Below are 115343 nucleotides of genomic sequence, written 5' to 3' on the forward strand. Positions count from 1 at the left end.
CGGAGGGAGATCATTTTCCGCGGACCCGGACCGTGAGGTTTTGCGTCCTACCCTCACGCTCCGCGCCGATCCCGCCTCGCCGGCACGCCTGCCGGGGTATCCGATGACGGGACGCCTCTATTGTAGGGCGAGGTTTTTCGAGCGGGGAAAATTGAAACAGGAAATTCGCGCAAACTATTGATTTGATGAATTCGCGTCGTCCCCAGACACAAGAAAGCCGCGCATCTTTCGACGCGCGGCTCCAACATCCTGGGGGCTGATAAGCTTAGAGCAGACCGGCGGCGGTCATCAGTTCGACGACCTTCTTGTTGTCGAGCTTGGAGGCTTCGACCTTCGGGGCCTGGAGATCGGCGATCGGAACCAGCTTGGCGTTGGAATCACCGGCAACCGAATACTCGAACGAGGTGCCGTTCTTCAGGATATCCTGGCCAGCCTTGGAGGTGATCCACTTGAGGAACGCCTGGGCTTCCTTCGACTTCTTGCTGGACTTCAGCACACCACCGCCGGAGACACTGACGAAGGCGCCCGGATCCTGGTTCTTGAAGTAGTACAGGGCGACGTTCTTGCTGTTCTCTGCGGTCTTGGCCTGATCACCGAACCAGTAGTAGTGGTAGATGACAGCGCCTTCGACTTCGCCGGCATTGACGGCCTTCATGGCAACGCTGTTGCCCTTATAGGGCGTTGCGTTTTCCTTCATGGACTTCAGCCATGCCGCGGTCGCTTCCTCGCCCTTCAGCTGCAGCATCGCGCCAACGATCGCCTGGAAATCGGCGCCACCGGGAGATGCACCCCAACGACCCTTCCAGGCCGGATCGGCGAGATCGAGGATCGACTTCGGCAGCTTGTCTTCGCTGAGCTTGTTCTTGTCGTAGGCGAACACGGTCGAGCGCGCGCCGATGCCCGTCCAGGTGCCGTCGGCCGGGCGGAACTGTTCCGGAACCTGGGCCAGCGTTTCCTTGTCGACCTGCGCGAAGAGGCCGGCGGAGCCGACCAGCGCCATGGCCGGAGAATTTTCGGTCAGGAATACGTCGGCGGGCGATGCGTCGCCTTCCTGGATGATCTGGTTGGCGAGTTGCATGTCGCCGCCGTTGCGGACGGTGACCTTGATGCCGGTATCCTTGGTGAAAGCTTCCGTCCACTCCTTGCCGAGGCCCTCGTGCTGGGCGTTGTACAGGACGATGCCTTCGGCATCCTGCGCGAACGCACCGTTTACGAAGGCTGTTGCGGCGAGAAGCGCGGCGGCGGAAGCCAGCTTCAGGCTGATGGATGTCTTCATGTCAAACTCCCGATTGGAGCGAAACCAAGCACGAATCGGCTCAGATTTTCGGTCGCTATGAATTGGTTAGCATTGCGTCTGAATGGTTCGGCCAGCCTCGCCGGCTAAAACTATTCCAACACACTCCACTTATCTTGAGCCGTTGGTCCTGACCATGGGGACTAAAGTCCCTATCGGCGGTCGTAGAGGGCCGGGGCCGCTATGAATGATGGTCAGATGCGCGAGAATTGACGGACCCGACCGGCAATATCTCACACGATCACAACCGTTCCGGCCGGAAAAACCAAGGAGCATACGCATGAAGAAGATCGCTGTTCACACTTGCGTTACCGTCGGATCGCTGCTTCTGGCGTTCGGTTCGGCCGGCGCCGGACCACTTTCCACCGCCATCGGCCTCACGGCGGCCAGGCCTCCGCTTGTCACGCTCGTGCGCCAGGGCGCCGACGACCGCGTCAATGGCAAGATCAAGCGCCACGGCCAGGGTCTCGACGACGGTCCGAACGACGTTCGCCACAGCTCGTCCTCGTCGTCGTCCTCCTCTTCGCGCGGGCGCGGCTCGGATGATTCCGCCAGCCGCGGGCGCAATGGCGGAGATGACCGCGGCGGCGACAATCGTGGCGGGCGTGGCGGCGGCGACGACCGCGGTGGCGACAATCGTGGTGGCCGTGGCGGCGGCGACGACAACGGCGGACGCCACTAACCACCAGATCAGCCATGGCCCGGCCCGTTCGCGGACCGGGCCAACCCGTCAAGGAGATCGATCGTGAACAAGAAAATCGCCTGCGTCTTCATTCTCTGCACGATGTTCGCCGTTTCAGCGCCGGTCTCGGCATGGGCGGAGAAGGGAGGCGGCGATGGCGGCTCAAGCGGGAGCTCGGGCGGAAGCGGCTCGGGGTCCGGCTCAGGCTCGTCCGGTTCCGATCATTCCGGCTCCTCCGGCTCGGGTCATTCCGGCTCGCGCGGTTCTTCCGACACTTCAGGTTCGGGCACGTCGGGTTCGGGGACGTCAGGATCATCCGGTTCGCGGTCGTCGGACGACAGTGGCGGCAGCCGGTCCGGTGGCGATCGGCATGGGCGCGGAGACGAGCGCGCGGGTTCCATATCACGGAGCGAAGATCGCGCCTTTGATGGCGGCTGGCGCGAGCGCATCCGGAACGGCCGCTATGAGCTGTTCGACCCGGAGGGGCGCCTCGTCATCCGGCGCACCGCCAAGAGCAGCGACATCGAGCGGTTTCGCTGACGCGACACGAACGGGGTTCAGGAGCGCGACCGCGCGTCACGCAGGAAGATCGCGGCTTCGGTGCGGTTGCGCGCCTTCAGTTTCTGCAGGATGCGCGTCATGTTGTGCTTGATCGTCTTTTCCTGAAGGTTGAGCTGGCGGGCAACTTCCTTGTTGCTGTTTCCGTCGGCGACAAGACCGAGAATCTGTTCCTCGCGCGGCGTCAGCAAGGCCAGCGCGTCGTCGTGCGGATTGCGCGGGGCGGCGGGCTGGGGCAGGGCGGTCTCGCCCTTCATCTCGGTCAGGATGCGCGCGGCGAGGCTCGGCGACACATAACTCTCGCCGGCCACCACATTTTGGACCGCCGATACCAGCGTCGAGGCGTTGACCCCCTTCAGGATATAACCCTTCGCCCCTTCCTTCAGCGCGTCGAAAAGATCGCTGTCCTCCTCCGAGGCCGTCAGCACGATCACCGTTGCGGCCGGGTCGGTCTCGACGATCGACCGCAACGCCTGATGCCCGCCGCCCGGCATGGAGAGATCGAGGAGCAGCGCATCGGGCCGGTGCTCGTTGAACAGTGCAACCGCGTCGGCGGCGCTGGCGCCTTCGCCGACCACTTCGAAGCCCGGTTCGTCGGAAAGGCTGCGCGCCAGGCCGTTGCGGAAGATCGGGTGGTCGTCGACGATCGCGACCCTCAGCATATTCGACGTCATTCCGATGGTCTCCTCGGCAATATCATCCTCAAGGCGGTTCCGGCGCTGGCATCCGACGTGATGTCGAGGCGACCGCCGAGCCCGGCCAAACGTTCCTCGATACCGGCAAGACCGAGCCCGTCCTCGTTGCCGGCCCGTACGAAACCGGTTCCGTTATCCTCGACCGCGATCACGATCTGCTGGTCGTCCTGAAACGCCGTCACCGAGATTCTCGATGCGCCGGCATGCCGGGTGGCGTTGCTCAGCGCTTCCTGTATGAAGCGGTAGATACAGATCTTCGCGGCCTGCGCGGCGACGTCGAGCGAGCCGACGTCCGATATGATCCTGCTGCGCGAATGTGTCTCGTGTGCCTGAATGGCGCGGCGCACGACGTCGTCGCCCGAAAGCCTCTCGAGTTCCGGCAGCGTCAGGCCGCGGCAGATGTTGCGGATTTCCTGGATGGCCTCGGTGATCGAGCTGCTGACCAGCGATTCGTCGTCGCCCTTGGCGGTTCCCTTCGCGATCGCTTCCAGCCTCAGCGCGGCAAAGCCGAGCAGCTGCGCGGGGCCGTCGTGCAGTTCGGCCGAGATGCGGCGCAGGTAGCGTTCGTTGAGCGTCGCCGTGCGCTGGTTCGCCTTGTCGGCGCGCTGGCGCAGAGCCCGGTTGAGGTCGAGCATCCGCGACAGCTCCAAAACCTGCGCATCGAGCGACCGGCGTTGGGCGTCGATCAGGTGGCTGCCCCTGGCAACGATGACGAAGAGCAGCGCCAGCATTCCCGCCGTCACCGTGCCGACGACGAGCCAGCTTTGCAGCCTGGTGACCGCAAGTTCGGCGCGCAGGTCGCTGGCGACCTCGTAGAACTCCGCGACGCCGATGATGTCGCCCGACCAGGGCTCGCGGATCGGGCTGTAGATTTCCAGAAGCGGCTGGTCGCTCTGCTGCTCCAGCTTGTTTTCCTCGCCCTCGAGATCGTCGAACTCGGCATGGACGGTGCCGGCGAGCGCCGTCGCAAGGCCTTCGGTCATCGAGAAATGCTTGCCGACGAGGCTCGATTCACTGCTGAAGAGCACGGTGGCGTCGGGACGCCAGATCTTGAACGAGTAGAGGCGGCCGCGCAGCACGCCCTGTTGCAGCGTTTCGGTCAAGGCCCGCTTGGCGCCCTCGCCAAGCGACGTGCCCGAGGCGAGCTCCTGCGTGAGCGGCGCGATGATGCTGTCGACATAGAGCGCGGTGGCGCTGCCGGTGTTGCGCACCGTCGCGCTTTCGATGCGGCTGGTCACCCACAATCCGATCAGCGCCATGCCGAGCACGAGCACCAGCCCGCCCGCAATGCCGAACTGCCACGCCAGGCTTAGCCTTTGGCGCAGCATCCTGCGAGGTGGGGTGACCGAAACGACATTCATCGCGAAAGCATATCTACATTTTCCCGCGAGAAGAAGAAGGACCAATGGCGGCCCCGCAGGGACGAAAGGCGGCGCAGCGGGAGGCATTCATTCGGAATTTCCATGGGCGGGATCGACGTCTTGAGAATTGGTTAATGTTCTGGCGGTAGGGTGGTTAGAGTTAACGAAGCCTTACTCGGTAGAAGATGATTCGGCGCATTCTCATTGTTCTGATGATCATGTTGACGACGATCGACAGTGCTCAGATATGCCTTCCGAGCGCTTCCTTCGCCGCGCCCGCTCAAACCGAGATCCTCATGGAGCCCGATGTCCTGTCCCACGCGGCCGACCGCGACATCGGACATGCGCATGACGGCGATCACTGGACCCGGCGGACGCCGGGCGAAGCTTGGCCCAGCGCCTGGAAACTTGTCGACGTGAGCTATTATCCCGACCTGCCGATCTACCTCGAAGGCCGGATGCGCGCGCCCATCTATCGACCGCCAATCGCCGGCGGTCCGCTTTCTCATCCCGATCCACTAGCCAGAGCAGCCTGACGATCACCTGATGATATCAGGGCTGCTCGAGAGAGAGCCCAGATGTTTTCAGTAGCCGACGCACATAAGAGCCTGCCTGCCTCGCCGCGATATGCCCAGACGATGGGAGCGCGCTGACGATGAGCCTCGTATCGAAAATCGTTCTCGCGAAGCGCCGCGGCCATCTCAACGTCTCGGCGCTGCGGGTGAAGAACAGGAAAAAGGTCGATCTCTACAAGCAGGGCAAGACGCGCGTCGTGCTTGTGGCGGTAGGGCTTGTCATCGCCTTCGCGGCCAGCGCGGCGCGGCTCGTGGAATACGGGGTTCGCGACCCCGCGGCCGCATCCGACATTCTGCCTTCGGACAAGCTCATGGCATCGCGGCCAGACATTCTCGATCGGAACGGACAGTTGCTCGCGACCGACATCCGGACGGTCTCGATGTTCGCCGAACCCAACAGGATCGTCGACGTGGACGACGCCGTGGAAAAGCTCGCCACGATCTTCCCTGACATCGATCGAAAAGGAACCTACGCGAAGCTCTCCGCGAAGTCGTCCAGGTTCGCGTGGATTCGCCGGCAGATCACGCCTCGTCAGCAAAGCCAAATTCTCGAGCTCGGGATTCCGGGTGTCGGATTCCGTCCCGAGAAGAAGCGCTTCTATCCGGGCGGGAACACGGCCGCGCACGTGCTCGGTTATGTCGATATCGACAATCGTGGCGTCGCGGGAATGGAGCGGTACCTCGACGAGCAAGGGTTGCTCGACCTTCGCGCCGCCGGACTGACGAGCGACATGCCTCTGGAGCCGGTAACGCTGTCCATCGATCTGCGCGTCCAGAACATCGTGCGTGAGGTCGCCGCGGAGGCCTTGGTCAAATACCAGGCGCAGGCGGCCGGAGCTGTCGTCCTCGACGTCGAAACCGGCGAGGTTCTGGCGATGGCATCGTTGCCCGACTTCGATCCCAACCAGCCGTCCCGCACGCTGCCCGACGGCAAGGTCGACAAGGAATACGAAAAGGGCTGGTTCAACCGCATCAGCAACGCGACATTCGAGATGGGCTCGACCTTCAAGAGTTTCACGCTTGCAATGGGCCTGGACGAAGGCAAGGTCACTTTGAACTCGGTCATCGACGCCTCCCGGCCAATCCGCATGGGTGGCTTCACCATCAAGGACTTCAAGGGCAAGAACCGCCCGCTGACCATCCCCGAGATCTTCCAGTATTCGTCCAATATCGGCACGGCGGGGGTCGCCGACCTGGTCGGCATCGAGCGGCACCAGGAGTTCCTGACAAGGCTGGGGCTGCTCTCCAAGATGGAGACCGAGATGCCCGGCGTGGCGACGCCGACGCAGCCGAAGGTGTGGAAGAAGATCAACTCGGTCACGATCTCCTATGGCCACGGGGCCGCGACGACGCCGCTCCAGACAGCCGTCGCCGCCGCCTCCCTCATCAATGGCGGCAGGCTTGTCCCGCCGACATTTCTTCCGCGCAGCGCCGCGCAGGCAAACGATATCGCCAAGATCGTCATCCGCGAGAAGACGAGCGAGGACATGCGCTATCTCTACGCGTGGAACGGCATCAAGGGATCGGGCCGCAGCGCCCAGGTGGAAGGCTTCAACATCGGCGGCAAGACGGGAACGGCCGACAAGGTCATCAACGGCCGATATGCCACCGACCAGAACTTCAATGCGTTCGTCGCGGCATTCCCCATGGACCGGCCCAAATACATCGTGCTGACCATCATCGACGCGCCGCAAACCGGCGAGAACGGCGGTCGCACGGCGGCGTCGACCGCCGCCCCGATGATCAAGTCCATCATCGGGCGTGCGGCACCGCTGCTGGGGGTCGCGCCGCGCTTCGGAGACCCGGGCGCGGAGTATCTGCTGGCGAATTACTGATCAGCACGGGGGAAGGCCCGCGCCGAAGGCCAGGCGTCAGAGCTTGACGGCCTGGCCGGTGCGCACGCTTTCATCGGCCGCGAGGCAGATCTTCAGCGATGTGACGGCGTCGTCCATATGGCGGGCGAGGTCGAGATCTTCCGTTATGGCGCGATAGACGAAATCCTGCTCGCGGTCGCACAGCATCTGGTGGTCGGGCTCGTCGTGCATGTCGAGCCAGTCGTCGGATCGGCTAAAGCCGCCCGCCGCATCGGTTCCCGCGTGGTGCACGCGAAGGCGCGACGTCTTGGTGTGCGCGTCGAGGCTGGCGGAACTCGCGCCTTCGTCCATGACGATCGAGACCGAGCCGTTGGGCGAGATCACGTCTTTGACGAAGAAGGCCGTTTCCGACATCATTGGACCCCAGCCCGCCTCGTACCAGCCGACACTGCCATCCTCGAACAGCACCTGGAAGTGACCGTAATTGTACATGCCCTTGGGCAGGCCCTGCGCCAGCCCGACGCCCATGCCGCGCACCTCGACCGGCTTGGAATCGGTGATCTGGCACATGACGTCGACATAATGCACGCCGCAATCGACGATCGGCGAGGTCGTCTGCATGATGGAACGGTGAATGTCCCATGCGGCTCCGCTCGATTGCTGATTGAGGTTCATGCGGAACACGTAGGGGCCGCCGAGGCCGCGCGATTCGGCGATCATGCGCATCCACGAGGGATGATGACGCAGGATGTAGCCGATGACGAGCTTGCGGCCATTGGCCTTGGCCGCCGCTACGACCCGCTCCGCATCCGCGACATTGGCCGCCAGCGGCTTTTCGACGAAAACGTGCGCGCCGCTTTCCAGCGCCGCGACAGCCATGTCGGCATGGGTGTTGGTATGCGTGGCGACGGAGACGACATCGGGCGAGAATTCGGCGAGCGCTGAGGCATAGTCGTTACGCACCGGATAGCCGGAGAGCTCTGCCGGCAGCGTCGGTGTCGAGCGGTTGACGAGGCCGACGATGTCGAAGCCGGGATGCGCGTGGTAAGCAAGCGTGTGGCTCTTGCCCATCTGGCCGAGCCCGACCACGAGGACCTTGAGTTTTGGATTTGTCATGAGATTCGCCTCGTTTTTCAGGCCGCGGTCCGGCGCGCCCCGGCAATCGCGCGGGCGCCGATGCTGGCAAGGGCGACCGAGAACAGGGTGGGATTGGTCGCGGTTGCGGTCGGGATGACGCCGTTGCCGGCGACATAGAGATTATCGAAGCCCCAGACCTTCGACGTCTTGTCGCAGACGCTGGTGCCATCGTCGGCCTCGCCCATGCGGATCGTGCCCTGGAAGTGGAGAGAAGAGCCCACCGGCTGCACGAAGGTGGCGAAGCCCGCTGCTGGCCGGCCGATGATGTTGGAAATCGCCAGCGCGTGGTCCTTGGCCTCTTCGAGCCGCGCCTTGTCGCCTTCCGACTGGCGCCACTTGATCGAGATGGCGGGCAGGCCGAGCCAGTCGGTGCGCGTATCGTCGAAGGTGACGCGGTTGTCGGGGCTGATGTCGGAAGAGACGAAGAAGCCCATGCCGATCGGCTGCCCGACGATATCGCCCGAACGCGGCATGCTGTGCAGGCTGGCAGGCGCGATGGTCACCGAATAGGGGAAGTCCCTGGTGGCGGGAATCCAGCTCATCGCCTTCATCGGCACATCGGTGTCCATCTCGGAAATCTGCGAGACGATGTAGTGATCGTTGAGGTTGCGGCCGAGGGCCTCGGGGCGGATGCCGGATGCATGGAGCAGCTGCGGCGAATGGAGCGCATCGCAGGCGACGACAACGGTGCCGGCGTTGACCACGAAGGTGTCGCTAGAGCCCGTGCTGGCGAGCTCGACGCCGGTGACGGTCCGGCCGTCGTGAATAACACGGCGGCAGGCTGTCTCCTTCATGATGGAGAAGCGTTCGGCCGGTTCATCGACGAGATCGCCGAGGACGACATCGGTCCCGTGATAATGCAGGCCGTCGGGGCCGGGCGTGGCCGCGAGCGGCATGGGCTGGACGAAGCGGTCGGGCGTTCGGCCCGCATTGAAGACGGCGCCGAGACGTTCGCGAAGGGCGATGGCGGCGGGGTCGCCGGCGTTGGGGTCGGTGTTGACGCCGAGAAGTTTGGCCGAGGTGGTCAGCGCCGCCTGCATCTCGCTGGCGGAGATAAACGGGACGAGTTCGATCTCCGAGGGCACCGGCGTGCCGGTCGACCACTTGGTGCCCATGCCGCCGACATTGGCGGCCGAGAAGCCAGCGAACAGGTTCTCATCCTGCGGGTCGCCGTCATTGGCGATGAACAGGCCCGAGCGGCGCAGCAGCGAGCCGTCGAAACCACCGGCGCGGCGCGCCTCCCATTCCTCCTTGTTGATCGGCATGCGCGGGGTGCGGTCGCCGCCCTGGGCGAGAACCTCGAGCGAGCCGCGCTCGTCGAGATCGGCGACGTTGTCGAGGTGCCCGCCTGTCTTGGGCAGGATCTGCGGCCCGGCCTCCACCATCAGAATGCGCGCCTCGGGCCACTCGGTGCGAATGACCCTGGCATAGGCGGATCCGGTCGGTCCGGTTCCCACGATGACGACGTCTGCGGACTTCATTCCCATTCCCCTGCATGCTCCATGCACTTCATCTCTTTGATAGCAAACAAGGATGTATCCGGGTGATTGTCAATCTCGATATTGACAGTCCCAACCGCGTTTCCGATGGTGGCGGCACTGATCGCGAGGAGTGCCCATGAAGTTCGGTTTGAGTTCCTACAGCTTCCGCCCGCTGATGTTGGACGGTTCGATGCGGATCGAAGATCTTTTCACCTGGATCAGGGACAATGGCGGCGAACATCTCGAATTGGCGTCGCTGTCGATCGCCCCGCCCGGCGAGGATTTGAACTACGAGCTGATCAAGGACGAGGACAGCGTCGAGCGCCTGCGCAAGGCATCGAACGAAACCGGTATTCCGCTCTCCGGCATCTGCATCGGCGCGAACTTCATCGGCGACGACCGGCGGGCGCAGATCGACCGGGCAAAGCGCTACGTCGAGCTCTGCGACCGCCTCGACGTTCGCTTCCTGCGCCATGATGTCGTGCCGTGGTCGCTGCGGGCGACGAATGCGGCTGAGTTCGAAACGGCCTTCCCCGTCATCGTCGATGCATGCCGGGAGGTGGCGGACCATGCGGAGCGTCTTGGCGTGACCGCCAGCATCGAGGATCACGGTTTCTTCATGAACTCCAGCGAGCGCGTCAAGCGCCTGCTGCAGGCCGTCGACAGCCCGAACTTCAAGATGACACTCGACGTCGGCAATTTTCTCTGCGTCGACGAAAACCCGCTGACCGGCACGCGCGCATCGATCGCGCATGCGAGCTTCGTGCATATCAAGGATTTCTATGTGCGCGCCGAAAGCCCGGGACCGGGCTGGCTGGAGACGCTTAACGGGCAGTTCATCCGTGGTTCCGTCTTCGGCTTCGGCGACCTGCCGGTGAAGTCGCTTCTGAAGAGCGTCTTGGATTCCGGCTATGACGGCTTCGTGTCGCTGGAATATGAAGGCAACGAACCGACCCTTTTCGGCTGCCAGACCGGCCTTGCCAACGCCCGCAGACTGCTGGCCGAACTCAGGGGCTGAGACTGCGGGCGGCAGTCGGCGGGCTTGAGCGACCGCCGGTGTCCTTAGAGAACCGCGATGCGGTCGACACGTTCCTTGATCGCCGCCAGCCGGTGGCGGTCGCCGCCGGGAACCTCGACGGAAGCCCAGCCGGAATAGCCGATCTCGGCGAGCGCGCGGTTGACCGCCGGCCAATCGCAGTCGCCATCGCCGATCTCGACCTCGAAGCCCTTCCAGGGGCCCTCGGTGTTCATCTTGTCGAGGCTGTACTCCTTGACGTCGATCTTGAGGATGCGGTGGCCCAGCGCTTCGATCCAGTCGACGGGCCGTCCGTAGCGCAGGACATTGCCGACATCGAAATACCAGCCGACCTTCGGATGGTTGCAGGCATCGACGAAACCGGCTGCCTCCAGCGGGCTCAGCAGGAAGTCGTTCCATACGTTTTCGAGCGCGATCGAGACACCCGTCTCTTCCGCGTGAGGGGTGATCTTGGCGATCTCCTCCAGCGCACGGGTATAGGCCGTCTTGTAGCTGGTCGGGCTGTTGCGCACGACGCCGGGAACCAGAAGCACCGTGTCGGCGCCGTAGAGTTTGGCATCATCAAGCGCCGTGATCATCGAGGCCACGCAGGCCTGACGGACCGCCGGATCGCCGTCGGTGAGCGGGCTCTTCCAGTGCATCGAGTTGACGAGACCCGGAATGGCGACGCCGGTCCTGTCGCGCGCATCCAGCACTTCGCGAGACGGCAGGTCATTGGGGGAATCGAGCTCGACGCCATCGAAGCCGAGATCCCGAACCAGCTGAAATTTTTCGAGGATGGATAGACTGTCCTCTTCGATCATCGACCATTTCAGGCTGATCTTCGCCATAGGGCGGGAGGGCCGCGACGCGGCTGGGGCAGGCGAGTTGGCAGGATCGGTCATGCTCATTTCTCGGCTTAGAAAATGGATGCGTAGAGCGGACTATGTCATTGAAGTCGCGAGCTATCAATGCCCGTTGCCAGCATGTCCGAACTTCGTCTGGACGGTGCATGTCCGGGCGCGTCGCAGGGCGAAATAAACATGGACATGTGCCCGATTTGGCGGGTTTCATGGCTTGAGCGATGGCATTGGCTGGACTAGTCCAAGGCAAAAGCGATGAGACGCGGTGCCGGAGACCATGGACTTTAAAAGTAGCAGCCCCAAGCTGCAGGGTTACATATTCACCCTGGCAGCGGTTTTCATCTTCGCGGTCCAGGACAGCTTTTCGAAATACCTTGGCGAACGCTACTCGCCGATCCTGATCACGATGATCCGCTTCTGGGCGTTCGCGGCCTTCGTGATGCTGCTCGCAGTCCGCAAGCCCGGCGGGATACGCGGCGCCTTCGTAACCAAGCATCCGCTGATGCAGATGATGCGCGGCGTGCTGCTGGTGGCGGAGATCGCGCTCTTCGTTTATGGCCTGGCGCATACCGGGCTTGCGATCACCCAGGCGATCTTCCAGTCGACGCCGCTGATCGTGACCATCCTGTCGATCCCGTTTCTTGGAGAACATGTCGGCTGGCGGCGGTGGCTTGCCGTTGTCGCCGGGCTGTTCGGGGTTTTGCTGATCATCAATCCGACCGGTGGCGCCTTCAGCCTCTATCTTCTCGTTCCACTCGCCTGCGCGACCATGTTCGCGCTCTACAGCGTGGCGACGCGAGCAGTCAGCAGGAACGATTCGACCTTCACGAGCCTCGCCTATACCGCCGTCGGCGGCGCGGTCGCGATCTCGCTGCTCGGTCCTTTCTACTGGACGCCGATCGCCGTCTCGGACTGGCCGATGGTCGCGGCACTCTGCGTTTGCGGCACGGTCAGCCACTATTGCCTGATCCGCGCCTACGATTCATTGCAGGCCTCCGAGGTGCAGCCGCTCGCCTATCTCCAGCTTGTGGTGGGCGCGGTGATCGCGGTGATGTTCTTTGGAGAGACGCTGAGCTGGAACATGCTGCTCGGCTCCGCGATCGTCGTCGGCGCCGGCCTCTTCACCATGTGGCGGGAACATCGCGCGCAGTCGAAGAACAATCCGGCGTCCGGCTCGGGGATCGCCGAACGCCCCTAGCTAAAACGCGGCGTAGCTGCGCCAGAGCACGTAGAGGCTTACGGCGAAGATGACGCCGCGGAAAATCGTCGCCAGCGTGTTGCGCCGGTCGGCGAGCCGCGTCGCCGCGATCGTTCCGACGATGCCGCCGCCGATGCCTCCCGCGATGAAATAGCCCGCCGTCAGCCAGTCGACCAGGCCCGACGTCGCATAGTTGGCGGCGGTGGTCAGGCCGAATGTGCCGACGGCCATCAGCGAGGTGCCGACGGCGTTGATGAGGGGCATTCCGGTGGCCAGCAGCAGCGCCGGCACGATCAGGAACCCGCCGCCGATGCCGAAGAAGCCGGAAAACAGGCCCGTCAGCAAGGCGATCGCGGTCGTCTTGCCGTGCGTCGCCATGGTCAGCGACCGGGCCGTGACGTCGGAAGCGGTGCGGGTCTTTCGCATGGCGAAGCTGACGAACATCATCAGCAGGCCGAACATGAAGAGCAGCCTCTGGCCGTCGACGAGCTTGCCGAGGCTCGATCCCAGATAGGCGCCAAGCGCGCCGGCGACCGCGAAGATCAGCGCGCAGCGCCACCAGACGTGGCCCTTGGCCGCGTGTCCGGCGAGATTGAGGTAGGCATTGGCGGAGACCGCGAGCGCGCCGGTTCCGATCGCCGTGTGCGGGTCGCGCATGCCGACGGCATACATCAGGAGGGGCGTCGCGAGGATCGATCCGCCGCCACCGATCAGGCCCAGCGTGCATCCGACCAGGGAGCCGGAACCGAGCGCGAAAAGGACATTCTGGAGCGATCCATCCACGGCGTCACCTTCCCCAGACCGATCCGGGCAGGGCGTCGAGCGGGATCTTCAGGTAGCGCCGGCCATCGGCCTCGGGCTCCGGCAAGGCGCCGCCGCGGATATTGACCTGCAGCGCATGCAGGATGAGCTTCGGCATCGGCAGGGTCCTGTCGCGGGTCTCCCTGATTTCGATGAATTCGGCGCGGGAGCGACCGGCGACATGCGGGTTCTTCCGCTTCTGTTCGGCGACCGAGCTTTCCCAGAGAGCCTCGCGTCCACCGGGCATGTAGTCATGGCCGGTGAAGAGCCGGGTCTGGTCGGGGAGCCTGAGAATCCGCTCGATCGACGTCCAGAGGCTGTCGGCACTGCCGCCGGGGAAATCCGCCCGCGCCGAACCGCTATCGGGCATGAAGAGCGTGTCGTGGATGAAGGCCGCGTCGCCGACGATATAACTGATCGATGCCAGCGTGTGGCCGGGCGAGTGCATCACACGGGCTTCGAGATCGCCGATCTTGAACGTGTCGCCATCCGAAAACAGCCGGTCCCATTGCGATCCGTCGCAGGCGAGGTCGGGCCAGTTGTAGATCTGTTTCCAGATCCGCTGGACCTGCACGATATGTTCGCCGATCGCCGTAGGCGCACCGGTGCGGGCCTTGAGGTAGGAGGCGGCCGAGAAATGGTCGGCATGCGGATGCGTGTCGAGGATCCATTCGAGCGTCAGATCATGGCGGGCGACATGATCGAGCAGGCGATCGGCATTCGTCGTCGCCGTCGAACCCGACTTTTCGTCGAAATCGAGCACGGGGTCGATGATGGCGCATTTGCCGGTCTTCGGGCAGGAAACCACATACTGGATGCTGCCGGTGCGTGCGTCGTGGAAGCCCTTGACCTCAGGCCGCATGGGCTTTGCCTTCCGAAGTCGCCATGCGCGGGAAGAAGATCGCGCGGCTTGGATCGAAGTCGTAATCCGCCTCGAACGCGGTCGCGTCGGCGGCGATCTGCGCGACGGAATCGAGAATGAACCGGACCTTGTCGTCATCAAGCAGGACGCTGAAATTCAGTCTCACGAAGCCGGGCTTCATGATCTCGTCGCCGGACAGGATGGCCTGCCGGATCGCCTCGGACTGCTGTTCGTCGATCGACAGCAGACGGTGGACATAAGGCCCGGCGCAGGCGCAACCGCCGCGCGCCTGGATGCCGAAGCGGTCGCTCAGCATCCGCGTGATCAGTTGCTGGTGGACATAGCCGCCCTTGCCGTTCTTCACGCGGAACGAGAAGATCGGCAGCCGGTCCGGGCCGGGCAGGCCGAGGATTTCCAGCCGTTCGTGATCTTGCCAGGCGTTGAAGGCCCGCTCGGCGAGCGCATGATTGCGCTCGGCCATCGCCTGCGCGCCAATCGCGTCCTTGACGATGAAGGCGAGCGCCGCCCTGATATCACCGACGACATTCGGCGTGCCTGCTTCCTCGCGGGCTTCGAGGCTGTCGCTGTAGTCGTGCGTCGTGGGCGACACGAATTTGACCGTGCCGCCGCCCGGCCAGGATGGCTTGGTCGCCGAGACCGCGTCGCGCCGCACGATCAGGATGCCGGATGCGCCGGGGCCGCCGATGAACTTGTGCGGCGAAACGACGATGGCGTCGATCTCAGCATCCTGCGCCGGCGACATGGCGATCGGCACGTAGGGGCCGGCGCCGGCGTAGTCCCAGATCATCCTGGCGCCGGCGGCCTTGACGATCCGGGTGATCGCCGCGACGTCGGTGGTGATGCCGGTGATGTTGGAGGCGGCGGAGAGCGTGCAGATCGTCAGATCGGCCTTGCTGTCGCGCAGCGCGGCTTGAAGAATGGCGATATCCGGGCCGCCGGACGCCTGCTCGGCGATCTCGACGATCTCGGCGCCGCTTTCGCGCCAGGGCAGGATATTGGAGTGATGCTCGTAGGGGCCGATAATGACGCGAACGCGCTTGCCGGCGGCGATTGCTTCGGTCACGCCAAACAGCGAGACCAGCCTGTTGATGCCCGATGTCGCGCCAGAGCCGGTGAAGATGACCGCATGGTCGCCGCTCGCGCCGCAGAGCGCGCCGATCAGTCCGCGCGCTTCCCGGCGCATGCGCGTCATGAAGCCTCCGCAATAGGAGGCCTCCGTGTGGCTGTTGGCGTAATAGGGGAGAACCTCCTCGAGAACGAAACGTTCGACCTGGTGCAGGGCCCGGCCCGACGCGACATAGTCGGCGTAGACGAGGCTCTTTTCACCATAGGGACCGGAAATCTTCGCGCTTGCGCCGACCAGCCCATCGCGAAGAGCGGCGATGACGTCGGCGGCTCCGAGATTGTCGCGGAACGTCGACAATACTGTCGCTTTGTGCGCTGGGGCGAGGCGAGGGGTTTCCACGGTCGTTCTCCTTGCTGGTGACGACCTGGATTGTAATCTGGATCGGGCCGAACAAACTCACCTGATTTTAGGCGGAATCGGCCGAAGTCGGATCATGTGATCGAATATCGTGCGTTGTGCGATGACTTTGATATGGTGCGGCAGGAGGGCGCGATTTGATCGCGCGAAAACGGCGGGCGAGTCACGACGGTGGATTGCCAGCGATGTGGCGAATCCCAGTGCTGACGACAAGGCGCACGCCAGCGGTGACGCCTTGAACATGGCAAGGCGCCCCCCTGACGGATTTGAGTGTCCGGCCTGGACTAGCCTTCGTAGTGTCCGGATGCGGCGTCCTTGGCCGACTTCACGACGACGGCAAAATCCACATCCTTTGTGATCGAGGTGCCGGTCTTCCTGAGATCGGCGACCTCCTTGAGCTTGCTGCCTGCTGGTGGATCGAGCGGGATCACGGTTCCCGCGTCGAGATCGGCGACCCAAAGACCGTCTTCGCCGGTGATGCTGATGACAACGACTGCGCTCATGTTCTCTTCCCTCTAAGATGAACGGTTAAAAGCCTGCCTTCTTGAGGCCCTCGCGATAGAGGTCCTTATGCCACTGCTCCTTGCTGGGGACTGCCGCCAGCCAGGTATCGACGTCGAAGTTCGGGTTTGCCTCGCGCACACGGCGCACGAGGATGCGCGCCTTGTCGGCGTGCCCCATCATTGCCCAGCTGGCGGCCGCGAGGCGATCCGCTAGGCTGGGGTCCGTCATCTGGCCGATATAATCGATCGATGACGCGAATTCGCCGAGCGCGTAATTGGCGCCGGCGGCCGTCCAGAGATACATGTCGGGTGTCAGCGGGTTGAGCTCGATCGCCCGCTCGATCTTCTGCAATGCCATGCCGGGGCGTGAGCAATGCACCAGCGTGTCGGCATGATCGGCGATGACGTCGGCGTAATGCGGCGCCAGCGCTTCCGCCACTTCCATCGCCTCGGCGCTCTCGTCGAAATCGCCCTGCAGCAGCTTGGCGACCCCGAACTCGCGGTAGCCGTCGGCGAAGTCCGAACGCTTCTCGATCGCCTGTCTGGCGAGGTTCTCCGCCTGCTTCAAGAGCTCGATATCGCCGCGCGCGGTCAAGAGCCACTCCTTGGAATAGGTGCGTCCCATGGCGCTCAGGGCCGGCGCGAAATCGGGGCTGGCGCTAAGTGCGGCCTTCATCTCCTTGCGCGCGCGCCGGAGGTTGGGCAGCGTCATCCTGGCCATGTCGCGCTTGCCCGCGAGGTAGCGGTGATAGGCCACCGGATTGAGCTCGATATCGGCGCGCTGCTCCTCGTGGCGGGCGATCTCTCGCGAGACGGACAAGGCGATCTGCCGAGAGATCGCGCGCTTGTCACGCAGCAGATCGAGGCGGCGCAGGCCGAAGCGTTCGGCCCAGAGAACCTGGGCGTCGTCGACGAAGATCAGCTGGGCGAACAGCGACACGTCGTCGCCGCTGCCGCTGATGCGCGTCTCCAGCACATAATTGACGGCCTGCCGCTCGAAGAAGGCGGCCTGCGTTTCCACGTTGTGACCGACCTGAACCGCGGAGTAGGGGGCGATCACCCGCAGGCTGTTGAAGGCACAGAAGCCGATGGTGATGTCCTCGATCAGCGACGAGGCGATGAGGCCCGCATCCGGGCTGGCCGACTGGTTGCTCGGCGGCAGCAACACGAGACGCGGGATCGCATGGGCGATGCTGCTGGTCTCGACCGGCAGGCCGGCGCCCGCGCCATTGCGGGAGGGCGCTCTTGCTTGCGCCGGAAGCTTGGCGTCGCCGCTGCTCTTTCCGCCCGACGAGACCTTGACGCCGCGCTCGATCGAGCCACGTCGCTTGGCGAAATAATTCTGAAGAGATTCAACATCTTGCTCGGCATTGAAGATCTTCAGCAATAACTGCAGCGTCTCCGGGTCCTGCGGCTCCGAGCGGAAGAGGATGACCGCCGCCTTGCGCAGCACTTCCGCGTCGTCGCGCGTCCGTGCATCGCCATGCGCCTCTCGTAGCGTCCGTTCGAGAAGCTCGACATGTCGGTTTCCCTCGTCGACGACCCAGCTCTTGAACTCCCGGCTCTGGCACTTGACCGGGCCGAGGAACGGCTGATCCAGCAGCTTGACCAGCCGCCGCAGCCGCGCGAAGGCCGTGCCGGCTGCCCCGTCTTCTCTAACGAGCTGGATGTCCGACGTCAGCTGCGCGCGATCGATCGCGATGGTGCTGCCCTCGAAGGATATGAAGCTGGAGCCGAGATCGCTCTGATAGGCTTTCAGCCGGGACAGCAGCTTTCGCAAGGTGGTATCGGACGCGCCGTTATCCGTTTCGCCCCAAAGGAAGCGGGCGATCGTGGTGCGGTATGCCGCCCCGTCGTCAAGGGTCAGCAGGTAGGCGAGCAGCAGCAAACCCTTCTCGGGCAAGGCGATGACGCCGCCATCCTCGCCGGCCAACCGCAGCTTTCCAAAGGTCTCTAGAACGAACGTCATTTCACCCCTGATCAGCCCGGTTTTGCTGGGCGCCGGCTCGTCCCGCCAGGCACTTTGTCACGATGCGCGCCGACATTCAACAGCTGCATTCGCACTTGCGAGACGCAAAGGTTGTATTATCCTCGCGGCTGTATGAGCGCGTTCGCACTTGTCACAACGCCCGCGTTTGCGCGCCGATGCGGGAGACAACGTATGGTCTTTCGAAAACACGAAAAGCAGCGGGATCAGGATGCGGGTGATATTTGCGGGGCCGACGCTTTTCGGTGCTGACGTGCGGCCCGGCACGGATTACGAGCTGCGTCCGCCCGCGAGGCAGGGCGATGTGCACAGGGCCATCATGCAAGGCGCCAATGTGATCGGGCTGATCGACGGGATCTACGAACATGTGCCTGCCATATGGCACAAGGAGATCCTCTTCGGCTTGTCTCATGGCGTGCACATCTATGGCGCGGCGAGTATGGGCGCCTTGCGGGCGGCGGAATGCGCGACATTCGGAATGGTCGGGATCGGAGAGATCTATGAAGCCTATGCCTCCGGCGCCCTCGAGGACGATTCGGATGTCGCGCAGGCGCACGCGCCGGCCGAGATGGGCTTTCGTCCGCTAAGCGAGCCGCTCGTCAATGTCCGCGCGACGCTGGCTCTCTGCCTGGATCGTTCGCTGATCACCAGCCAGGAGCATGATCTGTTGCAGGCGACGGCACGGGACATGTTCTTCAAGAAGCGTACCTACCGATCTGTCGTCCGAACGGCGCTTGGCGAGAGCCTGCGCGCGGAGGCGGTCCTGGCGCAGCTACGAGAACACGCCGTCAACGCCAAGCTGCGCGACGCCGAGCGGTTGATCGCGGCGGTCGAACGGACGCCGGACAGCCGGTTCGCGCCGGCATTCGACTGGACGTTCCAGGCGACCGATTTCTGGAATGCGGAGTTTCCCGGCAGCGGCTGAGCAAGCCGGCACCTGCCGGTGAACGGATGCTCTCATCCACCGGCTTTGGCTTTCCCGTCAGTCCTTGACGGGCTCGCCAAGCGTATGCATCAGCCGGTTCGCCCAGCCGAAGATTGCCGTGGACAGGACGAGGTCCAGGGATTCGAGTTCGGAAAGGCCGACATCGGCCAGATCCCGCGCATCGGCTTGCGTCGCCTGCGGCGGCGTCGCCGACAGATGCGCCGAGAAATCAAAGATCGCCTGCAGGTGCTCGTCGAGTTCGGCGTCGAGTTCGTCGGTGAAGACCGCGTCGATCACGTCGGTGCGCTTGGTGTAGTTGATGAAGCGCGATGCATGGACGGCGGCGCAGTAGACGCAGCGGTTGACGACGGACGCGGCCGTTGCGCCCAGTTCGCGCTCGCCAAGCGAAAGCCCGTCCTTGCCGTACATGATCAGGTTGAACAGGGGCGAGCGGACCGCAAGCGATTCCGGATCGTGCGCGAGCGTCAGGACATAGGTCGATATGCCCTTGTTCGATGGCGTGACCTGCATGGCCTCGCGCTGTTCGTCGGTTGCGGTCGCCAAATCCACGGGAACGACGTAAGGCTGCCAGCGGGGGACCGTGGTGGTGAAGCTGTGGACCGTCTCGCTCATTGTCTTGCTCCGATCAGTGCCAGGCCGGCGATGACGCGCACTTGATAATTCACGAAGGCGGCAAGCTCCGACAAGCGAACGATGTCGGCATCGGTCAGGCCCGCGCTTCGCAATGCTTCGATATGGCCGCGCGTCGCCTCGCGCGGCGCCACCGTCAGGCGGTCGGCGTGGCGGACGATCTCGGCGGTGCGCGGGTCGTCCACATTGGTGCCGGGCCGCGCCAGCGATGCCGTCGCGTTTTCGGCGGCGCGTTTCACCAGCGCGTCGTAATGTTCGGCGAGTGCTTGGTTGCCGTTCTGCCTTGCCATGCGCGCCGCCAGCGCCGCGCGCAAGCCATGCGACAGCCCGCCGGGGTCGCGGGGCAGAAGCACGGCATCATGCGCGGCCTCGCTGAGGCGCAGGATCTCGGCGCGCTTCTCCATTGCCTCGGCAAGCGCCGAGCCAGGTTTTACGGCGGCAAGCGTTTCGATGAGTGTCAAAAGAAGCTCCTTTTGAATTCCGATGGCGAGAATCAGACAAGTCTCGCGACGGGCCATGTCAAACTAGCATGAGGCTGCCGATGTCATGCGAAATAATTATCTATTCTCTAGTGAAATTATAGAAAACTCATGCTTCAAATGCATGGTGGGCAATGGTTGATATGTCGCATGCATAGCAACTCAATTGACATTCGCCAGCTCGAAGCCTTCGCGGCCGTGGTGTCCGCCGGTTCGGTCACCGGCGCGGCCCGGCTGCTCGGCCGGTCGCAGCCAGCGGTCAGCCGCCTGATCCAGGATCTGGAGGCCGAGTTGGGCTACGCATTGCTTCATAGAAGCAGCGGCCGTATCCAGCCAACGGCACGCGGCCTGCGCTTTCATGCCGAGGTCGAGCGTCACCTCGCCAGTCTCATCCATATCCGTGAGCGTGCCGAGGCGATCGGCCGCGACGAGCCGGCAACGCTGACGGTCGCCGCGACGCCGTCGCTTGCGGCAGGGGTGCTGCCGCAGGCATTGGCCGCGCTCCCCGGCGAGCTCATACCCCGTCACCTGCACGTCCAGTCGCTTGCCGCCGAGAACGTGGTTCAGGCCGTAATCGCCCGCTCGGCGGATCTCGGCATATCGAGCCTGCCGCTCGAACATCCCGGTCTCGAGATCCATTGGATCGCGGAAGCGCCCTGCGTGGTCGCCATCGGCGCCGACGATCCGCTTGCCAATGACGACGTCGTTCGCCTGTCGGATGTCGCCGCCCGCCGCGTCATCACGCTCGCCAATCCATACCGTCTGCGTCATCGCGTCGACGAGGCGTTCGAGCGTGCCGGTGTGGCCCCCGAGCGCATCATCGACGTCAATGCGTCGCTGACGGCACTGTCGCTCGTGCGCGCGGGATTGGGTATCGCCATCGTCGAGCCGGCCACGATCCGCGGCGTGCCGCTCGATGGCGTCGTCATGCGCAAGCTCGACCAGAACATTCCGTTTCTGTTCGGCGTGATCTCGGCCGCCGCGCTGCCGCTGACGCCGACCGTCTCCGCCGTCATCGATGCGGCGCGCGTGCAGTCTCTCGCCATGCCGGGCTGCCGTCTGTTGGAAGCCAACGGCACGGATGCGCTGGCCGACAGTGTCTACGGACAGGCAACCATTTCGGAAGGAACGCCCAGATGAGCGATCTTTCCGCGCACCCCGACAATCTCGCCGCTCTCGAGGAGCGCCTGCGTCAGGATCTCTCATGGCTGGAATTGCCGGCCAAATCCTGGGTGCCGGCGCGGGACGTCGACGGACAGCCCGTCGTCGATGTGGTCGTCATCGGGGGAGGGATGGCTGGTCTTGTCGCCTCCGGGATGCTGAAGCGTCTCGGCGTCGCCAATCACCTCGTCCTCGACAAGGCGGCGGCGGGGCAGGAGGGGCCGTGGGTCACCTTCGCCCGCATGCGAACCCTGCGCTCGCCGAAGCAGCTGACCGGTCCGGCGATGGGGCTGCCAGCGCTGACATTTCGGGCTTATTACGAGGCCCGCTTCGGCCGCGAGGCGTGGGTTGCTCTCGACCGCGCGCCGCGCCGCATCTGGATGGACTATCTGATCTGGTACCGGAAGGTGCTCGATCTGCCCGTGCGCAACGGCGTGTCCGTCGACAATATCCTCCCGCGCGCCGACGGCATGCTCGACATTGCCTGCAGTGAAGGTGGTGCGAAGAAGACGATCGTCGCCCGCCATGTGGTGCTGGCAACAGGGCGCGATGGTCTCGGCGGCCCGTTCGTTCCCGCGATCGCCGGGAGCATGGACCGTAAATACTGGGCTCACACGGCCGACGAGATCGACTTCGCCGCGCTGCGCGGCAAGCGGGTGGGCGTGATCGGGGCGGGCGCCTCGGCCATGGACAACGCCGCAAGCGCGCTGGAAGCGGGGGCGGCCCGTCTCGACATGTTCGTGCGCCGCAAGACGCTTCCCGCGATCAACAAGTTTACCGGCATCGGCAGCCAGGGTGTCGTCCATGGCTTCGCCGGCCTGCCGGACGAATGGAAGTGGCGCTTCCTGAGCTACGCCATGAGCCAGCAGACACCGCCGCCGCGCCCGAGCGTGTTGCGCGTCAGCGCGTTCGAGCAGGCGCATCTTCATCTCGAAAGCCCGATCGACGCCCTGCGCCAGGAAGGCGACCATATCGTCGTGACCACGCCGCGCGGCAGTTATCCGGTCGACTTCCTGATCTTCGGAACAGGTTTCAAGATCGACCTCGCCAACCGGCCGGAACTCGCGAGCTTCGAACCGCACATCCGCCTGTGGCGCGATCGGTTTCCGACGCCGGCGGGGATGGAAAACGTGGAACTCGAGGGATCGCCGGATCTCGGCGATGCGTTCGAGTTTCTCGAAAGGGTGCCGGGGTCGTGCCCGGCTCTGTCGAAAATCCACTGCTTCAATTTCCCGGCGACGCTGAGCCACGGCAAGCTCACGGGCGACATTCCGGCGATCAGCGAAGGTGCCGACCGCCTCGTGCGCGGCATCGTCAGGTCGCTCTTCGTCGAGGACCGCGAGACGCACTTCGCCAACCTACAGGCCTTCGACACGCCGGAACTCATCGGTGACGAGTGGGCCGCCGACGATGCCGAAGCGCTTTCCGAACTATCTTCCCAGAGGAACTGAGACCCGAAATGCTCGAGATCAAGAACCTGAAGCTATCCTACGGGAGCACCCAGATCCTGAACGGCGTCGACCTCTCCGTGAAAAGAGGCGACGTGGTGTCCATCATCGGCCCGAGCGGGACCGGCAAGACGACGCTTCTGAAGTGCATCAATCATCTCGCGAAGCCGGCGTCCGGAACCATCGAATTCGATGGCATCAGGATGGATTTCGCGCGGCCCGACAAGGCCGCCGTCCAGGCGATCCGCCTGCGCACCGCGATGGTGTTCCAGCAGTTCAACGTCTTCAAGAACATGACCGTCATCCAGAACGTCATGGATCCGCTGGTCGTCGTCCAGGGCAAGTCGAAGGACGAAGCCCGCGCGATCGCGCTGCAGGAATTGGAGCGGGTCGGGCTGTCCGGCAAGCTCGACAACTATCCCTCCCAGCTTTCCGGCGGCCAGCTTCAGAGAACGGGCATCGCCAGAGCGCTCGCGGTCAAGCCCGATGTCATGCTGTTCGACGAGCCGACGTCGTCGCTCGATCCGGAACTCGTCAACGAGGTGCTGAAGGTGATCAAGGACGTGACGTCCTCGGGCATCACCTCGCTCCTCGTCACCCACGAAATGCAGTTCGCCAAGAACATCTCGAACCGCATCGTCTTCATGGACGGGGGCGTCGTCGCCGCCGATGGCAGCCCGTCCGAGATCTTCGATACGCCTTCCAACCCGCGCCTCGCACAGTTTCTCAATTCCGAACGCGCGATCCAGTAAAGAAAGGATGCCTGAAATGACTTCCAAGAGTTCAATCTCGCGCCGTGGTCTCGGTCTCGCCGTCGCAGGCGTCGCGATCGCGTTCGCAACGACCTCGCTCGCCGAGGACGTCCGCACCATCAAGATCGCCACCGCCGCCGAATCCAAGCCGCTGTCATGGGGCGCGATCGGCGTCGAGCCGCAGGGCTACGAGCCGGATGTCCTGAAGGCCATCAACGCCAAGCTGCCGCAATACAAGTTCGTGATGGAAGGGGCCGCCGACATTGCCCAGGAGACGGGCCTGGCGACCGGCAAATACGACGTCGCCACCGGCGGCTACTATCGCGCTCCGGCGCGCGAAAAGCAGTTCCTCATTCCCGAAGCGCCGATCGGCGCCAGCCTGATCAAGATCTACAGCCGCAAGGACAGCGGCATCAACGAGATGAAGGATCTGGTCGGCAAGAATATCGTGCCGGTGACAGCTGGCGGCGGCATCTACAAGTTCGCGAACGCATGGCAGGAAAAGAACCCCGACTACAAGATCGAGGTCACCGCCTCGAGTGCCGGCATTCCCTATCCCAATCGCCTGAAGGAAGTCGAAACCGGCAAGTACGACGCGTTGGTTCTGCCGTCGAACCTCGGCGAGCAGACGGTGATCGACGAGCAGAAGCTCAATGTGCAGGCGAGCGAGCCCGTCGCGATCAACCAGACCTTCGTCCTGGTTCACCGCTCGGAGGAAAACAAGGCGCTGGCTGACGGCATCGACAAGGCCCTGAAGGAACTCAAGGCCGACGGCACGCTCGCCAAGCTCTCGCAGAAGTGGTTCGGCGAGGACATCACCACCTACATGAAGTGACGACCGGCTTTCGAAGCCGGCGACCGGGCCCAGACTGAAAGAAGGAGTGTTCCGACGTGGACCTTTCCATAATGATCCCCGAGCTGCTCTTGGCATTGCCGCTGACGCTTGCGATCACGTTCACGGCCATGGTCGCCGGCTTCGTGCTGGCGTTGATCGCGACGACTTTGCGGGTGCGCAGAATACCCGTGATCAGCCACATGGCCGATCTCTACGTATCCTATGCCCGCAGCGTGCCCGTTGTCCTTCAGCTGTTCGTCGCCTTCTATGGTCTTCCCGTGCTTGTCGGCGTCTTCGGCATCGACGACTTCGTCTCGCCGACGATCGCCGCCATTCTGGGCCTCAGCCTCTACCATGGCGGCTACCTATCCGAGGTCATGCGTCCCGCCTATCTCGCGGTGGAGCGCGGGCAGCACGATGCGGCCGACAGCCTGGGCTACACGTTCCGGCGGAAGCTGCTGCGCGTCGTCGCTCCGCAGGCCGTCCACATCGCGCTTCCCGGCTACGGGAACGCCATCATCTACCTGATCCATAACGTGGCGCTGGTCATGTATATCGGCGCGGCCGACGTGATGGCGACGGCTCATCTGGTGATGCAGCGCGACTACAACCAATACCAGTTCGAGACCTACCTCGTGCTCGCGGTGCTCTATTCGGTGCTGTGCCTCGTCGCCTGGGCGATCGTCCGCTTCTTCGAGCGCCGCGCTGGAAGATACGCATCGAACGACAGGGCCGCCGGCGCGCCGCTGATGGCAAGCATCTGATCAGGGAAAGAATTCAAAATGTTCGACAGCCAAGTTCTTCTTCCCGATCTCTACGAGATCCTGGGCGCCGTGCCGCTCACGCTTGCCATGGCGCTCCTCATCTTCGTGTTGTCGACGATCACAGGCAGCCTGTTCGCCATGGCTGAGTACCGGAAGACCCCGGTGCTTCGCGAGCTCGTCGTCGCCTACAAGGTCGCCTTCAAGGGCGTGCCGATGGTGATCGTCATCTTTCTGGCCTATTACGGCCTGCCATCGATCCTGCAGTTTCTCGCCTCGCTGGTTGGCATCGACTACAACGGCCATTCGATACCCAACTGGGTGACGCTGATCGTTGCCCTGACGGCCTGTGTCGCGGCATTCCAGGCGGAAGTCGTCAAGGGCGCCTTGAACTCGTTCGATACCGGCCAGGCGGACGCCGCCTATTCGCTCGGCTACAAGAAGAGCCAGCTTTTTCGCCGTGTCATGCTGCCACAGGTCATCGTCGCGGCCATCCCCGATCTCGCCAATTCGTTCATGGTGATCATGAAGGCGCTGTCGCTGGGCTTTGCCATCGAGGTCATCGACATCTTCGCGCAATCGCAGCTGACCGCAGCCCTGAACTTCTACTATCTCGAAGCCTTCCTGGTCGCCGTGGTGATATACATGGTGATCGCCTACGCCGTCACCCAGATCGCCGACAGGACCGAACGGGCGCTGAGGGTGCGGACGTAGGGCGCGCGAAAACACCGGGCGTCGATCGGGTCGGTGGATACGGCCACGCAGAACGGCAGGCGGGGGCGGGTGCCCGGCAGCCGGCGGCCGGCGGCCCTGGCGCTCGCTCAGACGTTCGCCACGGATCTTCTGGATGAATTCGAGGCGATGCAATTCTTTCTGCGACATGGTGATCAAAAAGGACATGACGACTCCGACCGCTCATGGTCTCGACCAGGCTGAAGATCGTCATCCTTGCTCCCAACGTTGGCTTTGACCAGTGCGTCGAGAGGCGAGACTGTCGCATCTCTAACTGGCCCAACTGTCGCATTACTAAATAGCCCTTACACGCAAAAATTCGATAACATATGTTATGGAACATCGACGTGAGCGTACGACGCGTGCGGATGCTGGCGTCCCGTCCGCCGAACGACTGGCCGCCGATGCTACTGAAACCGTTGCTCCTTTCCCGCCACCGGCGACGCAAACAGGTGTTCGCCAATCTCGACCTTGCGGTCGCCATCGGTGCGGACAACGAGTGATGGCAGGCCGGGGACGTCGAGGTAGATGATCGCGTCGGCGCCGAGCCGTTCGACATAGCGCACGGCACCCTTCCATTTGCCGTCGGTGGTCGAGAGCGTCAGATGCTCGGGACGGATGCCGTAGATCCGGCATCCCTCTTCCGCCGCGATTTGGCCTTCGAAGAGGTTGGTCTTGGGAGAGCCGATGAAGCCGGCGACGAAGGGCGTGGCCGGATTGTTGTAGAGCGTCATCGGCGAGCCGACCTGTTCGATCTTGCCGCCGTTCAGGACGACGATCTTGTCGGCCATGGTCATCGCCTCCACCTGGTCGTGGGTGATGTAGATCATGGTCGCGCCGAGCTTGGCGTGGAGTTCGGTGAGTTCGATGCGCATTTGTGAGCGCAGAGAGGCGTCGAGGTTGGAGAGCGGTTCGTCGAACAGGAAGACCTTCGGATTGCGGATGATCGCCCGGCCGATGGCGACGCGCTGGCGCTGGCCGCCGGAAAGCGCCTTCGGCTTGCGATCGAGCAGATGCGAGAGCTGCAGGGTTTCGGCGGTCTGCCTGACCTTCTCCGCGATCTCGGCCTTGGGGCGCCGTGCAAGTGACAGGCCGAAGCCGATGTTCTCGGCAACGGTCAGGTGCGGATAAAGGGCGTAGGACTGAAACACCATTGCGATGCCACGCTCCGATGGCTCCGCCGCCGTCACGTCCTTGCCGTCGATGAACATCTGTCCCGAGGTCGAGGTTTCAAGCCCGGAGATCATCCGCAACAGCGTCGATTTTCCGCAGCCCGAAGGCCCCACAAAGACGCAGAACTCGCCCGCCTCGATCGAAAGATCGATGCCCTTGATGACCTCAAGGCTGCCGAAGCTCTTGCGGACGTCCTGCAGCACGACGCTTGTCATGATTTACCCTTTCACGGCGCCGGCGGTCATGCCCGCGACGATCTGCCGGTTGAAGAAAATGAAAACGATGAGTGGCGGGATGGTCACCAGAAGGATGTTCATGAACAGCAGATTGAACTGCGTCTGAAACTGCCCCTGAAAATTATAGAGCGTGAGCTGCACGGTGACGTTTTCCCGTCCGGGAAGATAATAGAGCGGATTGGTGAAATCGTTGAAGATCGCGATCGACTGCACGACGATCACGGTGACCGTCACCGGCTTCAGCAGCGGCAGGATGACGCGGAAGAAGATCTGCAGCGGCCTGGCGCCATCGACGATCGCCGCCTCGTCGAGATCTCGCGGGATGGCGGCGATGAAGCTTCGAAACAACAGGACCGTGAACGACAGTCCGTAGGCGACCTGAATGAGGATCATGCCGGATATGGTCTTGAACAGGCCGAGCGATTGCAGCACCCAGATCGTCGGAACGACAGCGGGCGGGATCATCAGGCCGGCCAGCACGAAAGCGTAGATGAGGGTGTTCCAGCGCGACGGGCGCCGTTGCACGACATAGCCGACCATGGCGCCGAACAAAACGAGCAGCGTCACCGCGACCACGGTGATGACCGTCGAGTTGAAGTAGGCCAGGAAGAGCATGTAGTTGCGGGCTTCGATCACATCCATGAAGTTTCGCCAGAGCTGCCATTCGCCGGGCCATGTGAAGGTCAGCGCCTGCGCCTCCTGCCGCGTCTTGGCGGCGGTGAGGAAGACGAAGAGGAAGGGCAGGACGAAGATCACGCCGCAGGCGAGCATCGCGGCCATCCCGCTATAGAGTTGGCGACGCGTCAAAGGTCGATCTCCTTGCGGTTGAACCAGGCGGTGAGCGGCAGCACGATCAGGCCGATCAGCAGGAAGAGAATGACGTTGCCCGCCGTGGAGAGGCCGTAGAAGCCGGCCTGGTACTGCTTGTAGATGACGCTTGCCAGCACATCCGAGGAGAAGCCCGGGCCGCCCTTGGTCATCGCCCAGATCAGGTCGAAGCTGCGCAGGCCGCCGATCAGCGACAGCGTGACCACGGTCACCGTTGCCGGCTTGGACAGCGGCACGGTCACGCGGAAGAACATCTGCCGGCGCGTCGCGCCGTCGATCCGCGCGGCTTCGTAGTAGTCAGGGCTGATCGATGCGAGGCCGGCGATGTAGATGACGGTCGCCAGCCCGATCCCCTTCCAGACATCGACGAAGACGATGGAATAGAGCGCAAGCGCCGGATCGGTCAGCCAGCCGGGGCCGTGAATGCCGAGCGTCGCGAGCGCGACGTTGATCAGGCCTCGGGTCGGATGCATCAGAACGGAAAAGGTGATGCCGACGCCGATGGTGGAGACGAGAACGGGAAAGAAGATGATGGTGCGCAACGCACCTTGCGCCCAGATGCCTGATGTCAGCAAGACGGCGAGCAGCAGACCGAGCACGGTCTTGGCCGCGGATGTCGCCACCGCATAGATGACGGTATTGATCAGTCCCTTGATCAGGAAGGGCTCGCGGAAGAACTGCTTGTAGTTTTCCAGCCCGATGAACTCGGTGGTGAAGAGATCCCAGCGCGTGAGGCTGAACCAGAAGGATGCGATGGTGGGCGCCAGAAACAGCGTGGTGAAGACCACCGCCGCGGGAAGAACGAACCAGTAGGGATAAGGGGACTTGCGGGCGACCATGGCGGCTCCTTGAGCATCTGGCCCACATCCCATGGCATGGCCACCGGGATGTGGGCCAAGGTGTTTACCAGTTCGGCAGGCCGAGCTGCTTTGCCTGCTTTTCCACATCCTGGTCATAAAGTGCTGCGGCATCCTTGGCCGAGCGGATTCCCGTGCCGACCTCAACGGCGATCTGCTCCAGCGCCGGGCCCTTCACCGGCGAGAGAAACTCGAGCGCCGGTCCGGCCCGCCCTTCGGTCTCGAAATAGGGCAGCATGTCGCTGACCGCCTGCGGGACATCCTTGGGCAGTTCGCAGCCCTTGATCAGATAGGGGCCCGATGGCACGGCCTTCGCCATCAGCTCGCAGCCTTCCTTCGAGGCGACGAAATCGAGAAATTTCTTGGCCTCCTCGAGGTTGTCGCCCTTTGCCGAGAGATAGAGCGCCGAGGGCATCCAGATCGTCAGCCCGTTCTTGGTCGCGTCGCTGCCCGGAACGGCGAAGAAGCCGACGTCCTGCAGGTTGTCGGGGAAGTTCTGCTGGATGTTTCCGATGCCGAAGGTGAGGCTCGGATAGTGCGCGGCTTCGCCAGTCGATACCATGCGCATGCCGTCATCGAAGGTCGCGGCGCCGAAGTCCTCGTTGAGAAAGCCGGCCTTGGCCACCTCCTCCACATGCTCGAAGCCGCGCAGCGCGGCCGGCGTGGTGGCGTATTTCACCTTGTTGGCCGTATAATCCGTAGCGAAACCAGGTACTTCGGATTGAACGTTGAAGAAATCGGCGAGCACGAAGATCTGCGATGTCCAGGTCGTGCCGTAGGTCTGCGCCAGTGCCACCTTGCCGGCGGCCTTTATCTTCTCGTTATTGGCGATGAAGTCGGCCCAGGTCTTCGGCGGCTGGAGGCCGAGTTCGGCGTAGATCTTTCTGTTGTAGAAGATGCCGCCGCCCATGGCCGGACCGAACGGAATGCCGCGAACACGGCCATCCGAAGCGCTGACGACCTTCTTGAAGGTGTCCAATATGCCTGCGGCCGAAGGAAGATCCGAAAGATCGGCGATGGTCTGCTCCGGTTTCAGCGCCTGGAACAGCGAGCCGCTATTATACTGAAAGATGTCCGGCATCTCGCCGGTTGCCAGCCGCGTCTTGACGATGTTGTCGCCTTCCGACCCGCCAGCGCGCTGCTCGACGTCGAAGGTGACGCCGGGATTTTTCTCGCTGTAGGCCTTGGAGACGGCATCGAACGAAGCGATCGTCTCCGGATTGGTGTCGATCAGGACGCCGAGCGTGACGTCGGCCCATGCGGCGCTGGCGGATAAAGCCAGCATGCTTGCGGCGACAATGCTGTATCTCGTCATTCTCATGGTCGGTTCCTCCTCTTGAAGACCAGAATGATTTCAGCTTTTGGTTGTGGCAAGGCCAAAACCCGATATCAGATCGAAAACTCGATGACATGTCGGCCGGCGGCGATCGCCGCCGAGGCGCCGGGCGCGACTACTTGCCCGTCGATGCGCAGCGCGCGGCGCTCCGGTGTCGCGTTCATGCGCGCGGTCATGCCCTCGGGGATGACGAGGTCGCAGGTCACCTGCCCTGCTTCCAGCCTCCACCGCACCTCCACCCGGCCGAAGCCGGTGTCGTGCCAGGCCGAGACCGGCGACAGTGCCGGAAGTATGGCCGGGTCGAACAGCACATCATGGAACGCCGGGTTCTCCTCCCGCGGCTTGATGCCGGCGACATCCTCGAACAGCCACTGGCATACGGCGCCGTAGGCGTAGTGGTTATAGCTGTTCATGTCGGGGTCGTAGATCGTGCCGTCCTCGGCCAGCGCATCCCAGCGCTCCCAGATCGTCGTCGCGCCGCGCTCGACCTGATAGAGCCAGCCGGGGACCTTGCGGTTGAGAAACATCTTTTCGGCGAGATCGCGCATGCCAAGGCGCGTAAGAGCGGGCAGAAGCGCCGGGGTGCCGATGAAGCCGGTGCCGATGACGCCATCGGTTTCCTCGGCGACCGTGCGGAAGTATGCCCGCCCGGCTTCCTCGTATTCGGCAGGCACCAACCCATGGAGAAACGCCAGTGCCCAGGACGTCTGGTCGTTGTGGGCTATGCGGCCCGATGGCGAGAAGAACTCGTGCTTGAAGGCCTGCCTGATCTCGGCCGCCCGCGCCTCCAGCCGTTCTGCTTCGCGGTCCTCGCCGATGACGCGGGCGATCCTGGCCGAAAGTTCTGTCGAGATGAAATGATAGAGCGTGGCGGCGCAATCGTCCGCGACGGTCGGCCGTGGCTTGCGATTGTCGCCGACGGGCTGCAGCCAGTCGCCGAAGGTAAAGCCGTGCTCGCCCCACACCGCCGGCGGACGGATCACCGGTCCTTCCGAGATGTTCCAGAGATAGTCGAGCCAGCGCAACATCGCCGGGAAGCACTCCTCGAGAGCGGCCTTGTCGCCATAATGCAGATAGAGCTGCCAGGGAATGATGACGATCGCGTCGCCCCAGCCGGTGGAGCCTGCCCAGTCGCCGCGGTCCATGATCGGATGAAGGCGCGTAGGATCGGGGGAGAAGTGCGGGACGGCGCCGTTCGGGCGCTGATCGTGCATGACGTCGCGCAGATATTTGCGCAGGAAGGACTGGCTGTCGGCAAGCCAGCATGCGGTGCCGGCGAATACCTGCGCATCGCCGGTCCAGCCAAGACGTTCGTCGCGTTGCGGGCAATCGGTCGGGATCTCGATGAAATTGGAGCGCTGCGACCAGATCGTGTTCTCGACCAGCCGATTGACCGCCTCGACCCCGCAGGTGAAGCCGGCGGCGACGACCGGCACCGAGGAAATCGGGACCATCTCGATCGCCAGCAACTCGACGCGCCCCGCCAGGCCGACGCGGGCATAACGGAAGCCCATGAAGGTGAAAAGCGGCGCGTAAAGCTCCTCGCCCTCGCCGCTCAGCGTGTAGACAAGTTCCGCGCGGGCGCTGCGATAGTTGCGATTGTCGAAATGACGGTCCGGACCGAGCACCTCCGAATGCTCGATGCGAACTTCGGCGCCGGCCTCGCCGCGCACGCGGATGCGGATATAGGCGCCGGCATTCTGGCCGAAGTCGTAGACCGTGCGGCCATCGCCCTCCCGCCATGTGTCGAGCGGCTGGCGGGCCGCCAGCTCGCGGACGGCAGCCGTTTCGTGCGGCACGAGCTTCGTCTTGTCGAAGGACAGGATGTCCACGCCGCTATTGTCGCGGGGCTGAATACGCGCGTCATAGTCTTCGCCGAAATAGATGCCATTGCGCACCACGGGCGTGAGGCCGCCGCGCCAGCTGCCGTCGGTCTGGAGAAGGACGGTGCCACCGCTTCTGAGATCCGCCAGGGCCCCTACCCTGTCTCCCCAGCAATTGACGATCGGGTTGGAAGCCCACATCAGCTGGCTGCGGTACCAGCCGTCGCCGAGCCAGATCTCGATCCGGTTCTCTCCAGCGACCAGGAGATCGGAGACTTCGTAGGTCTGGTAGGCGATCCTGTCGTCGTAGCAGGTCCAGCCGGGTGTGAGGAGGTCGAGACCGACCCGGTTGCCGTTGACGAAGGCCCGGTAGAGGCCGAGCGCCGATATGCGCAGCGTGGCCGTTTGCGGACGCTCCGCAAGGGTGAAGTCTCGCGAAACGAAGGTGCCGGCCGTTCCCTGGCCGGCATCGCAGGAAGGCGCGATCATGGATGCGCCGGACCAGGCATGGCTGTCGGCGGACACGGTTGTGCCTTGTGTCGCGATATTCATTGGTGCTCCTCCTCCAGCCGTGGTTTCGCACGGTGTATATCGTTCTATGTATATCATTCTACAAATCGAATTGCGTGGCAAGGGCTTTTTGCCTATAATCGTCGACGACACCGGCGAGAGAGCATTTCTGCATGGATTTTCAGGACGTTAACAAACCAAAGGACCGCATCACCATTCGCGATGTGGCTGTTGATGCCGGGGTTTCCGTGGCCGCCGTCTCCAAGGTCTTGCGCAACGCCTACGGCGTCAGCGAAAGCTTGCGGCAGAAGGTCGAGACCTCGATCGAGAAGCTCAACTATCGGCCGTCTGTCGCCGCGCGTGCGATGCGCGGGCGGACCAGCACGGTCGGCGTTCTGGTGATCGAGCTCGCCAACCCGTTTCTCGCCGGCGTCGTCGAAAGCGCCAATGCCGCGCTGCTTGGCGGCGGCTACAAGTCGCTGATCGGGATCGGCCATTCCGCCAGTTCCATCGAGACCTCGATGATCGAATCGATGATCGACAACCGCATGGATGGGGTGCTGATCATCGCGCCGCGCATATCGGGCAAGGTGCTGGATCGCTATGCGAGGCAAATCCCGATCGTCGTCATCGCGCATCATGAAAGCGACGCGCAGGCCTATGATTCCGTCAATTCGGACGATCGCCAGGGCGCGTTCATGGCCGTACAGGCGGCTGTCGACAAGGGATACAGCGATGTCGCCATGCTCGGCTACGAGTTTCTGGATTCACCACCGACCGTGGTCGCCATGCAGCGCGAACGCGGCTATCTGGAAGCAACGGAGCGTTTCGGTCTGCAAGGCCGCATCATCCGCCTGCCGCCCGTCGCCTCGGACAGGAATGTGGAAATCGAGGCGTTCCTGGCCATGCCCGATCGGCCGCGCGCGGTTTTCGTATGGTCGGATCTCGACGCCGTGCCGCTCGTCAACATGGCCCGGATGCGTGGCATCAGGGTTCCGGAAGATCTCGGGATCATCGGCTACGACAACTCGCCCGTTGCCGCCATTCCCCTCGTCGGTCTCGACAGCATCGATCAGAACCCCGCCGAGCTTGGTCGCATGGCGGCCGAAATGCTGCTCAGCCGCATCAATGGCCGGGGCGTGGCCGAGCATTGCCTGATCGAGCCGCGCGTCACGGCCCGCGGCAGTCTCTAACTCCGCTAGCCGTGGCTCGCATCGTTGGGCACCAGCGGCTCGACATCCTTGACCTTGGCGCGATGGAAGATGAACAGCCCGGCGAGCACGATGACGGCGGCGCCGATCAGCGTCTGTCTGTCGGGGAAGTCGCCAAAGAACACCCAGCCGAAAATGACCGCCCAAAGCAGCAGCGTATATTGCAGCGGCGCCAGCAGCGACGCCGGTGCAAGCTTCAGCGAGCGCGTGATCATCAGATGCGCCGAGCAGGAAACCACGCCGAGCAGCAAGAGCGCGAGCAGCTGATTCGCGCTGAAGCCGCTCCAGCTGCCGATGCTGAGCAGCGCGCCGGTTAAGAGGCATCCCACGGTTTGCCAGGTCACCAGTGTCGCATCGGGCGTCGAGCGCAACACGCGGCCAAGTACCAACGTCAGCGCGAATGACATGCTGCCGACAAGGCCGAACATGGAAGGCCACGAGAGCATGGCGGAGGAAGGCCGGAGCGCGATGACGACCCCGACAAAGCCGATCAAGACCGCCAGCCAGCGCCGCCAGCCGATACGCTCGCCCAACAGGAAATGCGACAGCGCCGCGACGTAGATCGGCCCGGCCATGTAGAAGGTCATGACATCGGCGAGCGGAAGATAGGCGACGGCCGCATAGAAGAGCCCGGTATCGGCGGTGGCGAGAACCACGCGCGCGAGCTGCCATCGCGGCTTTTCGACCCTGTAGAGCGCGGAGACGGGCTGGCGCGCGAGCATCGGACCGAGCACGAAAAACGCACCGAACGAGCGGATCAGAAGGACCTGGCCGACGGAAAAGCTCGCCACCAGCCATTTGCCCATTGCGTCGTTGAGGGCGAACATGAAGTCGCCCACGAGCATCAGGAGGATGCCCGCCAGGATGGCGTTGCCGCCCACGGCGAAAGCCGCTTGTCTGCTCATGATGTTCGGGCGCTCCGAAACGCCGTTTTGCGGCGAGGATCGAAAGGCAGAACGATTTGAAAGCCTCCGCATCACGCCGATGCCTGTTTGTATGGCGGACGCTTACTCTAGCGGCAGGATGTGTTGCAAGGGGCCAAGCACGTCATCCATCGGAACGGCTTCAAATCCATCCGCCACTCGCGACAATTCATACCCGAAAGCTCTTGACGCGGCCGCTGCGAGGAATAGTAAGGGCACTACTAAATAACAGCCGGCGCCGCATACTTCATCGTCCACGCCGACGTTTGCCCCGAAAGCCTCACATGACACAAAGAACTTCGCATCGCGGACTGGTCGTCGTCGCGATCATGGCAAGCATGGCGATGATCGCCATCGAAGCAACCATCGTCTCGACGGCGATGCCGCAGATCGCCGCCCAGCTCGGCCAGATCAATCTCTATTCGTGGGTCTTTTCGTCGTTCCTGCTGACGCAGACCGCGACGACGGTGGTGTTCGGCAAGCTCGCCGACATCTATGGCCGCAAGCCGATGCTGATGGTCGGCATCGCGCTGTTTCTGCTCGCTTCGGTGCTCGCCGGCTTCGCCTGGTCGATGCCCTCGATGATCGGGTTTCGCCTGCTGCAGGGGATCGGCGCCGGCGCGATACAGCCCGTCGCCATGACCGTGGTCGCCGACCTCTTTCCCGGAAACCAGCGCGGCAAGGTGCAGGGATATCTGGCAAGCGTCTGGGCGCTGTCGGCCGTCGTCGGCCCGCTTCTCGGCAGCCTGATCATTCACAATCTCCCATGGGCCTGGATCTTCTGGATCAACGTGCCGGTGGGTCTTTTGGCGGCGCTCGGGTTCCTGTTTTTCCTGCACGAGGAAAAGCGGCCGCGCGTCGTTTCGATCGATGTGCTCGGCGCCGCGCTGTTCGCCGTCTCGATCTCCGCGCTGATGATCGCGCTCACCGAGATCGAGAGCGCCGTCTCCGGCTATGCGATCGCGGCTTTCGTCGTCTTTCTTGGCGCCCTCGCCGCCTTCATCTGGCAGGAGCGCAGAGCCGAAGCGCCAATGGTCGCGCCCGACCTGTGGTTGCGGCGGCCGATCGCCTTCGCCAACCTGGCGGTCTTTTTCGCCAGCATGTCGATCATGGGGCTGACGACCTTCCTGCCGATGTATGTGCAGACCGTGCTTGATCGCTCGCCGCTCGTTGCCGGCTTCGCTCTGACCATGCTGTTGCTCGGCTGGCCCTGCGGCGCGACGATCGCCTCGCGCCAGTTTTCCCGCTTCGGCCTGCGCCCGATCATGATCGTCGGGAGCCTGTTCATACCGGTCGGGACCTGCCTGCTCGTGCTCCTGGCGCCGTCCAGTTCCCCGGTGCTGGCGGCGGCCGGGTCGCTGATCATGGGCTTCGGAATGGGCCTGCTGAACATCGGCGCGCTCATCCTCACCCAGGAAAGCGTGAGCGCCTCCGACCGGGGCAGCGCCACGGCCTCCAACGTATTCTCGCGCAATCTCGGCAGCACGCTCGGCGCGGCCGTGCTGGGCGCCGTCCTGACCTATGGTCTGGCGAACGCCAATAACGGTCAGGCGATCACGCCCGAGCAATTGCGCGACTTGCTGAACGGCACGGGCGCGGCTCTCGGCGGCGGCGAGGATATCCGCCAGGCGTTGCAGCAGGCGCTGCATGCGACCTTCATGGTGATGATGCTGATCGCGGTGCTGATCGTCCCGGCATGTCTCCTGGTGCGGCAACCGCAAACGCCGCAGGCGGAACCGAAGAGCGCGTGACTGAATGAGACGATAAGAGACGGGGCGATCATCTCGCCCGGTCTCCTGTCTCAATGCGCGAAGACGCTGTCGAAATCCTTGAAACCCTTGACTTCGATCGGGTTGCCGCTCGGATCGAAGAAGAACATGGTCCGCTGTTCGCCCGGCTCACCCTCGAAGCGGACAGCCTAGTGAAAGCTCACATCTAGGACGTCGCCATAGAAGCGTCTTGCCGCATCGAGGTCGGTGACGTGGTAGGCGAGATGGAAGAGTGAGCGCACGGTGGTCTCCTTTGTGACGGCGAGATGGTGTTCATCAACGGATGGAAAGGTTCTGCGTTCGATAACGGCTTGGCGCCGCGTGTCCGCTCAGCGCATCGGCGCGTCCATCCGCAATGGCTTTTCTTCGAGTGACGTGAGGATATCCGCGAGCGCCTCGTTGCGCGCGATCAGCAGGTCTTCCGCTTCTTCCTGGGAGACGGATTTAAAGCGAATGGCGCTTCCGGTCGTGGTCTGCGCCAGCCGCGCAAGGTCGACCGAGGCAACAGTGGCGATCTTGGGATAGCCGCCGGTTGTCTGTCGCTCCGCCATCAGCACGATCGGCCGGCCGGACGACGGCACCTGGATCGAACCCGCGACCGTACCGTCCGAGACGATATCGTGACCGGCGAAAGCGTGGATCGCCGGACCGTCGAGAACCTGCGCCATGCGGTCTCGGCTCGGCGTGACGTGAAAGGGTTCGCGCAGGAAATTCTTCCAGGCGGCGGCGTCGAAATGATCCGCCTGCGGCCCCGGAACGACCCGAACCGGACCGCCCGAACGGGAGAAGGGTTTGCGCAATGCCAGGAGCGGTGCCTGCGTCGTCTCGCCAAGCGGCAGACGGTCGCCGATCGCCAGACGCCGGCCATCCACGCCGCCGAGACCCGAGCGCAGATGCGTCGAGCGCGCCTCCAGGACCTTCGGCGTCTCAAGCCCGCCCGAAATGGCGAGGTAGCCCCAGACCACCTGTCGCAGCGCGCCGATCTTCAAGACCTCGCCCGGCATCAGCCAGTGGCTTTCCCAGCCATGCCTCGCCTCACCATCGACGGTGATATCGACGGCGCCGCCGGTCACCGCGAAGCGCACGGGTGCTTCGACCTCGAAAGCACCGCCGACATGCGCGAATTCCAAAGTCGCGTCGCGATCGGCATTGCCGACGAGGCGGTTGCCGATCAGCATCGACATCAGGTCCATCGCGCCCGCGCCGGAAACGCCGAGATGCATCAGCCCGGTGCGCCCGAGGTCCTGGACCGTCAGCATCGGCCCTGCCTGTTTGATATGGAGCACGGTCATGGCGCCTCCCACTCCTCTATCGATTCGCCTCGCCTGACGGCGGCGTCGAGGCTTTCGGCCTCGTCGGCATCGACAGGGCGGAAGCGCACGCGATCACCGGCGCGCAGCAGGAATGGCTCGGCGCGCGACGGATCGAATATCCTGAGTGGCGTGCGACCTATGTATCGCCAGCCGCTCGGACAAGGAACGGAATTGATGCTGGCCTGCTTGCCGCCGATGCCGATCGCGCTCGCCTCGATCCGCTGGCGCGGAACGGCAAGGCGTGGCGTGTGCAGCTGCTGCGGCAGGCCGCCGAGATAAGAAAAGCCCGGCGCGAAACCGATCATGTAGACGCGATAGTCCGCCGAAGCATGCAAGGCGATCAATGCCTCGCGCGACATCTGCTTCATCTGCGCGAGGTCGTCGAGATCGATCCCGACCTCATGGCCGTAAAGAACCGGCACGGTGATCCGGCGCGCGGTCACGCCGCCCACCGACAAGTGCCCGAGCCGCGCTTCCAGCGAGGCGGAGAGGTTCTTTCCACGAATGACGGTGGGATCGTAGGCGACGAGCAGCGAACGATAGGTCGGAACGGTCTCGACGACGCCTGTGATCGGCCGCGTCGCCAGCATGTCCGCCAGGGCAATGACGCGCTCATTCGTCTCTTCATCGATCTGGTCGGAGAACTCGACGACGAGGGCGCTGTCGCCACAGGGGATGATGCGCGGATAGGTGTGTCGCAACGACTGCGTCATGGCCATGTGCGCGACCTAATCTGCGGGAAGGCTTCGGGCGCGGTGGAATGCCGCTCGGGAGGCCTGGATGCCGAGCGCCAACGCAACGCGAGAGATATTTCCACCATCACCATCAAACATGTCTCGACAAGCGAGATTCTCAATCGACAATGCTCTTGTCATTTCAGATACCAATTTTATGTCAAGCCATCCCGCGCCGACCGGCAATGGCGATATGCCGGGTGCCGCCGTGACGGCGCGCGCGTTGCGTGACAAACTCATCGGCGGTGGAATCGATATAGCCCCCTTTTTCCACGCCGAAATCTGAACGAGGAATGATCTTGACCCGTACCGTATATCTGAACGGCAGCTGGCTCGCCGAAGCCGACGCAAAAGTCTCCATCTTCGACCGAGGCTTCCTGTTTGCCGACGCGATCTACGAAGTCACCGGCGTTGTCGGCGGCAAGCTGCTCGAATATGCCGGTCACGCGGCCCGCCTTCAGCGCTCCATGGCCGAACTCGGCATCGCCTGCCCGCTGACGCAGGACGAATTGCTCGCCGTTCACCGCGAGATCGTCCGCAGGAACGACCTTCAGGAGGGGCTGATCTATCTGCAGATTTCCCGTGGCGCGGCCGATCGCGACTTCGCCTTCCCGACAAACGCCGCCCCGACGCTGGTCCTGTTCACCCAGGCCAAGGCCGTGCTCGACAATCCGAAGGTGAAGACCGGTATTTCCGTTGCGCTGGTTGCCGATCAGCGCTGGGCCCGGCGCGACATCAAGACGGTTCAGCTGCTCTATCCCTCGATGGCGAAGATGCAGGCGGCGTCCGTCGGCGCCGATGACGCCTGGCTCGTCGAGGACGGCTTCGTCACGGAGGCGAGTTCAGCGACCGCGCACATCATCAGCCAGGACGGGACACTGATCACCCGTGGCCTGTCGAGCGCGATCCTGCATGGCATCACGCGTCTCAGCGTCCTCGACATCGCCCGTAAAGCCGGCCTTGCCGTCGAGGAACGCGCGTTCACGCCCGAAGAGGCCAGGGATGCCGCCGAGGCCTTCATCACCTCGGCCACCAGCTTCGTTCTGCCGGTCACTCAGATCGATGGGCAGCCGGTCGGCGACGGCAAGCCCGGGCCTCGGACGCTGAAGCTTCGCCAGCTCTATATCGAAAACAAGCTGGCGAATGCGATCTGATGGCTCGCCGTTGCCGGCGCGCCGGTCGCAAGCCCGGGCGCCTGCGTCAGGCCGGCAAGCGGCGGCCGGAAACCTGATCCCGCGACATGAGCCTTCTCGCTGCCAGGGAGCAACGGCAACATGCTTTAAAATCAAGGCGAAGCCGGAAGATAGGCGCGGATCTCACTTCGGTTCGCGCGGTGGCTGTTCATCCTGTTGCGGTTCGCCCGCTCGCAGCGCGTCGACGATCCGCCGCGCTTGCCTCAGATGCGGGGCGTCGATCATCCGGCCGTCGAGTTGAAAAGCGCCCCTCCCCGGCTCCGCTTCGAACGCGGCGATCGTGGCCCGGGCGTTCGCGATCTCCGCTTCCGTCGGCGTGAAGGCATCGTTGATGATCGGGACCTGCGAGGGGTGAATGGCCATCATGCCGGTAAACCCGTCGCGGCGCCCGCGCCTGGCGTAGCTGCGCAACCCCTCAAGGTCGCGGAATTCAGGATAGACCGTTTCGATCACCGCGACACCGGCGGCATGGCCGGCGAACAGCGTCAGCGAGCGCGCCAGTTCATAAGGCTGGGTATAGCTGCCGTCTTCATTGCGGGCGCTTGTCGCGCCGATCGCCGCCGGTAGATCCTCGGCCCCCCAGGTCAGCCCCAGCAAGGATTGACGAACGGCGGCGTAGCTGCCCAGCTGAAAAATGGCCGCCGGCGTCTCGGTCGCGATGGGCAATATCGGCATATCCGGCGCCATTGCCGCCAGCGCTGCCACGCTTATGCTGCCCTCCGCTTTCGGCAAGACGAGACCGTTCGGGCCAGCGTCGAGGACGGCGCGAAGATCCTCCTCCACCAAGCCGCTGTCCAGCGCATTGATGCGGACGAACAGCCGCGCCTTTCTTTCCGCTGATCGCAGGAACGAGGCGACCGCCATTCTCGCCGCCGGCTTTGCCTGCAGGGTGACGGAATCCTCAAGGTCGAGGATCAACGCGTCCGCGGACGATCCGAGCGCCTTTTCCATCCGGTCCGGTCGGTCGCCCGGCACGAAAAGCAGCGAGCGCAACCTCATGCCGGCCTCCTCCGCACCAGCGCCGTGCGCAGGCAGCGGCAGACCACCTCGCCCCGCTGGTTGATCAGCTCGTGCTGGAAGGTGACAATGCCCGCCGTGGGCCTCGAACGGCTCTCTTTGAGATCGCTGACTTCCGTTTCGGCACGCATCGTATCGCCGATGAAGACCGGCTTCGGCATGACAAGCCTGTCGTAGCCCAAATTCGCGACCAGCGTCCCCATGGTCGTATCGCCGACCGAAAGGCCGACCATCAGCGCGAAGGTAAAGGTGCCGTTGACGATGATCTGGCCAAATTCGCTGGCTCGTGCCGCTTCCGCATCGATGTGCAGCGGTTGCGGATTGTGGGTCATGGCGGAGAAGAGGAGATTGTCCGTCTCGGTGACCGTGCGGCGGATCTCGTGCGAGATCCGGTCGCCGATGGTCCAGTCCTCGAAATGACGGCCTGCCATCATGGCTCTCCTTCCAGCTGCATGAGAACACTGCCTTCGACGACCTGCGCGTCGGCAAGCACCTTCATCTCCGAGACGACGCCATCGAACGGCGCGCTCAGCGTCTGCTCCATCTTCATCGCCTCGATGACGACAAGAGGCTGTCCTCTGGTCACCCGATCTCCGCTGGCGACCATGAGCGCGATCACCCTGCCCGGCATCGGCGCGACGATCGCGCCGTCGAAATGGCCCGAATTTCCGCCGGCATGGCCGGCGCGAACCGTCCCATAGGCCCAAGCTTCGCCATCCAGAAAAAGCACGCCGGCATCGGTCGCGACCGGTTCGCCGCCATCCCGAAGTTCTACCCGATAGGGGCCGCCGCCTACCTCGACACCGATCTCCCGGGAAGGCGGCGCGTTCATTCGGAAGCCCGTTGCCGTCGCCCATATATCGCTGCCCGGTTTCGGCAGGATCGCTCGCGCGGCCGCCTGCAGCACGCGTGAGCCGGGCTCGATCGAGGGAATGAGATGCGTCGAGTGCCGTTCGATGAAGCCGGTGTCGACCGCGCCCGCCTGAAATTCGGGGTGGTCGATCGTGCGCGCCAGGAACGCCGCGTTGGTTCGCACCGGCCAGACCTCGACGCTTGCCGCCGCGAGAGCCAGTCGCCGCGCCGCCTCCTGCCGTGTCGCGCCGTGGCTGATCAGCTTGGCGATCATCGGGTCGTAATAGGCGCTGATCTCATTGCCCTCTTCGACGCCGCTATCGACCCTGACCCCGTCGGGAAACCGCAGACGGTGCAGCCGCCCGGTCGAAGGCAGGAAGCCGGTGGAGGGGTTTTCGGCGTAAAGCCTCGCCTCCATCGCCCATCCCTTGATCGATAACTGCTCCTGCCGCAGAGGCAGGGGCTCGCCGGATGCCACCAGGATTTGCCACTCGACCAGATCCTGGCCGGAGATGGCCTCGGTAACGGGATGTTCGACCTGCAGCCGTGTGTTCATCTCCATGAACCAGATGCGATCGGCGCGAAGTCCGTCGGACGCATCCGCGATGAATTCGATCGTTCCGGCGCCGATATAATCGACCGCGCGCGCGGCCTGAACCGCCGCCTGGCAGACAGCCTCTCGGGTCGATGCGTCCATGCCCGGCGCCGGCGCCTCTTCGATCACCTTCTGGTGGCGGCGTTGCAGCGAACAGTCGCGCTCGAACAGGTGGACCACGTTTCCGTGCGTGTCGCCGAAGACCTGAACCTCGATGTGGCGGGGCGAGAGGATATATTTCTCGAGAAGCACCCGGTCATCGCCGAAGGAGGCCGCGGCTTCGCGCCGGCAACTGGCGAGTGCTGCTGGAAATTCCACAGCGCCATCGACCCGCCGCATGCCCTTGCCGCCGCCGCCGGCCACGGCCTTGATGAGGACAGGATAGCCGATCGCATCCGCTTCCCGCCGCAGCCGTTCATCCGCCTGGTCCTCGCCGAGATAGCCTGGCGTGACGGGGACACCCGCAGCGATCATCCGCTTCTTCGCCGCATCCTTGAGGCCCATGGCCCGGATGGCGGCGGCCGGCGCGCCGACCCAGATCAGGCCGGCGGCCGCGACCCTCTCGGCGAACCCGGCATTTTCCGAAAGAAAGCCGTAGCCCGGATGGATCGCCCTGGCACCGGTCCGGATCGCGGCCTCTATAATCCTGTCGGCATTGAGATAGCTCTCCCTGGCCGCTGCCGGACCGATAGGGACCGCCTCGTCCGCCTCGCGAACGAAGGGCATGTCGCCATCGATATCGGAGTGGACGGCGATCGTGCGGATCCCGAGCCTTTTCGCCGTTCTTATGATCCTCCTCGCGATCTCGCCGCGATTTGCGATCAGCAGGCTGTCTATCACAGTCTCTCCTCTCTTCTCCTCGCCGTTGAGGCTACATGCGAAACAGGCCGAACCGGGCGCGCTCCGGTATCGGTGCATTGAGCGTGGTCGCGAAGGCCAGCCCGAGCACATCGCGCGTCTGAGCCGGGTCGATGATGCCGTCGTCCCATAGTCTCGCGGTGGCGTAGTAAGGATTGCCCTCGTCCTCGTATTTCTGTCGGATGGGCGCCTTGAATGCTTCCGCCTGCTCGGCGCTCCAGCTCTCGGCATCGCGATGCACGGTCGCCAGAACGGAAGCGGCCTGCTCACCGCCCATGACGGAGATGCGGGTATTCGGCCAGCTGAACAGGAAGCGCGGCTGATAGGCGCGGCCGCACATGCCGTAATTGCCCGCACCGAAGCTGCCGCCGATCAGCACCGTTATCTTCGGTACCGATGCCGTCGCCACCGCCGTCACGAGTTTTGCGCCGTTCTTGGCGATCCCCTCGGCTTCATATTTCCCGCCGACCATGAAGCCGGAGATATTCTGCAGGAAAAGCAGCGGTATGCGCCGCTGGCAGGCAAGCTCGATGAAGTGGGCGCCCTTCAGCGCGCTTTCGGAGAAAAGCACGCCATTATTGGCGAGAATGGCGACAGGGATACCCCAGATTCGCGCGAAGCCGCAGACCAGCGTGGTGCCATAGAGCGCCTTGAACTCCTGTAACTCCGAGCCGTCGACAATACGGGCGATGACCTCGCGGACGTCGTAAGGCGTGCGGACGTCTCGCGGCACGATGCTGTAGAGCTCTTCCGGATCGAACTTCGGTGGCCGCGGCTCAGCCACGTCGATATCGATCCGTTTCGGGCGGTTAAGCGTGGCGACGATGTCGCGAACGATCAGAAGCGCATGCTCGTCACTCTCGGCGACATGGTCGACGACGCCGGATTTCCGGCCATGCGTATCGGCGCCGCCGAGCTCCTCGGCCGATATGATCTCACCGGTCGCTGCTTTGACGAGCGGCGGCCCGGCGAGGAAGATTGTTCCCTGGTTGCGCACGATGACGGTTTCGTCGGACATTGCAGGCACATAGGCCCCGCCCGCGGTGCAGCTGCCCATGACGCAGGTGATCTGGGCGATGCCCGCCGCCGACATTTGCGCCTGATTGTAGAAGATGCGGCCGAAATGTTCGCGATCCGGAAAGACCTCCGCCTGATGCGGCAGATTGGCGCCGCCCGAATCCACGAGATAGATACAGGCAAGCCGGTTCTCCCAGGCAATTTCCTGCGCCCGCAGATGCTTTTTTACAGTCATCGGGAAATAGGCGCCGCCCTTTACCGTCGGATCGTGCGCCACGATCATGCACTCGACGCCCGAGACGCGGCCGATGCCGGCGATCATGCCCGCCCCGGGCGCCTCGTCGTCGTACATGCCGTTGGCGGCCAACTGTCCGATCTCGAGAAACGGCGAGCCGGGATCAAGCAGGCGCTGAACGCGGTCACGCGGAAGCAGCTTGCCGCGTTCGACATGCCGCTCGCGATGTTTTTCGGAGCCGCCACGGGCCGCCTGCGCCACCTTGGAGCGGAGCGCCTCGACCAGAGCCAGATTGTGCGCCTTGTTGGCGGCCAACGCCTGCGAGCCGAGATCGAGCATCGTCTGCAGCTCCGGCATCAGCCTCTCCCTTCGTCGCCGATGACTTCACGTCCGATTAGCATGCGGCGCACTTCGTTGGTGCCGGCGCCGATGTCGAGCAGCTTCGAATCCCGCCAATAGCGCTCCACCGGCCAGTCCTTGGTATATCCGGCGCCGCCCAGCGCCTGGACCGCCTGCTCGGCCACTCTGACCGCGCTTTCCGACGCATAGAGAATGGCACCTGCCGCATCATGCCGCGTCGTCTTGCCGGCATCGCAGGCCCTCGCCACTGCGTAAACGTAGGCGCGAGCCGAATTCAGCGCCACGACCATGTCCGCCACCTTTGCCTGAATCAGCTGGAAGCTGCCGATCGGCGTTCCGAACTGCTTGCGCTCTCTCACATAGGGAAGGACGACATCCAGGCAGGCCTGCATGATGCCGAGCTGAATCCCGGACAGCACGACGCGCTCATAGTCGAGGCCGGACATCAGCACCTTGACGCCCCCGTTCAGCGGGCCCATGACGTTTTCGTCGGGCACGAAGCAGTCATCGAAGACCAATTCCGCCGTCGGCGATCCACGCATGCCGACCTTGTCGATCTTCTGCCCGATGGAAAAACCTTTGAAGCCTTTTTCGACCAGAAAGGCGGTGATGCCCTTCGAGCCGCCATCTGGCACGGTCTTGGCATAGACGACCAAGGTCTCCGCGTAAGGCGCGTTCGTGATCCAGAATTTGGTCCCGTTCAGCCGATAACCGCCGGCGACTCTTTCGGCGCAGAGGCGCATCGATACGACGTCCGAGCCCGCTCCCGCCTCCGACATCGCAAGACTGCCCACGTGTTCACCGGATATCAGCGCCGGAAGGTATCGCTGTTTCTGCTCGGCCGATCCCCAGCGCGAAATCTGGTTGATGCACAGATTGGAGTGAGCGCCGTAGGACAGGCCGACCGATGCCGATGCTCTGCTGATCTCCTCGCAGGCGACGACATGTTCGAGGTAGCCGAGCCCAAGGCCGCCGTCATCCTCATGCACGGTCACGCCATGAAGACCGAGCGCGCCCATCTCTGGCCAGATCTCGACCGGGAACCAGTCTTCCGCGTCTATCCTCGCCGCAAGCGGCGCAATGCGATTGGTCGCAAACCGATGCGTCGTCTCACGGATTGCCTCCGCCATTTCGGAAAGCCCGAAATCCAACTCCAGCATGTCGCCAGTCCTCCCAGACTGCGGTCATGCTAACGCGCGCAATGCGATTAGTAAAATCTGCCGTCGATCGCGCGGCAAGGCGGCCGCGGCATCGCCGGCTCGCGCTAGGACCTGGCGCGCTGCAGGGCCGCCAGAACGGAGCGTTCGGACCGCAGGAGATAGTCGTCGAGTTGGTTCGAGGCGGCTTCGATGTCGCCACGCTCAAAGGAGGCAAAGAGCGCGGCATTTAGCGCGATGTAGGGTTCGTGAAGGTGCGCCGTATCCTCGAACCGCGCGAAGACCAGACGCAACTCCGCCAGGACGAGTTCGAAGCCGGCGCTCAAGCGGGGACTGTCGCAGAGGTCGACCATCGAGCGGTGAAACTCCATGTTGATGGTTCCGACCTGCCGCCAGTCGGCATTCGCCCGCGCCGCGCCCGTCCGCGCCAGCTGGTCCTTCATACGAGCCAGCGCCGGATGCCTGGGGGTCGCGGCCTGCACGGCGCCCTTTTGAATGACGCGCCGGACGCGGTAGATATCCACGACGCTCGCTTCGCCCGGGGTCGCGACGAAGACCCCCCGGTTGGGGATGTAGGTCAGCAGGTTCTGGCTCGTCAGCAGCCGAAAGACCTCGCGCAACGTATTGCGCGATATGCCAAAATGCGTCGCCATCTGCTGTTCGGAAAGCTTCGCGCCCGGCTGCAATTCGCCAGAGATCAGCATTCCCCTGATCTTGCCGGCGACATGTGCGGTCAGCGGCTGATCCTCGGTAAGGCCTTGCGGCGCGTCAATCATCAAGATCTTATCCTCTCATGCATCCGGATTTGGGAGAACGGTACGAGCAAAGATCTGTTATCCGTCGCAGCCGCGCATCGCATTCTCGAACCAAATCGCACGAATTCATATTGTTGAACAATAGCCATTGCGTTATTGAACAATAATCCGGGGCGCTCGAACTTTCAACGGAGATGGAACATGGCGGCAATCGACCTGAACAGCGATCTCGGCGAAGGCTTCGGCCCATGGCCGATGGGGGATGACGCCGCCATGCTGGCGACGGTGACCAGCGCCAACATCGCCTGCGGCTTCCATGCCGGCGATCCCTCGGGAATTCTGACGGTGCTCAGGGAAGCGGCCCGGCGCGGCGTGGCCGTCGGCGCCCATATCGGCTACCGCGATCTCGTCGGCTTCGGTCGTCGCAACATGGACCCATCGAGCGCGGAACTCGTGGGCGACACGATCTACCAGATCGGCGCGCTGCAGGGCCTCGCGAAGGCCGCGGGAACCAGGGTTCGCTACGTGAAGCCGCATGGCGCGCTCTATAACACCATCGCCCATGACGCCTGCCAGGCCGCCGATGTCATCGAAGGCATCAAGGCCATCGACCCGAACCTCGTGCTGATGGCTCTGGCCGGCGCGCCGATCGTCGCGCAGGCGCGCGAAGCCGGGCTGACCGTCGTTTGCGAGGCCTTCGCCGACCGCGCCTATAACGTCGACGGCAGCCTCGTCAGCCGTCGGCTAGCCGGCTCCGTCATCCATGACCCGCAAGCCGTCGCCGAGCGCGTGCTGCGCATGGTCAACGAGCAGCGCGTGGTGGCGATCGACGGAACCGAGGTCGCCCTCGATGCACAATCGATCTGCATCCACGGCGACACACCGGCCGCGGTGGCGATCGCGAGCACGCTGCGGCAGACGCTGGAAGCGGGCGGCGTCGAGCTCAAGTCCTTCGTCGACATGTTGTCATGAGCAAGCGCTCGGCTTTCGGTTTCGCCTGTATCGTCTTTGACGACCCCTGTTCCGAAGTGCCGATTTTCAAGAACCAAACGGCGGAACGCGTGGTGCCGAGAGCCGCCCGCGCACGGAGCCTGCCGTGCACCAGCAACACATTGGCCGCGCCGGCAGACTGACGCGGCAGACCACCCGTCATACCAGGAGAAAATCACGGATGAAGCCTCAGCCGATTACCAGCGCACCGGAAGACGCGGCGAGCCGCAAGGCGATCAAGCCGGTCATCTGCTATCCCGTCGAGACACTGCCCCGCCCGGATCTTGCGGCATACCGCGCGCTGCGCGACGATCTGGAGTTCGTCGAGCGCGTGGTTGTGCCGCCGCGTGACGCTGCATGCTGGACCGTGCCGACGGGTCATTTCTGCCGCATCCTTTCAAGTGAAGGATCGCAGGTGGGTGATCTGAACCTCTTCAATGCCAACAATATCGAGGAACGGCTGTTCACCGGCAAGACCCGGGCGCTCAATGGCACGCATGTCGGCCTCGGCGACCAGCTCTTCTCCAACATGCCGTATCTGCGCCCGATCGCGACGATCACCCACGACACGCTCGACTGGTATGGCTTCGACGAATTCGGCGGCTCGGTGCACGACGTGATCGGCACGCGCTGCGATCCCTATACCCACAATCTGCTCAGCAATGGCGGCCAGTACCACCACTGCTGCCATTCCAATCTGACGCGCGCCTTCGCCGCCCGGACCGGCAAGTCCTTGCGGGAGGCAGGCACCTATATTCACGATGTGCTCAATGTCTTCATGTGCACCGGCTTCACGCGCGACACCGGTCAGTATTTCATGAAGGCAAGTCCGGTTCGCCCCGGCGACTATCTCGAATTCTTCGCCGAGATCGACCTCCTCGGCTGCATGTCCGCCTGCCCCGGCGGCGATTGCTCCACCGAGCACTCCTCCGACACCGTCTCCTGCTATCCGCTGGTGGTCGAAATCTACAAGCCGGCACGTGCTCCGGCAGGCTGGAGCGCGCCCGCGATCAACGGCTACGACGGCACGCACGGGCTTTAGACCGCGAAGCCACGCTAGAAAAAAAGGCTCCCGCGCGCATGGGCGCGGGAGCCTTTTTAGCGCTGATCGGCCATATCCGCCGACCGACCGGAGAGCCTTGGACATGGCCCCGTTCGCCGGGGCCATGTCGAGGGGATCAAAAGTCTTCCCAGGCGGGCGCGGTCGCCACTGCGGCATTGCCACCCCTGAAGCTGGACGCCAAGCGCTGCGTCAGCGCCCGCGCCTTCGAAGGCACCGGACGCGATGCTTCGTTGGCGACGGCGATCGGCGCCTGGTTGCGGCCCTGCTCGAGCGTGAACTGGCCGAGAAGCGCGTCGAGCGCACTGGCTTCCTTCGCCAGGCTGTGGCTGGCCGCATTGGTCTCCTCGACCATGGCCGCGTTCTGCTGCGTGCCCTGGTCCATGCTGTTGACCGCCGTGTTGATCTCCTGAATGCCGGTCGACTGCTCGCGGGCCGCCTTGACGATGGCGTTGACATGCGCGGTGATCTCGGTCACCTCGGCCTCGATCTGGACCAGTGCAGCACCGGTTTCGCCAACGAGAGCAACGCCGGTGTTGACCTGGTTTTCGGACGTGGTGATCAACAGCTTGATCTCCTTGGCGGCCTGCGCCGAACGCTGCGCCAGTTCGCGCACCTCCTGGGCGACAACCGCGAAACCCTTGCCGGCCTCGCCCGCGCGGGCGGCCTCGACGCCGGCGTTCAATGCCAAGAGGTTGGTCTGGAAGGCGATGTCATCGATGACGCCGATGATGTTGCTGATCTCACCGGACGATTTGGCAATCTCGTTCATGGCCGAGACGGCGTTGCGCACGACGCTGCCCGATTTCTCGGCGCCGGACCGTGTGCGTTCGACGAGCACGCTTGCTTCCTCGGCCCGCTTGGTCGAATCGCGAACGGTCGTGGTGATCTGCTCCAGAGCTGCCGCGGTCTCTTCGAGCGACGCAGCCTGCTGCTCGGTCCGGCGTGCCAGATCGTCGGCGGCGGAGCGAATTTCGGCGGCGCCGGAATTGATGACGCCGGCATTCCTGCCAACCGCGACGAGCGCGGCCTGCAGCTTGTCGAGCGACATGTTGTAGCTGTTGCGCAGGGCATCCAGGTGCTCGACGAACGGCTTGGAAATGCGATACGAGACGTCGCCGTCGGCCAGGCGGCCGAGACCGAGCGCAAGTGCCTCGACGGCTTCCCGGGTATTCGCGGCGTCCTCTTCCTTCGCGAGTTCGCGCGCGTGGCGTTCGCGTTCGGACAGCGAACGGCCCTCGTCGGCTTCGCGCTCCAGACGCGCACGCTCCAGCGCGTTGTCGCGGAAGATGGCGACGGCCGCGGCCATCTGCCCGACTTCGTCCTTGCGCTCCAGGCCAGGCGTCTCGCTTTCGGTATCTCCGGCCGCCAGTGCGCCCATGCGCTGACGCAGACGGTCGATCGGTGCGGTGATGCCGCGCGAAACCACGAAAAGTCCAAGCAGGGTAATGGCGACGAGGGCAAGACCGAGCGCCGACAATCCGGTGATGATCGTCTTGTTGGTCGTTTCCTGTAGCTCGGCTGTGCCTTCCGACATCATCTTGATCAGCTGATCGTTGCCGCCTGCGAACATCGGCAGGATCGCCGTCAGTTCGGTGCCGGCGCGGCGCATCACGACGACGGCCTCGTCTCGCCTGCCCTCTTTGACGAGTGAGATCATCTGCTGGGCAAGTGCATCGAAGCCATTGACCGCGGTCAGCATGGCTTTCGCCGGCTCGGCTCTCGACTCCACAAGCTGCCCGACGGTCGCGATGCGCTCCTTCATCAGGGCGAAGTTGTCGTTGTAGATCTTGATCGATGCCGCGAACTCGGGAGACGAGGGATCGTTGATCATCATCAAGCCGAGCTGGAAGCCGAGCTGCAGAAGGCCGCCCGTTGCTCTGGCGTTGAGCGTGGCGCCCATGCTTTCCTTCGACAGGAAGCTGGCGTAGCGGCTGTCCGCGCTTTTGAACTGTGTACTGACATAAGCAAGCCCGGCAATGGACGTGACGGCCATGAGGGCAATGACAGCGATGATTTTCGTGCGAATTTTAGCGTTTTGAAGAAAGCTCATTGGAGACCTGACGGGTGGTCGGCCGGCCGCGCATTACCGACGTGCGGACATCTACCGAAGCGTGATGGGTCATTGGCAGTGGAACCCCACCCTCATGGCGAGTAACTCCTCCCAGAACTACCGCCGACACTTGTCATACCATTAGCTTACAGAACCATTAAAATTCGAACGATTGTTTCTTAACCATAAGATTTCAATAGGCAATTCGATTGCTAATGTAGCGCATGATTGAGTGACTAAGTCTGGAAAGGATATCCAGGGCGACCACGCTGAAAATCTCCGTGCAATCGCACATATTTTGTGCAACTCAATATTTGCTTGATTTTTCGGCCAATCTCGCGCATTTCAGCGGAGGAAATTCGACGCCCTCCTGAACGGAATGCTGACTGCCGGTGGCACCATCTCAACCTGCCAAGCCCAGCCTGAATGTGCTGGTTATCGACGAGAACAGCATTCGAGCCTCCATCATCGAACTGGGGCTGCGCGAGGCCGGGTATCAACGGGTGACCGTCGTCAACGACATGAATGGCCTGGCGCGGCGCATCGAGGAGGTCAACCCCGATGTCATCGTCATCGATATCGAGAACCCCAATCGCGACATGCTCGAGAGCATCTTCCAGATCTCCCGCGCCGTGGCGCGGCCGATCGCGATGTTCGTCGACAAATCCGACGAGGATTCCATCATTGCCGCCGTCGATGCCGGCGTATCGGCCTATATTGTCGATGGCCTGAAGAAGGAGCGGGTGAAACCGATCCTGGAGATGGCCGTCAGCCGTTTCAACGCCTTCAACCGCCTGCAGCGCGAACTGGCCGATGCCAAGTCGGCGCTGGAGGAGCGCAAGATCATCGACCGCGCCAAGGGTATTCTGATGAAGATGCGCGGACTGTCGGAAGACGAGGCCTTCGCGCTTCTGCGCCAGACCGCCATGAACGAGAAGAAGAAGATCGCCGACATCGCCCAGAGCGTCATCACGGCCGCCGGGCTGTTGATGTGAGTGCCGGCGCCTATCATATGCTTGATGTCCGGAGGAAACCGGGATGGACAAGATCATGACCGACAATGCCAGCGGTAGCCTTGCCGCACCGACAAGCACCGCTGCCGAAGGCTCGAGAACGCTGCGCGCCGGCTTCATCCCGCTTGTCGATGCCTCGGTCCTGATCGCGGCGGCGGAATTCGGCTTCGCGGCCAAGGAGGGGCTGACGCTCGACCTCGTCAAGGACGTCTCCTGGGCCAATGTTCGCGACCGCCTGGCGTTTCGCCAATTCGACATCGCCCATATGCTGTCACCCATGCCGGTTGCCTCGGCGCTCGCGCTCGGTTCCAACCCGTCGCCGACGATCACGCCATTCTCGCTTGGGCGCGGCGGCAATGCGATCACCTTGTCGACGGCGCTGTTCGAGCGGATGCAGCAGGCGGCGAGGCTTGCCGAGATGCCGAGCGCGCTCGAGAGCGCGCGTGCGCTGGCGATGGTCCTGGGAGAGATGAAGGCGCGAGGCGAGCCGACGCCGACGCTGGGCATGACCTATCCCTTCTCCTCGCACAATTACGAGTTCCGCTATTGGCTCGCAGCGGGCGGCATCGACCCCGACAATGACGTGAGACTTGTCGTGGTCCCGCCACCCTTGACCTCGGACGCGCTCGCCGCCGGCGCCATCGATGGCTTCTGCGTCGGCGCGCCATGGAACATGATCGCCTCCGAGCGCGGTGTGGGTCGCATCGTCGCCGCGAAGCAGGATATCTGGCCCTCGGCACCGGAAAAGGTCATCGGCATGCGCCCTGATTGGGCGGATGCCAATCGCGATACCGTTTCCAGGCTGATCGTTGCGCTCGATAGAGCCGCCCGCTGGTGCGACCGAGTCGAAAACCATGACGCGCTGTCGCAGGCGCTCGCCGATCCGCGCTACATCGCCGCGCCCGTCGAGATCATCCGGCATGTGCTGGCGGGCGAATTCAGCCTTGATGCCAAGGGCAACCGCCGCGTGATCGACGACTACTTTCTTTTCCACGGCCGCTCCGCCAACTATCCGCGCCCCAGCCAGGCGCTCTGGATCTACAGCCAGATGGTGCGCTGGGGGCAGGCCGAAATGTCGCTGAACAACGCCAGGGCAGCGGCCTCCGCCTATCGCCCCGATCTCTACCGGGCAGCACTCGGCCCGGATAGCGCCCCTGCGGATGCCGACATCCGCATCGAGGGAGACACGGACGGAGACCGTTTCATGGACGGTCATGTCTTTGATCCGTCGCGGTTCGCGGACTATGTTTCGGGCTTCGCTGTCCGTAGCGTTCAATCGCCACCGAAGGGCTCTGACGACCACTGATCGATTGCTGCCATGCACAAATAGCTTGCACTTGGAAATGCCGTCACGATGGCATTCGCACAAAACATCGCCACGGGAAAACCGGGGTGAAAAATTAAGCAGATAAGCATCTGCCGATTTTACGTTTTAGTTTCAATCACATAAAATCGCATTTTAGAACTGGCACACCGTTTGCTTAGTTAAAACCGCACCGGTCAACGGCGATCGGGGCGAGATGAGCGCGCGATAAGCGCTCGCAAAAGACATCGACGTCGCAAGGCCTTTGCAGTCCGGGACCCTCCCTCCCGATGACGCATCCGCCGAGCGGCGTTTTTTATTCCCGAATTTCCGGCCAGCACCAGCAGAGGGAACCTGCGTAATGAGCAAGATAATCACGACCGGCATCACACGTCGCGGCCTGTTGAAGACGACGGCAACCGCAGCCCTGATCACAGCGGTCCGGAGCGCGTTCCCGTCGGGTGCCTTCGCCGCCGGCGCCGGCCCCGAGGTGACGGGCGCCAAGCTCGGCTTCATCGCGCTCACCGACGCCGCGCCGCTCGTTGTCGCGCAGGAGAAAGGCCTGTTCGCCAAGCACGGCATGCCCGATGTCGAGGTCGCCAAGCAGGCCTCCTGGGGTGCGACGCGCGACAATCTCGTGCTCGGTGGTGCGGCCAACGGCATCGACGGCGCCCACATACTCTCGCCGCTGCCCTACCTCATGCACACCGGCAAGGTGACGCAAAACAACCAGCCGGTGCCGATGACCATTCTCGCCCGGCTCAACTACGACAGCCAGGGCATCTCGGTCGCCAAGGAATATGCCGATACCGGCGTGCAGCTGGACGCCTCCAGGCTGAAGGCCGCCTTCGAGAAGAAGAAGGCCGAGGGCAAGGAGATCAAGGCCGCGATGACCTTCCCGGGCGGCACGCATGATCTCTGGATCCGTTACTGGCTCGCCGCCGGCGGCATCGATCCCGACAAGGATGTCTCCACGATCGTCGTTCCGCCGCCTCAGATGGTCGCGAACATGAAGGTCGGCAACATGGACGTCTTCTGTGTCGGCGAACCCTGGAACGAGCAGCTGGTCAACCAGGGCATCGGCTTCACGGCGGCAACGACCGGCGAACTCTGGAAGGGCCATCCGGAAAAGGCGCTCGGCATGCGTTCGGATTGGGTCGAGAAGAACCCGAACGCCGCCAAGGCGCTGCTGATGGCCGTGATGGAAGCTCAGCAATGGTGCGACAGCATGGACAACAAGGAAGAAATGTCGGCGCTGCTCGGCAAGCGCCAGTGGTTCAACGTTCCGCCGAAGGACGTGCTCGGCCGCCTCAAGGGCGACATCAACTACGGCAACGGACGCCTCACCAAGGGCACCGACCTCTACATGAAGTTCTGGGCCGGCGGTGTCTCCTATCCGTTCAAGAGCCACGATACCTGGTTCCTCGCCGAGAACATCCGCTGGGGCAAATTCGCGCCGGATACCGACATCAAGAAGCTGGTCGACGAGGTCAACCGGGAGGACATCTGGCGCGCCGCCGCCAAGGACCTTGGCGTTGCCGCCGCCGACATCCCGGCATCCTCCTCGCGCGGCAAGGAAACCTTCTTCGACGGCAAGGTCTTCGATCCCGAAAACCCCTCCGCCTATCTCGACAGCCTGACGATCAAGGTTGCGTCCTGATCCGTGCCGCCGGCGTAGACCACGCCGGCTCTTCCATCCCGCAAGAGGAGCGCAGAATGCCCGCTTTGGCCAAGAAACAGACGATCGCGACGTCGGCAACCGCATCGAAAACCGCAACCATCCTGCCGCTCGCCAGGCGTCCGGCGGCAAGGTTCGACATCAGGAAGATTTCGGCCACGCTTGCCCGCAACGTCGTACCGCCACTCGTCGTGCTCGCCATCCTGCTCGGCGTCTGGCAGGTGCTCTGTTCGTCGCCGACCGCCTCGCTGCCCTCGCCCTATCAGGTCTGGCAGGAGAGCTTCGACCTGATCGCCTATCCCTTCTTCAACTACGGCTCGCAGGATATCGGGCTTGGCTGGCGGGTGCTGATCTCGCTGCAGCGCGTGGCTTACGGCTTCGGGCTCGCCGCGATCGCCGGCGTGATTGTCGGCGCCATCATCGGCCAATCGGTATGGGCGATGCGCGGCCTTGATCCGATCTTCCAGGTCCTGCGCACCGTGCCGCCACTTGCCTGGCTGCCGCTCTCGCTCGCCGCCTTCCAGAACGCCAACCCCTCGGCGATCTTCGTGATCTTCATCACCTCGATATGGCCGGTCATCATCAACACCGCCGTCGGCGTGCGCAACATCCCGCAGGACTATCGCAACGTCGCCCAGGTGCTGCGGCTGAACCAGATCGAGTTCTTCTTCAAGATCATGCTGCCTTCGGCCGCCCCCTACATCTTCACCGGCCTTCGCATCGGCGTCGGTCTCTCCTGGCTGGCGATCGTCGCGGCCGAAATGCTCACCGGTGGTGTCGGCATCGGCTTCTTCATCTGGGATGCGTGGAACTCGTCCCGCCTGCCCGACATCATCGTCGCGCTTGCCTACATCGGCGTCGTCGGCTTCGCGCTCGACAAGCTGGTGGCGGCGGTCGGCAAGCTGATCACCCGCGGCGCTTCGGCCAATTGAAGGGAACGACCATGACCGCCTATCTCAAGCTCGACCATATCGACAAGCATTTCGACCGGGCCGGCGTGCGCGCCGAGGTGCTGAAGGCCATCAACCTGACGATCTCCAAGGGCGAGTTCGTCTCGATCATCGGCCACTCCGGTTGCGGCAAGTCCACCCTGCTCAACCTCATCGCCGGCCTGACGCCGGTCTCATCGGGCGCCGTGCTGCTGGAAAACCGCGAGGTCAACGCCCCCGGCCCCGAGCGCGCCGTCGTCTTCCAGAACCACAGCCTGCTGCCCTGGCTCACCGTCTACGAAAACGTCAACCTCGCCGTCTCCAAGGTATTCGGCAATTCGAAGAGCAAGGCGGAGCGTCACGACTGGGTGATGGCGAACCTCGATCTCGTGCAGATGGCGCACGCCAAGGACAAGCGCCCCTCCGAAATATCCGGCGGCATGAAGCAGCGCGTCGGCATCGCCCGGGCGCTCTCCATGGAGCCGAAAATCCTGTTGCTCGACGAGCCGTTCGGCGCGCTAGACGCGCTAACGCGCGCCCATTTGCAGGATGCGGTCATGGAAATCCATGCGCGCCTCGGCAACACGATGGTGATGATCACCCATGACGTCGACGAGGCCGTGCTGCTCTCCGACCGCATCGTGATGATGACCAACGGCCCGGCCGCCAAGATCGGCGAAGTCCTCGACGTGCCGATCGCCCGCCCGCGCAACCGCATCGAGCTCGCCTCCGACCGAACCTACCTCAAATGCCGCGAAGCCGTGCTGAAGTTCCTCTACGAACGCCACCGCTTCGTCGAAGCCGCGGAGTAAACCCATGTCAGACACCCGCATCGAAAAACTCGTGATCATCGGCAACGGCATGGCGCCCGGGCGCATGCTCGAGCACTTGTTCGAGAAGGCGCCCGGCCAGTATCAGGTCACGATCTTCAACGCCGAGCCACGCGTCAATTACGACCGCATCATGCTGTCGCCGGTTCTATCCGGCGAGAAGAGCTACGAGCAGATCGTCATCCATGGCGACGGCTGGTACATCGACCATGGCATCACGCTCTACAAGGGCCACAAGATCGTCGCCATCGACCGCGATGCCAAGACGGTCACCTCGGACCACGGCGTCACCGAGAGCTACGACAAGCTGGTGATCGCCACCGGCTCCGTGCCCTTCATCATCCCCGTCCCCGGCAAGGACCTGCCAGGGGTCATCACCTATCGCGATCTCGACGACGTGCAGGCGATGCTTCTGGCGGCGCAATCGCGCGAGAAAGCGATCGTCATCGGCGGCGGCCTGCTCGGATTGGAGGCTGCGGCCGGCCTCGCGCAGCGCGGCATGGATGTCACCGTGCTGCATGTCATGCCAACGCTGATGGAGCGCCAGCTCGACCCCGCCGCCGGCTATCTGCTGCAGAAGGCCGTCGAGGAGCGCGGCATCAAGGTCATCACCAAGGCCAACACCAAGGCGATCGTCGGCAACGGCAAGGTCGAGGGCATCGAGCTCGATGACAACAGCGTCATTCCGGCAAGCCTCGTCGTCATGGCCGTCGGCATCCGCCCGAATGTCGGGCTGGCGAAAGAGGCCGGCCTTGCGGTCAATCGCGGCATCGTTGTCGACGACGGTATGCGCACCTCGGATGGCGATATTCTCTCGCTCGGCGAATGCGCCGAGGTCGGCGGCATGGTCTATGGCCTGGTCGCGCCGCTCTACGAAATGGCCCGCATCGCCGCCTCGCATCTTGCGGGTGACACGTCTCCCGCCTTCGTGCACTCCGACACGCCGACCAAGCTCAAGGTGACGGGCATCGATCTCTACTCGCTCGGCGACTTCGCCGATGGCGACGATCGCGAGGAGATCGTGCTGCGCGACGCCACCGCCGGCGTCTACAAGCGCCTGGTGCTGAAGGACAACCGTATCATCGGCACCGTTCTCTACGGCGAGACGGCTGATGGTGCGTGGTTCAACGATCTAAAGAAGAAGCAGACCGACATCACCGAGATGCGCGATACGCTGATCTTCGGTCAGGCTTACCAGGGAGGGTCGCCGCTGGACCCTATGGCGGCCGTTGCAGCCTTGCCGGATGATGCGGAAATCTGCGGCTGCAACGGCGTATGCAAGGGCAAGATCACCTCGACCATCACGGCCAAGGGACTGACGTCGCTTGACGACGTCCGCGCCCACACCAAGGCGTCGGCCTCCTGCGGCTCCTGCACCGGCCTGGTCGAACAGCTGATGTCGCTGACGCTCGGCGACAGCTACAACCCGGCCGCGGTTACCCCGATGTGCACCTGCACCGAACTCGGCCATGACGATGTTCGCCGCCTGATCAAGGCCAAGGGTCTGAAGACAATCCCCGCCGTCATGCAGGAACTCGAATGGAAGACCTCCTGCGGCTGCGCCAAGTGTCGCCCGGCGCTCAACTACTATCTCGTCTGCGATTGGCCGGATGAATACGCAGACGACTACCAGTCGCGCTACATCAACGAGCGCGTCCACGCCAACATCCAGAAGGACGGCACCTATTCCGTCGTCCCCCGCATGTGGGGCGGCGTCACGAACGCAAGCGAATTGCGCGCCATCGCCGACGTCGTCGACAAGTTCGAGATCCCGATGGTGAAGGTCACCGGCGGCCAGCGCATCGACCTGCTGGGGATCGAGAAGGAGGACCTGCCGGCGGTCTGGGCCGATCTCGGCAAGGCCGGTTTCGTCTCCGGACAGGCCTATGCCAAGGGGCTGCGGACGGTGAAGACCTGTGTCGGTTCCGACTGGTGCCGCTTCGGCACGCAGGATTCCACCGGTCTCGGTATCCGCATCGAGAAGTTCATGTGGGGCTCCTGGACGCCGGCCAAGCTGAAGCTCGCCGTCTCCGGCTGCCCGCGCAACTGCGCGGAAGCGACCTGCAAGGATATCGGCGTCATTTGCGTGGATAGTGGCTTCGAGATTCACTTCGCCGGTGCCGCCGGTCTCGACATCAAGGGCACCGAGGTTCTCGGCCTGGTGAAGACCGGGGACGAGGCGCTGGAGCATATCGTGGCACTGACGCAGATGTACCGCGAGCAGGCCCGCTATCTCGAGCGCATCTACAAATGGGCGAAGCGTGTCGGGCTTGAGGAAATCCGCCGTCAGATCGTCGGCGATGCCGACAAGCGCAAGGCCTATTACGAGCGCTTCGTCTTCTCGCAGACATTCGCCCAGGTCGATCCCTGGTCGGAGCGCGTCTCCGGCAAGGACAAGCATGAATTCAAGCCGATGGCGACGATCGGCTTTCCCCAGGCAGCGGAGTGAGGAGATGGACATGAACTGGATCTCGATCGGCGACATCTCCGACATCCCGCTACGCGGCGCCCGCTGCGTGAAGACCCCGCAGGGCAAGATCGCCGTTTTCCGCACGGCGGAGAACGAGGTCTTCGCGATCGAAGACCATTGCCCACACAAGGGCGGGCCGCTGTCGCAGGGGATCGTCCATGCGAAGGCGGTGACCTGCCCGCTGCATAATTGGGTGATTTCGCTGGAGACAGGCAAGGCGCTCGGGGCGGACGAGGGCGAGGTCAGGACCATTGCCGTGAGGAACGAGGATGGCGCGCTGTTCATCGCCTTCGAAAGTTTGATGATGGCGGCGGAGTGATCGGCTGATGGTGGAGAGTTTACCCCCCTCTGTCCTGCCGGACATCTCCCCCACAAGGGGGGAGATTGGCTGGACGCACCCACTCGCTCCACGCTCACTACTTGGTTGGGGAGCAACCCACGAGTCGATCTCCCCCCTTGTGGGGGAGATGTCCGGCAGGACAGAGGGGGGTGACCACGCTCTCAGCGACTTGAGAGGGCACCCCCATGCCCGCTGAAACCAAAACCACCTGTCCCTATTGCGGCGTCGGTTGCGGTGTCATCGCAACGGTCGCCGACGACGGTGTCGTCTCCGTCAAAGGCGATCCCGACCATCCGGCCAATTTCGGACGCCTGTGCTCCAAGGGCTCCGCGCTCGCCGAAACCATCGATCTCGACGGACGCCTGCTCTATCCCGAAATCGCCGGGCAACGCACAGGCTGGAACACCGCGCTTGATCTCGTCGCCGACCGCTTCTCGAGGGCGATCGCCGAACACGGCCCGGACTCCGTGGCCTTCTACGTCTCCGGCCAACTGCTCACCGAGGATTATTACGTCGCCAACAAGCTGATGAAGGGGTTCATCGGCTCCGCCAACATCGACACCAACTCCCGTCTCTGCATGTCATCCTCGGTCGCCGGCCATCGACGCGCCTTCGGCGCCGATACGGTGCCGGGCGTCTACGAAGATCTCGAATTGGCCGATCTCGTCATCCTCACCGGCTCCAACCTCGCCTGGTGCCATCCCGTCATCTATCAACGCCTTGCGGCTGCCAAGGCGGCGCGCCCGGGCATGAAGGTCGTGGTCATCGACCCCCGTCGAACGATGACATCCGATATCGCAGACCTGCATCTGGCCATTCGTCCGGATAGCGACGTCGCGCTGTTCATGGGTCTCTTCGCGCACCTCATCGCGTCCGGCGCGGTCGACCAGAACTACGTGGCGGAGCATACCAGCGGTTTCAACGAGGCCTTCGCCACGGCCGCGACGCTCTCCGCCAGCGATATACTGGAGCAGACCGGCCTTCCCGCCATGCAGCTTCGCGAATTCTACCGCCTGTTTACGGCGACCGAAAAGGTCGTCACCTGCTACAGCCAGGGCGTCAACCAATCCTCAACAGGCACCGACAAGGTCAATTCGATCATCAATTGCCACCTTGCCACCGGCCGCATCGGCCGGCCAGGCATGGGCCCCTTCTCGCTCACCGGCCAGCCGAACGCCATGGGTGGACGCGAAGTCGGGGGGCTCGCCAACATGCTCGCCGCCCATATGGCGATCGAAAACGCCGATGACCGTGATCGCGTCCAGCGCTTCTGGCAGTCGCCTGCCATCGCGCGGAAGCCCGGCCTGAAAGCAGTCGACCTGTTCAAGGCTGTCGCTGACGGTCGCATCAAGGCGCTGTGGATCATGGCGACCAATCCCGTCGTCTCGATGCCGGATGCCGATGCCGTCGAAGCCGCGATCAAGGCCTGCCCCTTCGTCGTCGTCTCCGATGTCCTCAGCGACACCGACACAACCCGCCATGCCGATGTCCTGCTGCCCTCGCTCGGCTGGGGCGAGAAGAACGGAACCGTCACCAACTCCGAGCGCCGCATCTCGCGTCAGCGCGACTTCCTCGACGCACCGGGCGATGCCCGCGCTGACTGGTGGCAGCTTGCCGAGGTCGGACGGCGCATGGGCTTCAACGGCTTTGGCTATGCGTCGCCGGCGGACATCTTTGCCGAGCACGCCGCCCTCTCCGCCTTCGAGAATGACGGCAGCCGCGACTTCGACATCGGCGCCTTTGCAGGGGTGGATGAGCCGAGCTACCGCCTCATGTCGCCGTTCCAATGGCCAGCCACGCCGGAGCCGGCTACCGTCAGCAGCGGCGGCAAGCGCTTCTTCGCCGATGGCCGCTTCTACCATCCGGATGGGCGAGCACGGTTCGTCGCCCTTGAGCCAGCCGTCGCCGATCGTACCAATTCCGATTACCCCTTCACGCTCAACACCGGTCGTATTCGCGACCAGTGGCACACGATGACGCGCACGGGCAAAAGCGCCCGCCTCTCCTCGCATATCGCCGAGCCCTTCGCCGAACTGCATCCGCGCGACGCGATCGAGATCGGCGTCGGCAATGCCACGCTGGTCGAAATCGAAAGCCCGCATGGCAAGGCGATCGTGCGCGCCTTGATCACGGAGCGGCAGGCCCGCGGCAGCGTTTTCGTGCCCATGCACTGGAACGACCAGTTCGCCGCCAAGGCCCGGATCGACGCCGTCGTCGCGCCGGTCACCGATCCGCTATCCGGCCAGCCCGCCTCCAAGAACGTCGCCGTCTCGGCAAGGGCGTTCGCGGCCATATCGTACGGCTTCGCCGTTTCGGCAACCAGGCCCGAGGGGCTTGATACGCCCTATTGGGCGCTGGCGAAGGCCGACGGCGGCTGGCGGCTCGAGTTTGCCGCCGACAATCACGTCGAGGACTGGTCGCGGTGGTGCCGCCGCACATTCGCCATTCCCGAGGTGCTCGAGCCGCTCGGTTACGCGGACCTGCAATCCGGCGACATCAGGCTCGCCTTCTTCGACGGTGACCGGCTTCTCGCCGCGCTTTTCATCGCCCGGCAGCCGGTGGCCGTCGCGCGCAACTGGGCGATCGCGCAGCTTGGTGCGTCGCATGATCAGCCGCGCAAGCGCTTCGCGCTGGTTGCCGGCCGCCCCGGCTCGGACATGCCGGATCCCGGCGCCACCGTCTGTTCCTGCCTCGGTGTCGGCGTCAACCAGATCATCTCCGCCGTGCGCGGCGGTTGCCACAGCGTCGAGGCGATCGGCGCGCAAACCAAGGCTGGAACCAATTGCGGCTCGTGCCGCGCGGAAATCAGGGGGATCATCGATGGATGTCTTGCGGCAGCAGCGGAATGACAGTCCGGCCCGGATGGAGCCGCTCGCCAAGCTCCCCGTCTTCTGGGCACTCGAAGGAAAGCGTGTCGTGGTCGCGGGCGGCACGGATGCGGCGGCCTGGAAAGCCGAGTTGCTGGCGGCCTGCGGCGCCCATGTCGAGATATTCGCCGAAACCTTGGGCGATGCCTGCACTGCCCTTCTCGCGGGCAAGCTGGGGCATCCATCCGCAAGCATCTGCCACCATCAGCGGGATTGGCAGGAGGCTGACCTCGACGATGCCGTGCTGGCGATTGGCGACTGCGACCATGACGACGAAGCAAGACGCTTCTTCGACGCCGCGCGCGCGGTGGGCGTGCCCGTCAACGTCATCGACAAGCCGGACTATTGCCAGTTCCAGTTCGGCTCCATCGTCAACCGCTCTCCCGTCGTCGTGTCGATCTCGACCGATGGTGCCGCCCCCATCCTTGCGCAGGCGATCCGCCGACGGATCGAGACCTTGCTGCCGCAGGCGCTGAAAGGCTGGGCGGGGTTGGCGCAGGCGCTGCGGGACGGAATTAACGAGCGGCTGGCACCGGGGCCCCAGCGCCGCGCCTTCTGGGAAAAGTTCGTCGATCGCGCCTTTTCCAGTTCGGATACGCCGGAGGAGGGCGTTGGCGGGCTGCTTCTCGAGGAGGCCGAGAGGCTCCGGGGAGTGCCCGCCCACATGTCTCGAGGCCGCGTGACGCTCGTCGGCGCCGGCCCCGGCGATGCCGAACTCCTGACGCTGAAGGCAGTGCGGGCTTTGCAGGCGGCCGACGTGATCCTTTTTGATGATCTCGTCTCCGCTGAGGTGCTGGAGCTTGCCCGCCGGGAGGCCAAGCGGATGCTTGTCGGCAAGCGCGGCGGCCGCACGAGCTGCCGCCAGGAAGATATCAACGACATGATGGTCAAGCTCGCCAAGGCGGGCAAGCATGTCGTCCGCCTGAAATCGGGCGATCCGATGATCTTCGGGCGCGCCGGCGAAGAGATTGCGCATCTGGACCGCGAAGGCATCCCCGTCGATGTCGTCCCCGGCATCACGGCGGCGAGCGCGATGGCCTCCCGGCTCGGAATTTCGCTCACGCACCGCGATCACGCCCAATCCGTGCGCTTCATCACCGGCCACTCCCGCCATGGCGGATTGCCTGATGATGTGAACTGGAAAAGCGTCGCCGATCCGCATACGACGACCGTCTTCTATATGGGCGGCAGAACGGCGGCGCTGATCGCCGAGCGACTGGTCGCGGAAGGGCTGGCGCCTTCGACGCCTGTCATGGTGATGAGCGACGTCAGCCGGGACACGCAGCGTCACTGGCGCGGTTCGATCGCAAAGCTCCACGAGGGCATTGCCGTCATTGGCTACGAGCAGCCTGTACTGATCGCCGTCGGGTCGGCATTCGCCGCGCGTGTGGTGGCGGACCAGGATGACATTCAGCCTGAGCTGTACCTGCGGCGCGAGGCCTGATTCCGCCCGGCGCTGGCTCCGTTCAGGCCGCGGTCTGGGCGGCGCCGAAGACCTTGGCGCGGCGCACGGTGACGAAGCCGCGATCCCCTGCCTTGACGGCGCGCTCCGGCTCGACGTCGAATTCGAGCTGCACGCCACTTTCGGTGCTCGCGAGAATACGGCGGCCATCCGGCCTGTCGAGAACACGGTCGACGCTTGCGCCGATGCCTGGAGCTTCCGCGGACCAGTCGAGATCGGCCGGGCGCGCGTAGATCTCGCCGGCGCCATCGGCAATGCCGGGTGCGGCGACCGAGGCACCGCCCGCATAGGCGACGCCAGCCCGGATTTCGGCCGGCAAAACGTTGGCGTCACCGAGGAATTTCATCACGAAGGCGGATTGCGGATCGCGGCAGACCTGTTCGGGCGTTCCCTCCTGAACGATCTTGCCATCCTTCAGGATGACGACGCGGTCGGCGAGATCGAGCGCCTCTTCCTGATCGTGGGTCACGAATATCGTGGTAATGCCAAGCTCGTGATAAATCTCGCGCAGCCAGCGGCGCAGGTCGTGACGGACATTGGCATCGAGCGCGCCGAACGGTTCATCGAGAAGCAGTACCTTCGGATCGACGGAGAGCGCGCGGGCAAGTGCCACGCGCTGGCGCTGCCCGCCGGAGATCTGTGCCGGAAACCGGTCGCCCAGCCCCTCGAGCCGCACGAGGCGCAGCAGCTCGGTGACACGCGCTTCGATCGCCGCCCTGTCGCGCTTGACCTTCGACACCTTCATGCCGAAGGCGATGTTTTCGGCGACCGTCATGTGCGGGAAGAGCGCGTAGTGCTGGAAGACGAAGCCAACGCCACGGTCACGCACCGGAATGTCGGTCGCATCCTGGTCGCCGAAAAAGATCTGGCCGCCATCCGAATATTCGAGGCCCGCGACCATGCGCAGGATGGTGGTCTTGCCGGAGCCAGACGGCCCGAGCAGCGCGAGCAGCGCGCCGCTGCGGATATCCAGCGAGACATCGCGCACGGCGCGAAACGTGTCGAAGGTTTTGACGACGTGGTCGAGGCGGATCTTCATGAGCTTTTCTCTGCTGGCTGGGCAACGAGCGCCGGATGAGCGGCGGACTTGGCGCGGGTCCGGCGACCGGCCCCCTGGCGCTCGAGCGCCACCTTGGCGATGATGGTGAAGATGGCGATGACCGCCAGGATCGAGGCGGCGGCGAAGGCGCCGGTTGTCTGATAATCGTGATAGAGCAGCTCGATGTGCAGCGGCAGCGTATTCGTCTGGCCGCGAATATTGCCCGACACCACCGACACGGCGCCGAACTCACCCATCACACGCGCGTTGCAGAGCACGACGCCGTAAAGCATCGCCCATTTGATATTTGGCAGCGTCACCGAAAAGAACGTGCGCCAGCCGGACGCGCCGAGCGATGTCGCCGCCTCCTCCAGATCGCGCCCCTGCGCCTGCATCAACGGGATGAGTTCGCGCGCGACAAAGGGCGCGGTCACGAACATCGAGGCCAGAACGATCCCCGGAAGCGCGAACAGGATCTTGATGTCATAGGCTTCCAGCGTCGGCCCGAAGATGCCCTGCAGGCCATAGACGAAGAGATAGGCAACGCCGGCGACGATCGGCGACACCGAGAAAGGCACCTCGATCAGGACGAGCAGGAAGCGCTTGCCCCAGAAATCGAACTTGGTGATCGCCCATGCGGCGGCGACACCGAAGGCGGTGTTGACAGGCACGGCGATCAGCGCTGTCAGCACCGTCAGCATGATTGCGTGACGCGTGTCGGGACTGGTGATCGTGGCGCTATAGACCTGCCAGCCCTTGGCGAAGGCTTCGACCCCGATGATGACAAGCGGCGCCAGGACGAGGAAAGCGCCGATGACGAGTACAAGGCCGATCAAGGTGCGCCTGACGATCGGCTGGTCGCCGACGCGCGGCGGTTTGCGGTGGGTGGGAATGCTGCGCATGATCAGTTCCTCACCGTGTATCGCAGCGCCCGCGCCTGCATCCAGTTGGTGATCGCCAGCATCACGAAGGCAGTCAGCAACAGAACGGAGGCGATCGCGGCGGCGGCCTGATAGTCGTATTCCTCGAGCCGGATGAAGACGAGAAGTGCCGTGATCTCCGTCGACATCGGCTGATTGCCGGCGATGAAGATGATGGCGCCGAACTCGCCGAGCGAACGGGCGAAGGATAGAGACACGCCGGCAAGCAGGGCTGGTGTCAGCAAGGGCAGCATGACCTTGCGGAAGATCGTCCAGTCCGAGCCGCCAAGCGACTGCGCCGCCTCTTCGTAGGCCGGGTCGAGATCCTCCAAAACAGGCTGCACGGTGCGAACGATGAAGGGAAGACTGGTGAAGCACATGGCGATCATGATACCGATCGGCGTATAGGCGACCTTGATGCCGACACCTTCAAGCACAGAGCCGAACCAGCCGTTCGCAGCAAACAGCGTCGTGAGGGCGATGCCGGCCACCGCCGTCGGCAGCGCGAACGGCAGATCGACCATCGCATCGACGAGCCGCCAGCCGGGAAAGCGATAGCGCGTCAGCACCCAGGCGAGCGCGAAGCCGAAGAACAGGTTGAAGGTCGTGGCGCCGAGCGCCGAAAGCACGGTGACCCGATAGCTTGCGAGCGCGCGCGTGGACGAGACGATGCGCCAGTAATCCTCCAGCCCGAGGCTCGCGGCCTTGAACACCAGCGCCGCCAGAGGCAGAACGACGATAAGGCCGACATAGAGAAGGGTCACTCCCAGCGACAGCCGTAACCCGGGCAGGACATTGCGTCTCAAGCGGTCATTCCCTGTTTCATAAGCCCTGCTCAGCGGACATGATGACGAAAGTGGCCCGGCAGGCAAGCGCCAGCCGGGCCAAGCTGTGTGATGTTTGATTAGCGCCTATCGGCTGCCATAGAGCTTGTCGAGGACGCCGCCGGAGGCGAAGTGTTCCTTCTGGATCTTTTCCCAGCCGCCGAACGTATCGTTGACGTTGACAAGGCGGATCGCCGGAAACTGATCCTTGAACTCGCCGGCCACCTTCTCGTTGCGAACGCGATGACCGAACTGCGCGGCGATCCGCTGGCCATCCTCCGTATACAGGAAGTCGAGATAGGATTTCGCAAGCGCCTCGGTGCCATGCTTGGCGGCGACCTTGTCGACCACCGCCACGGGGAATTCCGCAAGCAGGCTGACCGACGGGATCACGCCCTGCACCTTGTCGGAGCCGTACTGCTTCTCGATGCCGCGGGTCTCGGCCTCGAAGGTGATCAGCACGTCGCCGGTCTCGCGCTCGACGAAGGTTGTCGTCGACGCGCGGCCGCCGGTGTCGAAGACCGGCACGTTGTCGAAGATCTTGGTGATGTAGGCTTCGATCTTTCCTTCGTCGCCATTGTAGGCTTCCTTCGCCCAGGCGTAGGCCGCGAGATAGGTGTAGCGCGCGTTGCCCGAAGTCTTCGGGTTCGGGAAGACCGCGCGCACGTCGTCGCGGGCGAGATCGCCCCAGTCCTTGATGTTCTTCGGGTTGCCGGCGCGCACCAGGAAGGATGGGAAGGAGTAGAACGGCGAAGCGTTGTTCGGAAACGCCTTGGCCCAATCCTTGGAAACGAAACCGTTCTTCGCGAGGAAATCGATGTCCGTCGACTGGTTGAAGGTGACGACGTCGGCTTCGAGGCCCTCGATGATCGAGCGCGCCTGCTTGGACGTGCCGGCATGCGACTGATCGATCGTAATGCCCGGATTTTGCTTGATGAAGGCTTCGTTCTCCGAAGCGAAAAGCTCGCGCGATACGTCATAGGATGCGTTGAGAAGCTTTGTCGGCTCCTGGGCATGCGCCTGAACGGAGAAAAGGGCGGCAAGCGCTGTGCCGAGAATCAGAAGGCGGTTCATCTATCGCTCCGGTGTTTCATTGTGCGTTGAAACTAATCGGACAGCGCCCGGATCGCGAGGAACCGCTGCCCCGGTTGCCGACTGGCTTAGAAATTCTGTCCCTTTTTCGCCATATTTCGCGGCGCTTTTACTTCAGGCGATGCATGAACCATACTATGAACGCTGCCTAAGTTGCTGCTAATAAAATGTTTTCCCCACGGACCCAAGACGGTGCGCCCTTAAGGCCATGGTGACAAAGCCCTGCGGGGACATGGCTCTTCGGTTCGCGATATTGCTCTTGCGCTGGTTCAGCCTTTGACGTATCACCCACCCATCACAGGGGTGCTCCGTAATGCCGGGGCTGAGATACGATCGCATGATCGTGGACCCTCAAGCTGATCTGGATAATGCCAGCGGAGCGAGGTAGAGCGATGTTTTCCGGCGCACAGATTTCCCTGTATCCCATGACCGGCGATTTCGTCGGTGTCATAACCCGGGCGCTTGCCGCGCTCGATCCCCATCGCGACCGGTTGCGGATCGAGACGGACGACATTTCGACGCTGATCATCGGCACGCCCGACGTCGTCTTCGCCGCCATGCGCGATCTGTTCGCGGCGGCCGCCAGCAGTGGCGAGCATTGCGTACTGCACGCGACCATCTCGCGCGGCTGCCCCGGGGAGCCGGATGATCCGATCTGCCAGACGCCCGAACTGACCGGCCCCATGGCGCCGCTCGACGAGCGGAAGGCACGGGCGCATCAGGCGGTCAAGGACGCAGCCGTTATCGGCCAGGAAGCGGCCGCGCAGTTTTCGCTTTATACGCTCGGGATCGACGGCCACATGGACGAGATCTATGGGTGCATCGACTTCCTGAAGAATTCCGGCGTCTTCGAGAAATCGAAGAACTTCTGCACGAAGCTGCGCGGCGATACCGGTGCCGTATTCTCGACGGTGCACGAGGCGCTGGTGCGCTTCGGCCCGCCGGCGGGCCATGTGACGATCGACCTTACCGTCTCGGCCAACAGCCCTTCGAAGCGCTAAGCGCCGCACCGCGCGCGCCCAAACCGGTTGGTCCCATGTCGACATCACGTCCGCCCGCATGGCAGGTCGTTCGCGACCTGCACCATCACATCCGTACCGGCCTCGGCCGGGCGCTGCCTGCCATCGTGGCCGTCTGCCTTCTGGTGGCAGCCTGGGAGGCCTATGTGCGCCTGTCGGGTATTTCACCCACGACCCTGCCCGCGCCGTCGCGTGTTCTGGCGCAGACCTTCCAGTCGCGGTGGGCCCTGTTCGACAACGTGGTGCCGACATTGCGCGCCACGCTTGCCGGCTTCGGCTGTTCGCTGGCATTGGCCTTCATCCTGTCGGTGCTGCTCGATTTCTGCCAGCCCCTGCGTCGGGCGCTGTTTCCGCTCTTCATCATCAGCCAGACGCTGCCGCTGGTCGCCATCGCGCCGCTGATCGTGCTGTGGTTCGGCTTCGGCCTGATGCCGAAGATCCTGCTTGTCGCGCTTGTCACCTTCTTTCCGATGCTGGTGGCGCTCTGCCAGGGCTATCAATCGACCGAAGACGAGTTGCAGCAGCTGGTCGCCTCGATGGGGGCGCCGCGCTGGAAGCAGTTCCTGCTCGCGCGCCTGCCGTCCGCCTTGCCCTTCTTCTTCGCCGGGCTGCGTATATCCATCACCTACGCCGTGGTCGGCGCGATCTTCGCGGAATATGCCGGCGCCGCCAAAGGGCTCGGCATCTACATGCTGAACGCCAAGAACAACTTTCGGCCCGACCTGGTTCTGGCCGCCGTGTTCGTCAGCGCCGTGCTGACCCTGACGCTCTTCGGCCTCACCGTCATAGCCGAACGCCTGGCCATGCCATGGACGAGACGCGGAAAGGGCGGAACCAGATGAGCGCTCCACGCCTGGAACTCGACCGCGTCACCTGCAGCTACGACGAAACCGCCGTCCTTTCGGATATCTCGTTGACGGTCAGGCCCGGCGAGTTCGTCTCCATTCTCGGGCCGTCGGGATCGGGAAAGTCCACGCTGTTCAAGCTCCTCACCGGCGCACGGCGTCCTGACGGAGGTGCCATGCGCTTCGATGGTCGCGTGCTCGACCGCGCGGGCCGCCCCTTCGCCTTCATGCCGCAGCGCGATGCGCTGATGCCGTGGCGGCGCATCATCGACAATACCACGCTCGGTCTCGAGGTGCAGGGCATGCGCCGCGCCGAGGCGCGCCGGCGGGTGATGCCGCTTTTCTCCGAATTCGGCCTCGATGGCTTCGAAGAGCATTATCCGGGGGAACTATCGGGCGGCATGCGGCAACGCGCGGCGCTGCTGCGCACCGTGGTCCAGGACAAGCCGATGCTTTTGCTCGACGAACCGTTCGGCGCGCTCGATGCCTTGACGCGCGCGGGTATGCAGCGCTGGCTGCACGAGATGTGGTCGCAACACGACTGGACAGCGCTTCTCGTCACGCACGACGTGCGCGAGGCGGTCTATCTCTCCGATCGCATCTATATCTTCTCGCCCCGCCCTGCCCGCATCATCCGCGAGATCACCGTCGATCTCCCACGCCCGCGCATATTGGACGGATCGGCGCGTGCGCGCGCGGCTGAGATCGAGGCCGACATTCTCGACACGCTCTTCAATGCCCCGAACGACGCCACAACGACCAATTTGGAGGAAACACCATGAAAACCCCGATGCTGACCCGCCGCGCTGCCCTGGCTTCGGCCGCGGGGCTTGCTCTGACGCTGCCAATGTCGCCGCTGCTGTCGAGGCCGGCCCGCAGCCAGGAGAAGCGCCCCGTCAAGGTCGCGCTGGACTGGACACCGAATACCAACCACATCGGCCTCTTCGTGGCGCGCGACAAGGGCTTTTACCGGGATGCGGGCCTCGATGTCGAAATCCTGCCCTATACGGATACCTCGGCTGGCACGCTGGTTGCCAACCATGTCGCCGATTTCGGCATTGTCGGCTCCATCGGCATGATGACCCAGCGCGCCGCCGGCGCCGATCTCGTCGCGACCTACGCCGTCGTCCAGACCGAGACCGGACGTCTCGTCTTCAATGCCAATCGCGACGACATCCGCAGTCCGAAGGATCTCGACGGCAAGACCTATGGCGGTTTCGGCAGCGCCTGGGAGAACGCGCTGATCGGCTCGCTGATCCGCAACGATGGCGGCAAAGGCGAGTTCGAGACCGTGACGCTCGGCACCTCCGCCTATCAGGCGCTGGCCAACGGCAGCGTCGATTTCACGCTCGAGGTCTACACCTGGGAAGGCGTGCAGGCGGAGCTCGAGGGCGTCAAGCAACGCGCCTTCCGCTATGCGGATTACGGCGTTCCCGACGAACACACGACGCTGCTCGCCTCCAGTCAGGCATTTCTGGACGATAAGCCGGACCTCGCCCGCGCCTTTCTGCAGGCGACCCGCAAGGGTTACGACTTCGCGGTGGATCGCCCCGACGAGGCCGTCGATCTCATGATCGCGGCCAATAGCGACGCACTGACCAACCCCGCGCTGGTCCGGGCCTCGCTGAAGGCGCTGATCGACGGGCGCTACTTCCGGACGCAGGACGGCATGACGGGGCGCATCGACCCGGCGAAGATGACGGCGATCGGCGACTATCTGTTCCAGGCGCAAATCCTGAAGGACGCCGACGGCAAGCCCCTTGGCGCCGCGCCGGACTTCTCGCGCTATTTCACCAACACCCCGCTCGACGCCGCCTGACGCACGGTATCGGCCACCAGTTTCCATCAGTAGCTTCGCGCGGCCGTGACTTCGGCCGCGCGCCTTCCTGAACACGGACCAAGGGCCGGGTAGCAAAGCGCGTGCGTTCATGCTCTCTTGGCACTATCAGGTGTCATTTCGGGACGATGCTGGCTATAGTTTATTGGATATTAAGAACGTTGAACGAGACTCGCCTAGCCGTGACAGCGAAGCATGTAAATCGATGCAGGCAAGAATCGCTTGCATGAATGGCATGGCGGAAAACATGGAACATGAAGGTTTCGATCTACCGTTCCTCCTCAAGGAGATTGATATCCTTGCGGATGAACTCAGCAAGCTGCCTCCTTCGATGGACAGGACGGCGCTGGAACTTAGACTGGCACAGATGCGCCAGATCGTTGAACTGCGGCATACGCGCCGCGGCATGAAAAACCTCGATCCCAACTAAAGGTTAGACTGTCGTCATTTGGTGCACTCTGTTGTTGCAAGTGCGGCAAGCGAAGCCCGATTGCCGGCGATCTTCGCCGCACCGCTTCGCAAGCAATTGGCCAGATCGACGATTGTGCTTAAAGATTCCCGGCAAAGAGGCTAATGAACGCGCAAGCGAAGCAGAGGATGTGGCCATGGAACCGGAAACCGTAACGATCGACAACCGCAACGACTTTTCGCTTTGGGCGATCGAGCGTGCCAAGCTGATCGTCAGCGAACAGGGGACGGCGCTTGCGCTTGCGGCGCGAGATATGGACGACACCGAGATCGGTCAGGCCGGCAACGCGCTGGGACAGGCGATCGCCGATGCCATGATTGAAGTATTCGACGGCCTGATGAACGGCGTTGCCGAGGAATAGCGGCTCAGTCGTTGATCTCCAGCCCGAAAGACCGGCAAGAATGGCGCCCGATATTCTTTAGGGAACCTTTCCGTGCCTCACGGGTTTTATCTGCGCAACGTATTGAAATCCGCGTTGCTGGATCAGCAAGCCCAATGCAATCCAACCAAAAGCCCGGTGCAGCCCCTCGCACCGGGTTTTTTCTTGTGCGTTGCTGTCGGCGTCCGCGCCTGACGCATAATGAACTTACTATATGTTAAGAGAGGCATGTCACCGTTGCACGGATCGCCACAAAGGGATTGTGCTTCGAGGGGTATAGGGCGTTGGATACGAGACCATGGATGATCCCCGTTTTGGTTGCCTGCAGGCGGAGCGGCGCTGTCCATACGGTCACCAGTACCCGTGAAGCGCTAAGACTGCTTTTTACCGCATGGCCGGTCTCGGAAGGCAAAGCCTACTTTTCCGCTCTGGAAGTGTGTGACGGGGTCGCGATCGGCAAGGCATCGCCGGAAGATGCGCGCCTCGCCTTTATCGCCGCGGCCGATGAGGCCAAGGTGCCATACGACGTGGTGCCCGCGACGCCTGTTTCGCTCTAAGCGCCTGGGCTGCGCTCACTACTCGGTGCCTTCCTCGAACGTATAGGACGCGCACATGCCATCGGAGCTTTTCGGCGCTCGGCTACCGGTGAACACCGCGATCACCGACAGGCCCTCACCGGCAGACCAGTTCGCGACATAGGTGACCGGCCCGGATCCGCAGAGACGATTGCCATTCAGCAGCTCGGGATCAGAGGGATCGGCCACGCGATAGACGGATGCCGGAACGCGCTCGCCATCGACGACGAAGTTGTCGGCAACCAGATTGGAAAAGGAAAGCTCGTCACCGGTCTCGAAGGTGATGCTGAAATCGTCCATCGCGATGTCGCCAGTGATCGACATCGCGGTGTTGCTGACTGCCTTGTAGTCGTCGGCCCGTGATGGCGCCGCGGTCGACAAGGCGCAAAGCGTAAGAAGAAGACATGTTTTGAAGAAGCGCATGATGACCTCGGGGCGAAGGCAGGCACGGGCAGAGCCGTGCCCGCGAGATGTTACTCGGCTGACGGTTTCAGGGAGGTGATGATGGCCTGCAGTTCCGCTGCATGCTCCTCCTGCGTTCCCTTCGATCCCCAATAGGTGATTACGAGCAGCTTGCCCGCTTTCGGCGAGACCAGCGAGAGCCCGATGTTGACGCCGCCGTCGTTGTCGGTTCCGGTCCAGTCGAAGTTCGTCATGTCCATGCCGTTGATGGTCTCATCGGACTTCTTCTGCGTGGAGCCATCGACCTTCACGCCGTTCTTTTCAAGAAAGGCAATGGCGTCGTCGATCACCTTGTCCGTGCTCTTCTCGTCGGCGACGTCGATCGAGAGGTAGATGGCCGAATCGTCGGACGTCGCCTGAATGCCGGTTTCGGTCTCCTCGGGTTCCCAGCTGCCGGGGATGGCGATCTCGGCGACCGGAGCGTCGCTAGGGAATGCAAGCGTTTTGGCCTGGCTGATGCCAGGCATGAGAGCGGCGAGAAGCGCGCCGACGATAATCGTCTTCATGGAAGGTCCCTGGGGGTTGGAGGACATGTGTGCGGGGCATAGTCGCGCGACCGCGTTAAGAATATCCGCATATAGCCGCCGCACCTCCGCTCCACCCCAGAAATGGCTCGGGCCGGCGTGGACATGATGTCCACGCCGGCCCGTTGTTTGAAAAGGCCGTCGTTACTCGCCGGGAACGATCGCCGGATCGCCGCCGGGAGCCGCCTTTGCGCTGTTGGCGGGTTTCGGTGCCTTCCAGGCGATCAGGCGGTAGAACATCGGGATGAAGAAGGTCGCGATGAACGTCGCCGCGAGCATGCCGCCGATGACGCCGGTTCCGATGGCGTGACGGCTGGCCGAGCCCGCGCCGGAACTGATGGCGAGCGGCACGACACCCAGAATGAACGCCAGCGACGTCATGACGATCGGACGGAAACGCAGGCGGGCCGCCTCGATCGCCGCCTCGCCGGCGCTCATGCCCTCCTGCCGCTTCAGGACCGCGAACTCCACGATAAGGATGGCGTTCTTGGCGGCCAGACCGATCAGCGTCACCATGCCGATCTGGAAGTAGACGTCGTTGGTCAGTCCGCGCAGCATCGTTGCCAGCAACGCGCCGAACAACGCGAACGGAATGGCGGTGATGACCGCGAGCGGTAGCGTCCACTTCTCGTATTGCGCGGCGAGGATCAGGAACACCATGATGATGCCGAAGATCATCGCCTGCGTTCCGGCGCCGCCGGCCGCCAGTTCCTGGTAGGCCGAGCCAGTCCAGGCGATCTGGTAGCTTGCCGGCAAGGTCTCGGCCGCGACCTCCTGCAATGCCTTGATCGCATCGCTGGACGTATAGCCGGGAGCCGGATTGCCGGTGATCTTGGCGGAGTTGAACGCATTGAAGCGCTCGACCTGATCCGGGCCGATGATGCGTGTTACGTTGACCAGGGCGTCGAGCGGGATCATGGCGCCGCTGTCGGACCGCACGAAGACCTGACGAAGATCCTGCGGCGACTGGCGGAACGCGTCCTCCGACTGCAGCTTGACCTGGTAGTTGCGGCCATAGAGCGTGAAGTCGTTGACATAGAGGCTGCCGAAGGTGGCCTGCATGGCATCGAAGACGGTATTGATCGGAACGCCGAGCGCCTTGGCCTTCTCGCGATTGAGATCGGCGCGGTATTGCGGCACGCTGGAATCGAACGTCGTTCGCACGGCCGTCAATTCCGGCCTTTTCGACGCCGCCGCCACGAGCTGGGCCGCCTGATCGGCGAGACCGGCGATACCGTTGCCGCCGCGGTCCTGGACATAGGCTTCGAAACCACCCGTGGTGCTCAACCCCTGAATGGGCGGCGGATTGAATGCGAGCACCATCCCGTCCTTGATGCCGCTGTTGGCGCCGATGATCGGTCCGGCCATGTTGCGGGCGTCGAGCTCCGGCGTGGTTCGCTCCTTCCAATCCTTGAGGATGATGAAGGAGACACCCGCGCTGGTCTTGAGACCGCCGGAGAGGATATCGAAGCCGGAGACGGCGAAGACGTCCTGGATACCAGGGAGCTCCTTGGTATTGGTGACGACCTGATTCATGACGTCGTTGGTGCGCGGCAGAGACGCGGCCGGCGGCAGGATGGCGACCTGCAGCACCCAGCCCTGATCCTCGTTGGGCACGAGCGAACCGGGGATGGTGTAGAACATGTAGCCGGTCGCGCCCAGGAGCGCTCCCACGAGAACAAGGCCGATCGCGAAGCGCTTGACGAAGAACCGCACGCCGGCCGTGTAGCCTGCCGTCATCCGGTCGAACGCCCGGTTGAAGACGCGGAACGGCAAGGCTGGCTGATGGTGGCCGGGCTTCAGGATCAGTCCGCAAAGCGCGGGCGTCAGCGTCAGTGCGACGATCCCCGACAGAATGACCGAAATCGCGATCGTCACGGCAAACTGCTTGTACATCTGCCCGGCCAGGCCGCCCATGAAGGAGACCGGGATAAAGACCGAGCAGAGGACGAGAACGATCGCCACGACCGGACCCGTGACCTCGCCCATCGCCTTGATCGCGGCTTCCCGCGGCGGCAGCTTTTCCACGGTCATCAGGCGCTCGACGTTCTCGAGCACGACGATCGCGTCGTCCACCACGATGCCGATCGCGAGGACGAGACCGAACAGCGTCAGCAGGTTGATGGAGAAGCCCAGGATGTACATGCCGGCGAAGGTGCCAACGATCGAAATCGGGACCGCGATGACAGGTATGAGCGTCGCCCTCCAGTTCTGAAGGAACAGGAAGACCACGATGACGACCAGAGCGATCGCCTCGATGAAGGTTCGCAGGACTTCGTCGATCGAGACCTGAATGAACTTCGTCGTGTCATATGGCACGCGGTAGTCGATACCGTCGGGGAAGGACTTCTTCAGCTCTTCCAGACGCGTCGACAGGGCTTGCATGGTGGCCAGTGCATTCGCTCCGGGCTGAAGATAGACGGCGATCGGCACGGCCGGGATGCCGTTGAGACTGCTCGTCACCGCATAGCTCTTGGTGCCGAGCTCGACACGGGCGACGTCCTTCAACCGCAGGGTGGCCGCGTTGCTGTTGGAGCGCAGAATGATGTCGCCGAACGCCTCGGGATCGGCGAGCCGGCCCTGCGTGGTGACGCTGTAGGTGAAAGGCTCGCCACTGGCGCTTGGCTGGTCGCCGAAACGGCCGGCGGCGAACTGCGAGTTCTGCTCCTGGATGGCGGTCGAGACATCGCTTGGCGTCAGATTGTACTGCGCCATCTTGTCCGGACGCAGCCAGACGCGCATCGAATAGTCGATATCGCCGAGAATATTGACATCACCCACGCCCGGGATGCGCTTGAGGTCGTCGAGCACGTTGAGCAGGGCATAGTTGCCGACATAGGTGCGATCGTACTGGGCGTTGTTCGAAAACATCGCGACGAAGCCGAGAATCGAATTCGAGCGCTTCGCGACCACGACGCCCTGGCGCGTCACTTCCTGCGGCAAGGTCGATGTCGCGCGTTGGACGCGGTTATTGACGTTGATCGCCGCCTGGTCCGCATTCGTTCCAAGCGCGAACGTCACCGTGATCTGCATCGTGCCGCTGTTGGAGTTCGTCGATTGCATGTAGAGCATGTTCTCGACGCCGTTGATCTGCTGCTCCAACGGAGCGGCGACCGTTTGCGCCACCGTCTCGGCGCTGGCGCCGGGATAGTTCGCCGTAACCACCACCTGTGGCGGCACAAGTTCCGGGTACTGCGCGATCGGGAGAGCACGCAGCCCGAGAATGCCCGCAAGCACGATAACGATTGAAATGACCGCCGCGAAAACCGGGCGGTCGATAAAGAACCTGTTACTCATCAGTTGGCTGCCGTCTCTTTCGTGCCCTTGCCGGCATCGGCCGCGGCCGCTTGAGCCGTGGCATTGACGGCCGAGCCCGGACGCACCTTGATGACGCCTTCAGTGATCAGCTGGTCACCGGCCTCGAGGCCCGAATTGACGATCCAGTTGCTGCCGACCTTCTGGCCGAGCGTGACCGCATTGATCTTCGCCTTGCCGTCCTTGCCGACCGTGTAGACGAACTGGCCCTGCGGGCCCTGTAACAGCGCCACTTCCGGAATGACGATCGCCGAATCGGCGGTCACGCCGCTTACCGTCGCACGCACGAACTGCCCGGGAATGAGCTGACGATCCGGATTGTCGATGACGGCGCGTGCCTGAATGGTGCCCGTGTTCACGTCGACGGTCGCCGAAGTGAAGTCGACGAGGCCTTCGGAGCCGTAGGTCGAGCCATCGCCGAACGTCAGCTTGACGCGCAGCTTCTGCTCCTGGCCCTTGCTCTTCATGAGATCGATGAGATGGCGGATTTCCCGTGCTTCGGCATCCGAGAAGGAGAAGTTGACGTAAACAGGGTCCAGCTGTGTGATGTTGGTCAGCAGGCTCGAATCCGAGCTGATCAGGCTGCCTTCGGAAACCTGCTCCAAGCTCGTGACGCCGCTGATCGGAGCGGTCACCTTGGTGTAGCCCAGATTGAGCTCGGCGGTCTTGACCTGAGCTTCGGCCGAGGCGACCGCCGCTTCGGCGAGTTCGCGCGCGGAAATAGCATCGTCGCGGCTCTTCTGGCTGCCGACTTTCTGATCGAAGAGGCTGATGTTGCGCTTCTCCTCGCGGATGCCCTGGCTGAGCTGCGCTTGCGCCTGCTTCAACCCGGCCTGCGCCTGCATCAGCGCCGCTTCATAGGAGGCCGGGTCCATGAGGAACAGCACATCACCGGCCTTGACCTGCGCGCCTTCCACGAAATTGCGCTTCAAAAGGATGCCGTTGACGCGGGCGCGTACTTCCGTCTGGCGAAACGCCGAGATGCGGGCGGCGTACTGGTAGCTCAGAGGCACCGAGCTCGTGGCGATGTTGACGGTGGTGACTGAAGGAGGCGGTGGGGCCGCGGCCTGCTGGGCCAATGCCGCCGAGGACATGAATATCGATACAGCCGCTACGAGCACGCCACTACGAACGGTGGAAAAATGCCGCTGATTTTTATTTTGCACTATATTCGCCTTTAACTTGTGCTCGATCGACCGAGCAGCCTTCGTTCCCTCCTCCCCTGGCCCTCCGCCAGACTCGATTCCATTGAGAAATGTTCCGTTCGAGACTCCGCCCGCAGCCGGCAAAAGCGACGTTCGCCTGCCGATTGCCTGTCTCGTGGAACCTTGGCACATCCATGAGGAAGCAGCCGGGCATTCCGCCTCTGCTTCCAGTTTATCGTTTTATATCCCGTATTTAACACGCGACGGAAGCAGACGCTCCGCCATCGCGTTTACGTAACAGCTGGGTCGGAACATGTTAAGATGCCGAAATCCGCATGACGCCATGAAATTTATTCATGAATAGCGCTTGGTTGATGATGCCGGGCGGGTACGAACGCGTGTTTTCCGGCCCCGCACATTGAGGTTCGGCGCCAGCGACCTGCTCTAAGCGGGCTCTCCACCGTGGTTATTAGTCGAGCCTAATGTCATGAGGTCAACGGGTCGGTTGCCTGGACATGATCGCCTGAGCGACGACATGTCGGCACAAGCAATTTTTCGTGTTCACGAACGCCGCCACCGCACCCCCAGAGGTCCCGAAATTAACGATTGGTTAACTATATCCGTCGTTTACAATGATTAACGGCCGTCGGGTCGTTGATTCGAGGGCCCGGCGTCAAATTTGTGCCGGATACAGGGGAATACGATTGCGGCGATCGGAAACATGGGTTTGCTAAGATTGATGGCCCTTGCGGGGTTGGTCGGCCTGGTCGCCGGCTGCACATCGACCGGAAATATCAGACAACCAAGCGCCGCTGAAACCATAGCGAGCGAGAAGGCGCTTGTCCTGCCGCCGCCCGGTGGCCCCTCGATCGTGAGCGTCGTCGAGCAGAAGCGTGGCAACGGCGTGGATCAATCCATCTCGCTGTTTACCTCGTCCTCGGTTCCCGGCCAGAATTTCCTCAAAGTGCAGTTTCTCGGCGGGCGGGGTGAGAATCCCGGGGTGGGCAGCGTCTCCTACAAGATGGTCAACGAGAGCACCATCGCGCGCGAAATGGTTGCGGCCGTCCCAGGCGTGCGGATGGCGCGCTCAACGACGTTCCTGCAGAACAGCTACGGTCCCTTCGGCTATGCCTCCGGCACCAGCCGCGGCGGCGACACATGCGTCTACGGATGGCAGCAGATTCGTTCCAGCCGCTCGGACCAGACGCAGGCTCGCAATTTCGGGATGATCCAGGTTCGACTGCGGCTGTGCGATGCGCGCGCGACCGAGCGCCAATTGCTCGGCGTGATGTACGGCTACACCGTCATTGGCACATTCAATGGCGAAATCTGGAACCCTTACGGCACGACGCAAGGGGCCGATCCGACCCTTGGACGCCCCGGGAACCCGATCTATCCCGACGAAGGCGGATATCGCTCCACGCCGATGCCGATCGGCTACGAGCCGGCGCCGGCGCAGACTTACTCGCGCCCCGCGACGGTGCGACAGGCGGATGCTCGCCCTGCCGCCGCGGCGCCGACCTTGCCGCAAGCGATCGGTCCCCGCGTGCCGGGCCCCGACCTTTCCGAGAACGTACCGCAAGCGCCTATGGAAGCACCGGCAATGACCAGTGTATCCGCTCAACCGCAAGCCCCGCGACAGACGATGACCGCGAGCGGGGTCAACGTCCCGTCGCCCGACTGCATCGGCAACACGGCGGCAAGCGCCGCCTGCCAGAGATGACGATCAGATAGGCCGGGACCGGCGACGGTACCCGGCGCAATGCCTTTGAAGGAAAGCCGATGCATAAGGCCCGCAGCATCTTGATCTGGGCAGTGGTTGCGCTCTGCGTGGTCGCGCTGGTGACCTTGCCGGTGAACCTGCAGGCGCAGCTGATCGCCAGCATCACCGTGGTTGCCGTGATGGCGATCATCAAGGGGCTCAAGGGCGAGGGAATGTGGCGTCTGATCGCGCTCGCCTTCGGCACGGCCATCGTTCTGCGCTACGTCTATTGGCGCACGACCAGCACATTGCCGCCGATCAACCAACCGGAGAACTTCATCCCCGGCCTGCTGCTCTATCTTGCCGAAATGTACAGCGTCGCCATGCTGGCGCTCAGCCTCTTCATCGTCGCCACGCCTTTGCCGCCTCGGCCGTCACGCGTTGGAAAGCTACAGCGTTGCCCGCATGTCGACGTTTTCGTGCCGACCTATAACGAGGATTCCCACCTTCTCGCCAACACGCTCTCGGCCGCCAAGGCGATGGACTATCCCGCCGACAAGCTGACCGTCTGGCTGCTCGATGACGGCGGGACAGTGCAGAAGCGCAATTCGAACAAGCTGCTGGAGGCCCAGGCGGCCGTCGCGCGTCACAACGAGCTCAAGCAGCTCTGCGAGGAAATCGGCGTGCGTTACCTCACGCGCGAGCGCAACGAGCACGCCAAGGCCGGCAATCTCAACAACGGCATGCAGCATTCGACCGGCGAGCTGATCGCTGTCTTCGATGCCGACCACGCGCCGGCGCGCGACTTCCTGCTCGAGACCGTCGGCTATTTCGACGACGATCCGAAGCTCTTCCTGGTTCAGACGCCGCACTTCTTCATCAATCCCGATCCGCTGGAGCGCAATCTGCGCACCTTCGACAACATGCCGAGCGAGAACGAGATGTTCTACGGCATCATTCAGCGCGGGCTGGACAAGTGGAACGCGGCCTTCTTCTGCGGCTCGGCGGCGGTTCTCAGCCGCAAGGCGCTGGAATCCCAGAACGGCTTCAGCGGCATCAGCATCACCGAGGATTGCGAGACGGCGCTGGCGCTGCACGGAAGCGGCTGGAACAGCATCTATGTCGACAAGCCGCTGATCGCCGGTCTGCAGCCGGCGACCTTCGCGAGCTTCATCGGCCAGCGCAGCCGCTGGGCCCAGGGGATGATGCAGATCCTGAGGTTCCGTTTCCCGCTGCTCAAGCGCGGGCTGACGCTCCCGCAGCGCTTCTGCTACATGTCGTCCACGCTCTTCTGGCTCTTCCCCTTCCCGCGCACGGTGTTCCTGTTCGCGCCGCTGTTCTACCTCTTCTTCGATCTCGAGATCTTCACCGCCTCCGGCGGCGAGTTCCTGGCCTATACGCTGGCCTACATGCTCGTGAACCTCATCATGCAGAACTACCTCTACGGTTCGTTCCGCTGGCCGTGGATCTCCGAGCTCTACGAGTATGTGCAGACGGTGCATCTGCTGCCGGCGGTGATCTCGGTCATGCTCAATCCGAGAAAGCCGACCTTCAAGGTGACCGCCAAGGACGAGTCGATCGCCGTCAGCCGACTATCGGAAATCAGCCGTCCGTTCTTCGTCATCTTCGCCGTGCAGATCATCGCGCTTATCGTTACCGTCTATCGCATCTATACCGAGCCCTATAAGGCCGATGTCACGCTCGTCGTCGGCGGCTGGAACCTGATCAACCTGATCATGGCCGGCTGCGCGCTAGGCGTTGTTTCGGAACGCGGCGAACGCGCGTCGTCGCGCCGCGTGCGCGTCAACCGCCGGGCGGAGTTCGGCATCAACGGCAAGTGGTATACGGCCTCGATCGAGGACGTGTCGGTGCATGGCGCCCGCCTGCATGTGTTCGACAAGCAGCTGGAACAGTCGCTGGTCGGCGTCGAAGGCGAAGTGCGCTTCCGTCCGTTCAGCGGCGCCGAACTTGAAACGCTGCCATTGGTCGTGCGCAACATCCAGCCGACGGAAGGCCTGCTTGCCGTCGGCTGCCAGTATGCTCCCAAGAGCGCGCTGGACCACCGGCTGATCGCCGACCTGATGTTCGCGAATTCGGCTCAGTGGACGCAGTTCCAGCAGGGCCGGCGCCGCAACCCCGGCCTGATCCGGGGCACGATCTGGTTCGTCGGGCTTGCCTTCTATCAAACGAGCCGAGGCCTCGTCTATTTCTTCCGCAGCATGCGGCCCGAGCGCGAAGAGCAACGGCAGGTCTCGAAGGTGAACGGCTGATGCGGAAGATCGCCACGAGCCTTGCTTTTCTCCTCGCCGCCTCGGCCCTGGCTTACGCGCAGACGACGCCCTTCGACATGTCGGGCGAACGTCCGCCGGAAGCGGCGCCCGCCATTCCCCGCCTGACGCCGCCGGCGACACCGCCTACCTCGGCTGCGCCGTCGACCAGCGCCGCGCCACCTTCAGCGCCGGTCACGCCGCCCGCACCCGTGGCGCCGCCTGCGGCGATGCAGCCGATCCAGCCATTTGCCGTCACGCCGCCCGCGCCGGCGCCAGCGGCCGACCAGCCCGCGTCATCTTCGTCCCAGCAAAACGCGGCCCCAGCGGCGGCGCAGCCAGCACCTACGTCGGCACCCGCGCCGCAAAGGCCAGTGCCACCCGCCGAGGCATCCGTCGGTTCGGCGCCCGCGGCGGCTTCGCCCGCTTTGCCGCCCGGCACATCACGGCGCTATGTCGTGCCTTTCGCGAAGCTCGGGCTCGACGGCGAGTATGACCGCAGATCGTGGTCGGTCTATCTGACGCCGGAGCAGGCGGCAGCGCAGGCGACCTTCAACTTCAGCTACCAGAATGCGATCGTCGTCGCGCCCGAGAGCTCGCAGTTCGCGATCCTGATCAACAACAGGGTGATCGGACAGCAGCCGGTCGGCTCGCCGGATGGCTCGTCGACTGTCTCCTTCAGCGTGCCGCCGCGTCTGCTGCAACCGGGCGCCAACCTCCTGACGATCGAAGCGACACAACGCCATCGCACCGATTGCAGCGTGCAATCCACGTACGAGCTCTGGTCCGACATCGACCCGGCGCAGACCTATCTGACTTTCGTCGGCGAGGAGACCGCGAAATTCTCGAGCACGGACGCCATACGCGCGATCGGCGTCGATGGCGCGGGCCAGACGGCGTTCAATTTCGTCGTGCCGGCGCTGGAGCAGCCGGGGACCACCAAGCCGTTGCTCAGACTGGCGCAGGGCCTTTCGATCTTGAGCGGCATGCCGAACCAGACCGTGTCCTTCACCACGAATTCGTTGCCCGCGTCATCTCCGGGACGGATGACGGTCGTGGTCGGGACGCCGAGCGAACTGCAGCCGCTGTTTGCCGTACCCGTTGCCGCGCAGACGGCTCCGCTTGCGACCTTCGCGACCGACCCGCGCTCCGGCCAGACCGTGCTCTTGATAACCGGACCGTCCTGGCCGGCGATCTCCACCGCGATCGAGACGATCGTCTCGACCACAGATCGAGCCGTAACGGTTCGCCGCGATGCTCTGGCGACGCAGCGCTGGACCGCACCGGATGCACCACTGATCTTCTCCGACAGGACGATTGCCTTCTCCCAGCTGGGCGTGAAGTCGACGGAATTCTCTGGACGCCGCTTCCGCACGACCTTCAACATCGCCGTCCCGGCCGATTTCTACGCCAATGCCTATGGCGAGGCGACCGTGCTGCTCGATGCGGCCTATACGCAGAGCGTGCTGCCGGGCAGCCAGATCGATGTCTACGTCAATGGCAACATCGCATCGACCTTGCCGATCACCGCGAAAGGCGGCGGCATCTATCGTCATCTGCCTATTCGCGTGACGATGCGGCACTTCAAGCCCGGTCTGAACTCGGTATCGATCGAGACGATCTTGCGCACGGAAGAGGACAATGTGTGCGTGCCTGGAACCGCCGCGGGCGCGGGGCCGCGCTTCGCGCTTTTCGACACGAGCGAGTTTCGCATGCCGGATTTCGCCCGCGTCGGCCAGCGTCCGAACCTCGCGGCGCTCGCGGGAACCGGCTATCCCTACAGCCGCGCCGCCTCGCCCACCCCGCTCTTCATCGACCGCGTGGACGCCGACACGCTATCGGCCACCGCGACCCTGCTCGGCCAGATGGCTCTGATGGCCGGCCGGCCGCTCGATGTCGAACCGGCCGCCTCGCCGGGCGCGATCGGCGAACGCGACGCGATATTCATCGGCTCCATCTCGCAAATGCCGCAGGCAGTGCTGTCGCAGCTCAATATCGCGACCACGAGCCAGGCGACCTGGAGACCGCTGGCCGCCACACAGACGACGCCCAGCGAGACCAACGTGATGTTCGACGAGTGGCGCTCCAGGGTCAGCGGCGGTGTCTGGCAGGGCCAGATCACCTCGTTCCAGGAATGGCTGCGGCGCAATTTCGACATCTCGCTGAGTTCGTTGCAATTCGTGCCCGGCGCCGAAAAGGTATTCACGCCCTCCAACACCAACAGCTTCATGATCGCACAAGGCGCGAGCACTTCCGGCGACGCCACATGGACCGTTGTCACCGCTCCCTCCGCGAAGGATCTCAGGGAAGGCGCGAACGCCATGACGGCGCAGCAAAATTGGCCGCTGATCGCCGGGCACGTCACGACCTATTCCGCCGCCACGGGCAAGATCGACACGGTTCCCGTCACCCGGTTCGACTTCGTCAAGACCGAGACCTGGACGCTTGCCAACTACCGCCTGATCGCGGCGAACTGGCTGTCGACCAATGTCCTGTCCTATGCGGTTCTTCTCGTGGTCTTGTCGCTGCTGATCGGCGTTGCCACCGCGGGCATGCTGGGAAGACTGGGGCGGCGCGAATGAGGGGCTGGCTGACGATATTGGTCGCCGCGGCGATCGCATCGCTGCTCGGCTGGAGTCAGCCCGCATCCGCGCAGACCGCCAGGATCGACGCGGCCGCCTGGAGCGCCTACAAGGCCAAGTTCCTCGACCCCACCGGCCGGATCATAGACAACGCCAACGGCAATATCAGCCACAGCGAGGGACAGGGCTACGGGTTGTGGCTTGCCTATCTCGCCAACAACCAGGCCGATTTCGAGCAGATCTGGTATTTTACCCGTACCGAGTTGTTGCTGCGCGACGACGGCCTCGCCGTCTGGAAGTGGGACCCATCCGCCAAGCCGCACGTCACCGATGCCAACAATGCATCCGATGGCGACATGCTGATCGCCTATGCGCTGGCGCTGGCGGGATCGGCTTGGAAAAACAACGATTACATTGAAGCAGCCGCCAGGATAGCGAAGGCGCTTCTGGCCAACGCCGTCGTCAAATCGGGCGGACGCACGATCCTGCTCCCCGGCGTCGAGGGTTTCGACGCCCCCGGTCGCCAGGACGGGCCGGTCATCAATCCATCCTACTGGATTTACGAGGCCATTCCCATCATGGCCCTGCTTGCTCCATCCGACGCATGGAATGCTCTCACAGAGGACGGGCTGACATTGCTCCGCTCCATGCAGTTCGGGCCACGCAAGCTGCCGGCCGACTGGGTGAGCCTGCGCCGCCAGCCGCAGCCGGCCGAGGGGTTCGACGCCGAGTTCGGCTACAACGCCATCCGGATTCCGCTCTATCTCGCCAGGGCGGGAGTTTCGGACAAGGAAATGCTTTTACGATTGTCGTCTGGAATGACCGCCGGCGATGGAGCGCCGGCGACGATAGACTTGAAAACTGGCCAGCCGAAACAATCACTTGGCGACGCTGGTTATCGAATTGTTAACGATGTTGTGGCCTGTGTAGCACAAGGAACGAAGCTGCCCGCGTCGTCCCGGCAGTTCGCGCCATCGCTCTATTATCCGTCGACCCTTCAGCTTCTGGGGTTGGCGTTCGTCGCGGAGAAATATCCAGAGTGCCTTTGAAATCCTCGCTTGTCGCAGTGTCGGTCGCAGTCGTGGTGGCAGGTCTTGTCACCGCGCTGAAGGATCGCGCCGCCATTCAGGAGATGCTCGGCCTCGGTGAACCCACGGCGACGCCTCAGTTGATGCTGATGGGGCGGATCACCGGTCCCGACGGCCCGGTGAGGCAGCCGGCGACGGACATGCAGACGATCGCCGAGGAGATACAGGCAAAGGCAAGCGCCCAGGCCCCGTTTAATTCGCAGCCGCAGGCCGAAGCGATCTCGCCGCAGCCGGATGCGGTCGCCCAGGCGCAGCCGCAGCCGCCGGCCGTTCAGCGACCCGCCCCCACCGCTTCGAGCGCCCAACCGGCCGCGCCGAAGGTGGACGAGAGCGCGCTTCGCTATTTCGCGAGCCGCGGCGACAAGGCGCGACTGCAGGCAGAGATATCGCGACTTCAGGCGCTCTATCCGAACTGGGTCCCTCCGGCCGATCCGCTCGCCGTTCCCCAGAGCGGCGACAAGCAGCTCGAAGCGATGTGGCAGCTCTATTCCGAAGGCCGCTACGCCGAGCTTCGCAAGTCGATCGCCGACCGCCAGGGAGCGGAAGCCGGCTGGCAGCCGCCGGCCGACCTGCTCGACCGGCTGGACGTGGCGGAAGCGCGCGCGCGGCTCGTCAACGCCTCCGATCTGAAACAATATACGACCGTCGTGCAGATCGGCGCGGCGACGCCGAGCCTGCTCACCTGCGCCGACATCGACGTGCTCTGGCGGGTGGCCGAGGCCTTTGCCCGGACCGACCGCATGCCGCGCGCGCAGGATGCCTACGGCTACATTCTGAAAACCTGCACCAACCCGCAGGAGCGGCTGGCCACGGTACAGAAGGCGTCCGGTCTGCTGCCATATGCGCCGATGCAGGTCTTGCTCGGTCTGGAGCGGCCCGATGGAAATGGCGGACGCGAATTCGACAGCATCCGTAGCGACCTCGCCCGCAATTTCGTCGCTGCCGGCAATGCCAATCCCGACCTTGCCGTCTCGCCGAACTATCTGACGCTGGTGCAGCGGCTGGCCGAGACGCAGGGGCTGGCGTCGGACGATCTTCTGCTGGGCTGGTATCATCTTCGCCGCGAGAATTACGCCGAAGCGGAAAAGTGGTTCCGCGCCGGACGCGCGAAGGAGGATTCGGCCAGCGCATCGCAAGGGCTGGCGCTGACGCTGATCGCCGGGAAGAAGGAGCAGGAGGCGGAAGACGTCATGTACAAGTGGCGCGGCGACTCCAAGGATGCCACCGCCACCTATCTCGCCGCCACCGCCAACCTGATGGCGCTGCAGCCGCCGGCGAATATCGCCGAAAACGTGCTGAGCCGCATCGCAACCGAAATCATCGCGCAGAAATACGTTCCGACGGCACAGCAATTCGGCTGGTATGCGCGCTCTCTCAATCAGCCACAGACGGCGGCGCGCTGGTTTGAGACCGCGCTGCGCTGGAAGCCGGATGACGAACCGTCCGCCTACGGCCTGGTGATCACGCGCGAACAGCTGAACGACCGCCGTGGCGTCGCGGAAGTGCAGCGGCTCTGGGCCGGGCGCTCGGAGCGCATTGCCAGACTGGGCGAGACCTCGTCGCTGACGCCGCCGACGCAGGCGCCGCTTCCCGCGCCTGGTCAGGCACCGCAGCTTCAGCCGCAACAGTTGCAAACGCCACAGGCGCAGAGCTACCAACCTCAGGTGATCGCCGAGCCCGCTCCCGTGGTGGCCGTGGCTGCTCCGGCACAACGCCCCCTGCCAAGACAGGCGGACGTGGCCCGTTCGCCCATGCCGTCCGCTTCCGTTTCGCGCGGCGCCCGCCAGCCACGCGGCTGCTCGACCACGGTCGATGCGCGGCTGCTCGATCCTCAAAGCGCGCTCACCCGCGGCTGGTGCCTGATGGACCTGAACCGGCCGATGGAAGCAGTCGAAGCCTTCGAGGCCGCGCTCGCAAGCCCGATGCGCAAGGTCCGCGAAGACGCAGCCTACGGTCAAAGCCTCGCCTATCTGCGCGCCGGGCTGTCCAACAATGCCGCCGTCGCGGCGACCAAGGCGCCGCAGACCCGCCAGCGGGCGGCGGAACTGCAGGTTTCCATCCTCGCCGACCGGGCCCTAGCCGCCTTCTCCGCCAAGCGCTATCGCGAGACGCTCGTCTATCTCGATCAGCGCGCGCAATTGCAGCAGGAACGCATCGATCTGATGGTGCTCAGGGGCTACAGCTACCTGAACCTGCAGATGTATGGAGATGCCGAGCGCATATTCAATGCCGCCGCATCCGTCGGCAGCAAGGATGGATATCGTGGCCTCGCCGACCTGAAGGCCGCGACGCACCCCGAAGCAAAGCAATAGTCATCCAGAATCCGGTCGATGCGTCTGGCCCACCAGCGCAGTCAATCCTTGCCGAAACGCGCCCAAGCTGGCCGCTCTTGACGTTCTCATAAAAATAGAACATAACAAGAACAAATAGCGAGGTAAGCGTATGACCAGAACTGAGGAAGTCATAGCAAACGCACTGGCGGTCGTGGCCGAGTCGCGCGCTGAGCGAGAGCGCGATGCCGAACGACGACGCCGCGTCTTCGGCAAGATCGAAATCGGCCTGCCGCTCCCCAAGATCAAGGGCCAGCAGCTCAGCCTGGATCTCCACTGACCGGTTCTTGCGGGGCGGGGTGGACTGGTATTTTCTCATGTCAGGCGGTTTCAATAGCCGGGCGGATCGGTTATCCCGGCTGCCGAGAAAGAAGATGGGCGAGTGCGTTTGCCCGTCACAGATGAGAAAGCTCGTCCATTGCCGGATACCACGCCTTCCTGCTTCGACCGCCCCTACTCCGCCTTCCTTTTCGACATGGACGGCACGATCCTTAGCTCTCTTCTGGCCGCCGAGCGCGTTTGGGGCGCATGGGCCGCGCGGCAGGGGCTCGATGTCGAGGCTTTCCTGCCGACGATGCATGGCGCGCGCGGCGTCGATACCATCGCCAAGCTGAACTTGCCCGGCGTCGATCCGGTCGCCGAGGCCGCTGCCATCACCGAGGCGGAGATCAACGATGTGGAGGGTGTTTTCGCATTGCCAGGTGCCGCGGCATTCCTGGCCGCGCTGCCGAGCGACCGCTGGGCGATCGTCACCTCGTCGCCGCTTCGGCTCGCGCACAAGCGCCTGGAGGCGGCCGGCCTGCCGATACCGAAATTCATCGTGACCGCCGAGGACGTCGAGGTCGGCAAGCCCAATCCGCAATGCTACATCCTGGGCGCCGAACGCCTGGGCTTCAGCCCGAGCGAATGCCTGGTGTTCGAGGACGTGCAGGCAGGCATCCTGGCCGGAGAATCCGCCGGTTCCGATGTCCTGGTCATCACGGCGACACAGCACCACGATCTCGAGACCTCGCATCCGACGCTTCATTCCTACGAGGACGTCCGCGTTCGGATCTACGAGGACGGCAAGGTCGGCCTCGGCAAGTAATACACGGACTGAAAATGCCCGCCGCGAGACCTGCGGCGGGCATCTGCTCTTCGGCTCGGGAGAGAGTGAGCCTTAGATGTTGGCGAGCAAATCGTTGATGCGCGACTCCATGTCGGCAAGCGCCGCATCGATTTCCTTCTGACCGGTGATCGCGGCGCTCATCTCCTGGCCGATAATGTCCTGGATCGCGAACTGGCGCTGAACGGTCGGCGGCAGCGGGGTGCCGAGCGTCGCGATCGCCGAGATCGTGTCGCGGTGCGGCAGCGCCTTGAACTCCTTGGAATCGAGCACCGCCTTGACGGCCGGCAGATGGCCGGTGCGCGACCAGTCGAAATCGTTGTCGCGGAAGAACTTCAGGAACTTGCCGATGGCGGCGACCTCCTCCTCTGAGCGGTCCTTCTGCGACACCGCCCAGCTATGGCCGTCGGCATACTGCGCCTTCTTGCCCGGGAAGAGTTGCGGATACGGATAGACGGCATAGCCGCCCTTGTTGAGCGCCGTGCCCGCCGTCTCGGACGAGGCATTGTAGTCGCCGATCACCCAGGTGCCGTTCAGCTGCACGCCGCCGTCGCCGGCCAGGAACGCGTTGATGCTGGCGGCGTAGTCGAGGTCCTTGACCGTATCGCCGTTGTCGTAGATCGCCTTGTACATCTCGAGGACCTTCTTGGCCTCGGGCGTATTGATCTTCACCTGCTTCGGATCGGCGAAGAAGTTGGAATCCTGCTGGAAGAGGTAGGTGTAGAGGTTGCGCGTGTAGAGCGCGACTTCGTTGGCGAGGTTCTGGACGAAGTAGGGCTTGCCGGTCTTTTCGCGGAACTGCTTGGCTTGTGCCAGAAGCTCTTCCGGGCTGGTCGGCAGCTTGGGCGTGCCGTCGGCGTTGACCAGGTCGGCCTTTTTGAAGAGGTCCATGTTGATGTGGTAGAGCATGGTCCAGTTGTCGATCGGCAGGCCGTAGATCTTGCCTTCCTTCGTCACGCCGCCGAGGCTGGCTTCGGTGAAGTCGGTCGGCGCGACGCCTACGGACTTCAGCACGTCGTCGAGCGGCATGATCAGGCCCTTGCTCTGGTAGTCGGCAAGCACGGACTGGTGGATGGTGACGATGTCGGGCGGATCGCCCGCGGCGAACTGCGCGGTGAGCTGGTCGTAGCCCGGCCATTCGACCGTGGTCACGGTCACACGCACATCGGGATTGTCGGCGTTGAACTTGTTGATCAGGGAGGTGATGATACCGCACTCACCGACGGCCTTGCTGACATCGGTGTTGGTGCCCCAATCGGCATCGCAAGCCCCAAAGAAGCGCTGCACGGTAAGCTCCGTGGCGGCGAAGGCCGGCGTTGACGCGCCGGCAAGCGCGATCACCGACGCCGCCGCCAGCATGTATTTCCTCAATGTATGTGTCATGCCCTTCTCCTCCTCTTCGGGGCTTTGCCCCTTTGGCTGGCCTCCTCCCGGGAAGCCGGTTTCGACGTCACCGCTTCAAGCCTCAGCGCACGGCGGCGCCGGAGACCGCGGTCACGATGTATTTCTGGAAAAACAGGTAGAGAACGAGGATCGGCGCGCTGGCAAAGACGGCCTGCGACATCAAAAAGCCGAGGCCTTCGGACTGCGCGAAGTTGGTCTGTGTCGATGCGATGCCGACCGTCAGCGTATACATTTCCTTCTTCGTGCCCGAGATCAGCGGCCAGAAGTAATCGTTCCAGGCGCCGAGGAAGGTGAAGATGCCGAGCGTCGCCTGGGCTGGAACCGTCAATGGCAGGAGCACCTTCCAGAAGATCTTGAAGCGACTGGCATTGTCGAGCAGTGCCGCTTCGTCGAGCTCCTTGGGGATGGCGCGGAAATACTGGGTCATCAGGAACACGCCGAACGGCGCTGACAATCCGGGCAGGATCAGTCCCTGATAGGTGTTGTGGAACTTCAGCCAGCTGAACAACTGATGGCGGGCGATGAGCACCGCCTGCTCCGGAACCGCCAGCCCCAGGAGCACGATGATGAACAGCGTGTTGCGATAGGGAAAGTTCAGCCGCGCGAAGCCGTATCCGGCGAGCGACGACAACACCAGCGTGCCGATGGTAAGCCCGCCTGCGACGATCACGCTGTTCAGCACCCAGCGGAACACCGACGATGTCGCCAGGATATTGATATAGTTGCCGATCGTGTAGGGCGCGTTGAAGACGGAGTTCATATCCGCCATCAGCTCCTTGTTGTCCTTCAGCGACAGGCCGATCACCCACAGCACCGGCGCGAGCATGACCAGCGCGCAGAGGATCGCGAGGAAAAGGATCACGCGGTCGCCCAGCGAACGGCCGACCATATTGCCACCTGTCGCGAGACTCATACTTCTTCTCCCTTTCGGCGCGAAATGACGTACTGCGCCATGGCGGCGACGAGGATCAGCATGAAGAGGATTTCGGAGGCGGCAGCACCCAGCCCCAGATCCCATTTGGTGAAGGCCGCTTCGTAGATGTAGAAGACGATCGGCTTGGAGACGTTGTTCGGGCCGCCGTTGGTCATCAGCTTGGCCTGGCCGAAGAGCTGGAACTGCAGGACGATCTGGATGATCACGACCAGCGCGAAGGTGCGGCGGATGGACGGCAGCGTGATGTACCAGAGCGTGCGCCAGCGGCTGGCATTGTCGAGCGCCGCCGCTTCGTAGATATCGCCCGGAATCTGCTGCAGGGCGGAGAGGAACAGCATCATCGGCAGGCCGACGCACCACCAGATGGTGGCGATGGCTATGCCGATCATCGCCAGCTTTGGATCGGAAAGGAACGCCGGAGGCGTGGCGCCGAACCAGCCGTAGATGGTGGCGAGCAGGCCGAAATTGCCGATGAAGACGATGCGCCAGATCAGCGTGACGATGGTCACCGACAGAACCGACGACGAGAAGTAGATCGTGCGAAGGGCGGCCGCCGTGCGCGTCTTGCGGTTCAAGGCCAGCGCCAGCATCAGGCCGATGATGGCGAGCGCCGGGACGGTCAGGAGCACGAAGTAGAAGGTGTTGCCGATCGCCTGGATGAAGATCTTGTCGCGAAACAGCCTGAGATAGTTGTCGATCCCGACGAAACGGCCGACGCCAAAGGCATCCGCCTTGTGCAGGCTCAGCCAGATGCCCCAGAAGAGCGGCACGATGAGCAGCGTCACGAAGAAGAACAGATAGGGCAGAACGAAGATCGCGTTGCGCCAGAGCGGGGCGTTGATGTTCTGCACCTTCAGGCGGGCGGAAGCCTTGGCGAGCGTGCGGGTGGCTGACAGCGTCGTCTCAGCCATGGCCCGGCTCCTCATTGTGCCAGGCGCGGCCGTCGTCGTTGAATAGATGCGTTCTGCCGCCGTCTAGCGTCAGCCCGACTTCGTCGCCGATCGCGACACGGCTGTTGCCGATATCCTCGGCGACGATGACGCTGCCATCCGTGAGTCTGGTATAGAGCAGCGTGCGATCGCCCAGGCGTTCGAGCACATCGACCTTGCCCCTGGTGGTGGCGGGAACGCCGTTGGCGATCTTAACCGCCTCGGCGCGAATGCCGAGCCGCATGGTTGCCGCCACCGAGACCGGCGGCGCGGATGGCGGTCTTGAGCTGCGTGCCATCAGGCAATTTGGCGCTGATGAAGCCGTTCTCTTCCGCTATGCCGACATCGAGAAAGTTCATCGTCGGCGAACCGACGAAAGTCGCGACGAAGCGGCTGGCCGGGCGGGAGTAGATCTCCATCGGCGTGCCGATCTGCTCGATCTTGCGGTTGTTCATGACGACGATGCGATCGGCCAGCGTCATCGCCTCGATCTGGTCGTGGGTCACGAAGATCATCGTCGACTTCACGCGGTTGCGAAGCTGCGCCAGTTCGACGCGTGTGCGGACGCGCAACGCCGCATCGAGGTTGGACAAAGGCTCGTCGAACAGGAATGCCTTGGGTTCCTTGACGATGGCGCGGCCGATGGCGACGCGCTGGCGCTGGCCGCCGGAGAGCTGGCCAGGCTTACGTTCCAGGAGATGACCGATCTCGAGCATACGGGCGGCTTCGGCCACGCGCGCCGTGATCACATCCGATGGAACCGCGATGTTGCGCAGCCCGAAGGCCATGTTGTCGGCGACCGTCATGTGCGGATAGAGCGCGTAGCTCTGGAACACCATGGCGATATCGCGCTGGCCGGGTGGCAGCGTATCGATGCGCTCGCCGTTGATCGAGATCGTGCCGTCGTCGACACTCTCAAGCCCGGCGATCATCCTCAGAAGCGTGGATTTCCCGCAGCCGGAGGGGCCGAGGAAGACCATGAACTCGTTGGCCTTGATCGACAGCGACAAGCCGTCGAGCACGGTCATCGAACCGTAGCGCTTGCTGACATTGCTGATTTCGATATTGGCCGTCATCCGGCTGCTCCCGTGATGCAGTCGGAATCCGAAAATCCGATATGAACACATGGTTGGCACGAAACGGCTCGAATGGCGCCTGCCTCGACGAGCAGGCCGCCCTTCGTCCATGATGGTGCCAAAACAGAAGCGGTAGCTCCCATCTTTTCCTCCCAGTGGCACGTCAAATCTGGTGCGTCGACGTTAAATCATACAACTTCGATGTCAACATATCTTCGATATGTATCAGATATCGTGATTTATAATCAGGCCTGCAGCCGGATCACGCGGTAGGACAGCGGCGCGATCTTCGCCGTCAGCTTGCCATCGGCGAATGCGGAGCCGCTGGCCTTCACCGGAACGACATTGTCCGGCTTTTCGGCCGTGTTGGTGATGGCGAGATCCGAATGGGCAATGACCTGATCGTCGATGACCTTGAGGTTGCCGAATTCAAGCAGGCTGACGTCGAGATCGAGCGCTTCCGTGCCGTGACGGTTGACGATGAAGAAGGTAACGACGCCGGCGCCCTTGTCGTGGACGGCCGAGACGTCGAGATAGGGAACGCTGCCGACGTCGTCGACCTCGTAGGTCGGGCTGTCGACCATCAACTTCAGGGCCGTGCCGCGGCCATAGACCGAGGCGAAGTAGTAGGGATAGAAGATCGTCTGGCGCCATGCGGCGCCACCCGGCGTCGTCATGATCGGCGCGATGACGTTGACCAGCTGCGCCAGGCAGGCGATCTTCACGACATCGGCGCGGTTGATGAAGGTGTTCAGGATGCAGCCGACCTGCAGCACGTCCTCGAAATTATAGTCGTCCTCGAGCAGCGCCGGGGCGTGCGGCCAGCCATTGGCGCCCGCGAGCGTCGCCTTGTCGCGCTCCTTGGAGTGGTACCAGACGTTCCACTCGTCGAAGGAGATGTAGACGTCCTTGGTCGAGCGCTTCTTCGCCTTGATATAGTCGATGACGCCGGCAACCGTGCCGATGTAGTTGTCGAGTTCGATGCTGCGGGCGAGATAGTTCGCCGTGTTCTTGGCGCGGTTCTCGAAATACATGTGCAGCGAGATGTATTCGACCTCGTTATAGGTGTGATCGAGAACGGTCGCCTCCCATTCCGGATAGGTCGGCATGTGGGCGTTGGACGAGCCGCAGACGACGAGTTCGAGCGAGCTGTCGAAAGCGCGCATCGCCTTGGCGGTTTCATGCGCCAGCCGGCCATACTCGTCGGCGGTCTTGTGACCGATCTGCCAGGGGCCGTCCATCTCGTTGCCGAGGCACCAGAGCTTGACGTCCCAGGGCTCGGAGCGGCCATTGGCGATGCGCTTGTCGCTCCAATCGCTGCCGCCGGGATGATTGACATATTCGAGAAAGTTGCGGGCTTCATCGAGGCCGCGCGAGCCGAGATTGACGGCCAGCATCATCTCGGTCTTGGCCGAGACGCACCAGTCGGCGAATTCGTGCATGCCGACCTGGTTGCTTTCGGAGGTGTGCCAGGCAAGATCGAGGCGCGTCGGGCGGCTTTCCTTCGGGCCGATGCCGTCTTCCCAATTATAGGCCGACACGAAGTTGCCGCCGGGATAACGCACGATCGGAACGTTGAGCTCCTTGACGAGATCGATCACGTCCCTGCGCATGCCGTTTTCGTCGGCGGTCTGATGATCGGGTTCGTAAATACCGGTATAGACGGCACGGCCGAGGTGCTCGATGAACGAGCCATACAGGCGCGGATCGATGTCCGAGATCGTGTATTTGCTGTGCGCGATAACCGCAGCCTTCATGATATCCTCCACCATATCATTTTTTGTGATCTATATCACAATTTACGATGAATAAAGCGGAAGCCTCGGCCGGGGTCAAGGGCAAAGTTCAGGAAATCGGGTACAGTCTAGCGTGTTCTGATACGCAGCAGGATGTCCTGGTCGTAATTGCCGAAACCGCGGCCGAAAATGTTGATGCCGCCAGGGTGCTTGGCGTCGTCGCGAACGCCGATGCGCAAGCGAATCGAGTGGTGCTCGTCGAGCTTCAGATCAGAAAGCGCCACGTCGGAAATGCGCAACCCATCGACGAAGGCGCCCTCCTCGTTGATACGGAAGCTCTTCAGCTTGCCGTATTGCGAGCCCTTCAATTTCCACCAATCCGGCGTGAAAGCCCCACGTTTGTCGCCGAAATCGCCCGGAGACGTCCAGGTGCCGATGTCGATGCCATTGACCGTGAGCGTGATATCGGAGGGCCAATCGGCACTGGTGCCGGGCACTTCGGAGCTCAATTCCATGACGAACTCGATCTCGCGGATGCGGGTATTGGTCAGTCTGGCATTGTTGGGAAACTGGTATTCGACATGCCCGCGCGTGAACCAGATCAGCGCCGTCTTCATGCGGTCCGGATCGAGGAAAGTATTGGGCACGTCGAGCAGGCCGATGATGCCATCCACCGAACAGAGGCCGCAGGGCGCGGTCACATCATAGCTGGTATAGAGACCCAGCGGCATCGCCACCTCGATCGCATCCGGTTCGGTTTCCTTGATTTCATTCTTGAAGACGACGAGGATCTCGTCATAGACGCTGTGACAGACCTTCTGGTTGCCCTTTCGCGCCTTCTGCGTCTCGGTGCGGATCAGCCCCGCCTCCTCCAGCATCTGCACGTTGGTCGAGACGCTGGACTGCGGCAAATCAAGAATATCAGCGATTTCGTTGACGTTGAGAGGGCCTTTTTCGTGCAGGAGCTTCAACACGGAAACCCTTGCCGGCGAAGCCAGCCCCTTCAGGATGGGCATGCCTTCCTCGGGATCGACGACAAGAAAGTTGCGGCTCATGGGCTTCCGATCGCACGTAGGTAAGAGAATAAAGACCTACGTTACATATCAGCATTCTCGATAGATTCAATCGGGACGGCAGCGTCGTGTTACGTTTTCGTGACAAGCTGACGACATTCACCTCGCTCGCATGACGAGCGAGGTGAATGCATAGGAGCGGCGTTGAACTCCGCCGTATGTTATGCGGCCTTGACCGGAGCCTCGCCTCGTCTGTAGGCGATCAGATCCTCGATGGTGATCAGGTGCAGGCCATGGCGCTCGGCGAAACGCTCGAGCTCCGGCAGACGGGCCATCGTGCCGTCGTCGTTCGCGACCTCGCAGATCACGCCGGAGGCCGGCAACCCCGCCAGTCTGGCGAGATCGACGGCCGCTTCCGTATGCCCGGGGCGCGACAGGACCCCATCGGGATGGGCGCGAAGGGGAAAGATGTGGCCCGGCCGCGCGAAATCGTCCGGCCGCGCATTCGAGCCCACCAGCGCGCGAACGGTGGCGGCGCGGTCGGCGGCGGAAATGCCGGTGGTCGTTTCGGGGATGTAGTCGACCGAGACGGTGAACGCTGTCTTCAGCATTTCGGTGTTGCGCGGAACCATCAGCGGGATGTCGAGCTCGTCGAGACGCTCGCCCTCCATCGCGACGCAAATCAGCCCGCGAGCGTGGTTCATCATGAATGCGATCGCCTGCGGCGTCACCTTCTCGGAGGCGATCACGAGGTCGCCTTCGTTTTCGCGGTCGCGATCATCGACGACCACGACGATTTCGCCGCGCGACATCGCGGCAACCGCATCTTCAATCCTGGAAATAGTCAACGTCATGCCTTTCAAGGGTTAGCCGCTTGCGCGGCGTACATGGCCGTAAGGCCACAATCATCCCTTGGGCGAACAAGCATGGAGACGCCGCACGGATGCGACGTTCGCTGCATTGCTCTCTTCCATCCGGACTATACCGTCGGCTCCGGCATCTCACCGGATCTGCTGACCCTTCGTTTCACCGAAGGCGCTCGCGGGCTCCGAGTTTCCTCGATACCGCCGGTGGGGAATTGCACCCCGCCCTGAGAACGAAGCGACCATAAGCAAATAGAGGCACATTCCGCAAGTGCTGGGACGATCCAAACCGGGAGCGCTGACCGAACGCAGTGTTCAATCATTTGTGGCCGCCATGGCTCGGATGGATGCCTGAAATCTTTATAGCTTTTTTATTTGGGACGCCGGGCGTCCGTCTCGACCCTTTATGCGGATCGGCAGCATAAATCTCGTGCGGACCAAGATCGTCCGCCGGTTGCAGGCATCTCGATGGCCCCACCGCTTCGAAACATCTGGAAGGAAATGCGACCGATGATGGACATCGTTCTGATCGGCACCGCCGTGATTTTTTTCGCGCTCTGCTTTGCCTACGTCAAGGCATGCGACGCGCTCTGAACCGAGGCCATACGCCATGATTTTTGACTACGTGCTCAGTGGTGCGGTGACGGTGCTCCTCGCCGTCTACCTCACCTACGCCCTCATTCGCCCCGAGCGCTTCTGACCGTCGCCGCTCGTATTGAAAGTTTCGTCTCATGACCCTCATTGGATGGTTACAGATTCTGCTGTTTTGCGGAATCCTTGTCGTGCTCGTCAAACCGCTGGGTGGCTATATGACCCGCGTGTTCGGCGGCGAGCGCACCCTGCTTTCCCCCGTTCTCGTTCCGATCGAACGCGCACTTTACCGCATCGCCGGCACCGGCGAGCGCGAGGACCAGCACTGGACGTCGTATACGCTCGCGATGCTGACGTTCAATCTGCTCGGCGTCCTCGTGCTCTATCTGCTGCTGCGTTTACAAGGCATGCTGCCCCTTAATCCGGCGGGTATGACAGCGGTCGGGCCCGAGCTCTCCTTCAACACCGCCACCAGCTTCGTCGCCAATACCAACTGGCAGAACTACGGCGGCGAAAGCACCATGTCCTATCTCACGCAGATGATGGGCCTGACGGTGCAGAACTTCGTCTCGGCGGCAACGGGGATGGCGATCGCGATGGCGTTGATCCGCGCGTTCGCGCGCGCGTCCGGCAAGGCAATCGGCAATTTCTGGATCGATATGACCCGCGCCACGCTCTATGTGCTGTTGCCCATCTGCATCTTGTTGACGCTGGTATATGTCTATCTCGGCGTCCCCCAGACGCTTGGTCCCTATGTCAACGCGACCACGCTCGAAGGCGCGCAACAGACGATCGCAGTCGGGCCGGTGGCTTCACAGCTCGCCATCAAGATGCTTGGCACGAATGGTGGCGGCTTCTTCAACGCCAACTCCGCGCACCCGTTCGAAAACCCCGACAATTATTCGAACATGCTGCAGATGCTGTCGATCTTCGCGATCGGCGCGGCCTTCACCAACGTCTTCGGGCGCATGGTCGGCAACCAGCGTCAGGGCTGGGCGATCCTTGCCGCCATGGGTGTGCTCTTCATCATCGGCGTCGGCGTGACCTACTGGGCGGAAGCGGCCGGCAACCCGCTGATGCAGGCCTTCGGCCTTGGCGGCGGCAACATGGAAGGCAAGGAAGTGCGTTTCGGCATCGTCATGTCGTCGCTCTTCGCCGTCATCACCACCGCGGCATCCTGCGGCGCGGTCAATGCGATGCATGGCAGCTTCACGGCACTTGGCGGCCTCATTCCGCTGATCAACATGCAGCTTGGCGAGGTCATCGTCGGCGGTGTCGGCGCGGGCTTCTACGGCATCGTTCTGTTCATCATCGTCGCCGTCTTCGTGGCGGGCCTGATGGTCGGCCGCACGCCGGAATATCTCGGCAAGAAGATCGAGGCGAAGGAAATGAAGATGGCCGTGCTCGCCATCCTCTGCCTGCCGCTCGCCATGCTGGTGTTCACCGCGATCGCAAGCGTGCTTCCCTCCGCCGTCGCATCGGTGGGAACGGCGGGGCCGCACGGGTTCTCCGAGATCCTATACGCCTACACGTCGGCCGCCGCCAATAACGGCTCGGCTTTCGGCGGCCTCACCGGCAACACGCCCTGGTACAACATCACGCTCGGGCTGGGCATGCTTATGGGACGCTTCCTGGTCATCATCCCGGCTCTCGCAATCGCCGGATCGCTGATCGCCAAGAAGACCGTGCCGGCATCGGCAGGAACATTTCCGACCGACGGCCCGCTCTTCGTCGGCATGCTGGTCGGCACCATCGTCATCGTCGGCGGCCTGACCTTCCTCCCGGCCCTGGCGCTCGGCCCCGTCGTCGAACACCTCGCCATGGTCGCCGGGCAAACCTTCTAGGTGGGATCATGATCCTCCGTCACATCAGACGAAACCAGACAGCACGCCCCAGGAGATCGGGGCGTGAGCGCCAGACGCAGGCGAGAGGCACGGACATCATCGTCGCCATGATGGCTGTCCTGCTCGTTCTCGCCTGTGCCTTCAAAATTCTAATCGGCTGATCGGACAGGTCCGATCCCCTCGTTTCCTTTCGAAAGCTGGAGTCTCTTATGTGCCAGGCAAAATCCGCGAGCATCCTGGATACTCGCATTCTCATTCCCGCCGTGGGTGCTGCCTTCAAAAAGCTGGACCCGCGCACGCTCGCCCGCAACCCCGTCATGTTCGTCGTCGCCACGGTTTCCGTTCTGACGACCGTGCTCTTCCTTCGCGATCTGGTCTCGGGCGGCGGCGATCTCGGTTTCTCCTTCCAGGTCAATCTGTGGCTCTGGTTCACCGTGATCTTCGCCAACTTCGCCGAGGCCGTCGCCGAAGGACGCGGCAAGGCGCAGGCGGAATCGCTCAGGAAATCCCGCACCGAAACCCAGGCCAAGCTTCTGACCGGCGAGAACAGGACCAGCTACAGGACAGTCCCGGGCACAAGCCTGAAGGTCGGCGATGTCGTACTGGTCGAAGCCGGCGATATCATCCCCTCCGATGGTGAAGTGATCGAGGGGATCGCTTCCGTCAACGAGGCCGCCATCAGCGGCGAATCCGCGCCCGTCATTCGCGAATCCGGCGGCGACCGCTCGGCTGTGACCGGCGGCACGCAGGTGCTCTCCGACGAGATCCGCGTGCGCATCACGGCCGCCGCCGGCTCGACCTTCATCGACCGGATGATCGCGCTGGTCGAAGGCGCGGAACGGCAGAAGACACCAAACGAGATCGCGCTCAACATCCTGCTTGCAGGCATGACACTGATCTTCGTGCTTGCCACCGCGACCATCCCGAGCTTCGCGGCCTATGCTGGCGGCTCGATCCCGATCATCGTGCTCGTCGCCCTGTTCGTGACGCTGATCCCGACAACGATCGGCGCGCTTCTTTCCGCAATCGGCATCGCCGGCATGGACCGGTTGGTCCGTTTCAACGTGCTCGCGATGTCGGGCCGGGCCGTGGAGGCCGCCGGCGATATCGACACGCTGCTGCTCGACAAGACGGGCACGATCACCCTCGGCAACCGCCAGGCAACCGCGTTCCACCCCGTGCGTGGCGTCAGCGAGCAGGAGTTTGCCGATGCCGCGCAGCTGGCCTCGCTTGCAGACGAAACCCCGGAAGGCCGCTCGATCGTCGTCCTCGCCAAGGAAAAATACGCCATCCGTGGCCGCGACATGAGCAATCTGAAGGCAACCTTCGTGCCGTTCACCGCGCAGACCCGCATGAGTGGTGTGGATATCGAGGGGTCGTCCATCCGCAAGGGTGCCGTCGATTCGATGCTGGCCTATGTGAATGGCGCTCCCGCGATTGCCACCGGCAATGCCGCCGTCGCGCTGCACGTCAACAACGACACCGCCCGCGAGCTCCAGTCGATCGCCGACGAGGTGGCCAAGAGCGGCGGCACCCCGCTCGCGGTCGCCCGCGACGGGAAGCTGCTCGGCGTGGTGCAGCTCAAGGACATCGTAAAAGGCGGCATTCGCGAGCGGTTCGCCGAGCTGCGGCGCATGGGTATCCGCACCATCATGATCACCGGCGACAACCCGCTGACCGCCGCAGCCATCGCCGCAGAAGCCGGCGTCGACGACTTCCTGGCGCAGGCAACGCCTGAGATGAAGCTGGCGCTGATGCGCGAGGAACAGGCGAAGGGCAAGCTTGTCGCGATGTGCGGCGACGGCACCAACGACGCCCCGGCGCTCGCCCAGGCCGATGTCGGCGTCGCCATGAACACCGGCACCGTCGCAGCCCGCGAAGCCGGCAACATGGTCGATCTCGACAGCGATCCGACGAAGCTGATCGAGATCGTGGAGATCGGCAAGCAATTGCTGATGACCCGCGGCGCGCTCACCACCTTCTCGATCGCCAACGATATCGCCAAGTATTTCGCGATCATCCCGGCGATGTTCCTGACGTTCTATCCGCAGCTCGGCGTCCTGAACATCATGGGCCTGTCGACCCCGCAAAGCGCCATCCTGTCGGCGATCATCTTCAACGCGCTGATCATCATCGCGCTGATCCCTCTGTCTCTGAAGGGCGTGCGCTATCGGCCGATCGGTGCCGGTGCGCTGCTGTCGCGAAATCTGCTGATCTACGGCGTCGGCGGCATCATCGTACCCTTCATCGGCATCAAGGCGATCGACATGATCGTCGCGTCTCTCGGCCTTGCATGATTTCAGGGCTGGACGCGAGGCGCCCGGCCCACGCCCTCATTCGAATTCCAGGAGTTCACCATGTTGAAACAGCTTCGCCCAGCCATCGTAATGATCGTTGCAACCACGGCAATCACCGGCCTTGCCTATCCGCTTGCCATGACCGGCGCGGCCCAGGCGCTTTTCCCGAAACAGGCCAATGGCAGCCTGATCGAGAAAAACGGCACGGTTGTCGGGTCGGCCCTGATCGGTCAAGCCTTTACCGGCGACACTTATTTTCACGGACGCCCGTCGGCCGCCGGCGACGGCTACAATGCGAGCGCCTCCAGCGGCTCCAACCTCGGCCCGACCAGCCAGAAGCTGATCGATCGCGTCAAGGCAGATTACGAGGCCGCCAAGGCGACCAACCCGAACGCGGACGTTCCGGTCGATCTGGTCACGGCATCCGGCAGCGGACTTGATCCGGATATCTCACCGGAAGCCGCCTATTTTCAGGTCCCACGCGTCGCCAAGGCACGCAATCTAGACGAGGTCAAGGTCAAGGGTCTCGTCGATGCCGCTATCGAGGGCCGGGAACTGGGACTGCTTGGGGAGCCGAAGGTCAATGTTCTCCAATTAAACCTAAGGCTTGATGCTTCTGTGATTGATTGAAAGTCCCCGCGGCGGCCCCCTCATCCGCCTGCCGGCACCTTCTCCCCGGTGGGGAGAAGGGAATGTGCTGCTAGGTCGCCGATCCTCCTCTCCCCTCGGGGAGAGGGTGGCCGAGCGTAGCGGAGGCCGGGTGAGGGGGCCACTCGCGCCAACCGACGAGAAAGAACGGACCATGTCAGACGACAACCGCGAACAGGCCGGACGGCCCTCGCCCGAGGCGCTTCTTAAGAAAGCGCGCTCCGAGATGCGCGGCCGCCTGAAAATCTTTCTGGGCGCGGCGCCCGGGGTCGGCAAGACCTACGAGATGCTCGTCTCGGGACATGCGAAGATCGCCGATGGCGCCGACGTCGTCATCGGCGTGGTGGAGACGCATGGGCGCAAGGAAACACAGGCGCTCCTGGCGGGCTACGAGATCATTCCACGTGTCGTGATCAGTTACAAAGGCCGGTCGCTGGACGAAATGGATATCGACGCCATACTGGCGCGGAAACCGGATCTCGTGCTGGTCGACGAACTTGCCCATACGAACGCCGAAGGCAGCCGCCATCCGAAGCGATACCTCGATGTCAAGGAACTGCTCGAGCGCGGCATCGACGTCTACTCGACCTTGAACATTCAGCACGTCGAGAGCCTGAACGACGTCGTGCAGCAAATCACCCGCGTGCGTGTGCGCGAAACGGTGCCGGATTCCGTCATTGACCTTGCCGACGATATCGAGATCATCGACCTGACGCCTGACGATCTCATCAAGCGGCTGCATGACGGCAAGGTCTACATGCCGGGCACGGCGGCGCGGGCGCTCACCAATTACTTCACATCAGGCAATCTGACGGCGCTGCGCGAACTGGCGCTGCGCAAGACCGCGCAGCGTGTCGACGACCAGCTGCTTACTCATATGCAGGCCAATGCGATCTCCGGCCCCTGGGCGGCTAGCGATCGCGTGCTGGTGTCCATCGACCACCAACCGCGCTCGGCGGCGCTGGTTCGCTACGCCTCGCGCATGGCGTCGCGCCTGCGCTCACCCTGGGCCGCCGTCTATGTCGAGACGAACCATGCCGTCAGGCTGACGGACGTAGAAGCAGACAGCGTCGCCGCGACATTGCGGCTGGCCGAGCAACTGGGCGGCGAGGCCGTCACGCTGCCCGGCCGCGAATGCTCCGAGGAGCTGCTGCGCTACGCCGCCGCCAACAACGTCACCCACATCGTCGTCGGCGCGCCCGGGAAAACCTCATGGTGGAAGTGGTGGGAGCGATCCGACGCCGACGCCCTGATCCGCCAGGCCGGTGAGATCAGCGTCCATGTCATCTCCGGCAGCGAGCGCGACAGCAGGACCGCGCCGTCGGGCGTTCGCAGCGCCACACCCGCGAAGTCGCTGGATCTCAGGGCTTATGCGCTCGCGACCGTCTACGTCGCCGTGGCGCTTCTCGTCGGCGTCGTCCTTGATCAGGTCCTCGACGTTAGGAATCTCGCTCTGGTGTTCCTGATGTCCGTGCTGACATCGGCGGTCCTTCATGGTCTACGCCCCGCGCTCTATTCATCGCTGCTCGGCGCGTTTGCCTTCAATTTCTTCTTCCTGCCGCCGCGATACACGCTGACGATCAGCGATCCGGAAAGCGTGCTGGCGCTGTTTTTCTTTCTCGGTGTGGCGCTCATCGCCAGCAATCTCACCGCGACCGTGCAGCGCCAGGCCGCCGCCGCAAGGCGCCGCGCCCGCACCACCGAGGATCTCTACCTGTTTTCAAAGAAGCTCGCGGGCACCGGCACGCTCGACGACGTCCTGTGGGCGACGGCGTTTCAGCTTGCCTCGATGCTCAAGGTGCGCGCCGTGCTGTTGCTGCCCGAGCAAGGATCGATCGCGGTCAAGGCCGGCTATCCACCGGATGACACGCTTGACGATGCCGATATCGCCGCCGCCCGCTGGGCCTGGGAGCACAATCATGCAGCGGGACGGGGCGCTGATACGCTGCCGGGGGCCAAACGCCTCTATGTGCCGCTCAGGACCGGCCGCGCCGCCGTCGGCGTGATCGGCCTCGACAGTGATCGCCGGGACGGACCGCTGCTGACGCCCGAGCAGCAGCGGCTGCTCGATGCGCTGGCCGACCAGGCAGCGCTCGCGATCGAGCGCATCCAACTGGTCGCCGATGTCGACCGGGCGAGGCTCGCGGCGGAGGCCGACCGGCTGCGCTCGGCCCTGCTGACCTCTATCTCTCACGATCTGAAGACACCGCTCGCCGCCATACTGGGTGCGGCGGGCACGTTGCGCGACTATCTCGATTCGATGACAGCGGACGATCGGCTCGATCTTCTCGCGACCATTGTCGACGAGTCCGAACGCCTGCATCGGTTCATCGCCAATCTGCTGGACATGACGCGGCTGGAATCCGGCGCTATGGAGCCGAACGCGACGCCGCATTTCGTCGGCGACATCGCCGGGGGTGCGCTTCGGCGTGGCGCGAAGATACTCGCGCACCACAAGACGGAAATGACGGTCGCGTCCGATCTGCCCATGGTGCGCGTGGATGCCGTCTTGCTTGAACAGGTGCTTTTCAACCTGCTCGACAACGCCGCGAAATATTCGCCCGAGAGCTCGACGATCACGATCACCGGCCGGGCAAACGCCTACAACGTGTTCGTTGAGGTCTCCGACGAGGGCCAGGGCATTCCGCCGGCCGATCTCGAACGCATATTCGACAGCTTTTATCGCGTCCGCAAGGGCGATCAGGTCCGGGCCGGAACGGGCCTCGGCCTATCGATCTGCCGGGGCTTCGTGGAAGCCATGGGCGGAGCGATCTCGGCCGAAAACCGCAGTGATCGGTGCGGCGCGCGCTTCACCGTGCAGCTGCCGATCGCCAACGACATTCCCAAACTGGATGATCTCAAATGACAGGCATGGCCATTACAATTCTTGTCGTGGACGACGAGCCGCCGATCCGCAAGCTTCTGCGGGTGGGGCTTACGGCACAGGGTTACACGGTCGCGGAAGCCGCCGACGCCAGTTCGGCCAAGGAATATACGCGCCATCAGATGCCAGACCTGATCATCCTCGACCTCGGCCTGCCCGACCAGCATGGCTACGAGCTGCTGCAGGAGTGGCGTCAGGCGGGGCTTGCCACGCCCGTCGTCATCCTCTCCAGCCGCACCGACGAAACGGGCATCGTCCGGGCGCTCGAAACCGGCGCGGACGACTACATCACCAAGCCGTTCGGCATGAACGAGCTCGGCGCGCGCATCCGCGTGGCGCTGCGACATCGGCTGCAACAGCAGGGCGAGCGTGCTGTCTTCCAGACCGGCGGTCTTTCAATCGATCTGGTGAAGCGTATCGTGAAGGTGGATGGCAACGAGGTGAAATTGTCTCCGAAGGAATATGAGATCCTGCGTATCCTGGCGCAGCATGCGGGCAAGGTCCTCACCCACCAGTTCGTGCTCCGACATATCTGGGGACCGGCGGCCGATGTTCAGTATCTGCGTGTGTACGTCAGGCAGCTGCGCCAGAAGATCGAGAGCGCTCCCGACCAGCCTTTCTACATCACCACCGAAACCGGCGTCGGCTATCGGCTGCGCGAACCCGACGACATCACCGACACGCCACGGCCGGGGCAAGGTCTGATCGGACCGACATGACAATGAACCTCACGTCCATATTTCTTCCCGATGACGTCCTCTTCGACGTGGCACAGCAGAACAAGACAAACGTGTTGCGCTTTGCCGCAACGACGGCGTCACGGACATTAGGCGTGAACCCGGCTGCACTGTTTACCGTGCTCGAAACGCGTGAACTGCTCGGTTCGACGGGCATCGGCCGAGGCATCGCGGTGCCGCATGCAGCGCTTCCCGATCTCGGACCGCCGCGTGGTTTCATCCTGAAACTGGCGCGGCCTCTGGATTTCGATGCCATCGACGAACAGCCGGTCGATCTGGTCTTCCTGCTTCTTTTTGGAGAAAGATGGCGCTCGGAATACCTGAAGGTGCTGGCCACCATTGCCAGGAAAGCGCACGACAGCGCGGTGCTCGACGCCATGCGACGTGCGACGAGCGCCGGCGATCTTTACGGGTGCTTCGCCGGCCCCGAACCACGAGGCGGCGCGCTGACGATCGCCAAGACATAGCCTGGAAAGCGTCGCGCGCCTTCCTGAATCGCCTGAACCTTCTCCTCCCGCGATCGTTATTGCTGCTATGAGGGACGTTAGGACAAAAAGAGCGCCGCCTGACAAAGATGAACCGGATGCCACAGGCAAATCCGATGCGGCGGCGGCGTCGACCGACGTGGAGGAAACGCCCCCTGCCCCGGAAGAACCAGACGAGAAACTGACGCCGGAGGAGTTGGAGCGCGCCCGCAAGGCCTATCTTTTGAAGCGGTTCTGGATCAGCGCGCGTGGCTTCTGGGGCTGCAAGGGTGACAGATTTGCCTGGCCTTGCTGCGTGGGCCTGCTTGTCCTCATCGGACTGAATGTCGGGTTTCAGTACGGGATCAATGTCTGGAACCGAGAACTGTTCGACGCCATTGAACAGCGCAACGCCCCGACGGTCTATTTCCTGGGTGCCGTGTTCCCACCGCTGGTTCTCGGAAGCGTCGCCCTTGTCACCATTCAGGTCTACGTCCGCATGATGATCCAGCGGCATTGGCGATCGTGGTTGACCACGGCGCTCATCGCCCGCTGGCTCGACAATGGACGCTATTACCAACTGAACCTGATCAATGGCGATCACAAGAACCCGGAGGCCCGCCTGTCCGAGGATCTGCGCATCGCCACCGAATCGCCGGTCGATTTCGTTGCCGGCGTGATTGCGGCGTTCGTCTCGGCATCCACCTTCATCGTCGTTCTCTGGATGATCGGTGGCGCCTTGTCGTTGCCTATCGGCGGCATGGTGATCACGATCCCGGGCTTCCTTGTCGTCACCGCGATAATCTATGCAATCACCACCTCGAGCGCGATCGCCTTCATCGGGCGGCATTTCGTCAAGGTGTCGGAGGCAAAGAACCAGGTGGAGGCGGAGTTTCGCTACACGCTCACCCGCGTTCGCGAAAACGGAGAGAGCATCGCGCTCCTCGGCGGCGAAGAAGAGGAACGCAACGACCTCGGTAAAACGTTCGGTAATGTCCTTCGCCAATGGGCGCTGCTTGCGCGGCAATATATGCGCACCACGCTGGTCTCGCACGGGTCCATGCTGATCGCGCCCGTCGTGCCGGTCCTGCTCTGCGCGCCGAAATTCCTCGATGGCAGCATGACATTGGGACAGGTCATGCAGGCGGCGTCGGCATTCACGATCGTCCAGGGCGCGTTCGGATGGCTTGTCGACAACTACCCTCGCCTCGCCGATTGGAACGCGAGCGCGCGCCGCGTCGCATCGCTGATGACGTCGATCGACGGCTTGCAGCGCGCCGAACAGAGTGACACGCTGGGACGCATCGAGCACGGAGAAACCGCGGGCGACGTGATGCTGAGCCTGCATAATCTGTCGGTCTCGCTTGGCGATGGCACCGCGGTCGTGAAGGAAACCGAAGTCGAGATAGAACAAGGCGAGCGGGTCCTGGTGGCAGGCGAATCCGGCTCCGGCAAAAGCACGCTCGTGCGCGCGATCGCTGGCCTCTGGCCGTGGGGAAACGGCAGTGTCAACTTCCATGCGGACAGGCAGCTTTTCATGCTTCCGCAGCGGCCATATATCCCCTCCGGAACCTTGCGGCGCGCGGTTGCCTATCCCCGCGCCGCCGATAGCTGGGAGCTCGATGACATCAACGCGGCTCTCGACAAGGTTGGCCTCGGCCATCTCAAGGACAGGATCGAGGAAGACGCGCCCTGGGATCAGACGCTGTCAGGCGGCGAAAGGCAGCGGCTCGCTTTCGCGCGCCTGTTGTTGCACGACCCCGATATCATCGTGCTGGACGAAGCAACCTCGGCACTCGATGACAAGAGCCAGGACCAGCTTATGGAATTGCTCGTCGGGGAACTGCCCAATGTCACCATTCTCAGCGTGGGACACCGCGCGGAGCTTGAAGCCTTTCACAGTCGCAAGATCACGCTGGAAAAACGCAATGGGGGCGCCCGGCTTGTCAGCGACGTCGATCTCATGCCGCGTAGGAAGAGCCGTAACGTGATCTCGCGTATACTAAAGCACCAACGTCGTCCTCGCAAAAGTCCGGTGGGCTAGCCGCTCTTCGACGCAATGAGCGGCTCGACGATGTCGCCGATGATCGCCAGCGCCTTGGCGCGCTCACGCTCATCGTCGGGCGCCTCGAACTCGGCAAGCTCGATGCCCGCGATCCGTTCAGCCGGTATCGCCTTCAGCAGCGAGCGAAGCTCGCCCGGCAACAGACCATCCGCGATCCGGTAGGCGGCCGGAACATGATCGGGTTCGAGCGCGTCCCAGTCGATGTGTATCCAGACCGGGGCGTCGCCAATGAACGAAAGCACCGCCTCCAGATCGATCGAGCCCGCCATCAAGGTGACGCGGGCGCTTTCGAGCAGTTCCCGCTCCGCCCTGTCGATATCCCGGATGCCGATGATGGCCACATTCGACGCCATAACCTCCGAGCCATGCCCGCTTTCCCAGAGGCCGCAAGCGCCGGCCAAAGCCATTCCGCCGAGATAACCGGATCCGGTCGTCACCGGCGTGTTGAAGTCGCCATGCGCATCGACCCAGAGCACCTTGAGGCCCGGAATGGTGCGCGCCGCCGCCGGCAGCGTGGCCAGCGCGGCCGAGCAGGTGTTGACGCTGAGCAACGGAATATCGCCGGCATCGATCGCCGCGACCACCTCACGGGCGAGCCCGCTCAACGTCTCGCGGGCGGCGGGCAGGCTGACGCTCCAGTCGTCCACCCGGTGCTCGCTTTCACGTCCGACGACGTGAGCCTCGGTGGAGAGACGAACGGCCAGCATGTCGGAACAAGCCCGCGCGCCCGCTATGGCATACGGTGTCCGGTCGCCGATGCGGCCTTGCGATGTGATCAAGCGAAACGGTCGATTGCGCATGGTATTCCGATTTGGTTGGCTGTCTGAATGGGCGAAGCGAATTGCCACTGGCTAGGCAAAATTCCGATGTTAATCAAGCGGTTCGTTCTGGCGGGACGATCGCCCACGCTGGCGTCCCGTCAGCAGTCCAGCCATTAGCGGCAGCGCGGCCATTGGCGTCGCTGGATGTTTGGGTGTCGCCGCCTCAGCTCTTGGCAACGGGCGCTGCTGGCAGAAGCCTGCCGTCGAAGATCATTGCGATGGCGCCCATCCGAGCGCCGCGGGCCTCCAATCGCGAAATGGCGCATCGGACCAGCTCCGGGACGATATCGTCGCGAACAAAATCAAGGCTGGGGCGTTGATCCCATATGGTTTTTCGAAAAGGAGCAATCCGATGAAGAGAACGCTAGGCGCGGCAATGGCCGCAATATTCATCGTCGCGGGCGGCCTGAGCCCGGCAATGGCGCGCGACAACAATCATCGCGACAACACCGGACGGGCGATCGCCGGCGGCGTGGCTGCCGGTGTCGTCGGTGGTTTGATCGGCGGGGCCATCGCCAATTCGCAGCCTCGCTACGCCGAGCCGGCGCCACGTCCGCGCTGCTGGTATGAAGATCGTGAGGTCGGAAACAGCTATGACGGAGGATCTCATGTCGAAACGGTGCGCGTCTGCCGCTAGCCTCTTGACCCACATCTATGCGGGGAACCGCTCCGCATAGACCGTCCTCACCGCAAAGTGTGAGTTGACCACCCTGCGCGACGAGGCGACAATCAGCTATCGAGAACGCGAGGATGACCCGATGGAAGCAGAACGCTGGCGCCATATGGAAAGCGCGCCCAGGGACGGAAGCCGGATTCTTGTGACCATCTATCCATCCGAACAAGGACCGGGAGAAGTCGATCTGGCATATTGGTCAGCTGGCGATCGTTCTGGTGGCGAAGGGTGGCGCGCATCGGATTCCTCACCCGGGCGCGTGATCGAATATGCGGAGCCGGAGCTGAAGTGTTGGATGCCAATGCCATCAGCCAATCTCGACCGCGCCTCCATGCCGCTACCCTGGGAAGTCGACGACGCTTTGCAACTGGATGGTTCGGGCATCTAGCGGGCCATAGCATGGAACCTGATTGCGGAGCCCGACCGCAGCGCGGCCCTTCACATTCGCGACGATGGCAGTAAGGTGGCGCCCGGCAGGGAGGCCGCATGATCGACAAACTGGAATTCTTCATCGCCGTCGCCACTGAAAAGCATTTCGGCCGCGCCGCCCAGGAATGCGGCATATCACAGCCATCACTCTCCGCCGCCATTCGCCAGCTCGAAGACCAGCTCGGCGTTATTCTCGTGCAGCGCGGCTCCCGTTTTCAGGGACTGACGCCGGAAGGACAGCGCGTGCTCGAATGGGCGCGCAGGATTGTCGGCGACGCGCGCACCATGCGCCAGGAAATGCGCGCCGCCCGCGCGGGTCTCGCCGGCCATATCCGGATTGCAGCCATACCGACCGCGCTCTCCATGTTGCCGCAATTGACCGCGCCGTTTCAGGAGCGCCATCCCGACGTCACCTTTTCGATCGTCTCGCGCAATTCGCTCCAGGTGCTGAGCATGATCGAGAATCTCGAGATCGACGCTGGCATAACCTATCTCGAGAACGAGCCGCTCGGGCGCGTGACCAGCGTTCCGCTATACGCCGAACAGTATAATCTCATCACCGCCGCCGGCAGCCCGCTGTCGGATCGGGAAAGCGTCACCTGGAAAGAGGTCGGCGACATCAGGCTCTGTCTATTGACCGCCGACATGCAGAACCGACGGATAATCAACCAGTTGCTGGCCGAGGCAGGCGCAACGGCGCGGCCGACCCTCGAATCCAATTCGATGATCGTGCTGTTTTCGCATGTACGCACCGGCCGCTGGGCCAGCATCATGCCGCGCAATGTCGCGAAATCATTCGGCTTTCCGTCCGAAATCCGGATGATCCCGATTGTCGAGCCACAGGCGCATCATGTCGTCGGCCTGGTGGCGACGCATCGCGAACCCTTCACGCCGCTCGTCTCCGCGCTGCTGCATGAGGCGCGCATCCTCGTCGACAGACCGGAATTTCAATAGGAAAATCCTATCGACTGACGAGACAGCTTTATTGATCGCTTCGTCCTTCCCTGAGAAAGTCTTATAATGATTTGACGGCCCATGTCGTCGGCCGGGGCTTCTGGAGGAGGCTTGCCGGATGTCCGCGGGGTCGCTGCTTGTCTGGGAGGGCAGCTGATGAATATTCATGTCGCCAAGGGCGATATCTCCGATCAGGTGCGTGACATCGTCGATCGTCTGAAGACGCTGGAAGGGCCGATGCTGCCGATCCTCCACGAGATCCAGGACGTGTTCGGCTATGTGCCGCAGGAGGCGCTGCCTGTCATCGCGCATGGTCTCAACCTGTCGCGGGCCGAAGTCCACGGCGTCGTCACCTTCTATCACGACTATCGCAGCCATCCGCCCGGCCGGCATGTACTGAAGCTCTGTCGGGCCGAGTCCTGCCAGTCGATGGGCGCGGACCGTCTGGCGGAGCGCGTGAAGGCGATGCTTGGCATCGACTGGCACGGCACCACGCCCGACGGGGCCATTACGCTGGAACCGGTCTTCTGCCTCGGACTCTGTTCGTGCTCTCCATCAGCGATGATTGACGGCGAGGTGCATGGCCGCGTCGATGTCGCCGATCTCGAGGAGATCATCGCGGAGGCGCGCCGATGACTGTCAGGATCTATGTTCCGCGCGATGCGGCGGCAGTGGCGCTCGGTGCCGACAAGGTGGCGGCGGCGGTCGCCAAGGAAATTGCCGATCGTGGCCTCGATGCGGTGATCGTCCGCAATGGCTCGCGCGGCATGCACTGGCTGGAACCGCTGGTTGAAATCGAAATCGCGGGTGAGCGGATCGGCTACGGTCCGGTAAAGACGCGGGATGTCGTGTCATTGTTCGATGCGGGGCTGCTATCAGGCGGGGATCATCGGCTCTGTCTTGGCGCGGTCGAGGAGATCGCGTTTCTCAAGCGGCAGACACGACTGACTTTCGCTCGCTGCGGGGTGATCGATCCGTTGTCTCTCATCGACTACGAGGCGCATGGCGGGCTTTCGGGCCTGCGCCGTACTGTCGGCATGCAGCCTGCCGATATCGTCAAGGACGTCACCGATTCCGGTCTGCGCGGGCGTGGCGGCGCGGGTTTCCCGACCGGCATCAAATGGAAGACCGTACTCGACGCACCGGGTGCGCGCAAATATATCGTCTGCAATGCCGATGAGGGCGATAGCGGCACCTTCGCCGACCGGATGATCATGGAGGGCGATCCTTTCGTGCTCATCGAGGGTATGGCGATCGCGGGGCTGGCGACCGGGGCGACCAGGGGCTTCGTCTATATCCGCTCGGAATATCCGCATGCGATTCAGACAATGACCGAGGCCGTGGAGATCGCGAGACGCGCGGGCGTGCTCGGCCCGTCGGTGCTCGGCTCCGGCAAGGCATTCGACGTCGAGATCCGCACCGGTGCCGGCGCCTATGTCTGCGGCGAGGAAACGGCGCTCCTGAACAGCCTCGAGGGCAAGCGCGGCATCGTGCGCGCCAAGCCGCCGCTGCCGGCGCACAAGGGTCTGTTCGACTGTCCCACCGTCATCAACAACGTGATCTCGCTCGCGTCCGTCCCTGTGATCATGGACAAGGGTGCTGCCTATTATCGCGATTTCGGTATGGGGCGCTCGCGCGGCACCATCCCGTTGCAGATCGCCGGCAATGTCAGGCATCCCGGTCTTTATGAGGTGGCCTTCGGGCTGACGCTGGGCGAGATCGTCGATGAGATCGCCGGCGGCACGGCATCGGGACGACCGGTCAAGGCCGTGCAGGTGGGCGGGCCGCTGGGGGCGTATTTCCCACGCGCGCTGTTCGACACCCCCTTCGACTATGAGGCCTTTGCCGCGAAGGACGGCTTGATCGGCCATGCCGGCATCGTCGTCTTCGACGATAGCGCCGACATGCTGAAGCAGGCGCGCTTCGCGATGGAGTTCTGTGCCGTCGAGAGCTGCGGCAAGTGCACGCCCTGCCGCATCGGCTCGACACGCGGCGTGGAAACGGCCGACAAGATCGCCAGCGGCATCGAACCTGAGAAAAACCGGGCGCTGCTGACGGATCTCTGCAACACGATGAAGTTTGGTTCGCTCTGTGCGCTGGGTGGGTTCACGCCTTATCCCGTTTTGAGCGCGATGACGCATTTTCCGGATGATTTCGCGCCGGCGCCGATGGTGGAGGCTGCGGAATGATGAGGATTGCATTGAACGTCTATTCCCCTCCCCAACCCCTCCCCACAAGGGGGAGGGGCTTGGAATGCCGCGCCCTTCCCGTTCTCATCTCAACGCTTCCACATGCGGGAAAGCCGCTGCAGTGCGATGACCGCGCCGCAGTGAAGCCCCTCCCCCTTGTGGGGAGGGGTTGGGGAGGGGTCTTAGCGCCATCCACGACAGCAGATCATTCTCTTACGGAGGCACACCATGTCCCTCGTTCATGAAATAGACTACGGCACGCCGGCCTCCGCCTCCGAGACCATGGTGACGCTCACGATCGACGGCAATCAGGTGACGGTGCCCGAGGGCACATCCATCATGCGCGCGTCGATGGATTCTGGCATCGAGATCCCGAAGCTCTGCGCCACCGACATGATCGATGCCTTCGGTTCCTGCCGGCTCTGTCTTGTCGAGATCCAGGGACGCAACGGCCTGCCCGCGTCCTGCACTACGCCGGTCGCGGCGGGCATGGTGGTGTCGACGCAGACGAACCGGCTCAAGGATGTGCGGCGCGGCGTGATGGAACTCTATATTTCCGACCATCCGCTCGACTGTCTCACCTGCGCCGCCAACGGCGATTGCGAGCTGCAGGACATGGCGGGCGCGGTTGGCTTGCGCGATGTGCGCTACGGCTATGATGGCGAGAACCACGTCAAGGCGCGCGATAATGGCGGGCTCAATGCCAAGTGGGCGCCGAAGGATGAGAGCAATCCCTATTTCACCTTCGATCCGGCCAAATGCATCGTCTGTTCGCGCTGCGTGCGGGCCTGCGAAGAGGTTCAGGGCACGTTCGCGCTGACCATCGAGGGGCGCGGCTTCGATTCCCGCGTCTCGGCCGGCATGCACGAGGATTTCGTCTCGTCGGAATGCGTCTCCTGCGGCGCCTGCGTGCAGGCCTGCCCGACGGCGACGCTGACCGAGAAGTCGGTGATCGAGATCGGCCAGCCGGAGCATTCCGTGGTGACCACCTGCGCCTATTGCGGCGTTGGCTGCTCCTTCAAGGCGGAGATGCGCGGCGAGGAGCTGGTGCGCATGGTGCCCTGGAAGGATGGGCAGGCGAACCGCGGGCACTCCTGTGTCAAGGGCCGCTTCGCCTATGGCTATTCGAGCCACAAGGACCGCATCCTCAATCCGATGGTCCGCGAGAAGATCACCGATCCCTGGCGCGAAGTGACCTGGGACGAGGCCTTTGCGCATGTGGCCTCCGAGTTCCGGCGCATCCAGTATCAGTATGGTCGCGATTCGATCGGCGGCATCACCTCATCGCGCTGCACCAATGAGGAGACTTATCTGGTGCAGAAGCTGGTGCGCGCCGGCTTCGGCAACAACAACGTCGATACCTGCGCCCGCGTCTGCCATTCGCCGACAGGCTACGGCCTTGGCCAAGCCTTCGGCACCTCGGCGGGCACACAGAATTTCGATAGCGTCGAG

Annotated in this window: 101 protein-coding genes, 2 pseudogenes and 2 riboswitches (1 of these 105 running past the window's edge); of the genes and pseudogenes, 57 read left to right on the top strand and 46 right to left on the bottom strand. The window is 63.3% G+C overall.

Annotation, left to right across the window (positions count from 1 at the left end; all coding sequences use genetic code 11):
- Positions 1–265: 265 nt before the first annotated feature.
- Positions 266–1276, bottom strand: coding sequence for an iron ABC transporter substrate-binding protein (locus GGQ67_RS14420; RefSeq protein WP_183900841.1), 1011 nt, complete (start codon positions 1274–1276; stop codon positions 266–268).
- Between the two features lie 298 nt (positions 1277–1574).
- Here GGQ67_RS14420 and GGQ67_RS14425 point away from each other — a divergent pair, with 298 nt between their 5' ends.
- Positions 1575–1976 carry a hypothetical protein gene (locus GGQ67_RS14425; protein ID WP_183900842.1) on the top strand — a complete coding sequence of 134 codons (402 nt, stop codon included), beginning with the start codon at positions 1575–1577 and terminating at the stop codon, positions 1974–1976.
- Positions 1977–2039: 63 nt separating this feature from the next.
- Complete coding sequence (locus tag GGQ67_RS14430) at positions 2040–2516, top strand: hypothetical protein (RefSeq protein WP_183900843.1); 477 nt, start codon at positions 2040–2042, stop codon at positions 2514–2516.
- Positions 2517–2533: 17 nt separating this feature from the next.
- Here the strand turns inward: GGQ67_RS14430 and GGQ67_RS14435 are convergent, their stop codons facing one another.
- Together GGQ67_RS14435 and GGQ67_RS14440 are read right to left on the bottom strand one after the other, a co-directional pair.
- Complete coding sequence (locus tag GGQ67_RS14435; protein ID WP_183900844.1) at positions 2534–3208, bottom strand: response regulator; 675 nt, start codon at positions 3206–3208, stop codon at positions 2534–2536.
- Positions 3205–4590 (bottom strand): sensor histidine kinase, encoded by a 1386-nt coding sequence (locus GGQ67_RS14440; RefSeq protein ID WP_183900845.1) that lies wholly within the window; start codon positions 4588–4590, stop codon positions 3205–3207. Before GGQ67_RS14440 ends, GGQ67_RS14435 begins: the two co-directional genes overlap by 4 nt.
- 221 nt (positions 4591–4811) lie before the next feature.
- On the opposite strand from GGQ67_RS14440, the gene GGQ67_RS14445 reads away from it, so the two are divergent.
- Together GGQ67_RS14445 and GGQ67_RS14450 are read left to right on the top strand one after the other, a co-directional pair.
- Positions 4812–5126 carry a hypothetical protein gene (locus GGQ67_RS14445; RefSeq protein ID WP_183900846.1) on the top strand — a complete coding sequence of 105 codons (315 nt, stop codon included), beginning with the start codon at positions 4812–4814 and terminating at the stop codon, positions 5124–5126.
- A 119-nt stretch (positions 5127–5245) separates the two neighbouring features.
- Positions 5246–7000 (top strand): peptidoglycan D,D-transpeptidase FtsI family protein, encoded by a 1755-nt coding sequence (locus GGQ67_RS14450; RefSeq protein WP_183900847.1) that lies wholly within the window; start codon positions 5246–5248, stop codon positions 6998–7000.
- Between the two features lie 36 nt (positions 7001–7036).
- Here the strand turns inward: GGQ67_RS14450 and GGQ67_RS14455 are convergent, their stop codons facing one another.
- Together GGQ67_RS14455 and GGQ67_RS14460 are read right to left on the bottom strand one after the other, a co-directional pair.
- Entirely contained in the window at positions 7037–8095 is a 1059-nt protein-coding gene (locus tag GGQ67_RS14455; protein ID WP_183900848.1) for a Gfo/Idh/MocA family protein, read from the bottom strand.
- A 17-nt stretch (positions 8096–8112) separates the two neighbouring features.
- Positions 8113–9597, bottom strand: coding sequence for a GMC oxidoreductase (locus GGQ67_RS14460; protein WP_183900849.1), 1485 nt, complete (start codon positions 9595–9597; stop codon positions 8113–8115).
- A gap of 136 nt (positions 9598–9733) precedes the next feature.
- Between GGQ67_RS14460 and GGQ67_RS14465 the strand changes: the two genes are divergently transcribed.
- On the top strand, positions 9734–10615 hold the full coding sequence (locus tag GGQ67_RS14465) for a sugar phosphate isomerase/epimerase family protein (RefSeq protein ID WP_183900850.1): 882 nt from the start codon (positions 9734–9736) through the stop codon (positions 10613–10615).
- 44 nt (positions 10616–10659) lie between these two features.
- Here the strand turns inward: GGQ67_RS14465 and GGQ67_RS14470 are convergent, their stop codons facing one another.
- Positions 10660–11517 (bottom strand): sugar phosphate isomerase/epimerase family protein, encoded by an 858-nt coding sequence (locus tag GGQ67_RS14470; protein WP_246400186.1) that lies wholly within the window; start codon positions 11515–11517, stop codon positions 10660–10662.
- A gap of 235 nt (positions 11518–11752) precedes the next feature.
- Between GGQ67_RS14470 and GGQ67_RS14475 the strand changes: the two genes are divergently transcribed.
- Positions 11753–12673 (top strand): DMT family transporter, encoded by a 921-nt coding sequence (locus GGQ67_RS14475; RefSeq protein WP_183900851.1) that lies wholly within the window; start codon positions 11753–11755, stop codon positions 12671–12673.
- Here the strand turns inward: GGQ67_RS14475 and GGQ67_RS14480 are convergent, their stop codons facing one another.
- The 5 genes from GGQ67_RS14480 to GGQ67_RS14500 form a co-directional block, all read right to left on the bottom strand.
- Complete coding sequence (locus GGQ67_RS14480) at positions 12674–13456, bottom strand: TSUP family transporter (protein WP_183900852.1); 783 nt, start codon at positions 13454–13456, stop codon at positions 12674–12676.
- 4 nt (positions 13457–13460) lie between these two features.
- Entirely contained in the window at positions 13461–14336 is an 876-nt protein-coding gene (locus GGQ67_RS14485) for an MBL fold metallo-hydrolase (RefSeq protein ID WP_183900853.1), read from the bottom strand.
- The gene (locus GGQ67_RS14490; RefSeq protein WP_183900854.1) at positions 14326–15822 is read right to left on the bottom strand and encodes an aminotransferase class V-fold PLP-dependent enzyme; all 1497 of its coding nucleotides are present in this window, start codon (positions 15820–15822) and stop codon (positions 14326–14328) included. Before GGQ67_RS14490 ends, GGQ67_RS14485 begins: the two co-directional genes overlap by 11 nt.
- A 302-nt stretch (positions 15823–16124) precedes the next feature.
- On the bottom strand, positions 16125–16343 hold the full coding sequence (locus GGQ67_RS14495) for a hypothetical protein (protein WP_183900855.1): 219 nt from the start codon (positions 16341–16343) through the stop codon (positions 16125–16127).
- Positions 16344–16368: 25 nt separating this feature from the next.
- Positions 16369–18312, bottom strand: a complete 1944-nt coding sequence (locus GGQ67_RS14500) for a hypothetical protein (protein ID WP_183900856.1) — start codon at positions 18310–18312, stop codon at positions 16369–16371.
- 229 nt (positions 18313–18541) lie between these two features.
- On the opposite strand from GGQ67_RS14500, the gene GGQ67_RS14505 reads away from it, so the two are divergent.
- Entirely contained in the window at positions 18542–19255 is a 714-nt protein-coding gene (locus GGQ67_RS14505; protein WP_183900857.1) for a TfuA-like protein, read from the top strand.
- Between the two features lie 57 nt (positions 19256–19312).
- Here the strand turns inward: GGQ67_RS14505 and GGQ67_RS14510 are convergent, their stop codons facing one another.
- Both GGQ67_RS14510 and GGQ67_RS14515 read right to left on the bottom strand, forming a co-directional pair.
- Positions 19313–19888 carry a peroxidase-related enzyme gene (locus GGQ67_RS14510; protein ID WP_183900858.1) on the bottom strand — a complete coding sequence of 192 codons (576 nt, stop codon included), beginning with the start codon at positions 19886–19888 and terminating at the stop codon, positions 19313–19315.
- On the bottom strand, positions 19885–20367 hold the full coding sequence (locus GGQ67_RS14515; RefSeq protein WP_183900859.1) for a CMD domain-containing protein: 483 nt from the start codon (positions 20365–20367) through the stop codon (positions 19885–19887). Before GGQ67_RS14515 ends, GGQ67_RS14510 begins: the two co-directional genes overlap by 4 nt.
- 168 nt (positions 20368–20535) lie before the next feature.
- Here GGQ67_RS14515 and GGQ67_RS14520 point away from each other — a divergent pair, with 168 nt between their 5' ends.
- Genes GGQ67_RS14520 through GGQ67_RS14545 form a run of 6 tightly spaced genes read left to right on the top strand, consistent with a single transcriptional unit; the run spans position 20536 to position 26056 of the window.
- A complete protein-coding gene (locus GGQ67_RS14520) occupies positions 20536–21525 on the top strand; it encodes a LysR family transcriptional regulator (protein ID WP_183900860.1) in 990 nt (329 codons plus the stop codon).
- Positions 21522–22997, top strand: coding sequence for an NAD(P)-binding domain-containing protein (locus GGQ67_RS14525; RefSeq protein WP_183900861.1), 1476 nt, complete (start codon positions 21522–21524; stop codon positions 22995–22997). The genes GGQ67_RS14520 and GGQ67_RS14525 overlap by 4 nt, the downstream gene beginning before the upstream one ends.
- 8 nt (positions 22998–23005) lie before the next feature.
- The gene (locus GGQ67_RS14530; protein ID WP_183900862.1) at positions 23006–23746 is read left to right on the top strand and encodes an amino acid ABC transporter ATP-binding protein; all 741 of its coding nucleotides are present in this window, start codon (positions 23006–23008) and stop codon (positions 23744–23746) included.
- A 16-nt stretch (positions 23747–23762) separates the two neighbouring features.
- The gene (locus tag GGQ67_RS14535; RefSeq protein WP_183900863.1) at positions 23763–24581 is read left to right on the top strand and encodes a transporter substrate-binding domain-containing protein; all 819 of its coding nucleotides are present in this window, start codon (positions 23763–23765) and stop codon (positions 24579–24581) included.
- 56 nt (positions 24582–24637) lie between these two features.
- Entirely contained in the window at positions 24638–25345 is a 708-nt protein-coding gene (locus tag GGQ67_RS14540; RefSeq protein ID WP_183900864.1) for an ABC transporter permease subunit, read from the top strand.
- A gap of 18 nt (positions 25346–25363) precedes the next feature.
- The gene (locus GGQ67_RS14545) at positions 25364–26056 is read left to right on the top strand and encodes an amino acid ABC transporter permease (RefSeq protein WP_183900865.1); all 693 of its coding nucleotides are present in this window, start codon (positions 25364–25366) and stop codon (positions 26054–26056) included.
- Positions 26057–26481: 425 nt separating this feature from the next.
- On the opposite strand, the gene GGQ67_RS14550 is transcribed toward GGQ67_RS14545, so the two are convergent.
- The 5 genes from GGQ67_RS14550 to GGQ67_RS14570 all read right to left on the bottom strand — a co-directional run bounded on the left by GGQ67_RS14550 (position 26482) and on the right by GGQ67_RS14570 (position 32879).
- Positions 26482–27462 carry an ABC transporter ATP-binding protein gene (locus GGQ67_RS14550; protein WP_183900866.1) on the bottom strand — a complete coding sequence of 327 codons (981 nt, stop codon included), beginning with the start codon at positions 27460–27462 and terminating at the stop codon, positions 26482–26484.
- Positions 27463–27465: 3 nt separating this feature from the next.
- Entirely contained in the window at positions 27466–28263 is a 798-nt protein-coding gene (locus GGQ67_RS14555) for a carbohydrate ABC transporter permease (protein WP_210279653.1), read from the bottom strand.
- Positions 28264–28286: 23 nt separating this feature from the next.
- The gene (locus GGQ67_RS14560; protein WP_183900868.1) at positions 28287–29150 is read right to left on the bottom strand and encodes a carbohydrate ABC transporter permease; all 864 of its coding nucleotides are present in this window, start codon (positions 29148–29150) and stop codon (positions 28287–28289) included.
- A 64-nt stretch (positions 29151–29214) separates the two neighbouring features.
- The gene (locus GGQ67_RS14565) at positions 29215–30489 is read right to left on the bottom strand and encodes an ABC transporter substrate-binding protein (RefSeq protein ID WP_183900869.1); all 1275 of its coding nucleotides are present in this window, start codon (positions 30487–30489) and stop codon (positions 29215–29217) included.
- A gap of 68 nt (positions 30490–30557) precedes the next feature.
- On the bottom strand, positions 30558–32879 hold the full coding sequence (locus GGQ67_RS14570; RefSeq protein WP_183900870.1) for an alpha-L-rhamnosidase: 2322 nt from the start codon (positions 32877–32879) through the stop codon (positions 30558–30560).
- 131 nt (positions 32880–33010) lie between these two features.
- Here GGQ67_RS14570 and GGQ67_RS14575 point away from each other — a divergent pair, with 131 nt between their 5' ends.
- Positions 33011–34030 (top strand): LacI family DNA-binding transcriptional regulator, encoded by a 1020-nt coding sequence (locus GGQ67_RS14575; RefSeq protein WP_183900871.1) that lies wholly within the window; start codon positions 33011–33013, stop codon positions 34028–34030.
- 5 nt (positions 34031–34035) lie between these two features.
- Here the strand turns inward: GGQ67_RS14575 and GGQ67_RS14580 are convergent, their stop codons facing one another.
- A complete protein-coding gene (locus GGQ67_RS14580) occupies positions 34036–34953 on the bottom strand; it encodes a DMT family transporter (RefSeq protein WP_183900872.1) in 918 nt (305 codons plus the stop codon).
- Positions 34954–35255: 302 nt separating this feature from the next.
- Here GGQ67_RS14580 and GGQ67_RS14585 point away from each other — a divergent pair, with 302 nt between their 5' ends.
- Positions 35256–36722 carry an MDR family MFS transporter gene (locus GGQ67_RS14585; RefSeq protein WP_183900873.1) on the top strand — a complete coding sequence of 489 codons (1467 nt, stop codon included), beginning with the start codon at positions 35256–35258 and terminating at the stop codon, positions 36720–36722.
- Between the two features lie 50 nt (positions 36723–36772).
- On the opposite strand, the pseudogene GGQ67_RS14590 reads toward GGQ67_RS14585, so the two are convergent.
- From GGQ67_RS14590 to pxpB, 3 genes and pseudogenes are all read right to left on the bottom strand, one after another.
- Positions 36773–36982, bottom strand: a pseudogene (locus tag GGQ67_RS14590) (hypothetical protein).
- Positions 36983–37069: 87 nt separating this feature from the next.
- Positions 37070–38032 carry a 5-oxoprolinase subunit C family protein gene (locus GGQ67_RS14595; protein ID WP_183900874.1) on the bottom strand — a complete coding sequence of 321 codons (963 nt, stop codon included), beginning with the start codon at positions 38030–38032 and terminating at the stop codon, positions 37070–37072.
- Positions 38029–38772, bottom strand: coding sequence for a 5-oxoprolinase subunit PxpB (pxpB, locus tag GGQ67_RS14600; RefSeq protein WP_183900875.1), 744 nt, complete (start codon positions 38770–38772; stop codon positions 38029–38031). The genes GGQ67_RS14595 and pxpB overlap by 4 nt, the downstream gene beginning before the upstream one ends.
- 61 nt (positions 38773–38833) lie before the next feature.
- Between pxpB and GGQ67_RS14605 the strand changes: the two genes are divergently transcribed.
- Positions 38834–39073 carry a hypothetical protein gene (locus GGQ67_RS14605; protein ID WP_183900876.1) on the top strand — a complete coding sequence of 80 codons (240 nt, stop codon included), beginning with the start codon at positions 38834–38836 and terminating at the stop codon, positions 39071–39073.
- Positions 39074–39080: 7 nt separating this feature from the next.
- The gene (locus GGQ67_RS14610) at positions 39081–39941 is read left to right on the top strand and encodes a D-amino-acid transaminase (protein WP_210279647.1); all 861 of its coding nucleotides are present in this window, start codon (positions 39081–39083) and stop codon (positions 39939–39941) included.
- Positions 39942–40103: 162 nt separating this feature from the next.
- Here GGQ67_RS14610 and GGQ67_RS14615 read toward each other — a convergent pair whose 3' ends face one another.
- The 6 genes from GGQ67_RS14615 to GGQ67_RS14640 form a co-directional block, all read right to left on the bottom strand.
- Entirely contained in the window at positions 40104–40979 is an 876-nt protein-coding gene (locus GGQ67_RS14615; RefSeq protein WP_183900878.1) for an HpcH/HpaI aldolase/citrate lyase family protein, read from the bottom strand.
- Positions 40976–41428: a MaoC family dehydratase gene (locus tag GGQ67_RS14620; RefSeq protein ID WP_183900879.1), complete on the bottom strand. Its 453-nt coding sequence runs from the start codon at positions 41426–41428 to the stop codon at positions 40976–40978. Before GGQ67_RS14620 ends, GGQ67_RS14615 begins: the two co-directional genes overlap by 4 nt.
- Complete coding sequence (locus tag GGQ67_RS14625; protein WP_183900880.1) at positions 41428–43284, bottom strand: ATP-binding protein; 1857 nt, start codon at positions 43282–43284, stop codon at positions 41428–41430. Before GGQ67_RS14625 ends, GGQ67_RS14620 begins: the two co-directional genes overlap by 1 nt.
- Positions 43285–43315: 31 nt before the next feature.
- Positions 43316–44911 carry a carboxyl transferase domain-containing protein gene (locus GGQ67_RS14630; RefSeq protein ID WP_183900881.1) on the bottom strand — a complete coding sequence of 532 codons (1596 nt, stop codon included), beginning with the start codon at positions 44909–44911 and terminating at the stop codon, positions 43316–43318.
- Positions 44911–46074, bottom strand: coding sequence for an isovaleryl-CoA dehydrogenase (locus GGQ67_RS14635; RefSeq protein ID WP_183900882.1), 1164 nt, complete (start codon positions 46072–46074; stop codon positions 44911–44913). The genes GGQ67_RS14630 and GGQ67_RS14635 overlap by 1 nt, the downstream gene beginning before the upstream one ends.
- 104 nt (positions 46075–46178) lie before the next feature.
- The gene (locus GGQ67_RS14640) at positions 46179–46847 is read right to left on the bottom strand and encodes a GntR family transcriptional regulator (protein ID WP_183900984.1); all 669 of its coding nucleotides are present in this window, start codon (positions 46845–46847) and stop codon (positions 46179–46181) included.
- 180 nt (positions 46848–47027) lie between these two features.
- Between GGQ67_RS14640 and GGQ67_RS14645 the strand changes: the two genes are divergently transcribed.
- A complete protein-coding gene (locus GGQ67_RS14645) occupies positions 47028–47798 on the top strand; it encodes a LamB/YcsF family protein (protein WP_183900883.1) in 771 nt (256 codons plus the stop codon).
- A 199-nt stretch (positions 47799–47997) separates the two neighbouring features.
- Positions 47998–48858, top strand: coding sequence for an urea carboxylase-associated family protein (locus GGQ67_RS14650; RefSeq protein WP_183900884.1), 861 nt, complete (start codon positions 47998–48000; stop codon positions 48856–48858).
- A gap of 136 nt (positions 48859–48994) precedes the next feature.
- Here the strand turns inward: GGQ67_RS14650 and GGQ67_RS14655 are convergent, their stop codons facing one another.
- A complete protein-coding gene (locus GGQ67_RS14655) occupies positions 48995–50929 on the bottom strand; it encodes a methyl-accepting chemotaxis protein (RefSeq protein ID WP_183900885.1) in 1935 nt (644 codons plus the stop codon).
- A gap of 392 nt (positions 50930–51321) precedes the next feature.
- Here GGQ67_RS14655 and GGQ67_RS14660 point away from each other — a divergent pair, with 392 nt between their 5' ends.
- The 9 genes from GGQ67_RS14660 to cysG all read left to right on the top strand — a co-directional run bounded on the left by GGQ67_RS14660 (position 51322) and on the right by cysG (position 63803).
- Entirely contained in the window at positions 51322–51924 is a 603-nt protein-coding gene (locus GGQ67_RS14660) for an ANTAR domain-containing response regulator (protein WP_343056513.1), read from the top strand.
- Positions 51925–51967: 43 nt separating this feature from the next.
- Positions 51968–53248, top strand: coding sequence for a CmpA/NrtA family ABC transporter substrate-binding protein (locus tag GGQ67_RS14665; protein WP_183900886.1), 1281 nt, complete (start codon positions 51968–51970; stop codon positions 53246–53248).
- Between the two features lie 358 nt (positions 53249–53606).
- A complete protein-coding gene (locus tag GGQ67_RS14670) occupies positions 53607–54905 on the top strand; it encodes a CmpA/NrtA family ABC transporter substrate-binding protein (protein WP_183900887.1) in 1299 nt (432 codons plus the stop codon).
- A gap of 56 nt (positions 54906–54961) precedes the next feature.
- Positions 54962–55855: a nitrate ABC transporter permease gene (gene ntrB / locus GGQ67_RS14675; protein ID WP_183900888.1), complete on the top strand. Its 894-nt coding sequence runs from the start codon at positions 54962–54964 to the stop codon at positions 55853–55855.
- Between the two features lie 11 nt (positions 55856–55866).
- Complete coding sequence (locus tag GGQ67_RS14680) at positions 55867–56664, top strand: ABC transporter ATP-binding protein (protein WP_183900889.1); 798 nt, start codon at positions 55867–55869, stop codon at positions 56662–56664.
- 4 nt (positions 56665–56668) lie between these two features.
- Positions 56669–59131: a nitrite reductase large subunit NirB gene (gene nirB, locus GGQ67_RS14685; RefSeq protein WP_183900890.1), complete on the top strand. Its 2463-nt coding sequence runs from the start codon at positions 56669–56671 to the stop codon at positions 59129–59131.
- A gap of 4 nt (positions 59132–59135) precedes the next feature.
- Positions 59136–59471, top strand: coding sequence for a nitrite reductase small subunit NirD (gene nirD, locus GGQ67_RS14690; RefSeq protein ID WP_183900891.1), 336 nt, complete (start codon positions 59136–59138; stop codon positions 59469–59471).
- Positions 59472–59677: 206 nt separating this feature from the next.
- Positions 59678–62341, top strand: a complete 2664-nt coding sequence (locus GGQ67_RS14695) for a nitrate reductase (RefSeq protein WP_183900892.1) — start codon at positions 59678–59680, stop codon at positions 62339–62341.
- Positions 62313–63803, top strand: coding sequence for a siroheme synthase CysG (gene cysG / locus GGQ67_RS14700; protein ID WP_183900893.1), 1491 nt, complete (start codon positions 62313–62315; stop codon positions 63801–63803). Before GGQ67_RS14695 ends, cysG begins: the two co-directional genes overlap by 29 nt.
- Positions 63804–63825: 22 nt before the next feature.
- Here the strand turns inward: cysG and GGQ67_RS14705 are convergent, their stop codons facing one another.
- The 4 genes from GGQ67_RS14705 to cysP all read right to left on the bottom strand — a co-directional run bounded on the left by GGQ67_RS14705 (position 63826) and on the right by cysP (position 67678).
- On the bottom strand, positions 63826–64860 hold the full coding sequence (locus GGQ67_RS14705; protein WP_183900894.1) for a sulfate/molybdate ABC transporter ATP-binding protein: 1035 nt from the start codon (positions 64858–64860) through the stop codon (positions 63826–63828).
- On the bottom strand, positions 64857–65762 hold the full coding sequence (gene cysW / locus GGQ67_RS14710) for a sulfate ABC transporter permease subunit CysW (protein ID WP_183900895.1): 906 nt from the start codon (positions 65760–65762) through the stop codon (positions 64857–64859). The genes GGQ67_RS14705 and cysW overlap by 4 nt, the downstream gene beginning before the upstream one ends.
- 2 nt (positions 65763–65764) lie before the next feature.
- Complete coding sequence (gene cysT / locus GGQ67_RS14715) at positions 65765–66586, bottom strand: sulfate ABC transporter permease subunit CysT (protein WP_183900896.1); 822 nt, start codon at positions 66584–66586, stop codon at positions 65765–65767.
- Positions 66587–66691: 105 nt separating this feature from the next.
- Positions 66692–67678 (bottom strand): thiosulfate ABC transporter substrate-binding protein CysP, encoded by a 987-nt coding sequence (gene cysP, locus GGQ67_RS14720; RefSeq protein ID WP_183900897.1) that lies wholly within the window; start codon positions 67676–67678, stop codon positions 66692–66694.
- Positions 67679–67985: 307 nt separating this feature from the next.
- Positions 67986–68097: riboswitch (TPP riboswitch) on the top strand.
- Between cysP and GGQ67_RS14725 the strand changes: the two genes are divergently transcribed.
- The 7 genes from GGQ67_RS14725 (at position 68089) to GGQ67_RS14755 (ending at position 72802) form a co-directional block, all read left to right on the top strand.
- Positions 68089–68697, top strand: a complete 609-nt coding sequence (locus GGQ67_RS14725) for a YkoF family thiamine/hydroxymethylpyrimidine-binding protein (protein ID WP_183900898.1) — start codon at positions 68089–68091, stop codon at positions 68695–68697. It overlaps the preceding riboswitch by 9 nt.
- A 35-nt stretch (positions 68698–68732) precedes the next feature.
- Positions 68733–69557, top strand: a complete 825-nt coding sequence (locus GGQ67_RS14730) for an ABC transporter permease (protein WP_246400187.1) — start codon at positions 68733–68735, stop codon at positions 69555–69557.
- Entirely contained in the window at positions 69554–70342 is a 789-nt protein-coding gene (locus GGQ67_RS14735; protein ID WP_183900899.1) for an ABC transporter ATP-binding protein, read from the top strand. The genes GGQ67_RS14730 and GGQ67_RS14735 overlap by 4 nt, the downstream gene beginning before the upstream one ends.
- A complete protein-coding gene (locus GGQ67_RS14740) occupies positions 70339–71379 on the top strand; it encodes an ABC transporter substrate-binding protein (protein WP_183900900.1) in 1041 nt (346 codons plus the stop codon). Before GGQ67_RS14735 ends, GGQ67_RS14740 begins: the two co-directional genes overlap by 4 nt.
- Positions 71380–71623: 244 nt before the next feature.
- Complete coding sequence (locus GGQ67_RS14745) at positions 71624–71827, top strand: hypothetical protein (protein WP_018898056.1); 204 nt, start codon at positions 71624–71626, stop codon at positions 71825–71827.
- Positions 71828–72002: 175 nt separating this feature from the next.
- Positions 72003–72227, top strand: a complete 225-nt coding sequence (locus GGQ67_RS14750) for a hypothetical protein (protein ID WP_183900901.1) — start codon at positions 72003–72005, stop codon at positions 72225–72227.
- A gap of 320 nt (positions 72228–72547) precedes the next feature.
- Positions 72548–72802, top strand: coding sequence for a DUF982 domain-containing protein (locus GGQ67_RS14755; RefSeq protein WP_183900902.1), 255 nt, complete (start codon positions 72548–72550; stop codon positions 72800–72802).
- An 18-nt stretch (positions 72803–72820) separates the two neighbouring features.
- Here GGQ67_RS14755 and GGQ67_RS14760 read toward each other — a convergent pair whose 3' ends face one another.
- The 4 genes from GGQ67_RS14760 to GGQ67_RS14775 all read right to left on the bottom strand — a co-directional run bounded on the left by GGQ67_RS14760 (position 72821) and on the right by GGQ67_RS14775 (position 78215).
- Positions 72821–73243 (bottom strand): hypothetical protein, encoded by a 423-nt coding sequence (locus GGQ67_RS14760; protein ID WP_183900903.1) that lies wholly within the window; start codon positions 73241–73243, stop codon positions 72821–72823.
- A 50-nt stretch (positions 73244–73293) separates the two neighbouring features.
- Positions 73294–73788 carry a histidine kinase gene (locus GGQ67_RS14765; protein WP_183900904.1) on the bottom strand — a complete coding sequence of 165 codons (495 nt, stop codon included), beginning with the start codon at positions 73786–73788 and terminating at the stop codon, positions 73294–73296.
- A gap of 162 nt (positions 73789–73950) precedes the next feature.
- Complete coding sequence (locus tag GGQ67_RS14770) at positions 73951–77103, bottom strand: efflux RND transporter permease subunit (protein WP_183900905.1); 3153 nt, start codon at positions 77101–77103, stop codon at positions 73951–73953.
- The gene (locus GGQ67_RS14775; RefSeq protein ID WP_183900987.1) at positions 77103–78215 is read right to left on the bottom strand and encodes an efflux RND transporter periplasmic adaptor subunit; all 1113 of its coding nucleotides are present in this window, start codon (positions 78213–78215) and stop codon (positions 77103–77105) included. The genes GGQ67_RS14770 and GGQ67_RS14775 overlap by 1 nt, the downstream gene beginning before the upstream one ends.
- 772 nt (positions 78216–78987) lie before the next feature.
- Between GGQ67_RS14775 and bcsN the strand changes: the two genes are divergently transcribed.
- Both bcsN and bcsA read left to right on the top strand, forming a co-directional pair.
- Positions 78988–79989 carry a cellulose biosynthesis protein BcsN gene (bcsN, locus tag GGQ67_RS14780; protein WP_246400188.1) on the top strand — a complete coding sequence of 334 codons (1002 nt, stop codon included), beginning with the start codon at positions 78988–78990 and terminating at the stop codon, positions 79987–79989.
- A gap of 59 nt (positions 79990–80048) precedes the next feature.
- Positions 80049–82238 carry a UDP-forming cellulose synthase catalytic subunit gene (gene bcsA, locus GGQ67_RS14785; RefSeq protein WP_183900906.1) on the top strand — a complete coding sequence of 730 codons (2190 nt, stop codon included), beginning with the start codon at positions 80049–80051 and terminating at the stop codon, positions 82236–82238.
- Between the two features lie 52 nt (positions 82239–82290).
- Here the strand turns inward: bcsA and GGQ67_RS25610 are convergent, their stop codons facing one another.
- Positions 82291–82677, bottom strand: a complete 387-nt coding sequence (locus GGQ67_RS25610; RefSeq protein WP_343056515.1) for a hypothetical protein — start codon at positions 82675–82677, stop codon at positions 82291–82293.
- Positions 82678–82693: 16 nt separating this feature from the next.
- Here GGQ67_RS25610 and GGQ67_RS14790 point away from each other — a divergent pair, with 16 nt between their 5' ends.
- The 5 genes from GGQ67_RS14790 to GGQ67_RS14810 all read left to right on the top strand — a co-directional run bounded on the left by GGQ67_RS14790 (position 82694) and on the right by GGQ67_RS14810 (position 89322).
- Positions 82694–84817, top strand: coding sequence for a cellulose biosynthesis cyclic di-GMP-binding regulatory protein BcsB (locus tag GGQ67_RS14790; RefSeq protein ID WP_343056516.1), 2124 nt, complete (start codon positions 82694–82696; stop codon positions 84815–84817).
- Positions 84814–85866: a family 8 glycosyl hydrolase gene (locus tag GGQ67_RS14795; protein ID WP_183900908.1), complete on the top strand. Its 1053-nt coding sequence runs from the start codon at positions 84814–84816 to the stop codon at positions 85864–85866. Before GGQ67_RS14790 ends, GGQ67_RS14795 begins: the two co-directional genes overlap by 4 nt.
- Positions 85863–88217 (top strand): PspC-like choline-binding domain-containing protein, encoded by a 2355-nt coding sequence (locus GGQ67_RS14800; protein ID WP_183900989.1) that lies wholly within the window; start codon positions 85863–85865, stop codon positions 88215–88217. The genes GGQ67_RS14795 and GGQ67_RS14800 overlap by 4 nt, the downstream gene beginning before the upstream one ends.
- 130 nt (positions 88218–88347) lie before the next feature.
- A complete protein-coding gene (locus GGQ67_RS14805; RefSeq protein ID WP_183900909.1) occupies positions 88348–88515 on the top strand; it encodes a hypothetical protein in 168 nt (55 codons plus the stop codon).
- 138 nt (positions 88516–88653) lie between these two features.
- Positions 88654–89322: an HAD-IA family hydrolase gene (locus GGQ67_RS14810; RefSeq protein ID WP_281393592.1), complete on the top strand. Its 669-nt coding sequence runs from the start codon at positions 88654–88656 to the stop codon at positions 89320–89322.
- 72 nt (positions 89323–89394) lie between these two features.
- On the opposite strand, the gene GGQ67_RS14815 is transcribed toward GGQ67_RS14810, so the two are convergent.
- The 7 genes and pseudogenes from GGQ67_RS14815 to ribB form a co-directional block, all read right to left on the bottom strand.
- Complete coding sequence (locus GGQ67_RS14815) at positions 89395–90723, bottom strand: ABC transporter substrate-binding protein (RefSeq protein WP_183900910.1); 1329 nt, start codon at positions 90721–90723, stop codon at positions 89395–89397.
- A gap of 82 nt (positions 90724–90805) precedes the next feature.
- Complete coding sequence (locus tag GGQ67_RS14820; protein ID WP_183900911.1) at positions 90806–91657, bottom strand: carbohydrate ABC transporter permease; 852 nt, start codon at positions 91655–91657, stop codon at positions 90806–90808.
- Positions 91654–92589 carry a carbohydrate ABC transporter permease gene (locus GGQ67_RS14825; RefSeq protein ID WP_183900912.1) on the bottom strand — a complete coding sequence of 312 codons (936 nt, stop codon included), beginning with the start codon at positions 92587–92589 and terminating at the stop codon, positions 91654–91656. The genes GGQ67_RS14820 and GGQ67_RS14825 overlap by 4 nt, the downstream gene beginning before the upstream one ends.
- Positions 92582–93683, bottom strand: a pseudogene (locus GGQ67_RS25320) (ABC transporter ATP-binding protein). Before GGQ67_RS25320 ends, GGQ67_RS14825 begins: the two are co-directional and overlap by 8 nt.
- Before the next feature lie 245 nt (positions 93684–93928).
- Positions 93929–95440: an arabinosylfuranosidase ArfA gene (gene arfA, locus GGQ67_RS14835; RefSeq protein WP_183900913.1), complete on the bottom strand. Its 1512-nt coding sequence runs from the start codon at positions 95438–95440 to the stop codon at positions 93929–93931.
- 107 nt (positions 95441–95547) lie between these two features.
- Complete coding sequence (locus GGQ67_RS14840; RefSeq protein ID WP_183900914.1) at positions 95548–96474, bottom strand: ArsR/SmtB family transcription factor; 927 nt, start codon at positions 96472–96474, stop codon at positions 95548–95550.
- 179 nt (positions 96475–96653) lie between these two features.
- Positions 96654–97280 (bottom strand): 3,4-dihydroxy-2-butanone-4-phosphate synthase, encoded by a 627-nt coding sequence (gene ribB / locus GGQ67_RS14845; protein WP_183900991.1) that lies wholly within the window; start codon positions 97278–97280, stop codon positions 96654–96656.
- 110 nt (positions 97281–97390) lie between these two features.
- Positions 97391–97534, bottom strand: a riboswitch (FMN riboswitch).
- 229 nt (positions 97535–97763) lie between these two features.
- On the opposite strand from ribB, the gene GGQ67_RS25510 reads away from it, so the two are divergent.
- From GGQ67_RS25510 to GGQ67_RS14885, 9 genes are all read left to right on the top strand, one after another.
- Positions 97764–97889 carry a hypothetical protein gene (locus GGQ67_RS25510; RefSeq protein ID WP_281393594.1) on the top strand — a complete coding sequence of 42 codons (126 nt, stop codon included), beginning with the start codon at positions 97764–97766 and terminating at the stop codon, positions 97887–97889.
- A 16-nt stretch (positions 97890–97905) separates the two neighbouring features.
- Complete coding sequence (locus tag GGQ67_RS14850) at positions 97906–97995, top strand: K(+)-transporting ATPase subunit F (protein ID WP_183900915.1); 90 nt, start codon at positions 97906–97908, stop codon at positions 97993–97995.
- Between the two features lie 31 nt (positions 97996–98026).
- The gene (gene kdpA, locus GGQ67_RS14855; protein ID WP_183900916.1) at positions 98027–99730 is read left to right on the top strand and encodes a potassium-transporting ATPase subunit KdpA; all 1704 of its coding nucleotides are present in this window, start codon (positions 98027–98029) and stop codon (positions 99728–99730) included.
- A 209-nt stretch (positions 99731–99939) separates the two neighbouring features.
- Positions 99940–102027 carry a potassium-transporting ATPase subunit KdpB gene (kdpB, locus tag GGQ67_RS14860; RefSeq protein ID WP_183900917.1) on the top strand — a complete coding sequence of 696 codons (2088 nt, stop codon included), beginning with the start codon at positions 99940–99942 and terminating at the stop codon, positions 102025–102027.
- A gap of 60 nt (positions 102028–102087) precedes the next feature.
- Positions 102088–102657, top strand: coding sequence for a potassium-transporting ATPase subunit KdpC (gene kdpC / locus GGQ67_RS14865; RefSeq protein WP_183900918.1), 570 nt, complete (start codon positions 102088–102090; stop codon positions 102655–102657).
- A gap of 172 nt (positions 102658–102829) precedes the next feature.
- A complete protein-coding gene (locus GGQ67_RS14870; protein WP_183900919.1) occupies positions 102830–105541 on the top strand; it encodes a sensor histidine kinase in 2712 nt (903 codons plus the stop codon).
- Positions 105538–106278 carry a response regulator transcription factor gene (locus tag GGQ67_RS14875; RefSeq protein ID WP_183900920.1) on the top strand — a complete coding sequence of 247 codons (741 nt, stop codon included), beginning with the start codon at positions 105538–105540 and terminating at the stop codon, positions 106276–106278. The genes GGQ67_RS14870 and GGQ67_RS14875 overlap by 4 nt, the downstream gene beginning before the upstream one ends.
- A gap of 2 nt (positions 106279–106280) precedes the next feature.
- Positions 106281–106763 (top strand): PTS sugar transporter subunit IIA, encoded by a 483-nt coding sequence (locus tag GGQ67_RS14880; protein WP_183900921.1) that lies wholly within the window; start codon positions 106281–106283, stop codon positions 106761–106763.
- A gap of 67 nt (positions 106764–106830) precedes the next feature.
- Positions 106831–108804, top strand: a complete 1974-nt coding sequence (locus GGQ67_RS14885; protein WP_183900922.1) for an ABC transporter ATP-binding protein/permease — start codon at positions 106831–106833, stop codon at positions 108802–108804.
- On the opposite strand, the gene GGQ67_RS14890 is transcribed toward GGQ67_RS14885, so the two are convergent.
- Positions 108801–109532 (bottom strand): arginase family protein, encoded by a 732-nt coding sequence (locus GGQ67_RS14890; protein ID WP_246400190.1) that lies wholly within the window; start codon positions 109530–109532, stop codon positions 108801–108803. The genes GGQ67_RS14885 and GGQ67_RS14890 overlap by 4 nt on opposite strands.
- Before the next feature lie 466 nt (positions 109533–109998).
- On the opposite strand from GGQ67_RS14890, the gene GGQ67_RS14895 reads away from it, so the two are divergent.
- From GGQ67_RS14895 to fdhF, 6 genes are all read left to right on the top strand, one after another.
- Positions 109999–110283: a hypothetical protein gene (locus GGQ67_RS14895; RefSeq protein ID WP_183900924.1), complete on the top strand. Its 285-nt coding sequence runs from the start codon at positions 109999–110001 to the stop codon at positions 110281–110283.
- Between the two features lie 121 nt (positions 110284–110404).
- On the top strand, positions 110405–110707 hold the full coding sequence (locus tag GGQ67_RS14900; RefSeq protein WP_183900992.1) for a hypothetical protein: 303 nt from the start codon (positions 110405–110407) through the stop codon (positions 110705–110707).
- Between the two features lie 98 nt (positions 110708–110805).
- Complete coding sequence (locus tag GGQ67_RS14905) at positions 110806–111702, top strand: LysR family transcriptional regulator (RefSeq protein WP_183900925.1); 897 nt, start codon at positions 110806–110808, stop codon at positions 111700–111702.
- 156 nt (positions 111703–111858) lie between these two features.
- Entirely contained in the window at positions 111859–112338 is a 480-nt protein-coding gene (locus GGQ67_RS14910; RefSeq protein ID WP_183900926.1) for a formate dehydrogenase subunit gamma, read from the top strand.
- Positions 112335–113891: a formate dehydrogenase beta subunit gene (locus GGQ67_RS14915; protein WP_183900927.1), complete on the top strand. Its 1557-nt coding sequence runs from the start codon at positions 112335–112337 to the stop codon at positions 113889–113891. Before GGQ67_RS14910 ends, GGQ67_RS14915 begins: the two co-directional genes overlap by 4 nt.
- Positions 113892–114119: 228 nt before the next feature.
- A protein-coding gene (gene fdhF, locus GGQ67_RS14920) for a formate dehydrogenase subunit alpha (protein WP_183900928.1) crosses the window boundary here: on the top strand, positions 114120–115343 show its 5' end (the start). The gene runs 1656 nt beyond the window's last position; 1224 of the gene's 2880 nt are visible here — the first part of the coding sequence; its start codon is at positions 114120–114122; its stop codon lies off the right edge, out of view.

Source organism: Rhizobium metallidurans, assembly GCF_014196505.1.
Taxonomy (GTDB): Bacteria; Pseudomonadota; Alphaproteobacteria; order Rhizobiales; family Rhizobiaceae; genus Rhizobium; species Rhizobium metallidurans.

What these genes read in the sequence shown, in the direction of transcription:
- GGQ67_RS14915 (WP_183900927.1), top strand. Translation starts at nt 112,335, where the DNA reads ATGACTGTCAGGATCTATGTTCCGCGCGATGCGGCGGCAGTGGCGCTC.
- GGQ67_RS14825 (WP_183900912.1), bottom strand. Translation starts at nt 92,589, where the DNA reads ATGGCTGAGACGACGCTGTCAGCCACCCGCACGCTCGCCAAGGCTTCC.
- GGQ67_RS14470 (WP_246400186.1), bottom strand. Translation starts at nt 11,517, where the DNA reads ATGACCGATCCTGCCAACTCGCCTGCCCCAGCCGCGTCGCGGCCCTCC.
- GGQ67_RS25510 (WP_281393594.1), top strand. Translation starts at nt 97,764, where the DNA reads ATGGCCCCACCGCTTCGAAACATCTGGAAGGAAATGCGACCGATGATG.
- GGQ67_RS14815 (WP_183900910.1), bottom strand. Translation starts at nt 90,723, where the DNA reads ATGACACATACATTGAGGAAATACATGCTGGCGGCGGCGTCGGTGATC.
- GGQ67_RS14905 (WP_183900925.1), top strand. Translation starts at nt 110,806, where the DNA reads ATGATCGACAAACTGGAATTCTTCATCGCCGTCGCCACTGAAAAGCAT.
- pxpB (WP_183900875.1), bottom strand. Translation starts at nt 38,772, where the DNA reads ATGGCCATGACGCAGTCGTTGCGACACACCTATCCGCGCATCATCCCC.
- GGQ67_RS14530 (WP_183900862.1), top strand. Translation starts at nt 23,006, where the DNA reads ATGCTCGAGATCAAGAACCTGAAGCTATCCTACGGGAGCACCCAGATC.
- GGQ67_RS14735 (WP_183900899.1), top strand. Translation starts at nt 69,554, where the DNA reads ATGAGCGCTCCACGCCTGGAACTCGACCGCGTCACCTGCAGCTACGAC.
- bcsA (WP_183900906.1), top strand. Translation starts at nt 80,049, where the DNA reads ATGCATAAGGCCCGCAGCATCTTGATCTGGGCAGTGGTTGCGCTCTGC.
- GGQ67_RS14730 (WP_246400187.1), top strand. Translation starts at nt 68,733, where the DNA reads ATGTCGACATCACGTCCGCCCGCATGGCAGGTCGTTCGCGACCTGCAC.
- GGQ67_RS14770 (WP_183900905.1), bottom strand. Translation starts at nt 77,103, where the DNA reads ATGAGTAACAGGTTCTTTATCGACCGCCCGGTTTTCGCGGCGGTCATT.
- GGQ67_RS14500 (WP_183900856.1), bottom strand. Translation starts at nt 18,312, where the DNA reads ATGACGTTCGTTCTAGAGACCTTTGGAAAGCTGCGGTTGGCCGGCGAG.
- GGQ67_RS14665 (WP_183900886.1), top strand. Translation starts at nt 51,968, where the DNA reads ATGGACAAGATCATGACCGACAATGCCAGCGGTAGCCTTGCCGCACCG.
- GGQ67_RS14565 (WP_183900869.1), bottom strand. Translation starts at nt 30,489, where the DNA reads ATGAGAATGACGAGATACAGCATTGTCGCCGCAAGCATGCTGGCTTTA.
- GGQ67_RS14580 (WP_183900872.1), bottom strand. Translation starts at nt 34,953, where the DNA reads ATGAGCAGACAAGCGGCTTTCGCCGTGGGCGGCAACGCCATCCTGGCG.
- GGQ67_RS14635 (WP_183900882.1), bottom strand. Translation starts at nt 46,074, where the DNA reads ATGCTGGAGTTGGATTTCGGGCTTTCCGAAATGGCGGAGGCAATCCGT.
- GGQ67_RS14510 (WP_183900858.1), bottom strand. Translation starts at nt 19,888, where the DNA reads ATGAGCGAGACGGTCCACAGCTTCACCACCACGGTCCCCCGCTGGCAG.
- GGQ67_RS14755 (WP_183900902.1), top strand. Translation starts at nt 72,548, where the DNA reads ATGATCCCCGTTTTGGTTGCCTGCAGGCGGAGCGGCGCTGTCCATACG.
- GGQ67_RS14525 (WP_183900861.1), top strand. Translation starts at nt 21,522, where the DNA reads ATGAGCGATCTTTCCGCGCACCCCGACAATCTCGCCGCTCTCGAGGAG.
- cysG (WP_183900893.1), top strand. Translation starts at nt 62,313, where the DNA reads ATGGATGTCTTGCGGCAGCAGCGGAATGACAGTCCGGCCCGGATGGAG.
- GGQ67_RS14760 (WP_183900903.1), bottom strand. Translation starts at nt 73,243, where the DNA reads ATGCGCTTCTTCAAAACATGTCTTCTTCTTACGCTTTGCGCCTTGTCG.
- GGQ67_RS14705 (WP_183900894.1), bottom strand. Translation starts at nt 64,860, where the DNA reads ATGAAGATCCGCCTCGACCACGTCGTCAAAACCTTCGACACGTTTCGC.
- GGQ67_RS14750 (WP_183900901.1), top strand. Translation starts at nt 72,003, where the DNA reads ATGGAACCGGAAACCGTAACGATCGACAACCGCAACGACTTTTCGCTT.
- GGQ67_RS14610 (WP_210279647.1), top strand. Translation starts at nt 39,081, where the DNA reads ATGATCTTGACCCGTACCGTATATCTGAACGGCAGCTGGCTCGCCGAA.
- GGQ67_RS14650 (WP_183900884.1), top strand. Translation starts at nt 47,998, where the DNA reads ATGAAGCCTCAGCCGATTACCAGCGCACCGGAAGACGCGGCGAGCCGC.
- GGQ67_RS14505 (WP_183900857.1), top strand. Translation starts at nt 18,542, where the DNA reads ATGCGGGTGATATTTGCGGGGCCGACGCTTTTCGGTGCTGACGTGCGG.
- GGQ67_RS14900 (WP_183900992.1), top strand. Translation starts at nt 110,405, where the DNA reads ATGGAAGCAGAACGCTGGCGCCATATGGAAAGCGCGCCCAGGGACGGA.
- GGQ67_RS14555 (WP_210279653.1), bottom strand. Translation starts at nt 28,263, where the DNA reads ATGGCCGCGATGCTCGCCTGCGGCGTGATCTTCGTCCTGCCCTTCCTC.
- GGQ67_RS14695 (WP_183900892.1), top strand. Translation starts at nt 59,678, where the DNA reads ATGCCCGCTGAAACCAAAACCACCTGTCCCTATTGCGGCGTCGGTTGC.
- GGQ67_RS14575 (WP_183900871.1), top strand. Translation starts at nt 33,011, where the DNA reads ATGGATTTTCAGGACGTTAACAAACCAAAGGACCGCATCACCATTCGC.
- GGQ67_RS14605 (WP_183900876.1), top strand. Translation starts at nt 38,834, where the DNA reads ATGCCGAGCGCCAACGCAACGCGAGAGATATTTCCACCATCACCATCA.
- GGQ67_RS14465 (WP_183900850.1), top strand. Translation starts at nt 9,734, where the DNA reads ATGAAGTTCGGTTTGAGTTCCTACAGCTTCCGCCCGCTGATGTTGGAC.
- GGQ67_RS14870 (WP_183900919.1), top strand. Translation starts at nt 102,830, where the DNA reads ATGTCAGACGACAACCGCGAACAGGCCGGACGGCCCTCGCCCGAGGCG.
- GGQ67_RS14645 (WP_183900883.1), top strand. Translation starts at nt 47,028, where the DNA reads ATGGCGGCAATCGACCTGAACAGCGATCTCGGCGAAGGCTTCGGCCCA.
- GGQ67_RS14560 (WP_183900868.1), bottom strand. Translation starts at nt 29,150, where the DNA reads ATGGTCGCCCGCAAGTCCCCTTATCCCTACTGGTTCGTTCTTCCCGCG.
- GGQ67_RS14875 (WP_183900920.1), top strand. Translation starts at nt 105,538, where the DNA reads ATGACAGGCATGGCCATTACAATTCTTGTCGTGGACGACGAGCCGCCG.
- GGQ67_RS14460 (WP_183900849.1), bottom strand. Translation starts at nt 9,597, where the DNA reads ATGAAGTCCGCAGACGTCGTCATCGTGGGAACCGGACCGACCGGATCC.
- kdpC (WP_183900918.1), top strand. Translation starts at nt 102,088, where the DNA reads ATGTTGAAACAGCTTCGCCCAGCCATCGTAATGATCGTTGCAACCACG.
- cysP (WP_183900897.1), bottom strand. Translation starts at nt 67,678, where the DNA reads ATGAACCGCCTTCTGATTCTCGGCACAGCGCTTGCCGCCCTTTTCTCC.
- kdpB (WP_183900917.1), top strand. Translation starts at nt 99,940, where the DNA reads ATGTGCCAGGCAAAATCCGCGAGCATCCTGGATACTCGCATTCTCATT.
- GGQ67_RS14670 (WP_183900887.1), top strand. Translation starts at nt 53,607, where the DNA reads ATGAGCAAGATAATCACGACCGGCATCACACGTCGCGGCCTGTTGAAG.
- GGQ67_RS14655 (WP_183900885.1), bottom strand. Translation starts at nt 50,929, where the DNA reads ATGAGCTTTCTTCAAAACGCTAAAATTCGCACGAAAATCATCGCTGTC.
- GGQ67_RS14585 (WP_183900873.1), top strand. Translation starts at nt 35,256, where the DNA reads ATGACACAAAGAACTTCGCATCGCGGACTGGTCGTCGTCGCGATCATG.
- GGQ67_RS14680 (WP_183900889.1), top strand. Translation starts at nt 55,867, where the DNA reads ATGACCGCCTATCTCAAGCTCGACCATATCGACAAGCATTTCGACCGG.
- GGQ67_RS14485 (WP_183900853.1), bottom strand. Translation starts at nt 14,336, where the DNA reads ATGCGGCCTGAGGTCAAGGGCTTCCACGACGCACGCACCGGCAGCATC.
- GGQ67_RS14435 (WP_183900844.1), bottom strand. Translation starts at nt 3,208, where the DNA reads ATGACGTCGAATATGCTGAGGGTCGCGATCGTCGACGACCACCCGATC.
- GGQ67_RS14420 (WP_183900841.1), bottom strand. Translation starts at nt 1,276, where the DNA reads ATGAAGACATCCATCAGCCTGAAGCTGGCTTCCGCCGCCGCGCTTCTC.
- GGQ67_RS14805 (WP_183900909.1), top strand. Translation starts at nt 88,348, where the DNA reads ATGACCAGAACTGAGGAAGTCATAGCAAACGCACTGGCGGTCGTGGCC.
- GGQ67_RS14820 (WP_183900911.1), bottom strand. Translation starts at nt 91,657, where the DNA reads ATGAGTCTCGCGACAGGTGGCAATATGGTCGGCCGTTCGCTGGGCGAC.
- GGQ67_RS14615 (WP_183900878.1), bottom strand. Translation starts at nt 40,979, where the DNA reads ATGAGGTTGCGCTCGCTGCTTTTCGTGCCGGGCGACCGACCGGACCGG.
- nirB (WP_183900890.1), top strand. Translation starts at nt 56,669, where the DNA reads ATGTCAGACACCCGCATCGAAAAACTCGTGATCATCGGCAACGGCATG.
- GGQ67_RS14550 (WP_183900866.1), bottom strand. Translation starts at nt 27,462, where the DNA reads ATGACAAGCGTCGTGCTGCAGGACGTCCGCAAGAGCTTCGGCAGCCTT.
- GGQ67_RS14890 (WP_246400190.1), bottom strand. Translation starts at nt 109,532, where the DNA reads ATGCTGGCCGTTCGTCTCTCCACCGAGGCTCACGTCGTCGGACGTGAA.
- kdpA (WP_183900916.1), top strand. Translation starts at nt 98,027, where the DNA reads ATGACCCTCATTGGATGGTTACAGATTCTGCTGTTTTGCGGAATCCTT.
- GGQ67_RS14425 (WP_183900842.1), top strand. Translation starts at nt 1,575, where the DNA reads ATGAAGAAGATCGCTGTTCACACTTGCGTTACCGTCGGATCGCTGCTT.
- GGQ67_RS14570 (WP_183900870.1), bottom strand. Translation starts at nt 32,879, where the DNA reads ATGAATATCGCGACACAAGGCACAACCGTGTCCGCCGACAGCCATGCC.
- GGQ67_RS14765 (WP_183900904.1), bottom strand. Translation starts at nt 73,788, where the DNA reads ATGAAGACGATTATCGTCGGCGCGCTTCTCGCCGCTCTCATGCCTGGC.
- GGQ67_RS14455 (WP_183900848.1), bottom strand. Translation starts at nt 8,095, where the DNA reads ATGACAAATCCAAAACTCAAGGTCCTCGTGGTCGGGCTCGGCCAGATG.
- arfA (WP_183900913.1), bottom strand. Translation starts at nt 95,440, where the DNA reads ATGAAGGCTGCGGTTATCGCGCACAGCAAATACACGATCTCGGACATC.
- GGQ67_RS14545 (WP_183900865.1), top strand. Translation starts at nt 25,364, where the DNA reads ATGTTCGACAGCCAAGTTCTTCTTCCCGATCTCTACGAGATCCTGGGC.
- GGQ67_RS14740 (WP_183900900.1), top strand. Translation starts at nt 70,339, where the DNA reads ATGAAAACCCCGATGCTGACCCGCCGCGCTGCCCTGGCTTCGGCCGCG.
- GGQ67_RS14450 (WP_183900847.1), top strand. Translation starts at nt 5,246, where the DNA reads ATGAGCCTCGTATCGAAAATCGTTCTCGCGAAGCGCCGCGGCCATCTC.
- GGQ67_RS14880 (WP_183900921.1), top strand. Translation starts at nt 106,281, where the DNA reads ATGAACCTCACGTCCATATTTCTTCCCGATGACGTCCTCTTCGACGTG.
- GGQ67_RS14745 (WP_018898056.1), top strand. Translation starts at nt 71,624, where the DNA reads ATGAATGGCATGGCGGAAAACATGGAACATGAAGGTTTCGATCTACCG.
- bcsN (WP_246400188.1), top strand. Translation starts at nt 78,988, where the DNA reads ATGGGTTTGCTAAGATTGATGGCCCTTGCGGGGTTGGTCGGCCTGGTC.
- GGQ67_RS14640 (WP_183900984.1), bottom strand. Translation starts at nt 46,847, where the DNA reads ATGATTGACGCGCCGCAAGGCCTTACCGAGGATCAGCCGCTGACCGCA.
- GGQ67_RS14885 (WP_183900922.1), top strand. Translation starts at nt 106,831, where the DNA reads ATGAGGGACGTTAGGACAAAAAGAGCGCCGCCTGACAAAGATGAACCG.
- GGQ67_RS14795 (WP_183900908.1), top strand. Translation starts at nt 84,814, where the DNA reads ATGAGGGGCTGGCTGACGATATTGGTCGCCGCGGCGATCGCATCGCTG.
- GGQ67_RS14910 (WP_183900926.1), top strand. Translation starts at nt 111,859, where the DNA reads ATGAATATTCATGTCGCCAAGGGCGATATCTCCGATCAGGTGCGTGAC.
- GGQ67_RS14520 (WP_183900860.1), top strand. Translation starts at nt 20,536, where the DNA reads ATGCATAGCAACTCAATTGACATTCGCCAGCTCGAAGCCTTCGCGGCC.
- GGQ67_RS14850 (WP_183900915.1), top strand. Translation starts at nt 97,906, where the DNA reads ATGATTTTTGACTACGTGCTCAGTGGTGCGGTGACGGTGCTCCTCGCC.
- GGQ67_RS14725 (WP_183900898.1), top strand. Translation starts at nt 68,089, where the DNA reads ATGTTTTCCGGCGCACAGATTTCCCTGTATCCCATGACCGGCGATTTC.
- GGQ67_RS14775 (WP_183900987.1), bottom strand. Translation starts at nt 78,215, where the DNA reads ATGTCCTCGGCGGCATTGGCCCAGCAGGCCGCGGCCCCACCGCCTCCT.
- nirD (WP_183900891.1), top strand. Translation starts at nt 59,136, where the DNA reads ATGGACATGAACTGGATCTCGATCGGCGACATCTCCGACATCCCGCTA.
- GGQ67_RS14595 (WP_183900874.1), bottom strand. Translation starts at nt 38,032, where the DNA reads ATGACCGTGCTCCATATCAAACAGGCAGGGCCGATGCTGACGGTCCAG.
- GGQ67_RS14495 (WP_183900855.1), bottom strand. Translation starts at nt 16,343, where the DNA reads ATGAGCGCAGTCGTTGTCATCAGCATCACCGGCGAAGACGGTCTTTGG.
- ntrB (WP_183900888.1), top strand. Translation starts at nt 54,962, where the DNA reads ATGCCCGCTTTGGCCAAGAAACAGACGATCGCGACGTCGGCAACCGCA.
- GGQ67_RS14440 (WP_183900845.1), bottom strand. Translation starts at nt 4,590, where the DNA reads ATGAATGTCGTTTCGGTCACCCCACCTCGCAGGATGCTGCGCCAAAGG.
- GGQ67_RS14475 (WP_183900851.1), top strand. Translation starts at nt 11,753, where the DNA reads ATGGACTTTAAAAGTAGCAGCCCCAAGCTGCAGGGTTACATATTCACC.
- GGQ67_RS14620 (WP_183900879.1), bottom strand. Translation starts at nt 41,428, where the DNA reads ATGGCAGGCCGTCATTTCGAGGACTGGACCATCGGCGACCGGATCTCG.
- GGQ67_RS14535 (WP_183900863.1), top strand. Translation starts at nt 23,763, where the DNA reads ATGACTTCCAAGAGTTCAATCTCGCGCCGTGGTCTCGGTCTCGCCGTC.
- GGQ67_RS14895 (WP_183900924.1), top strand. Translation starts at nt 109,999, where the DNA reads ATGAAGAGAACGCTAGGCGCGGCAATGGCCGCAATATTCATCGTCGCG.
- GGQ67_RS14840 (WP_183900914.1), bottom strand. Translation starts at nt 96,474, where the DNA reads ATGAGCCGCAACTTTCTTGTCGTCGATCCCGAGGAAGGCATGCCCATC.
- cysW (WP_183900895.1), bottom strand. Translation starts at nt 65,762, where the DNA reads ATGCGCAGCATTCCCACCCACCGCAAACCGCCGCGCGTCGGCGACCAG.
- GGQ67_RS14630 (WP_183900881.1), bottom strand. Translation starts at nt 44,911, where the DNA reads ATGCCGGAGCTGCAGACGATGCTCGATCTCGGCTCGCAGGCGTTGGCC.